Source organism: Xanthomonas sp. NCPPB 1325, from assembly GCF_041477645.2.
Classification (GTDB): domain Bacteria; phylum Pseudomonadota; class Gammaproteobacteria; order Xanthomonadales; family Xanthomonadaceae; genus Xanthomonas; species Xanthomonas cannabis.
The window spans coordinates 2,918,171-3,033,513 of sequence record NZ_CM192985.1 but is presented as its reverse complement, the minus strand read 5'-3'; the positions used below and the strand labels follow the sequence as shown (position 1 = coordinate 3,033,513).

General features: G+C 65.7%; 88 protein-coding genes, 2 tRNA genes, 1 other RNA gene and 3 pseudogenes (2 of these 94 running past the window's edge). 71 read left to right on the top strand and 23 right to left on the bottom strand.

Annotation, left to right across the window (positions count from 1 at the left end; all coding sequences use genetic code 11):
• Positions 1-1,244 carry the 5' portion of a glycoside hydrolase family 97 protein gene (locus tag ACCQ10_RS12910; protein WP_372360886.1) on the bottom strand. Its footprint begins 838 nt before the window's first position, so only the first 1,244 of its 2,082 coding nucleotides appear in the window; the start codon lies at positions 1,242-1,244; the stop codon falls past the left edge of the window.
• A gap of 242 nt (positions 1,245-1,486) precedes the next feature.
• On the opposite strand from ACCQ10_RS12910, the gene ACCQ10_RS12905 reads away from it, so the two are divergent.
• The 3 genes from ACCQ10_RS12905 to ACCQ10_RS12895 are packed head-to-tail and all read left to right on the top strand — an operon-like array spanning position 1,487 to position 6,824.
• A complete protein-coding gene (locus ACCQ10_RS12905; protein WP_372360885.1) occupies positions 1,487-3,673 on the top strand; it encodes a glucosidase family protein in 2,187 nt (728 codons plus the stop codon).
• Positions 3,670-5,151, top strand: coding sequence for an MFS transporter (locus ACCQ10_RS12900; protein WP_372360884.1), 1,482 nt, complete (start codon positions 3,670-3,672; stop codon positions 5,149-5,151). Before ACCQ10_RS12905 ends, ACCQ10_RS12900 begins: the two co-directional genes overlap by 4 nt.
• A gap of 47 nt (positions 5,152-5,198) precedes the next feature.
• A complete protein-coding gene (locus ACCQ10_RS12895) occupies positions 5,199-6,824 on the top strand; it encodes an alpha-amylase family glycosyl hydrolase (RefSeq protein WP_372363118.1) in 1,626 nt (541 codons plus the stop codon).
• Positions 6,825-6,967: 143 nt separating this feature from the next.
• Here ACCQ10_RS12895 and ACCQ10_RS12890 read toward each other — a convergent pair whose 3' ends face one another.
• Entirely contained in the window at positions 6,968-8,089 is a 1,122-nt protein-coding gene (locus ACCQ10_RS12890; RefSeq protein WP_228891158.1) for a LacI family DNA-binding transcriptional regulator, read from the bottom strand.
• Between the two features lie 322 nt (positions 8,090-8,411).
• On the opposite strand from ACCQ10_RS12890, the gene thrS reads away from it, so the two are divergent.
• The 29 genes from thrS to ACCQ10_RS12745 all read left to right on the top strand — a co-directional run bounded on the left by thrS (position 8,412) and on the right by ACCQ10_RS12745 (position 38,511).
• Positions 8,412-10,316, top strand: coding sequence for a threonine--tRNA ligase (thrS, locus tag ACCQ10_RS12885; protein WP_005930235.1), 1,905 nt, complete (start codon positions 8,412-8,414; stop codon positions 10,314-10,316).
• A 48-nt stretch (positions 10,317-10,364) separates the two neighbouring features.
• Positions 10,365-10,907, top strand: coding sequence for a translation initiation factor IF-3 (gene infC / locus ACCQ10_RS12880; protein ID WP_070690874.1), 543 nt, complete (start codon positions 10,365-10,367; stop codon positions 10,905-10,907).
• A 247-nt stretch (positions 10,908-11,154) separates the two neighbouring features.
• Entirely contained in the window at positions 11,155-11,352 is a 198-nt protein-coding gene (rpmI, locus tag ACCQ10_RS12875) for a 50S ribosomal protein L35 (RefSeq protein ID WP_002811096.1), read from the top strand.
• Positions 11,353-11,362: 10 nt separating this feature from the next.
• Positions 11,363-11,722 carry a 50S ribosomal protein L20 gene (rplT, locus tag ACCQ10_RS12870; protein WP_003484828.1) on the top strand — a complete coding sequence of 120 codons (360 nt, stop codon included), beginning with the start codon at positions 11,363-11,365 and terminating at the stop codon, positions 11,720-11,722.
• A gap of 337 nt (positions 11,723-12,059) precedes the next feature.
• Positions 12,060-13,055: a phenylalanine--tRNA ligase subunit alpha gene (pheS, locus tag ACCQ10_RS12865; RefSeq protein ID WP_372360883.1), complete on the top strand. Its 996-nt coding sequence runs from the start codon at positions 12,060-12,062 to the stop codon at positions 13,053-13,055.
• A gap of 126 nt (positions 13,056-13,181) precedes the next feature.
• Entirely contained in the window at positions 13,182-15,560 is a 2,379-nt protein-coding gene (pheT, locus tag ACCQ10_RS12860) for a phenylalanine--tRNA ligase subunit beta (RefSeq protein WP_372360882.1), read from the top strand.
• A gap of 21 nt (positions 15,561-15,581) precedes the next feature.
• On the top strand, positions 15,582-15,881 hold the full coding sequence (locus ACCQ10_RS12855; protein WP_002811076.1) for an integration host factor subunit alpha: 300 nt from the start codon (positions 15,582-15,584) through the stop codon (positions 15,879-15,881).
• On the top strand, positions 15,862-16,218 hold the full coding sequence (locus tag ACCQ10_RS12850; protein ID WP_005995911.1) for a MerR family transcriptional regulator: 357 nt from the start codon (positions 15,862-15,864) through the stop codon (positions 16,216-16,218). The genes ACCQ10_RS12855 and ACCQ10_RS12850 overlap by 20 nt, the downstream gene beginning before the upstream one ends.
• A 60-nt stretch (positions 16,219-16,278) precedes the next feature.
• Positions 16,279-16,355 (top strand) — tRNA-Pro (locus ACCQ10_RS12845).
• A 471-nt stretch (positions 16,356-16,826) separates the two neighbouring features.
• Complete coding sequence (locus ACCQ10_RS12840; protein WP_372363117.1) at positions 16,827-17,525, top strand: polysaccharide biosynthesis/export family protein; 699 nt, start codon at positions 16,827-16,829, stop codon at positions 17,523-17,525.
• On the top strand, positions 17,507-18,946 hold the full coding sequence (locus ACCQ10_RS12835; protein WP_139015221.1) for a GumC family protein: 1,440 nt from the start codon (positions 17,507-17,509) through the stop codon (positions 18,944-18,946). The genes ACCQ10_RS12840 and ACCQ10_RS12835 overlap by 19 nt, the downstream gene beginning before the upstream one ends.
• 243 nt (positions 18,947-19,189) lie before the next feature.
• The gene (locus ACCQ10_RS12830) at positions 19,190-20,644 is read left to right on the top strand and encodes an undecaprenyl-phosphate glucose phosphotransferase (RefSeq protein ID WP_372360880.1); all 1,455 of its coding nucleotides are present in this window, start codon (positions 19,190-19,192) and stop codon (positions 20,642-20,644) included.
• 94 nt (positions 20,645-20,738) lie between these two features.
• Positions 20,739-22,028 (top strand): polysaccharide biosynthesis protein GumE, encoded by a 1,290-nt coding sequence (locus ACCQ10_RS12825; RefSeq protein WP_199680091.1) that lies wholly within the window; start codon positions 20,739-20,741, stop codon positions 22,026-22,028.
• Complete coding sequence (locus ACCQ10_RS12820) at positions 22,025-23,116, top strand: acyltransferase family protein (RefSeq protein WP_372360879.1); 1,092 nt, start codon at positions 22,025-22,027, stop codon at positions 23,114-23,116. The genes ACCQ10_RS12825 and ACCQ10_RS12820 overlap by 4 nt, the downstream gene beginning before the upstream one ends.
• A 13-nt stretch (positions 23,117-23,129) precedes the next feature.
• Positions 23,130-24,218 (top strand): acyltransferase family protein, encoded by a 1,089-nt coding sequence (locus ACCQ10_RS12815; RefSeq protein ID WP_372360878.1) that lies wholly within the window; start codon positions 23,130-23,132, stop codon positions 24,216-24,218.
• 68 nt (positions 24,219-24,286) lie between these two features.
• Positions 24,287-25,429, top strand: coding sequence for a glycosyltransferase family 4 protein (locus tag ACCQ10_RS12810; protein WP_372360877.1), 1,143 nt, complete (start codon positions 24,287-24,289; stop codon positions 25,427-25,429).
• Positions 25,426-26,475 (top strand): glycosyltransferase, encoded by a 1,050-nt coding sequence (locus tag ACCQ10_RS12805; RefSeq protein WP_372360876.1) that lies wholly within the window; start codon positions 25,426-25,428, stop codon positions 26,473-26,475. The genes ACCQ10_RS12810 and ACCQ10_RS12805 overlap by 4 nt, the downstream gene beginning before the upstream one ends.
• Positions 26,476-26,492: 17 nt before the next feature.
• On the top strand, positions 26,493-27,980 hold the full coding sequence (locus ACCQ10_RS12800; protein WP_372360875.1) for a lipopolysaccharide biosynthesis protein: 1,488 nt from the start codon (positions 26,493-26,495) through the stop codon (positions 27,978-27,980).
• Between the two features lie 64 nt (positions 27,981-28,044).
• Entirely contained in the window at positions 28,045-29,247 is a 1,203-nt protein-coding gene (locus ACCQ10_RS12795; RefSeq protein ID WP_039410865.1) for a GumK N-terminal domain-containing glycosyltransferase, read from the top strand.
• A 42-nt stretch (positions 29,248-29,289) separates the two neighbouring features.
• Positions 29,290-30,084: a polysaccharide pyruvyl transferase family protein gene (locus tag ACCQ10_RS12790; protein WP_372360873.1), complete on the top strand. Its 795-nt coding sequence runs from the start codon at positions 29,290-29,292 to the stop codon at positions 30,082-30,084.
• 4 nt (positions 30,085-30,088) lie between these two features.
• A complete protein-coding gene (locus tag ACCQ10_RS12785) occupies positions 30,089-30,883 on the top strand; it encodes a WecB/TagA/CpsF family glycosyltransferase (protein ID WP_039410871.1) in 795 nt (264 codons plus the stop codon).
• A gap of 34 nt (positions 30,884-30,917) precedes the next feature.
• Complete coding sequence (locus tag ACCQ10_RS12780; RefSeq protein WP_047695237.1) at positions 30,918-31,379, top strand: cupin domain-containing protein; 462 nt, start codon at positions 30,918-30,920, stop codon at positions 31,377-31,379.
• 90 nt (positions 31,380-31,469) lie between these two features.
• Positions 31,470-32,483, top strand: coding sequence for a TraB/GumN family protein (locus ACCQ10_RS12775; protein ID WP_372360872.1), 1,014 nt, complete (start codon positions 31,470-31,472; stop codon positions 32,481-32,483).
• A 212-nt stretch (positions 32,484-32,695) separates the two neighbouring features.
• Positions 32,696-33,727 carry a 3-oxoacyl-[acyl-carrier-protein] synthase III C-terminal domain-containing protein gene (locus tag ACCQ10_RS12770; RefSeq protein ID WP_372360871.1) on the top strand — a complete coding sequence of 344 codons (1,032 nt, stop codon included), beginning with the start codon at positions 32,696-32,698 and terminating at the stop codon, positions 33,725-33,727.
• Positions 33,727-34,575 carry an MBL fold metallo-hydrolase gene (locus ACCQ10_RS12765; RefSeq protein ID WP_372360870.1) on the top strand — a complete coding sequence of 283 codons (849 nt, stop codon included), beginning with the start codon at positions 33,727-33,729 and terminating at the stop codon, positions 34,573-34,575. Before ACCQ10_RS12770 ends, ACCQ10_RS12765 begins: the two co-directional genes overlap by 1 nt.
• Positions 34,572-35,531 carry an NAD-dependent epimerase/dehydratase family protein gene (locus tag ACCQ10_RS12760; RefSeq protein WP_372360869.1) on the top strand — a complete coding sequence of 320 codons (960 nt, stop codon included), beginning with the start codon at positions 34,572-34,574 and terminating at the stop codon, positions 35,529-35,531. The genes ACCQ10_RS12765 and ACCQ10_RS12760 overlap by 4 nt, the downstream gene beginning before the upstream one ends.
• The gene (locus ACCQ10_RS12755) at positions 35,522-36,676 is read left to right on the top strand and encodes a glycosyltransferase (RefSeq protein ID WP_372360868.1); all 1,155 of its coding nucleotides are present in this window, start codon (positions 35,522-35,524) and stop codon (positions 36,674-36,676) included. The genes ACCQ10_RS12760 and ACCQ10_RS12755 overlap by 10 nt, the downstream gene beginning before the upstream one ends.
• Positions 36,677-36,683: 7 nt before the next feature.
• The gene (locus tag ACCQ10_RS12750; RefSeq protein ID WP_372360867.1) at positions 36,684-37,265 is read left to right on the top strand and encodes a hypothetical protein; all 582 of its coding nucleotides are present in this window, start codon (positions 36,684-36,686) and stop codon (positions 37,263-37,265) included.
• Positions 37,255-38,511, top strand: coding sequence for a glycosyltransferase (locus tag ACCQ10_RS12745; protein WP_372360866.1), 1,257 nt, complete (start codon positions 37,255-37,257; stop codon positions 38,509-38,511). Before ACCQ10_RS12750 ends, ACCQ10_RS12745 begins: the two co-directional genes overlap by 11 nt.
• 190 nt (positions 38,512-38,701) lie before the next feature.
• Here ACCQ10_RS12745 and dxs read toward each other — a convergent pair whose 3' ends face one another.
• From dxs to ACCQ10_RS12720, 5 genes are all read right to left on the bottom strand, one after another.
• The gene (dxs, locus tag ACCQ10_RS12740; RefSeq protein WP_372360865.1) at positions 38,702-40,618 is read right to left on the bottom strand and encodes a 1-deoxy-D-xylulose-5-phosphate synthase; all 1,917 of its coding nucleotides are present in this window, start codon (positions 40,616-40,618) and stop codon (positions 38,702-38,704) included.
• A 225-nt stretch (positions 40,619-40,843) separates the two neighbouring features.
• A complete protein-coding gene (locus ACCQ10_RS12735) occupies positions 40,844-41,500 on the bottom strand; it encodes an HNH endonuclease (protein ID WP_039410890.1) in 657 nt (218 codons plus the stop codon).
• Positions 41,501-42,160: 660 nt separating this feature from the next.
• Complete coding sequence (locus ACCQ10_RS12730; protein ID WP_372360864.1) at positions 42,161-43,954, bottom strand: acyl-CoA dehydrogenase C-terminal domain-containing protein; 1,794 nt, start codon at positions 43,952-43,954, stop codon at positions 42,161-42,163.
• A 37-nt stretch (positions 43,955-43,991) separates the two neighbouring features.
• A complete protein-coding gene (locus ACCQ10_RS12725; protein ID WP_104580422.1) occupies positions 43,992-44,468 on the bottom strand; it encodes an LEA/WHy family protein in 477 nt (158 codons plus the stop codon).
• A gap of 106 nt (positions 44,469-44,574) precedes the next feature.
• The gene (locus tag ACCQ10_RS12720; RefSeq protein ID WP_372360863.1) at positions 44,575-45,111 is read right to left on the bottom strand and encodes a lipocalin family protein; all 537 of its coding nucleotides are present in this window, start codon (positions 45,109-45,111) and stop codon (positions 44,575-44,577) included.
• Between the two features lie 179 nt (positions 45,112-45,290).
• Between ACCQ10_RS12720 and ACCQ10_RS12715 the strand changes: the two genes are divergently transcribed.
• Positions 45,291-45,366, top strand: a tRNA-Phe gene (locus ACCQ10_RS12715).
• Positions 45,367-45,643: 277 nt separating this feature from the next.
• Complete coding sequence (locus ACCQ10_RS12710) at positions 45,644-45,919, top strand: hypothetical protein (RefSeq protein ID WP_228313965.1); 276 nt, start codon at positions 45,644-45,646, stop codon at positions 45,917-45,919.
• Between the two features lie 62 nt (positions 45,920-45,981).
• Here the strand turns inward: ACCQ10_RS12710 and cho are convergent, their stop codons facing one another.
• From cho to ACCQ10_RS12695, 3 genes are all read right to left on the bottom strand, one after another.
• On the bottom strand, positions 45,982-46,836 hold the full coding sequence (gene cho / locus ACCQ10_RS12705) for an excinuclease Cho (protein ID WP_372360862.1): 855 nt from the start codon (positions 46,834-46,836) through the stop codon (positions 45,982-45,984).
• A 496-nt stretch (positions 46,837-47,332) separates the two neighbouring features.
• Positions 47,333-47,533 carry a KGG domain-containing protein gene (locus ACCQ10_RS12700; protein ID WP_372360861.1) on the bottom strand — a complete coding sequence of 67 codons (201 nt, stop codon included), beginning with the start codon at positions 47,531-47,533 and terminating at the stop codon, positions 47,333-47,335.
• 484 nt (positions 47,534-48,017) lie between these two features.
• On the bottom strand, positions 48,018-48,692 hold the full coding sequence (locus ACCQ10_RS12695; protein ID WP_372360860.1) for a class I SAM-dependent methyltransferase: 675 nt from the start codon (positions 48,690-48,692) through the stop codon (positions 48,018-48,020).
• A 310-nt stretch (positions 48,693-49,002) separates the two neighbouring features.
• On the opposite strand from ACCQ10_RS12695, the gene ACCQ10_RS12690 reads away from it, so the two are divergent.
• A complete protein-coding gene (locus ACCQ10_RS12690) occupies positions 49,003-50,628 on the top strand; it encodes a hybrid sensor histidine kinase/response regulator (protein ID WP_184554937.1) in 1,626 nt (541 codons plus the stop codon).
• A gap of 219 nt (positions 50,629-50,847) precedes the next feature.
• On the opposite strand, the gene ACCQ10_RS12685 is transcribed toward ACCQ10_RS12690, so the two are convergent.
• The 4 genes from ACCQ10_RS12685 to ACCQ10_RS12670 all read right to left on the bottom strand — a co-directional run bounded on the left by ACCQ10_RS12685 (position 50,848) and on the right by ACCQ10_RS12670 (position 55,068).
• A complete protein-coding gene (locus ACCQ10_RS12685; RefSeq protein ID WP_047695220.1) occupies positions 50,848-51,126 on the bottom strand; it encodes an oxidative damage protection protein in 279 nt (92 codons plus the stop codon).
• A 22-nt stretch (positions 51,127-51,148) separates the two neighbouring features.
• Positions 51,149-52,222 (bottom strand): A/G-specific adenine glycosylase, encoded by a 1,074-nt coding sequence (gene mutY, locus ACCQ10_RS12680; protein WP_372360859.1) that lies wholly within the window; start codon positions 52,220-52,222, stop codon positions 51,149-51,151.
• Positions 52,223-52,545: 323 nt separating this feature from the next.
• On the bottom strand, positions 52,546-54,180 hold the full coding sequence (ftsY, locus tag ACCQ10_RS12675) for a signal recognition particle-docking protein FtsY (RefSeq protein ID WP_372360857.1): 1,635 nt from the start codon (positions 54,178-54,180) through the stop codon (positions 52,546-52,548).
• Between the two features lie 171 nt (positions 54,181-54,351).
• Complete coding sequence (locus ACCQ10_RS12670) at positions 54,352-55,068, bottom strand: AraC family transcriptional regulator (protein WP_372360856.1); 717 nt, start codon at positions 55,066-55,068, stop codon at positions 54,352-54,354.
• A gap of 160 nt (positions 55,069-55,228) precedes the next feature.
• Here ACCQ10_RS12670 and ACCQ10_RS12665 point away from each other — a divergent pair, with 160 nt between their 5' ends.
• From ACCQ10_RS12665 to ACCQ10_RS12600, 14 genes are all read left to right on the top strand, one after another.
• Positions 55,229-56,167, top strand: coding sequence for a proline racemase family protein (locus tag ACCQ10_RS12665; protein WP_184375092.1), 939 nt, complete (start codon positions 55,229-55,231; stop codon positions 56,165-56,167).
• On the top strand, positions 56,167-57,465 hold the full coding sequence (locus ACCQ10_RS12660) for an NAD(P)/FAD-dependent oxidoreductase (protein ID WP_372360855.1): 1,299 nt from the start codon (positions 56,167-56,169) through the stop codon (positions 57,463-57,465). Before ACCQ10_RS12665 ends, ACCQ10_RS12660 begins: the two co-directional genes overlap by 1 nt.
• Positions 57,462-57,707 (top strand): 2Fe-2S iron-sulfur cluster-binding protein, encoded by a 246-nt coding sequence (locus ACCQ10_RS12655; protein ID WP_179454009.1) that lies wholly within the window; start codon positions 57,462-57,464, stop codon positions 57,705-57,707. Before ACCQ10_RS12660 ends, ACCQ10_RS12655 begins: the two co-directional genes overlap by 4 nt.
• Positions 57,700-59,013 carry an FAD-dependent oxidoreductase gene (locus tag ACCQ10_RS12650; RefSeq protein WP_372360854.1) on the top strand — a complete coding sequence of 438 codons (1,314 nt, stop codon included), beginning with the start codon at positions 57,700-57,702 and terminating at the stop codon, positions 59,011-59,013. Before ACCQ10_RS12655 ends, ACCQ10_RS12650 begins: the two co-directional genes overlap by 8 nt.
• Positions 59,010-59,918 (top strand): dihydrodipicolinate synthase family protein, encoded by a 909-nt coding sequence (locus ACCQ10_RS12645; protein ID WP_039563791.1) that lies wholly within the window; start codon positions 59,010-59,012, stop codon positions 59,916-59,918. The genes ACCQ10_RS12650 and ACCQ10_RS12645 overlap by 4 nt, the downstream gene beginning before the upstream one ends.
• A gap of 50 nt (positions 59,919-59,968) precedes the next feature.
• Positions 59,969-60,045: non-coding RNA, sX9 sRNA (locus ACCQ10_RS12640), on the top strand.
• A 220-nt stretch (positions 60,046-60,265) separates the two neighbouring features.
• Positions 60,266-61,882 (top strand): aldehyde dehydrogenase family protein, encoded by a 1,617-nt coding sequence (locus ACCQ10_RS12635; RefSeq protein ID WP_372360853.1) that lies wholly within the window; start codon positions 60,266-60,268, stop codon positions 61,880-61,882.
• A complete protein-coding gene (locus ACCQ10_RS12630) occupies positions 61,879-63,078 on the top strand; it encodes a M24 family metallopeptidase (protein WP_372360852.1) in 1,200 nt (399 codons plus the stop codon). The genes ACCQ10_RS12635 and ACCQ10_RS12630 overlap by 4 nt, the downstream gene beginning before the upstream one ends.
• Positions 63,079-63,194: 116 nt before the next feature.
• Positions 63,195-65,012 carry a DUF885 domain-containing protein gene (locus tag ACCQ10_RS12625; RefSeq protein WP_372360851.1) on the top strand — a complete coding sequence of 606 codons (1,818 nt, stop codon included), beginning with the start codon at positions 63,195-63,197 and terminating at the stop codon, positions 65,010-65,012.
• The gene (locus tag ACCQ10_RS12620; RefSeq protein ID WP_372360850.1) at positions 65,009-66,844 is read left to right on the top strand and encodes a DUF885 domain-containing protein; all 1,836 of its coding nucleotides are present in this window, start codon (positions 65,009-65,011) and stop codon (positions 66,842-66,844) included. The genes ACCQ10_RS12625 and ACCQ10_RS12620 overlap by 4 nt, the downstream gene beginning before the upstream one ends.
• A 488-nt stretch (positions 66,845-67,332) precedes the next feature.
• Complete coding sequence (locus tag ACCQ10_RS12615) at positions 67,333-68,904, top strand: APC family permease (protein WP_372360849.1); 1,572 nt, start codon at positions 67,333-67,335, stop codon at positions 68,902-68,904.
• A complete protein-coding gene (locus tag ACCQ10_RS12610) occupies positions 68,894-71,242 on the top strand; it encodes a S9 family peptidase (protein ID WP_372360848.1) in 2,349 nt (782 codons plus the stop codon). The genes ACCQ10_RS12615 and ACCQ10_RS12610 overlap by 11 nt, the downstream gene beginning before the upstream one ends.
• Positions 71,239-72,879, top strand: coding sequence for a DUF5597 domain-containing protein (locus ACCQ10_RS12605; RefSeq protein ID WP_372360846.1), 1,641 nt, complete (start codon positions 71,239-71,241; stop codon positions 72,877-72,879). The genes ACCQ10_RS12610 and ACCQ10_RS12605 overlap by 4 nt, the downstream gene beginning before the upstream one ends.
• 242 nt (positions 72,880-73,121) lie before the next feature.
• Complete coding sequence (locus tag ACCQ10_RS12600; RefSeq protein WP_372360845.1) at positions 73,122-73,418, top strand: flagellar basal body rod protein FlgC; 297 nt, start codon at positions 73,122-73,124, stop codon at positions 73,416-73,418.
• Positions 73,419-74,634: 1,216 nt separating this feature from the next.
• Here ACCQ10_RS12600 and ACCQ10_RS12595 read toward each other — a convergent pair.
• Positions 74,635-75,801, bottom strand: coding sequence for a DUF5694 domain-containing protein (locus ACCQ10_RS12595; RefSeq protein WP_372360844.1), 1,167 nt, complete (start codon positions 75,799-75,801; stop codon positions 74,635-74,637).
• Between the two features lie 338 nt (positions 75,802-76,139).
• The gene (locus ACCQ10_RS12590; RefSeq protein ID WP_372360843.1) at positions 76,140-77,732 is read right to left on the bottom strand and encodes a S53 family peptidase; all 1,593 of its coding nucleotides are present in this window, start codon (positions 77,730-77,732) and stop codon (positions 76,140-76,142) included.
• Positions 77,733-78,172: 440 nt separating this feature from the next.
• Between ACCQ10_RS12590 and ACCQ10_RS12585 the strand changes: the two genes are divergently transcribed.
• The 3 genes from ACCQ10_RS12585 to ACCQ10_RS12575 all read left to right on the top strand — a co-directional run bounded on the left by ACCQ10_RS12585 (position 78,173) and on the right by ACCQ10_RS12575 (position 86,734).
• Entirely contained in the window at positions 78,173-80,530 is a 2,358-nt protein-coding gene (locus ACCQ10_RS12585) for a Tat pathway signal protein (RefSeq protein ID WP_372360842.1), read from the top strand.
• A gap of 783 nt (positions 80,531-81,313) precedes the next feature.
• Positions 81,314-84,208, top strand: coding sequence for a TonB-dependent receptor (locus ACCQ10_RS12580; RefSeq protein WP_372360841.1), 2,895 nt, complete (start codon positions 81,314-81,316; stop codon positions 84,206-84,208).
• A gap of 150 nt (positions 84,209-84,358) precedes the next feature.
• On the top strand, positions 84,359-86,734 hold the full coding sequence (locus ACCQ10_RS12575; RefSeq protein ID WP_372360839.1) for a beta-L-arabinofuranosidase domain-containing protein: 2,376 nt from the start codon (positions 84,359-84,361) through the stop codon (positions 86,732-86,734).
• Between the two features lie 540 nt (positions 86,735-87,274).
• Here ACCQ10_RS12575 and htpG read toward each other — a convergent pair.
• On the bottom strand, positions 87,275-89,179 hold the full coding sequence (gene htpG, locus ACCQ10_RS12570) for a molecular chaperone HtpG (RefSeq protein WP_372360838.1): 1,905 nt from the start codon (positions 89,177-89,179) through the stop codon (positions 87,275-87,277).
• Between the two features lie 237 nt (positions 89,180-89,416).
• Here htpG and rsmD point away from each other — a divergent pair, with 237 nt between their 5' ends.
• From rsmD to ggt, 6 genes are all read left to right on the top strand, one after another.
• Positions 89,417-90,040 (top strand): 16S rRNA (guanine(966)-N(2))-methyltransferase RsmD, encoded by a 624-nt coding sequence (gene rsmD, locus ACCQ10_RS12565; RefSeq protein ID WP_355603775.1) that lies wholly within the window; start codon positions 89,417-89,419, stop codon positions 90,038-90,040.
• A complete protein-coding gene (coaD, locus tag ACCQ10_RS12560; RefSeq protein ID WP_039410764.1) occupies positions 90,037-90,543 on the top strand; it encodes a pantetheine-phosphate adenylyltransferase in 507 nt (168 codons plus the stop codon). The genes rsmD and coaD overlap by 4 nt, the downstream gene beginning before the upstream one ends.
• Before the next feature lie 46 nt (positions 90,544-90,589).
• Positions 90,590-91,087, top strand: coding sequence for a hypothetical protein (locus tag ACCQ10_RS12555; RefSeq protein WP_047697971.1), 498 nt, complete (start codon positions 90,590-90,592; stop codon positions 91,085-91,087).
• Between the two features lie 61 nt (positions 91,088-91,148).
• Positions 91,149-91,331: a hypothetical protein gene (locus ACCQ10_RS12550; protein ID WP_372360837.1), complete on the top strand. Its 183-nt coding sequence runs from the start codon at positions 91,149-91,151 to the stop codon at positions 91,329-91,331.
• Positions 91,322-91,606, top strand: a complete 285-nt coding sequence (locus ACCQ10_RS12545; RefSeq protein WP_029220241.1) for a YfhL family 4Fe-4S dicluster ferredoxin — start codon at positions 91,322-91,324, stop codon at positions 91,604-91,606. The genes ACCQ10_RS12550 and ACCQ10_RS12545 overlap by 10 nt, the downstream gene beginning before the upstream one ends.
• Positions 91,603-93,396, top strand: coding sequence for a gamma-glutamyltransferase (gene ggt, locus ACCQ10_RS12540; protein WP_372360836.1), 1,794 nt, complete (start codon positions 91,603-91,605; stop codon positions 93,394-93,396). The genes ACCQ10_RS12545 and ggt overlap by 4 nt, the downstream gene beginning before the upstream one ends.
• Positions 93,397-93,468: 72 nt before the next feature.
• On the opposite strand, the gene ACCQ10_RS12535 is transcribed toward ggt, so the two are convergent.
• Positions 93,469-93,726 (bottom strand): hypothetical protein, encoded by a 258-nt coding sequence (locus ACCQ10_RS12535; protein ID WP_166745319.1) that lies wholly within the window; start codon positions 93,724-93,726, stop codon positions 93,469-93,471.
• A gap of 337 nt (positions 93,727-94,063) precedes the next feature.
• Here ACCQ10_RS12535 and ACCQ10_RS12530 point away from each other — a divergent pair, with 337 nt between their 5' ends.
• Positions 94,064-95,809, top strand: a complete 1,746-nt coding sequence (locus ACCQ10_RS12530; protein ID WP_372360835.1) for a glycoside hydrolase family 9 protein — start codon at positions 94,064-94,066, stop codon at positions 95,807-95,809.
• A gap of 500 nt (positions 95,810-96,309) precedes the next feature.
• Here ACCQ10_RS12530 and upp read toward each other — a convergent pair whose 3' ends face one another.
• Positions 96,310-96,942: a uracil phosphoribosyltransferase gene (upp, locus tag ACCQ10_RS12525; protein ID WP_047695014.1), complete on the bottom strand. Its 633-nt coding sequence runs from the start codon at positions 96,940-96,942 to the stop codon at positions 96,310-96,312.
• 151 nt (positions 96,943-97,093) lie between these two features.
• Here upp and ACCQ10_RS12520 point away from each other — a divergent pair, with 151 nt between their 5' ends.
• From ACCQ10_RS12520 to ACCQ10_RS12505, 4 genes are all read left to right on the top strand, one after another.
• On the top strand, positions 97,094-99,655 hold the full coding sequence (locus ACCQ10_RS12520; protein ID WP_372360834.1) for a TonB-dependent receptor: 2,562 nt from the start codon (positions 97,094-97,096) through the stop codon (positions 99,653-99,655).
• On the top strand, positions 99,655-100,773 hold the full coding sequence (locus ACCQ10_RS12515; protein ID WP_372360833.1) for a phytase: 1,119 nt from the start codon (positions 99,655-99,657) through the stop codon (positions 100,771-100,773). Before ACCQ10_RS12520 ends, ACCQ10_RS12515 begins: the two co-directional genes overlap by 1 nt.
• Positions 100,770-102,149, top strand: a complete 1,380-nt coding sequence (locus ACCQ10_RS12510; RefSeq protein ID WP_372360832.1) for a purple acid phosphatase family protein — start codon at positions 100,770-100,772, stop codon at positions 102,147-102,149. The genes ACCQ10_RS12515 and ACCQ10_RS12510 overlap by 4 nt, the downstream gene beginning before the upstream one ends.
• Positions 102,150-102,390: 241 nt before the next feature.
• A complete protein-coding gene (locus ACCQ10_RS12505) occupies positions 102,391-103,098 on the top strand; it encodes a glycosyltransferase family 32 protein (protein WP_372360831.1) in 708 nt (235 codons plus the stop codon).
• Positions 103,099-103,376: 278 nt separating this feature from the next.
• Here the strand turns inward: ACCQ10_RS12505 and ACCQ10_RS12500 are convergent, their stop codons facing one another.
• On the bottom strand, positions 103,377-104,873 hold the full coding sequence (locus tag ACCQ10_RS12500; protein WP_372360830.1) for an aminotransferase class III-fold pyridoxal phosphate-dependent enzyme: 1,497 nt from the start codon (positions 104,871-104,873) through the stop codon (positions 103,377-103,379).
• A 120-nt stretch (positions 104,874-104,993) separates the two neighbouring features.
• Between ACCQ10_RS12500 and ACCQ10_RS12495 the strand changes: the two genes are divergently transcribed.
• From ACCQ10_RS12495 to secF, 6 genes are all read left to right on the top strand, one after another.
• Positions 104,994-105,425: an Lrp/AsnC family transcriptional regulator gene (locus ACCQ10_RS12495; RefSeq protein ID WP_039412949.1), complete on the top strand. Its 432-nt coding sequence runs from the start codon at positions 104,994-104,996 to the stop codon at positions 105,423-105,425.
• A gap of 161 nt (positions 105,426-105,586) precedes the next feature.
• Entirely contained in the window at positions 105,587-106,657 is a 1,071-nt protein-coding gene (gene queA, locus ACCQ10_RS12490; protein ID WP_372360829.1) for a tRNA preQ1(34) S-adenosylmethionine ribosyltransferase-isomerase QueA, read from the top strand.
• Between the two features lie 81 nt (positions 106,658-106,738).
• The gene (gene tgt, locus ACCQ10_RS12485; protein WP_372360828.1) at positions 106,739-107,884 is read left to right on the top strand and encodes a tRNA guanosine(34) transglycosylase Tgt; all 1,146 of its coding nucleotides are present in this window, start codon (positions 106,739-106,741) and stop codon (positions 107,882-107,884) included.
• A gap of 131 nt (positions 107,885-108,015) precedes the next feature.
• The gene (gene yajC / locus ACCQ10_RS12480; protein WP_039412960.1) at positions 108,016-108,369 is read left to right on the top strand and encodes a preprotein translocase subunit YajC; all 354 of its coding nucleotides are present in this window, start codon (positions 108,016-108,018) and stop codon (positions 108,367-108,369) included.
• Positions 108,370-108,702: 333 nt separating this feature from the next.
• Positions 108,703-110,547 carry a protein translocase subunit SecD gene (gene secD / locus ACCQ10_RS12475; protein ID WP_184440177.1) on the top strand — a complete coding sequence of 615 codons (1,845 nt, stop codon included), beginning with the start codon at positions 108,703-108,705 and terminating at the stop codon, positions 110,545-110,547.
• 113 nt (positions 110,548-110,660) lie between these two features.
• The gene (gene secF / locus ACCQ10_RS12470) at positions 110,661-111,629 is read left to right on the top strand and encodes a protein translocase subunit SecF (protein WP_184440179.1); all 969 of its coding nucleotides are present in this window, start codon (positions 110,661-110,663) and stop codon (positions 111,627-111,629) included.
• Positions 111,630-111,760: 131 nt separating this feature from the next.
• Here secF and ACCQ10_RS12465 read toward each other — a convergent pair.
• Positions 111,761-112,063: pseudogene (locus tag ACCQ10_RS12465) on the bottom strand (phage integrase N-terminal SAM-like domain-containing protein); the annotation flags it as partial.
• 139 nt (positions 112,064-112,202) lie between these two features.
• Between ACCQ10_RS12465 and ACCQ10_RS12460 the strand changes: the two are divergent.
• Positions 112,203-113,310: pseudogene (locus ACCQ10_RS12460) on the top strand (IS3 family transposase).
• 17 nt (positions 113,311-113,327) lie between these two features.
• Here the strand turns inward: ACCQ10_RS12460 and ACCQ10_RS12455 are convergent.
• Positions 113,328-113,792, bottom strand: a pseudogene (locus ACCQ10_RS12455) (IS5 family transposase); the annotation flags it as partial.
• A gap of 294 nt (positions 113,793-114,086) precedes the next feature.
• Here ACCQ10_RS12455 and ACCQ10_RS12450 point away from each other — a divergent pair.
• Entirely contained in the window at positions 114,087-114,725 is a 639-nt protein-coding gene (locus tag ACCQ10_RS12450; RefSeq protein WP_372363116.1) for a DUF1629 domain-containing protein, read from the top strand.
• Between the two features lie 301 nt (positions 114,726-115,026).
• Here ACCQ10_RS12450 and ACCQ10_RS12445 read toward each other — a convergent pair whose 3' ends face one another.
• Positions 115,027-115,343: the 3' portion of a hypothetical protein gene (locus ACCQ10_RS12445; RefSeq protein WP_372360826.1), read on the bottom strand. Its footprint extends 25 nt past the window's final position; the window shows 317 of its 342 coding nt (coding positions 26-342); the start codon falls outside the window, past its right edge — the gene reads right to left on this strand; its stop codon occupies positions 115,027-115,029.

Here is a 115,343-nt window from a genome sequence, read left to right as displayed (position 1 = left end):
CGTGCATACAGGTCCATCGCCTCGGCGATCTGGTCTTCGTAATGGTCCACTGCGCACCCCGTTTCGTGATGGCCGATCAGATGCACGCCCTTGGTTGCGGCGTACTTGCTCAGTGCGGGAAGGTCGAAATCCGGCGTTGGCCGGGTGAAATCGAAACTGCCGCCATTGCCGAACCATTCGCCGTCCCAGCCTGGGTTCCAGCCCTCGACCAGCACGCCGCGAAATCCGTGCGCGGCGGCAAAATCGATGTAGCGCCGGGTGGTGGCGGTGGTGGCGGCATGCGTGGGGCCGGTGGCCCAGGTCTGCTGGTTGAGATGCATCGACCACCACACCCCGACGTACTTCGACGGCTTGACCCAGTCCACGGCCCCCAGCGCATTGGGTTCGTTGAGGTTGAGGATCAGATTCGATTCCACCAGGCCGGTGGCCTGATCGGCGATCTGCAGCGTGCGCCACGGCGTGTCGAAGGGCAGGCTGCGCCGTACCTTCCAGCCTTCGGCGGCCGGCGACAGTTGCGCGCGCAGGCGCTGATCGTCGGTTCGACGCAGCCACATCCCCGCGTAGTCCACCAGCGCGGCTTCGTGCAGCGCAATGTGCAACCCGCTGTCGGTGCGCAACGTCATCGGCGTATGCGCCAGGGTGAGCTGGTTCAGCGGCGTGCGGTTGTACAGGTATTCGTAGTGGATCGGTTCGCCTGCCGGAATCCACCACGCCTGGGCCGGCTGCGCGATGGCGAACTCGGTCAGTTCGTCGTCGATGATCGCTTCGCGCCATCCCGCTTGTTGCGGAAAGTGATAGCGCAAGCCGACGCCATCGTCGTACACGCGAAAGATCACATCGAAGCGGCGCCGCGCACCGTCGCGCTCGCCCAGCCGAACGCGCAATTCGGCGTAGTGGTTGCGGATCAGGCGCGTTTCGCCCCAGGGTTGTTCCCAGGTGTCGTCGTGATCCTGACGCGCCTGCGAGAGCACCACCAATCCGCGGTCCAGGCGCCCATCGCGCAGGTTGAAGCCTAGCCGCGAGCGCTGCAGCACCGGCTGGCCGAGGCGTTGCACGCGGTAGTACGGCGTGCCGCCGTCCAACTCCAGGCTGACCTGCAAGACGTTGCCGGGTGAGTGCACCTCAATGGCAGTCACCTCGGCGTGGGCCAATGGCGCAAGACTGCCAAGGCAGCTCAGCACCAGCAGCCGTGCGATCCAGGCGGCGCCCAGTGTCGAGCGTGCTCGACGTGAAGACAGCGGCATATCCCCTCCCAAGGCAACCGTTGCACAAGTGGCGACTATGCAGCCGCCTGCAGCTGCTGGGCCGCGCTGCGTGCTGTCGACAGCCATGAATACGTATGCAGTGATGCGTCTGGGCAGGGCGCGCGTCTACCATGGCGCCACGGCACCTGGGAGGGTCCGCGCCCGTGGCACGACAGTGCCGCGCACCATAACGCGTGCAACGAGGGAGGAAGGCCGACGGTGCAAGCCGTCTTGCCGCTTCGATGCTGAAGATGATCTGCATGGCCGCCACGCTTGGCGTGGCGGCAAGCTCGCCGGTATTGGCCGACGAGCTGGAATTTCAGGGACGCCGGGCACAAGCGCAGGCGCTGGACGATGGTGGTTTCGTGTTGCGTTGGCCGCAAGGCGAGCGTCGCATCGCTGCACAACCAATGCGCTCGCACACCGCCAGCCCGATGTTCGACGCCCTGTTTGCGCTGGCCCAGCAGGAAATGGCCGACGACCGCGTCGATGCAATCCGCGATCCGGCATTCAACGACGGCAAGCCGGTGCCCTGCCGGTGCTTCGAGACTGGCGAACGCTGGCCCTACGTCTGGACGCGCGATGTCAGTTTCGCCGCCGATCTGGCATTGGCGCGGCTGGAGCCGGAACGCACGCGCAATGCCTTGCGGTTCAAGCTGTCGAACGCGCGCGGCGGCCGCACGCCCGGCCTGTTCGTTGCGCAGGACACCGGCTCCGGCGGTAGCTGGCCGGTCAGCAGCGACCGGGTGGTGTGGTTTCTGGCCGCGCGCGGGCTGCTGGACGACCAACCGTTTGCCGATCAGGTCTGGCAGGCACTGCAGGCAACGATCGCGCAGGACCGCACTGCGGTGTTCGATGCGCGCATCGGTCTGTATCGCGGCGAAACCTCGTTTCTGGATTGGCGCGAGCAGACCTACCCCGAGTGGACGCGCCAGGACGTGCGCTTTATCGCCGAATCCTTCGCGCTCTCCACCAATGTGCTGCATTACCAGGCGCTACGCCTGGCCGAGCAGCTCGCACGCCAGCATGGCGATGCACGCGCCGCGCACTACGCGCAATGGGCCGATGCGCTGCGCCAATCCATCGATGCGCGCTTCTGGGATGCGGGCAGCAACCAGTACGTGAGCTATCTCGGCAATGCGGCGCACCCGGTGCGCTATGCCAAGGTCGATCTGCTGGGCGTGTCGCTGGGGGTGCTGGCCGATGTCTTTCCCACCGAGCGGGCACGCCTGGCATTGCGCAACTACCCCATGGTGGCCGGTGGCAGCCCGGTGGTGTGGCCGCAGGAGGCTGCGCAGCCGATCTACCACAACCGCGCTGTCTGGCCTTTCGTCAGTGCCTATGCCTTGCGTGCGGCACGCGCGCTGGACGACGCACCGCGTATTGCGCTGGAACTGCAGTCGTTGATGCGCGGCGCTGCACTGGCAGGGTCGAACATGGAAAACTATGAGATGCAGAGCCTGGCGGTGCATCTGGAGGAGGGCGCACGCAGCGGCCCGGTGGTCAATTCGCCACGCCAGCTGTGGTCGGTTGCAGGCTATCTGTCTGCAGTACTGGACGGCGTGTTTGGCGTTGCGGCCGATGGCAGCGTGGCCCCCAAGTTGCCGCGTCGCCTGATGCCGTTGTTGTTTGGCGAGCGCCAACAGATCGTGCTGGAGCAGGGCGCACAGCGGTATGTGCTGCAGCGCCCGGTTGGTGCAGACGGCGAGTTGCTGGTCGCCGGTGCGGTCACCCGGCACGGCCAGACCACGCACGTGCAGCTGGTTGGACGCAAGGCCGATCCGACCGCTCCGCCGCAACCCAGCCAGGTGTTCGCACCGGAAACCCCGGCTGCTCCGATTGCGCAACGTCGCGGCAATGGGTCTCGCATCGGCATTCCGGCCGGCACCACGCTGCATCTGGATGGCCGCGCGCTGGAGGCGACCGGGGTCTGGGATCTGCCCGATGATGGCCTGCTGCACGTGCTCAGCCTGACCCGACGCAGGAATGGGCTCGAATCACTGCACAGTCCTGCACTGACGCTTGGGCCGGTGCAGGAACTGCGAGGCGAGCAGTCCTGGCAGTGGCGGTCCCAACGCACCGGCCAGCATCGCGTCGCGCTGCGCTATCGCAACGACACTGGCCCGATCAACACCGGTGTCACTGCGGCAGTGAAACGGTTGCTGCTCGACTGCCCGGGCAAGCCCATGCAGTCGCAGGTCATCGTCATGCCGCACAGCGTGGGCGAGCAGCTGTCCACGCAAGTGAGCTTCGATGTGGTGGCCGGGCAGTCGTGTAAGTTGCGGCTGCAGGATGGCTTCAACATGAGTGCGCTGGCGCACTTTGCGCAGTACAACGGTGGCCGGGGTGGCCGCGACGGTGTGGTCAACACCGCACAGGTGAGTGCGTTGCTGATCGGCCCCGCCGCAGCGGCGGAGGGCGTGCAATGACGGCCAAACCGCGCTTGAGCTTCTGGCACATCTGGAACATGTGCTTCGGCTTTCTGGGCATCCAGTTCGGGTTCGCGCTGCAGAACGCCAATGCCAGCCGCATCTTCCAGACCCTGGGTGCGCAGGTCGATGACGTGCCAGGGCTGTGGATTGCTGCGCCGCTGACCGGGCTGATCGTGCAGCCCATCATCGGGTACCTGTCCGACCGCACCTGGACCCCCTGGGGCCGCAGGCGTCCGTATTTCATGGTGGGCGCGCTGTTCGCCACGCTTGCGCTGGTGGTGATGCCGAACGCTCCACTGCTGTGGATCGCCGCCGGCACGCTGTGGGTGCTGGATGCCTCGATCAATATTTCGATGGAGCCGTTCCGTGCCCTGGTCGGCGATCAGTTACCCCCCTCGCAGCGGCCGACCGGCTATGCGATGCAGAGCTTCTTCATCGGTGTCGGGGCGATCGTGGCGAGCTTTCTGCCATGGTTGCTGACGCATTGGGGCGTTGCCAATACCGCCGCGCCGGGCCAGCTGCCCGACAGCGTGCGGTACGCGTTTTATCTCGGCGCGGCGGTACTGTTCCTTTCGATCGCCTGGACGGTGTTGCGCACGCGCGAATACAGCCCCGCGCAGCTGGCCGCGTTCGATGACGCACATGCGCCTGCCGCGACTCCGGCTAACACCGGCATCCTGCCCTCGCGTCTAGCGAGTGCCTGGTGGTGTGTCGCCGGCGTGCTGCTTGCCGCAGCCATTGCCTGGCAGCATGGCGATCGCATGCTGTACGTCCTGGCCGGCCTGTGCATCGCCTATGGCGCACTGCTCGCGCTGGCACGTGCCTTGCCGTCGACCAACATGCTGGTGGCCATCGTGCAGGACGTGCGCAGCATGCCGACAACGATGCGGCGGTTGGCGTGGGTGCAGTTCTTCTCGTGGTTTGCGCTGTTTGCGATGTGGATCTACACCACCGCCGCAGTCACCCAGGTGCACTTCGGTGCCGGTGACGACACCGCATCGGCCGCCTACAACGAAGGCGCCAACTGGGTGGGCGTGCTGTTCGGTGCCTATAACGGGTTTGCTGCGCTGGCCGCCTTGGTCATTCCGTTGCTGGTACGGGCGATCGGCCTGCGTTGGAGTCACCTGTGCAATCTGTGGCTGGGCGCTGCAGGGCTGCTGTCGATGCTGGTGATCCGCGATCCGCAATGGTTGTTGCTGTCGATGCTGGGCATCGGTTTTGCCTGGGCCTCGATTCTGTCGCTGCCGTACGCCTTGCTGTCCGACAGCGTGCCCGCCGCCAAGATGGGCGTGTACATGGGCATCTTCAATTTCTTTATCGTGATTCCGCAATTGGTGGCCGCCAGCGCATTGGGCTTCGTGCTCCGCGCATGGCTGGGCGGCCAACCGATCTACGCGCAGGCCATCGGCGGGCTCAGCCTGCTGATTGCAGGCGTGTGCGTGGTGCGGGTTCCAGTGGCCTCGGGAGGGCAATGATGCGCAGTGCGATGTATGTGGCGTTGACGATGTACGCAGGCGCGGCAATCGCGGCGCCTGCTGCCAAGGATTATTACGGCACCCTGGAACCGTTCGCTGCGGATGCGGTGTATTTCGTGGTCACCGACCGCTTCATCAACGGCGACACCGGCAACGATCATCGCGACCAGGGTGGGGCGCATCGTACGTTCGACGTGCCAACGCCGTGCGCTGATGGCAGCGAGGACAACATCGGTTACCTGGGTGGCGATTTCAAAGGCATCGTCGAGCATGCCGACTACATTCGCGGCCTGGGGTTCGGCGCGGTGTGGATCACCCCGATCGTCGACAACCCTGATCAGGCGTTTACCGGCGGCAAGCTGATCACCTGCGGTAGCACGCTCAGTGACCACGGCAAGACCGGGTATCACGGCTACTGGGGCGTCAACTTCTACAAGCTCGACGAGCATCTTCCCAGCCCGGGCCTGGACTTTGCCGGCTTCACCCGCGCCATGCACGCCAATCAATTGAAGGTCGTGCTGGACATCGTGGGCAACCACGGCTCGCCCGCCTACACCATGCCGGTGGCGCAGCCCGGTTTCGGCAAGCTCTATGACGCGCAGGGGCGCTTGGTGGCCGACCACCAGAACCTGCCGCCGGCGCAGCTGGACCCGCAGCACACCCCGTTGCATGCGTTCTACAACACCGGTGGCGGCCTGGCGGAGTTGTCCGACCTCAACGAAAACAATCCGGCGGTGCTCGACTACCTGGCGGGCGCTTATCTGCAATGGATGGAGCAGGGCGCCGATGCCTTCCGTATCGACACGATCGGCTGGATGCCCGATCGCTTCTGGCACGCCTTTGTGGCGCGCATTCGCGAAAAACGCCCCGGGTTTTTCATGTTCGGCGAAGCTTTCGATTACGACGCCGACAAGATTGCTGGACACACCTGGGCGCGCAACGCCGGTGTCAGCGTGCTGGATTTCCCGCTGAAACAGCAGCTTTCTGCGGTGTTCGGTCATGCGCAGGCCGGATTCGAAACGCTCGCCGCGCCGCTGTTCCTGCGTCAGGGGCCGTATGCAAACCCCTACGAGCTGATGAGCTTTTACGACAACCACGACATGGCACGGCTCGATGCCAGCGACACCGGCTTCATCGATGCGCACAACTGGTTGTTCACTGCGCGCGGCATTCCGGTGATCTATTACGGCTCGGAGATCGGCTTCATGCGTGGGCGCGCCGAGCACGCCGGCAATCGCAACTACTTCGGCGTCGAGCGCATCCGCGATGCATCGCAGAGTCCCATCTTCGGCCCGCTGCAGCAGATCGCACGTGTGCGCCGCGACACGCCGGCGCTGCAGCGTGGCGTGCAGGTCGATATTGCCCTGCGCGGCGAACAGGCGGCGTTCCTGCGCGTGTACCAGCACGCCGGAACCAGCCAGATGGCGCTGGTGCTGCTCAACAAGGGCGATGCGGCAACCGCGATCACGGTGAGCCGCTTCCTGCAATCGGGCACGTGGCGCGATGCGGTCAGCGGCGAGCAGGTGCAGGTGCGGGGGCGGTTACTGACGCAGGTGCCGGCGCATGGCGTGCGGGTATTGCTATCGGATGCGCCGGTTACCGATCCGGCATTGCGCACGCAGCTCGATGCGCAGATGGCCGAACAAGCCGCACGCGACGCCCGCAATAGGTAGAAGTGCGGCTGGGCGCGATGAGGCATCGCCGGTAATGCCCCGTCGCGCCCGGGTGCGCTCCTACGTAGCGTGCGGCCGATCTCGCAATCTGCCGTGCACGCTGTCCCGAATCGAATCCCGAATCCCGAATCCCGAATCCCGAATCAGCGCCTGACAGCCCCCTCCGTCGCCCGGCCCGCCACCGTCTCGCCAGTGCCTGCGCCGGACGGGGTCCACCCCAGCGGCGGCTGCAAGCCGCTGCTGCGCGACGAGTCGCGTAACGCCAGCCGCACCGGAATCGTACGGCTCTGCGCCGCTTCGCCACGGATCAGCGCCACCAGGCTTTCCACCAGCAAGGTGCCGGCCTGCTTGGTGTCCTGTTGCACGGTGGACAACGCCGGCGCCACCGATGCGGCCAACGCGATGTCGTCGAAGCCGCTGACCGCCACGTCCTGCGGCACGCGCAGGCCGCGTTCGCGCAGTGCGCGCATCGCGCCGATGGCGATCAGGTCGCTGGCCGCACACACCGCATCGAACGCCTTGCCGCTGTCGAGCAAGGCCAGGCAGGCGGCGTGGCCGGACGACTCGGTGGTGATCGCATCGAACTGCAGCGCGGCATCGGCAACCAGATCCTGCTGCGCCAGCGCGGCAACGTGGCCGCGGTAGCGTTCCTCGAATTCGGGGTAGTGATTGGAGGCATGGCCCAGAAACGCAATGCGCCGGCAGCCCTGAGCCAATAAATGCTCGGTGATGTCCAGCCCGCCCTGATAGTTGTCGCTGCCGATCGAGATGCCGGGCTGCCCCGGCAATGCGGCACCCCAGCGCACGAAGTGCGTGCCTTGCTCCACCAGTAACTGCAGCCGCTGCCGCGACTCCTGGTAGTCGCCATAGCCCAGCAGGATGATGCCATCGGCCTTGTTGCTGTCTTCGTAGTCGGCCTGCCAATCCTTGGACAGCTGCTGGAACGAAACCAGCAGGTCGTAGCCCTGCAGCGCGCAGGCGCGGGTGATCGAGCCCAGCATGGAATGAAAGAACGGGTTGATCAGCGAATCGTCGGCGGTGGGGTCTTCGAAGAACAGCAGCGCCAGCGTGCCGGCATTGCGCAGCCGCAGCGACGAGGCGTTCTTGTCGACCTTGTAGTTCAGCTCGCGGGCAATGCGCAGGATGCGTTGGCGGGTTTCCTCGTTGACCATCGGGCTGCCGCGCAGGGCGCGCGACACGGTCGGCTGCGAGACGCCGGCCAGGTAGGCGATATCCAGCGAGGTGGCTTTACCCTTGATGGTCATGGTCGGCAACGGCAGGACAAGTGGCCGGCATCATGCCATGCGCCCGCCGGTGCCGTGCCGCCGCACGCAACGGCCGGCTGATTGGTTTACCATTCACGCCCAAGACCCCTTGCGAGAAGGTGGCCCGCGCCCAGCGCCGGCCCAGCGTGCGACATGAGCACTACCACCGCCCACCGTTGATCCCGACCGGCGCCCGTTTCCGTGGCGCCCGCGACGCGGTCTTTCGCATGACCTTTCCTGCTTCTTCCCGAGCCTGCCCAGCAATGGCCAGATCTCCCATGGCAGCCGACCGCTGCAGCCAGACCAGACCTCATTCTTGCCCATGATCAACATTACGCTCCCCGACGGCAGCCGCCGCGAATTCGAATCCCCCGTCTCGGTGATGCAGGTCGCCCAGTCGATCGGCGCCGGCCTGGCCAAGGCCACCATCGCCGGCCAGGTGGATGGCCAGCTGGTCGATGCCAGCGACGTCATTGACCATGACGCCAGCCTGCGCATCATCACCGCCAAGGATGCCGAGGGCGTGGAGATCATCCGCCACTCCTGCGCGCATCTGGTCGGGCATGCGGTCAAGCAGCTCTACCCCGAGGTCAAGATGGTGATCGGTCCGGTCATCGCCGAAGGCTTCTATTACGACATCTACAGCGAGCGCCCGTTCACGCCCGAAGACATGGCGGCGATCGAGCAGCGCATGCAGGAGCTGATCGCGCAGGACTACGACGTCATCAAGAAGGTCACCCCGCGCGCCGAGGTGATCGAGGTGTTCGCCCAGCGCGGCGAGGAGTACAAGCTGCGCCTGATCGAGGACATGTCCGAGGACATCACCGCGATGGGCCTGTACTACCACCAGGAATACGTGGACATGTGCCGCGGCCCGCACGTGCCCAACACGCGCTTCCTCAAGGCGTTCAAGCTGACCCGCATTTCCGGCGCCTACTGGCGCGGCGATGCCAAGAACGAGCAGCTGCAGCGCATCTACGGCACCGCCTGGGCCGACAAGAAGCAGCTGGACGCCTACATCCTGCGCATGGAAGAAGCCGACAAGCGCGACCATCGCCGCATCGGCAAAGCGCAGGACCTGTTCCACCTGCAGGAAGAAGCGCCCGGCCTGGTCTTCTGGCACCCCAAGGGCTGGTCGCTGTGGCAGGTGGTCGAGCAGTACATGCGCAAGGTCTACCGCGATAGCGGCTACGGCGAAGTGCGCTGCCCGCAGATCCTGGATGTCTCGCTGTGGCAGAAATCCGGTCACTGGGACAACTACCAGGACGCGATGTTCTTCACCGAATCGGAGAAGCGCACCTACGCAGTCAAGCCGATGAACTGCCCCGGCCACGTGCAGGTGTTCAACCAGGGCCTGCATAGCTACCGCGACCTGCCGATCCGCTACGGCGAGTTCGGCGCCTGCCACCGCAACGAGCCCTCCGGCGCGTTGCACGGCATCCTGCGCGTGCGCGGCTTCACCCAGGACGACGGCCACGTCTTCTGCCTGGAATCGCAGATCGAATCCGAGGTGACCGCCTTCCACCAGCAGGCGCTGGCGGTCTACACCGCGTTCGGCTTCGACGACATCCAGATCAAGATCGCGCTGCGTCCGGAAAAGCGCCTGGGCGACGACGCCACCTGGGACAAGGCCGAAGCCGCGCTGCGCAGCGCGCTGGGCGTATGCGGGGTGGAATGGCAGGAGCTGCCAGGCGAGGGCGCCTTCTACGGCCCCAAGATCGAGTACCACCTCAAGGACGCCATCGGCCGCACCTGGCAGCTGGGCACCATGCAGGTCGATTTCATGATGCCGGGCCGCCTCGGCGCCGAGTACGTGGACGAAAACAGCCAGAAGAAGCATCCGGTCATGCTGCACCGGGCCATCGTCGGCTCGATGGAGCGGTTCATCGGCATTTTGATCGAACACCATGCCGGCGCCTTCCCGTCCTGGCTGGCCCCGGTGCAGGTCGTTGTCGCCAACATCACCGACGCTCAGGCTGAATATGTCGACTCGGTTAGGAAAACCCTTGCAAATCAAGGCTTCCGTGTCAGCGCCGATTTGCGTAACGAGAAGATCGGTTATAAGATTCGCGAGCATACGCTGCAACGCGTGCCATATCTGCTCGTGGTCGGCGACCGTGAGAAGGAAAATGGCGCTGTCGCCGTGCGGACGCGTTCGGGAGAGGACCTCGGAACCATGACGGTCTCGGCCTTTATCGAACGCCTGCAGGCAGAGCAGGCAGCGTGAGCCAACCCCGGCCGGTCTGGATGATCCGGATGCGCCGGTTCGATTCCTCTGGGAGATTGCAATATCAGTACCCCTGACAACAAACAGAACCGCAAGAACCAAGAAATCCGTGTGCCGCGCGTTCGCGTGATCGGCAGCGACGGTGAGATGGTCGGCGTGTTGTCGCGCGACGAAGCGCTCGCCAAGGCCGAAGAAGAAGGCCTGGATCTGGTCGAAATCCAGCCGCAGGCCGATCCGCCGGTCTGCAAGATCATGGATTTCGGCAAGTTCAAGTTCGAGCAGCAGAAAAAGGCCAACGAGGCCAAGAAGAAGACCAAGCAGGTCGAGATCAAGGAACTCAAGTTCCGTCCGGTCACCGACGAGGGCGACTACCAGATCAAGTTGCGCAATATGCGCCGCTTCCTGGAAGAGGGCGACAAGGTCAAGGTCAACATTCGCTTCCGTGGCCGTGAAATGAGCCACCAGGAGCTCGGCCGCGAGATGGCGGCGCGGATCGAGGCCGATCTGGGCGAAGACATCGTCATCGAATCCCGTCCGCGCCTGGAAGGGCGTCAGATGGTCATGATGATCGCACCCAAGAAGAAGATCTGAGGATCTTCTTTCGTGCTGCGTCGGGCCCGGCGGGTCTGTCGCAGCCGCAGGATCAATGACTTGCAGGAATTCCCGGCAACGGGTAGACTGCGCGGCCCGCTTTATCGGGGGCGCCGTGCAAGCGGCATCAGGACCTGTCCGGATCGTGTTCGATCAAGGACTTACAAGCAGGCAAGGGCAAGGATGGAAAGTGTGGTCGCAAGGCTGCCGCCCGTGTCAGTGACAAAACACCATCAAGGACATTGCAATGCCCAAGATCAAGACCAACCGGGCGGCGGCCAAGCGTTTCCGCAAGACCGCCTCCGGCAAGTACAAGTGCGGCCACGCAAACCGTAGCCACATCCTCACGAAGAAAGCGACCAAGCGCAAGCGCAACCTGCGGCAGACGAATCACGTCCGTGCCGAGGACGCAGGCCGTCTCGATCGTATGCTTCCCTACCTCTGAGGACTGACCCATGGCACGAGTAAAGCGTGGCGTACAGGCGCGTCGCCGCCACAAGAAAATTCTGACCCTGGCAAAGGGTTACTACAACGCTCGCCGCAAGGTGTTCCGCGTTGCCAAGCAGGCGGTCATCAAGGCGCAGCAGTACGCCTACATTGGCCGTAAGCAGAAGAAGCGTAATTTCCGTTCGCTGTGGATCACCCGCATCAATGCGGCTGCCCGCATCAACGGCTTGAGCTACAGCCGTTTCATGAATGGCTTGCTCAAGGCGGGTATCACCCTGGACCGCAAGGTGCTGGCCGATATCGCCGTGCACGACGCCGCCGGCTTTGCCGCGCTGGCCGAGAAGGCAAAGGGCGCGCTGGCTGCGTAAATGCAGGTCCCTCTGCAAGAGCCCGCACATCCATATGCGGACTTCTTAATGAGATAGTCCCTCGCAGGAGCCCGCACGCCGTATGTGCGAGTCCCTCGCAAGAGCCCGCACATCCATGTGCGGGCTGCTTGAAGAAGCGGGTCATCGGAGGTAGTCACACTTGGTGTGCATGCCTTCGGTGAGGTGAGACGCAGAGATGCAGGGGGAAGGGCGCGAGTCCTTCCCTTTTTGCGTTTTAGCGACGTCGCCAAGTGGGCGATGACAGGTCAATGCAGTGACAATGCGTTCCGGTGTATCCGGAAACACCGTTCGGTTGAGCAGTTGAGGCGCAAGTGCAATGAGTGAGATTCAATCCCTGACCGAGCGCGCGCTGACCGATGTTGCCGCGGCGCAGACGCCGGACCAACTGGAAGCATTGCGGGTGGCCTTGCTGGGCAAGAGCGGCAGCATCACTGCCCAGCTCAAGCAGCTCGGCACGTTGCCGCCCGAGCAGCGCAAGGCGGCGGGCGAGGCGATCAACCAGACGCGCGATGTGCTGACCGCCGCGTTGTCCGAACGCAAGAACACCCTGGAAACGGCTGCGCTCGACGCACGTCTGGCCGGCGAAACTATCGATGTCACCTTGCCGGGTCGCCGCAGCGAACGTGGCGGCCTGCATCCGGTCACGCGGACGCTGGAGCGCATCGTCGAAATCTTCGCGCGGCTGGGGTATGAGTTGTCCGATGGCCCGGAAATCGAAGACGACTGGCACAACTTCGAGGCACTGAATTTTCCGCCGCACCACCCGGCGCGCGCAATGCACGATACCTTCTACTTCGGTGATGGCCGCCTGCTGCGCACGCATACCTCCGGCGTCCAGGTGCGTTACATGGATGCGCACACACCGCCGCTGCGCATGATCGCGGCCGGCAAGGTGTACCGCTCCGATTCGGACCAGACCCATTCGCCGATGTTCCATCAGGTCGAAGGCCTGCTGGTGGACGAGCATTCCAACTTCGCCGACCTCAAGGGCACCTTGTCCGAGTTCGTGCGTGCGTTCTTCGAGCGCGATTTCGAAATGCGTTTCCGCCCCAGCTATTTCCCGTTCGTGGAACCGGGGGCGGAAGTGGACATCGCCTGGCAGCAGCCCGACGGAAGCACCCGTTGGTTGGAAGTGCTGGGCTGCGGCATGGTGCACCCCAACGTGCTGCGCAGCGTCGGCATCGACCCCGAGCGATACACCGGCTTCGCGTTCGGCCTGGGCGTTGAGCGCTTCGCGATGCTGCGCTACGGCGTCAACGACCTGCGCGCCTTCTTCGAAAACGATGTGCGTTTTCTTCGGCAGTTTGCTTGACGGCGGGGAATCGGGAATTGGGAATCGGGAATCGCAAGAGCCGCGCGCTCCATCGGTTCGGTTCCGAAGGCCCGGCAACCCCGCTTTTGCGATTCCCCATTCCCCATTCTCGATTCCCGGCTCCTCATGAAATTCTCTGAAAATTGGCTGCGTAGCCACGTCCCGACCCAGGCCACGCGCGACGAACTGGCTGCGACGCTGACGGCGATCGGTCTGGAAGTCGAAGACGTCACGCCGTTGGGCGAGGCGCTGGGGCAGGTGGTGGTGGCGCGCATCGTCGAGGCAGTGCGTCACCCTGAAGCCGATCGGCTGCAGGTGTGCAGTGTCGATGCCGGGCAGGGCGCGTTGCTGCAGATCGTGTGCGGGGCGCCCAATGCGCGCGCCGGTCTGGTGGCGCCGCTGGCGCTGGTCGGTGCGCAGATCGGCGAGCTGACCATCACCGCGGCCAAGCTGCGTGGCGTGGCCTCCAACGGCATGCTGTGTTCGGCCAAGGAGCTGGGTCTGGACAGCGACGCGTCCGGCCTGTTCGAGCTGCCCGACGATGCCCCGGTGGGCCAGGCGCTGGCCAACTATCTGGGGCTCCCCGATGCCAGCATCGAGATCAAACTCACGCCCAATCGCGCCGATTGCTTCAGCGTGCGTGGCATCGCCTTCGACGTGGCGGCCGCGTGCGCCAGCGAAGTGGTGGCCTTCGACGCCGGTGCGGTGACGCCGGTGTCCACGCGTACGCTAGCGGTGGAACTGGACGCCGGTAAGGATGCGCCGCGCTATTGCGGCCGTGTGATCGAAGGGATCGACCCGGCCGCCAAGACGCCGGTGTGGCTGGCCGAGCGGCTACGCCGCAGCGGCGTGCGTCCGGTGTCCTTGCTGGTGGACATCACCCAGTACGTGATGCTGGAACTGGGCCAGCCGATGCATGCCTTCGATCTGGATACCTTGCAGGGCCCGATCGGCGTGCGGCATTCGCGCAGCGGCGAGCAGCTGGCGCTGCTGGATGGGCGTCAGGTGACCCTGGACGACAGCTTCCTGACCATCACCGATGCCGGCCGCCCGGTTGCATTGGCCGGCTTGATGGGAGGCCTGGAGACCCGCGTCACTGACACCACGCGCAATGTGTTCCTGGAGTCGGCGTACTTCGACCCGGCCGCCATCATGGGCCGTGGCCGCAAGTTCGGCCTGCACACCGACGCCGGGCATCGCTTCGAACGCGGCGTGGACCCGGCCTTGCCGCCGCAGGCAATCGAGGTCGCCACGCGTCTGGTGCTGGAACTGGCCGGCGGTACGCCAGGCCCGGTGGCGCACGCGCAGCTGCCGGAGCATCTGCCGCAGGCCGCGCCCATCCTGTTGCGTCGCGCGCGCATCGCGCGCGTGCTCGGCATCGGGACCGACGATGCCGAGGTGGTGCGCATCCTGAGCGCGCTCGGCATGCAGGTCGATGCGGTTGCCGAGGGCTGGCAGGTGATGGCACCGAGCCGGCGCTTCGATATCGCCATCGAAGAAGATCTCATCGAGGAGCTGGCGCGTATCCACGGCTACGATCGCGTGCCGACTACGCTGCCCGGCGGCGCCAGCCGGATCGCGATGCCAAGCGAGACCCAACTGGACGAATTGAGCGTGCGCCGCCAACTGGTGGCGCGCGAGCTGCAGGAAACCATCAACTACGCGTTTGTCGACGCCGCGCTGTTGCAGCGCTGGGAGTTGGGCGAGGGCCTGGTGTCGCTGGCCAATCCGCTCAGCGCCGAGCTGGCCGTGATGCGTCCGCGCCTGCTGCCTGGCCTGGTGGCGACGCTGGGCCGCAACGTCGCCCGTCAGGCCGGGCGGGTGCGGTTGTTCGAGCTGGGCAAGGTTTTTGCCGCAGCCGAGCAGACCGGCGCCGCGCCGCAGGAATCCCAGCACGTGGCTGCGGCCGTGTGCGGCGATGCGTTGGCCCTGCAGTGGGGCGAACCCTCACGCAAGGTGGACTTCCACGACGTGAAGGGCGACCTGATGGCCTTGGCGGCGGCCAGCGGCGCGAAGCTGGAATTCCAGCCGTCCGCCCAGCCGTTCGGGCATCCGGGGCGGTCGGCCGACGTCTATCGCGACGGCGTTCGCATCGGCTGGATCGGGCAGGTGCATCCACGCCTGGCCAAGTCGCTGGAGATCGATGTGGATGTGATCGCATTCGAACTGCAGCTGGCACCACTCGTGCAGCGCGCACTGCCGCGCGCCGGCGAGCTGTCGCGCTTCCCGTCGGTGCGTCGCGATCTTGCCTTCCTGGTACCCGAGCAGGTGAGCTGGGCGGCGCTGTCGGCGAGCGTGCAGACCACGGTGGGCCCGTTGTTGCGTGAGGTGCAGCTGTTCGACCGCTATGTCGGGCAGGGGGTCGAGCCAGGTTTCAAGAGTCTGGCTATGGGCTTGATTTTGCAGGATAACTCGCGCACTCTCACCGACCGGGACGTGGACGCGGTTGTTACCGACGTGGTGGCCGTGATCGAGCGCGAGCATCGCGCCCGGATCCGGAGTTGAGGCGGTAATCAGGGGAGTGGCATGGCATTGACGAAAGCAGAGATGGCCGAGCGTCTGTTTGACGAGGTCGGTCTGAACAAGCGCGAGGCAAAGGAATTTGTCGACGCGTTTTTCGACGTGCTGCGTGATGCCCTGGAGCAGGGTCGTCAGGTGAAGCTGTCGGGTTTCGGCAACTTCGATCTGCGGCGCAAGAATCAACGGCCCGGTCGCAATCCCAAGACCGGCGAGGAAATTCCGATCTCGGCCAGGACGGTGGTGACCTTCCGCCCGGGCCAGAAGCTCAAGGAACGGGTGGAGGCTTATGCTGGATCCGGGCAGTAATCGCGAGCTACCGCCGATCCCGGCCAAGCGCTACTTCACTATCGGTGAGGTGAGCGAGCTGTGCGACGTCAAGCCGCATGTGTTGCGGTATTGGGAAACGGAATTCCCCAGCCTGGAGCCGGTCAAGCGGCGTGGCAATCGCCGGTACTACCAGCGACACGACGTGTTGATGGTGCGTCAGATCCGGGGGCTGCTGTACGAGCAGGGTTACACCATTGGTGGCGCACGCCTGCGTCTGGAAGGCGACGGTGCCAAGAGCGAGTCGGCACTGAGCAACCAGATCATCAAGCAGGTGCGGATGGAGCTGGAAGAAGTGCTTCAACTGCTGCGCCGCTAGGAAAACGCTTCACAAAGCCGCTATAATCGCAGGCCGTCCTCGCGACGGGTGCAGCATCTTCGGGGTATAGCGCAGCCTGGTAGCGCACTAGTCTGGGGGACTAGTGGTCGTCGGTTCGAATCCGGCTACCCCGACCAAACAGCAAAGCCCATGTCCTCGGGACATGGGCTTTTTTGTTGCGTTGCAACATTGCATTTTTATGTCCTGGCATGGCCCGACCAATATGCAGATCGGCATATCGCATTGCAGCATGAACCGCACGCTAGCGCCCGGTTTCTGCGGTCCGGTTCGCTATGGACTTGGGTCACGGAATGATGCTAAGTGCCCGAAAACATTCCAGATCATTAGCGAAAGATCAGGACGTGGATCACGTTTTGTTAACGCGCTAACGACGAACTTGAATCAATAGGCCAACGCCGTCAAAAAAATGGCGAGCTGCGTCTTGCGGTGGATTCTTTCTGTGCCATAGTGCAGTGCAACACGTCATCCCTGTCGTGATCCCGATGTCCTGGGATAAACCTCTCTGTCGTACGTTCGTGCTGGCGTGTTGGCCGGTTGAATGCTGCGCGAGCTCCTGTCCCACCCAACCGAGGCAGCCAGCCACACGCATGAAGAAACTGATCGGACGATTCTGCCAAGGCCTCAGCCTGGCGTTGATCTGCTCGATGACACTGGGCGCTTGCAGCACCGGGAAGGACATGGCGACGTCGTTGCCGCTTCCCGATCCGCTCGCAATGTCGGCGGTGCAACCCGAGTATCGACTCTCCCCAGGCGACCTGTTGCTGGTCAAGGTGTTCCAGGTCGACGATCTGGAGCGGCAGGTCCGCATCGATCAGAACGGTCACATCTCGCTGCCGTTGATCGGCGACGTCAACGCCGCCGGCATGGGGGTGGGGGAACTCGAAAAGATGGTCGCCGATCGCTATCGCGGCGGCTATCTGCAGAACCCGCAGGTGTCGGTCTTCGTGCAGGAATCCAACGGCCGTCGCGTGACCGTGACCGGCGCGGTCGATGAACCCGGCATCTATCCGGTGATCGGTGCCAACCTGACCTTGCAGCAGGCCATCGCGCAGGCCAAGGGCGTCAGCACCGTGGCCAGCCGCGGCAATGTCATCGTGTTCCGCACGGTCAACGGGCAGAAGATGATCGCGCGTTTCGACCTGACCGAAATCGAGAAGGGCGCCAACCCGGACCCTGAAATCTACGGCGGCGACGTCGTTGTGGTGTATCGCTCGGATGCGCGCGTCTGGTTGCGCACCATGCTGGAACTGACCCCCTTGGTGATGGTGTGGCGCGCTTACCGATGAGTATGAATTCCGACAATCGTTCTTCGCCGTCGCATCGCCACGGACACCTCGAACTGGCAGACGTCAGCCTAATGGATTACTGGCGCGCCCTGGTGTCGCAGCGGTGGCTGATCATCTTGATCACCATCGGTGCGGTACTGCTGGCGCTGGTGATCACCTTGCTGATGCCGGAAAAGTATCGTGCCACCAGCACGCTGCAGATCGAGCGTGACTCGCTCAATGTGGTCAACGTCGACAACCTGATGCCGGTGGAATCGCCGCAGGACCGCGACTTCTACCAGACCCAGTATCAATTGCTGCAGAGCCGATCGCTGGCACGTGCGGTGATCCGCGAAGCCAAGCTCGACCAGGAGCCGGCGTTCAAGCAGCAGGTTGAAGAGGCGCTGGAAAAAGCAGCGGCAAAGAACCCGGAAGCGGGCAAGACGGTGGACTCGCGCCAGGCCATCATCGAGCGCAGCCTCACCGACACCTTGCTCGCAGGTCTGGTGGTCGAGCCGATCCTCAATTCGCGTCTGGTCTACGTCAATTACGATTCGCCGGACCCGGTACTGGCAGCGAAGATCGCCAATACCTACCCGAAGGTGTTCATCGTCAGCACGCAGCAGCGTCGCATGAAGGCGTCTTCGTTCGCGACCAAGTTCCTGGCAGAGCGCCTGGAGCAGCTGCGCTCCAAGGTGGAAGATTCGGAAAAGACGCTGGTGGCGTATTCGACCGACGAGCAGATCGTCTCGGTCGGCGACGACAAGCCATCGCTGCCGGCGCAGAACCTGACCGACCTCAATGCATTGCTGGCGTCGGCACAGGACGCACGTATCAAGGCCGAGGCGGCCTGGCGCCAGGCCGCTTCCGGCGATGCCATGTCGCTGCCGCAGGTGCTCAGCAGCCCGCTGATCCAGACCCTGCGTGGCGAGCAGGTGCGCCTGACCAGCGAGTACCAGCAGAAGCTGTCGACGTTCAAGCCGGATTACCCGGAAATGCAGCGCCTGAAAGCGCAGATCGAAGAATCGCGCCGGCAGATCAATGGCGAGATCATCAACGTGCGCCAGTCGTTGAAGGCCACCTACGATGCATCGGTGCATCAGGAGCAATTGCTCAACGAACGTATCGCCGGCCTGCGCAACAACGAGCTCGACCTGCAAAGCCGCAGCATCCGCTACAACATGCTCAAGCGCGACGTCGACACCAACCGCCAGCTCTACGATGCGCTTCTGCAGCGCTACAAGGAAATCGGCGTGGCGGGCAACGTGGGCGCCAACAACGTGACCATCGTCGACACTGCAGATGTGCCTACGTCGAAGACTTCGCCGAAACTCAAATTGAACCTCGCTTTGGGCTTCATCTTTGGCGTATTTCTGGGACTGGCGGTGGCGCTGGTGCGCTATTTCCTGCGCGGGACCGGGCCGGAAACACGATTGAACTGACATCGTGGTGTTGCAAAACGGTGGTTAATTAAAGTGACAACCGATTCAGCGTGGAAAAGGTTGGATCCCGTATGTTTCGGGCTCCTTCGTTTGAAAGTTTGTCTCTGTTGAAACAAAGGGCTGTCGGGCGATCTGGGGTCGGTAGGTATTACCGCGGTGATCGCTCGACGGAGATGATTGAAAGCTCGCGTGCGACTCGTATGTTCCCCCGCATGCACCGTATCGAGTTTGGAGGACATCCCCATGCTTTTGGCAGACCTGAGTAGCGCGACTTACACGACATCCTCGCCGCGATTGTTGTCCAAGTATTCGGCCGCGGCCGACCTGGTGCTGCGCGTGTTCGACCTGACCATGGTGGTCGTGTCGGGCCTGATCGCCTATCGCATCGTGTTCGGCTCCTGGGTTCCCGCGGCGCCGTATCGGGTTGCGATCGGTACCACGCTGCTGTACTCGGTGATCTGCTTCGCGCTGTTTCCGCTGTATCGCAGCTGGCGCGGTCGCGGGCTGCTGAGCGAGTTGATGGTGCTGGGCGGTGCCTTCGGCGGTGTCTTTGCGCTGTTCGCGGTGCATGCGCTGATCGTGCAGGTGGGCGAGCAGGTCTCGCGCGGCTGGATCGGCCTGTGGTTCGTCGGCGGCCTGGCATCGCTGGTCGCCGCACGTACCCTGCTGCGCGGCTTTCTGAATCACCTGCGCGCCCAGGGCGTGGACGTGCAGCGGGTGGTGGTGGTGGGTTTGCGCCACCCGGTGATGAAGATCAACCACTACCTGAGCCGCAACCCGTGGGTCGGCATGAACCTGGTGGGTTACTTCCGCACGCCTTACGACATTGCCGTGACCGAGCAGCGCCAGTCGCTGCCGTGCCTGGGCGAGCCCGATGCGCTGATCGACTATTTGAAGGACAACCAGGTCGAGCAGGTCTGGATCTCGCTGCCACTGGGCGAGCGTGACCACATCAAGCAGCTGCTGCAGCGTCTGGACCGTTACCCGATCAACGTGAAGCTGGTGCCCGACCTGTTCGATTTCGGGTTGCTGAATCAGTCCGGTGAGCAGATCGGCAACACGCCGGTGATCAATCTGCGGCAGGGTGGTGTGGATCGCGACAATTACTTCGTCGTCGCCAAGGCGCTGCAGGACAAGATCCTAGCCGTGATCGCGTTGATGGGCCTGTGGCCGCTGATGGCCGCCATTGCCGTGGGCGTCAAGATGAGCTCGCCAGGCCCGGTGTTCTTCCGTCAGCGCCGCCATGGCCTGGGCGGTCGCGAGTTCTACATGTACAAGTTCCGTTCGATGCGCGTGCATGACGATCATGGCACCACGATCCAGCAGGCGACCAAGAACGACACGCGCATTACCCGTTTCGGTGCGTTCCTGCGCCGCACCAGCCTGGACGAGTTGCCGCAGATCTTCAACGTACTCGGCGGCAGCATGTCGATCGTGGGTCCGCGCCCGCATGCAGCGCAGCACAACACGCATTATGAAAAGCTGATCAATCACTACATGCAGCGCCACTACGTCAAGCCGGGTATCACCGGTTGGGCGCAGGTGAACGGCTTCCGCGGCGAAACCCCGGAGCTGCGCACGATGAAGAAGCGTATCCAGTACGACCTGGACTACATCCGTCGTTGGTCGCTGTGGCTGGATATCCGCATCATCGTGCTGACTGCGGTGCGCGTGCTCGGACAGAAGACCGCGTACTGATGAAGGCGGGGAGCATGCGAGCGGGCGCGTCCGGCGCCGCGGGCGGCTGCACTGCAGCCGCCCCTTTCAGGCAGGCGTGTGCATGCTGATTCGAATGAGCGAGGCGACCCGCATTCGCTGGCACAACCTGCTGATCGAGCTGACGTTGCTGGTCGGCGTCGGTTACAACCTGGTGCTGGCCCTGATCAATGCGAATGTGTTCACCGTCCGCCCGGTGATCACCTACGCGGTCGAGTTCATGGTGTATGCGGCATGTTTCCTGCTGGGCCTGGGCTCGCTCAGCCGCAAGCGCATCGCGTTGATCATCAGCGGGCTGGGCTTGATCGTGCTGCTGATGTTCGTACGGTTCCTGGTGAACTGGCAGATCGATCCGAAGTTCTTCCGCGACGCGCTGGTGGTCTTCGCCTTCGTGGTGCTGGGGTCCGCGTACACCGGCTCGCTGCCCAAGCTGTTCATCCGCATGACCATCATCGTCTCGCTGGTCGCCGCGTTCGAACTGGCCATGCCAAGCGCCTATGGCGATCTGGTCAATCCCAAGAGTTTCTTCGTCAACGCGCGCGGGATGAGCGCCGAAGGCTTCTGGAACGAGGACAGCAACCTGTTCGTCAGCGCCACGCGCCCGGGCGAGCGTAACTTCCTGCCGGGTTCCAACCTGCCACGCGCCTCCTCGATGTTCATCGAGCCGGTGACGATGGGTAACTACATCTGCTTCTTCACCGCCATCGTGCTGGTGTTCTGGCGTTGGATGCGTCCGGCCGCCTTGATGCTGTCGGTCGGACTGATCGGCTTCATGATCGTCGCTTCCGACGGACGATTGGCCGCGGGTACCTGCGTGTTGATGGTGCTGCTGACGCCCTTGCTGAAACGCCTCGATCAACGATTGGCGTTTCTGGTGTTCCTGCTGGTGATCATGAGTGCCTGGCTGCTGGTCTGGGTGACCGGGATCACCGCCTACCAGGACACCACGATGGGCCGGGTGTTCTTCACCGTGTATTCGATGAACAACCTGTCGTTCGAGTCCTGGATGGGCCTGGATTTTGCGCAGGCGTATCGCTACTTCGACAGCGGCATTTCCTACTTCATCGCCTCGCAGTCGATTGTCGGCGTGCTGGCGTTCCTGTTGTCGTATTCGTTCCTGCTGCTGATGCCCAGCAAGGAAGGGCAGCTGTTCAAGAACCTGGCCATCTTTGCGTTCGCGCTGAGTCTGCTGGTGTCCAACGGCTACTTTTCGATCAAGACCTCGGCGCTGTGGTGGTTCGTCTGTGGCTGCCTATGGCACATGCGTCCGACCTGGTCCGCGTCGGCTGCTCCCCGGACCTCGATCAAGGATGATCCAACGGCAGATGGCGCGCAGCTGCCATTGCCCGCGGGAGCAGCACGATGAGCGCTGCCGCGGCAGCCACGTCGCCGGTCACGCCTGCCGCTGGCGACCGGATCACGACAGTAAGTCGTGCGCGCGATCAGCGGATCGATGCAGCCAAGGCGATCGCGATCCTGCTGGTGGTGTTCTGCCATGCCAAGGGTGTGCCGCACGGCATGACCCTGTTCGCCTACAGCTTTCACGTGCCGCTGTTTTTCATGGTGTCGGGGTGGTTGGCGGCTGGCTATGCGTCCCGCACCACGGGGTTGGACCGGCGGTCGTTGGGCAGGCATGCCCGCAGCCTGCTGCTGCCCTACGTGACGTTCTATCTGTTGGGTTATGCGTACTGGTTGTTGACCCGCAATATCGGCGAGAAGGCGGCGCGGTGGGGAAGCCATCCGTGGTGGGAGCCGATCGTGTCGCTGTTCACCGGGATCGGCCCGGACCTGTACGTACAACCGCCACTGTGGTTTTTGCCGGTGATGCTGGTGACCGTGATTGCCTACATCCTGCTGCGCCACGTGCTGCCCCCGCTGGTCATTGCGCTGGCGTCGCTGGTGCTGGCCTGGATCTGGATGAACTGGTTCCCGGGACAGGGCGTGCGGCTTTTCTTCGGCCTCGATGTGCTACCGGTGTCGTTGTGTTTCTACGCGCTGGGCGCGTTGTTGATTCACCTGTCGCCGCGGTTGCCGACATCGCTGCCGATCAGTGCGTTGGTAACCGTGGTGCTGGCGTTCGCAGTCGCGTGGTTGGCCCAGCGCAATGGACGCATCGACGTAAACATGCTGCAGTTCGGTCGCGAGCATGCGCTGTTCCTGCTCAGTGCGGTGCTGGGCTCGCTGATGGTGATTTGCGCGGCGCGGTTGGTGCAGGGCTGGGCGTGGGTACAGTGGATCGGCCGCAACACCTTGCTGGTCCTGTGCACGCACATGTTGGTGTTCTTCGTCTTGTCCGGCGTTGCCGCAGTCGCTGGCGGGTTCGGCTCGGCGCGTCCCGGGCTGGGTTGGGCGGTGTTCGTCACGGTCTTTGCGCTGGTGGCATGCGTGCCGATGCGCTGGGTGCTGATGCGGTTTGCTCCCTGGGCGTTGGGTGCGCGCACGGTGACGGCATGAGCGGCGCTGCGGCATGACCACGGCTCCGTACTTGCCCGAGGTGGGACGCGGCACGGCAGGCCTGGGCGTGCGGCCGGTGGCTGCGGCGACCCGCGACTGGCAGATCGATGCGGCAAAGGCCCTGGCCATCGTACTGGTGGTGCTTGGGCATGCCAGCGGCATGCCGCCCGCGTACAAACTGTTTGCCTACAGTTTTCATGTGCCGCTGTTTTTCGTGCTCTCCGGATGGGTGGGCGAACGATTCGGGCGGCGTGCGTTGAACGCAGCGACAGCGGCCAAGCTGGCGCGCACGCTCCTGGTTCCGTACCTGGCTTTTTTCCTGGTGGCCTACGGTGTATGGCTGTTGATGGCGGTGCTCAATCACGCCTTCCAGCAGCCGGGCGCACGTGCCTGGTGGGATCCGCTGACCGGCGTGCTTTGGGCCAATGGCACGCGTCTATACGTGCTGCCGGCGTTGTGGTTCCTGCCGGCACTGTTTGTCACGACACTGGCCTACATTGCACTGCGCGCGCGCCTGAGTACGGGCGTGGTGGTGGCGATGAGTTTGCCGCTGGCGCTGGCATGGGCGCGATGGTTTCCCGCGCTGCAGCTGCGGCTGCCGCTCGCGTTGGACGTGTTGCCGATTGCCTTGTTCTTCATTGCCATCGGCGGCTGGCTGTCGCGCTTTGCCGAGCGGTTGCGTGGCTTCGGTGCAGGGGCCTGGGCAGTGGCCTTGCCGTGCGTGGCGGCGGCCTGGGGACTGCTGGCCGGGTGGAACGGGCAGGTGGACGTCAACAACCTGCAGTTCGGACACTCGGCCGCGCTGTTCGTGCTGGTCAGCCTGCTGGGAACCGCGATGACCTTGTGCGTGGCCTACTTCGTTCGCAACTGGCAGTGGGTGCAATGGATCGGTACCAATACACTGCTGATCCTGTGCACGCATACCTTGGTGTTTCTGGTGATCACCAGTGTGGTGGTCCGCACCGGCGTGGTGGATCGCAGCCTGATCGGTACGCCGGCCTGGGCGATGGCGTTGAGTGCGTTCGCGATCGCCTGCGCTGTGCCCATGCGCATGGTGCTGGTGCGTAGTGCGCCATGGATGTTGGGGTTGAAGCGTCAATGATGCGTTTTCAGAATCGACCGTCGTCGCAGCACCTGCGTGCGCGTCGCCGGCACAGGAGATTGGCGTAAATGAAAGTGGTGCATGTCGTCCGCCAATTCCACCCCTCGATCGGGGGGATGGAGGAAGTCGTCCTCAATGTCGCCCGCCAGCATCAGGCCACTAGTGCCGATACGGTGGAGGTGGTGACGCTCGATCGCGTGTTTACCGACCCGGGTGCGCAGCTTGCGCCGCAGGAAACTTATCAGGGCCTGCCGATCCGGCGGATCGGCTATCGCGGCTCCTCGCGTTACCCGCTCGCGCCATCGGTGCTGGGCGCGATTCGCTCTGCCGATGTGGTGCATCTGCATGGCATCGATTTTTTCTACGACTACCTTGCGCTGACCAGACCGTTCCATGGCAAGCCGATGGTGGTTTCCACCCACGGCGGGTTCTTCCACACCGCCTACGCATCGCGCATGAAGCAGATCTGGTTCCAGACCCTGACCCGGGCATCGGCGTTGGCGTATGCGCGGGTGATTGCCACCAGCGAGAACGATGGCGATCTGTTTGCCAAGGTGGTATCGCCAGCGCGCCTGCGCGTCATCGAAAACGGCGTGGACGTGGAAAAATATGCAGGGCAGGGCGCGACGACGCCTGGCCGGACGATGCTGTATTTCGGTCGCTGGTCGGTCAACAAGGGGTTGATCGAAACGCTGGAGCTGCTGCAGGCCGCGCTCAAGCGCGACCCGCAGTGGCGGCTGATCATCGCCGGCCGCGAGTACGATCTGAACGAGGCCGACCTGCGCAAGGCCATTGCCGAGCGTGGTCTGCAGGACAAGGTGCAGTTGAGCATGTCGCCCTCGCAGGAGCAGTTGCGCACGCTGATGCGGCAGGCGCAGTTCTTTGTCTGCCTGTCGCGCCATGAAGGTTTCGGCATTGCCGCGGTGGAGGCGATGAGCGCAGGGCTGATCCCCATCCTCAGCGATATCCCGCCGTTCGTGCGGCTTGCCACCGAGTCGGGACAGGGCGTGATCGTCAATCGCGACAGGATCGACGCGGCGGCCGACCAGGTGCAGGCGCTTGCGCTGACCGCTGATGCCGACTTCGCCACGCGGCGTGCGGCCTCGATGGCCTATGTGAGTCGCTACGACTGGAAGCATGTGGTCGGGCGTTACGTGGACGAGTACCACGCCGCGCTGGGTACGCCGCGTCCGCAGGAGACGCTGCGATGAGCGCGCACGCATCTGCATCGCTGACCCGTGCAGCGGCCCGGCCGCAGGTCACGGTGTTGTTCTCCACCGAAAAGCCTAACGCCAGCACCAATCCGTATCTGACCCAGCTCTACGACGCGTTGCCCGATGCGGTGCAGCCGCGCTTCTTCTCGATGCGCGATGCCTTGTTGTCGCGCTACGACGTGCTGCATCTGCACTGGCCCGAATACCTGCTGCGCCACCCCAGTGCTGCCGGCACCCTGGCCAAGCAGGTGTGTGCGGCGTTGTTGTTGCTCAGGTTGCAGGTCACCGGCACGCCGGTCGTGCGCACCCTGCACAATCTGGCGCCACACGAAGACCGTGGCTGGCGCGAGCGCAGCCTGTTGCGCTGGATCGACCGCCTGACACGCCGCTGGATCCGCATCAATGCGACTACGCCGCCACGTCCGCCATTCACCGACACCATCCTGCACGGCCATTACCGCGACTGGTTTGCGACGATGCCGCAGGGCACCACGGTTCCGGGGCGGCTGCTGCATTTCGGCCTGATCCGCCCGTACAAGGGGGTGGAAACGCTGCTGGAGGTGATGCGCGATGTCGGCGACCCGCGCCTGAATTTGCGCATTGTCGGTAACCCCGCCACGCCGCAGATGCGTACGCTGGTGGAAGACGCCTGCGCGCAGGATCCGCGCATCAGCGCACTGCTGGCCTATGTCGAGGAGCCGGTGCTGGCACGCGAGGTGAGCGAGGCCGAGCTGGTGGTGTTGCCGTATCGGCAGATGCATAACTCCGGAACATTGTTGCTGTCCTTGTCGCTGGCGCGGCCGGTATTGGCGCCATGGAGTGAATCCAACGCGGCCATCGCCGAGGAAGTGGGCCCGGGCTGGGTATTCCTGTATGAAGGTGAGTTCGATGCGGCCTTGCTGACGGGCATGTTGGACACGGTGCGCGCGGCGCCGCGCGGGCCGGCCCCGGATCTGTCGCAACGCGACTGGCCGCGAATCGGGCAGCTGCATTACCGCACCTATCTGGAAGCGCTGGGCAAGGACGGAGAAGCCGCGCAGTGACCGCAGAACCTCCCTCGATGTCATCGTCTCCGCCAGCGCCGCCGCAGCGCAGCCTCGGCTCGCGTGCCGCGGGCGGAGCGGCGGTGACCATGCTGGGCCAGTCGGCCAAGATGATCGTGCAATTCGGCGGCATCATCCTGCTGGCGCGCCTGCTGACCCCGTACGACTACGGCCTGATGGCGATGGTGACCGCCATCGTCGGTGCGGCGGAAATCCTGCGCGACTTCGGCCTGTCGGCCGCCGCGGTGCAGGCCAAGCATGTCAGCCGCGAGCAACGCGACAACCTGTTCTGGATCAACAGCGGCATCGGGTTGACGTTGTCGGTGCTGGTGTTCGCCTCGGCGCACCTGATCGCCAACTTCTACAAGGAGCCGGCGCTGGTCACCATCTCCCAGGCGCTGGCAGTGACGTTCCTGATCAACGGCATGACCACCCAATACCGCGCGCACCTGAGCCGCGGGCTGCGCTTCGGGCAGGTGGCGCTGAGCGATGTGGGGTCGCAGGTGCTGGGCCTGCTGGCTGCGGTGGCTGCAGCGTTGCTGGGTTGGGGTTATTGGGCGCTGGTGGTGCAGCAGGTGGTGCAGGCGGTGGTGAACCTCGTCATTGCCGCGAGCTGCGCGCGCTGGTTGCCTGGCGGCTATCAGCGCAGCGCGCCGATGCGCGACTTCATGAGCTTCGGCTGGAACCTGATGGCGGCGCAGCTGCTGGGATACGCCAGCCGCAACGTGGGCCAGGTGATCATCGGCTGGCGCACCGGCCCGGACGCGCTGGGTTTGTACAACCGCGCGTTCCAGCTGTTGATGATGCCGTTGAACCAGATCAATGCGCCGGCCACCAGCGTGGCGTTGCCGGTGCTGTCGCAGTTGCAGGACGACCGCGAACGTTTCAGCGCGTTCTTGCTGCGCGGGCAGACGGTGATGGTGCATCTGATCGTGGCACTGTTTTCGTTCGCCTGTGCGCTGGCGATGCCGCTGATCGTGCTGGTGCTGGGCGAGCAGTGGCGCGAGGCGGTGCCGCTGTTTCAGGTGCTCACGCTCGGCGGCATCTTCCAGACCGCGTCCTACGCCACGTACTGGGTGTTTCTGGCCAGGGGATTGATGCGGCAACAACTGGTGTACTCGCTGGTCAGCCGCATCGTGTTGATCGCCTGCATCTTCGTCGGCTCGCGCTGGGGTGCGATGGGCGTGGCGATCGGGTATTCGTTCGGTTTGCTTGTGACCTGGCCGCTTTCATTGATCTGGGTCGGCAGGATCTCCGATACGCCGGTCGCTGCGTTGTTCACCAATGCGGTACGCGCAATGGCGGCATACGGTATCGCCGGTGCCAGCGCCTACTACGCCTCGGTGACGGTCGGTGGCCCGCTGTGGGAGCAACTGGCAGTCGGCGCAGCCGTGATGGCCGCGGTGTGCCTGCTGATGCTTGGCATCTGGCCGGCATTCCGTCGCGATGTGATCTCCATCGTCAATATCCGCAAGTTGCTGACGCAGGCCAAGGCACGTCGATGAGATCGACATCGTCTTCGCCCGCGCTCGGTCATGTTTTTCCCCACTCATTCATAGGACACGGCCCATGAGCGCTACACCCGCCGCCGCTGCCGGCATTCGCCGGCCTTGCTATCTGGTCTTGTCCGCCCACGATTACCGCACCCCGCGCCGCGCCAACATCCACTTCATCACTGACCAGCTGGCGCAGCGCGGCACGACGCGGTTCTTTTCGCTGCGTTACAGCCGCCTGTCGCGGATGAAGGGCGACATGCGCCTGCCGCTGGACGACACCGCCAACACGGTGGTGTCGCACAAGGGGGTCGAGTGCTATCTGTGGCGCACGACGGTGCACCCATTCAATACCCGGCGGGCGTGGCTGCGCGCCGCAGAAGATGCAATGTTCCGCTGGTATGCCGCGCATCCGCCGCGTCAGCTGCTGGACTGGATGCGCGAGGCCGACGTCATCGTGTTCGAAAGCGGAATTGCGGTGGCCTTCATCGAGCTCGCCAAGCGCATCAACCCGGCAGCCAAGCTGGTGTATCGCGCATCCGACGGCCTGAGCACGATCAACGTTGCCTCCTACATCGAGCGCGAGTTCGACCGCGTCGCACCGACGCTGGATGTGATTGCGCTGGTGTCGCCGGCCATGGCCGAGGAGATCGCCAGCCGCGACAACGTCTATCACGTCGGGCACGGTGTGGATCACAACCTGGATCAGTTGGGCGACCCATCGCCGTACGGGGAGGGCATCCATGCCGTGGCGGTCGGGTCGATGTTGTTCGATCCTGAATTTTTCGTGGTGGCCAGCAAGGCATTCCCGCAGGTCACCTTCCACGTTATCGGTTCGGGCATGGGGCGGCATCCTGGCTATGGCGATAACGTCGTCGTTTATGGTGAAATGAAGCACGTCGAGACGATTGGCTACATCAAGCATGCGCGGTTCGGCATCGCGCCCTACGCCTCGGAACAGGTACCGGTGTATCTGGCCGACAGCTCGATGAAGCTGCTGCAGTACGACTTTTTCGGTTTGCCGGCGGTCTGCCCGAATGCGGTTGTCGGGCCGTATCAGCAGTCCCGCTTCGGCTATACGCCGGGCAATGCCGAGTCGATCGTTTCCGCAATCAGTCAGGCGCTGGAAGCGCCGCACGTGCGTTACCGTCAGTGCCTGAACTGGTCTGACACCACCGATCGCGTGCTGGACCCGGCCGCGTACCCGGAAACCCGCTTGTATCCGCAGCACACCGGCGCAGCCGCGCGTGCATCTTCGGAGGCCGCGCTCTCGCATTGATGCGGCGCACCTCACCCGTTCGAGTTCAGGAGACCCTTTGTCATGGCCAACGCTTTGCTGCAGAAATGGATAGAACATGCAGAACGTCGTGCATTGTTCTGGTGGCAGCCGAAAAACGCTGGCGTCAACATGGGGGACCACCTGTCCAAGGTGATCGTGTCCTGCGTGCTTTCGCTGCAGGACAAGACGCTGATCGAAAAGCGGGACCTCAGCAAGAAGCTCATCGCGATCGGGTCGGTGCTGCATTTTGCCAAGGACGGCGATACCGTCTGGGGCAGCGGGATCAACGGCAAGATTCCTGCCGAGCGCAATACCTTCAGCACGCTCGATGTGCGTGCGGTGCGCGGGCCCAAGACGCGCCAGTTCCTGCTGGACCGTGGCATCGCGGTGCCGGAAGTCTACGGCGACCCAGGGCTGCTGACGCCGATGTTCTTCCCGGCCGAAGCGCTCGGTGCGGTGGAAAGACGTCCGTTTGCGATCGTTCCGCATTTCAACGAGCCGGTCGAAAAATACAGCGCGTACGCAGACCATCTGGTGTTTCCGAACGTCAAGCCGGCAACCTTCATGAGCCAGCTGCTGGGCGCCGAACTGGTGGTCAGCAGTTCGTTGCACGGCCTGATCCTGGCCGAGGCATACGGCATTCCGGCCGTGTATCTGGACTGGGGCAACGGCGAAGATCGCTTCAAGTACGACGACTACTACTACGGCACCGGGCGCACCCAGTGGCACTCGGGCAACAACGTGGAAGAGTGCCTGGCGCTGGGCGGCAACGGCAGCTTCGATCTGGAAAAACTGCAGGCCGGTTTGCTGGCCGCATTCCCTTACGACCTTTGGTGATTCGATGATGCAGGGCCAGCGCGTGGACAGGGACACAACGAGCGGCGCCGCCGCTGGCACTCCGGCCGGAGTGGTGATTCCGCTGGGTGGCTTTCCGGTGTTGTCCACCACCCAGGAAGCGTTCGCGCTGGACCTGTTTCACGCGTTGGCTGCACAGCAGCCGCGCCGGGTCTTTTTTGCCAACACCAACTTTGTCGTGCAGTGCCAGGCGCTGCGGATGCGCATGCGCGAGCCCGGCGTGCGCATCGTCAACGACGGCATCGGGATGGATCTGGCGGCGCGGATGATTCATGGCCGCCGGTTCGCCGGCAATCTCAATGGCACCGATCTGATTCCGTATCTGTGCCGGGAGAGCGCGCAGCCGCTCAAGTTCTTCCTGCTGGGCGGCCGGCCCGGGGTCGGCAAGACCGCCGCTGCCACCCTGACCGGTACGCTGGGGCAGCAGGTGGTGGGCATGTGCGACGGTTACGGCGAGTTTGCCGCTGCCGGCGAGGGCCTGGCCGAGCGCATCAATCGCTCGGGTGCGGACGTGCTGCTGGTGGCCTTCGGCAACCCGTTGCAGGAGCGCTGGATCCTCGACCATAGCCATGCGCTGCGGGTGCCGCTGGTGTTCGGTGTGGGTGCGCTGCTGGACTTTTTGTCCGGCACCGCCAAGCGGGCACCGGACTGGGTCCGTCGCCTGCATATGGAATGGATGTACCGCCTGCTCAACGAGCCGCGCCGGCTGCTCAAGCGCTATAGCTGGGATCTGCTGGTGTTCTTCCGCACTTGTCTGCGCGCGGGCAAGCATCTGCCGTGATGCGCAGCCGCGGCGGCTGGCCTAGCATGCGTGCATGCATCCCACTGCCGCCGCCCTGATCCGATCGCTCGCATTGTCACCCCACCCGGAAGGCGGGCACTTCCGGCGCGTCTACGCCTCTGCGCGCCAGGTCAGCGACAACGGCGTCGCGCGCCCGGCGCTGACTGCGATCCGTTTCCTGCTCACTGCCGGCCAATGCAGCGCCTGGCACCGCGTGGATGCGGAAGAAAGCTGGCATTGGCAGCAGGGCGATGCGCTGGAACTGCTGGTCTACGACGAACGCGACGGGCAACTGCGGCGGTTGATCCTGGACGCGGCCGAACGCGGCGAGCCGATGCATGTGGTTCCTGCGGGCTGTTGGCAGGCGGCGCGCTCGCTGGGTGACTTCACCCTGGTGGGGTGCACGGTGTCGCCGGGATTCGTGTGGGACGGCTTCGCGCTGCTCGACCAGGCGTCTCCCCTGGCAGCGCATCTGGCAACGCTGGCGACGCGCTAGCAGTGCTGCCGATGCTCGGCCGAACGCTTCCCTAACGCAGTGGTCGCAGGCTTGGCGTAATGTCCGCCGCAAACAGGGGGCGACCACGTGATGCGACACAGGGCAGTGGGATGGGGCGCCGGCTTGCTGCTGGTGTCGATGCTGGCGACCGCCAGCGATCTGGCGATACAGGACGCGGCCGCGCCGCCCCCGGTGGTCGACCTGGAGGCGCTCGTCGTCCGCGGGGTCCAGCCCGGGCCGGGCCTGTGGAAGGTGCGCAAGGGCGAGCATGTGTTGTGGATCCTGGGCACGCAGTCGCCGTTGCCCAAACGCCTGCAATGGCAATCGTCGGAAGTGGCCACCATCATCGGCCAGTCGCAGCAGGTGCTGATGGCGCCGACGGTGCAGGTCGACGCGGACATGGGCTTTTTCGGCAAGCTCACCTTGCTGCCATCGGCGATGCAGGCGATGAAGAACGAGGACGGCCGCGAGCTGCGCGAGGTCCTGCCGCCCGACCTGTACGCGCGATGGAAGGTGGCCAAGGCCCGCTACATCGGCAGCGATCGTGGCGTGGAACGCAAACGCCCGATGCTGGCCGCCGGCGAGTTGTACCAGGCGGCGCTGAAGCGTGCGGGCCTGGCCCGCTCGCCGGTGATCTGGTCGGTGGTGGAGCGCGCCGCCAAGCGCGCCGGCATCAAGCCCACTCCCACGGCGCTGGACTACAAGATCACCGACCCGCGCCAGGCACTGAAGGAGTTTCGCGCCGGCGGCCTGGACGATATCGCCTGTTTCCGCAGCATCCTGGTGACGGTGGAGCGCGACCTGCCCACCATGGTCGAGCGCGCCAATGCCTGGTCGGTAGGCGATATCGAGGCATTGCGCCAGCTGCCGCGCGAAGATCCGCAGGCGGCGTGCATGCGCGCGATGGCCAGTTCCGATGCGGCCAGGAAGCGCGGCATCGACGATCTGGAGCGGCGCATGCGCGAGCATTGGCTCGCGATCGCCACCACTGCGCTGCAACGCAATCGCAGCACCTTCGCGGTGCTGCCGATCAGCCGTCTGACGGCCCCGGATGGATACCTGGACCGGTTGCAGGCGCTGGGGTATGCGGTGGAGGCGCCTTGAGCGCCTGACGCGGCAATGTGCGTGCAGGTGCACGGCACCGTTACGCACGCAGTGCATGCCGGAGTTCGCGCGCGATGCCGGACACGCAAGGCTTGCAGCCGTGCCAGCAGGGCGTGCCTGGGAGCGGTGCCGCACTGCGGTGTGGAATGACACTGCAGAGGAATGGGTGCCTCGCCATCCGGGACGGTTAGGCCGACCGTTCCAGCCAAGGTATGCTGCGCGCCTTCTTCGCCGAGAGCTCCGTGTTGAACGCATTGCCGCTGCGCATCCTGGGCACCGGACGCCACGTCCCGGCCAGGCAGGTGACCTCGCAGGCGCTGGACGAGCGCTGGCAACTGCCGGCGGGAACCACCGTTGCCCGGTTGGGTGTCGAAACGCGTTACTACGTGGGCGATGGCGAGACGGCATCTTCGATGGGCGCCGCTGCTGCGCAGCAGGCACTGGCAAACGCCGGCATCGATGCCGGTGAGGTGGATTGCCTGATCTCGGCCTGCAGCGTGATGGAGCAGCCGATTCCCTGCCAGGCGGTCTTGATCCAGCGTGCATTGAGGCTGGGCGATTCCGGCATTCCGGCATTCGATGTCAACGCGACCTGCCTGAGCTTTCTGGTGGCACTGGACACGGCGGCCAATGCGCTGGCGCTTGGCCGCTATCGACGCGTGCTGATCGTCTCCAGCGAAGTGGCATCGGCCGGCCTGGACGATACGGTGCCGGCCACTGCCGGGCTGTTTGGCGATGGCGCCGCTGCGGTGGTGGTCGGGCGCAGCAGCGCAGACCACGGCTCGGCACTGCTGTCCAGCCGGCTGTCCAGCTACGGCAGCGGCGCGGACCTGTGCCGCATCCGCGGCGGCGGCACCCGTGCACCACAGGGCGACGACGACGCACGTGCTGCCTCACGCCTGTTCTGGATGGACGGCCGCGGCGCCTACCGTTTTGCAGCGCGCCATCTGCCCGCATTCTGGGAGCAGTTGCTGCGCGAGGCCGGCACCAGCACGGCGCAGCTGCGCTGTCTGGTGCCGCATCAGGCATCCGGCGGTGGGCTGGATCATGTCGTGCAGACGCTGGGGCTGCGCAGCGAGCAGGTCGTGCGCATCCTGCACGACACCGGCAACCAGGTGGCTGCCTCGCTCCCGCATGCCTTGCATCACGCATGCGTGGACCGGCAGTTGCAACGCGGCGACGTGTTCGCGTTGCTCGGTACCGGCGCCGGCCTGGCGATCGGTGGCATGGTGTTGCGGTACTGATGGCCACGCGCGTGTCCATCGCGCTGTTGCGTGTCGGCCACTGCCGTCATTGCGAGCGCATGGTGCGTGCGGATGGCCACTGGCATGCGGTGGAGTTCCCCGCGTTGAGCGTGCTGATCCGGCATCCGCAGCGCGGGGCGCTACTCTACGACACCGGCTATGCCACGCATTTTTTCGATGCCACCGATCCCTGGCCGGAGCGTGTGTATCGCTGGACGACACCGGTGACCCTGCCCACGCACGAGACCCTGGGCGCGCAACTGGCGCGGCGCGGCGTGCAGCTGGAGGACATTGCCTGGTGCCTGATTTCGCATTTCCATGCCGACCATGTCGGCGGTCTGCGCGACCTGCCGAATGCGCGCTTCATCTGCCTGCGTGCCGATTACCAGCAGCTGCGCAGCTGTTCGCGCCTGGGCGGCTTGCGACGTGCCCTGCTGCCGCAGCTGCTGCCAGACGACTTCGATCAGCGCCTGCAGTTTGCCGAGCAGGCGCCGCAGCGCGCGCTGGGCGGCGCCTGGCAGGGGCTGGGCGCAGCCTATGACCTGTTCGAGGACGGCAGCGTGCTGGCGGTGCCGCTGCCCGGGCATGTCCCGGGGCAAATGGGCCTGTGGCTGCGCGATGCGCATGACCGGCAGGTACTGCTGTGCGCAGATGCGGTGTGGTCCCACGCAACCCTGGCCACCCTGCAGTGGCCGGCGTGGCCGACGCGCCTGCTGATGCACGACTGGCGTGCCTTCCAGCGCACCGTGCATCACCTGCATGGCCTGGCGCAGGCGCACCCGGAGCTGACCATCCTGCCGTCGCACTGCCAACCCAGTCTTGACCGTTACCAGCCGGAGTGGCGATGACGTTGCGCATTCTCGTGACCGGCGCGTCCGGTTTTGTCGGCGGCGCCTTCCTGCGCCGGTTCCAGGGGCAGCCCGGGCTGGAGATCCATGGCATCGGGCGACGTGCCAGCGATCTGCCCAACTACCATCGCATCGACCTGAGTCAGCCGTTCTCGCTGGAGTGGCAACCGGACGTGGTGATCCACGCGGCGGCGCTGGCCTCGCCCTGGGGGACGCGCGCGCAGTTCCAGCTGCACAACGTGCAGGCCACCGCCAATGTCATCGAGTTCTGCAAGCAGCACGGCTGCCCGCGTCTGCTGTACGTGTCCTCCAGTTCGGTGTTCTACCGGGAGGCGCATCAATACGATCTGGACGAGCACAGTCCGATCGGCCCGCACTTCGTCAATACCTACGCGCAGACCAAATACCTGGGCGAAACCCTGCTGGAGCGCTATCCGGGCCAGGCGTCGGTGCTGCGTCCGCGTGCGGTGTTCGGGCCGGGCGACACGGTGCTGTTTCCACGCGTGATCGCCGCCGCACGCAAGGGCGCGCTGCCGCGTTTCATCGGGCAGACCCAGCCGGTGATCGGCGATCTGATCTACATCGATACGCTCTGCGATTACCTCTATCGCGCGGCCACGGCGCCGCAGTTGCAGCGGTCCTACAACCTCACCAACGCGCAGCCGGTGGATGTGCAGCAGCTGTTGCTGGAGGTGCTGGCGCGGCTGCATCTCCCCATGCCGCAACGCCAGGTCCGCATCGGCACTGCGCTGCGCATGGCCAGCGTGGTCGAAGGTCTTTACCGCGTGCTGCGGTTACGTGGCGAGCCGCCGATCACCCGGTTTGGGGTGGGCGTCTTTGCCTATTCCAAGACCTTCAATCCACACCGCATGCTGGCCGATCTGGGCCCGCCCAGTGTTGGTCTGGATGCAGGCATCGAGGCATTCGTGCGCTGGCAGGCTGCCCAGTGGGCCTAGCCACGCTCGCCCTGGCTGCCGCGTATCTGGGCCTGCTGCTGATCAAGTCTGCGGCCGCGCTGTGGGTCATGCGCGGCGCGCACCCCGGCCCGGCTGGCGGTATCGCCGCAACGCAGGCCGAGGTGGCCGTGCTGCAACCGATTCTCGGCGGTGATGCGCACCTGCAGGAGGTGCTGGCGTCCAACCTGCGAGCACTGCCACGGGCGCAGTTCGTGTGGTTGCTGGATGCAGACGACATCGCAGGCAACACGGTGGCCGATGCGCTGATCGCCCGGTTTCCACAGGTGCGGATTGCCCGCATGCTGGTGCCGCCAGCGCCACCGGGCATCAACCCCAAGGCCTGGAAACTGCAGCACGCCTTGCCGGGCGTACGCGCGCCGATCAGCCTGATCCTGGACGATGACGCGCACCTTGGCAGCCACGCCCTGACGCAGATGTTGCACGACCTCACCCATGCCGACGTCGTGACCGCGTTGCCGTATTACCGCGGCAGCGACACGCTGGCGGGGCGCCTGCTCTCGCAATTCGTCAACAACAATGCAGCGCTCACCTACCTGGGCTGGCTGCCGTTTGCGGCGCCGGTGACACTCAATGGCATGTGCTATGCCGCGCGGACTGCGCAGCTGCGCGCCTGGGGCGGCTTTGCCGCACTGCTGGACCAGCTGACCGACGATCTTGCCGTCGCGTCCCTGGTGCGCGGACGGGGAGGGCGCCTGTGGCAATCCACCGCGCCGGTGGAGATGCGCACCGCACTGCCGGACCTGGCGAGCTATGCACGCCAGATGCACCGGTGGATGCTGTTCGGGTTGATCCTGCTGCGGCAACAACCCGTGCGCGTGCGTGCAGCCATCGTGTTGCTGCAAGGATTGCCGCCGGTCGTGCTGCTGGCCATGCTGCTGTGTGCGTGCATGCCGCCCGCCTGGCCGGGTGCAGCCATCGTGGTTGCCACCTTGCTGCTCCGCGCACTGCTGCTATGCGCCGTGCAATGGCGCGTGACCGGTGCGCTGCGCCACCGTCCGCTGCTGTCGGTGTGCGCGGAGTGTCTGCAGCCGCTGCACCTGCTGCACGCTGCAGGGGTGCGCACCATCCGCTGGCGCACCCGCCGCTACCGCGTACTCGCGAACGGTCGCTTTCGTGCCGAATGAGCGCCCCTTGCTGCAGATTGCGTTTCTGACCGGGCAGAGCGATCGGGCACGCTGCGCCTTGAGCGCGGAGCAGCAGCAGTTTCTGCAGGCGTTGCAGGGTGCGGGCCGCCGGCTGATCGACTGCAATTACCCGTATCGCCCAGACAGCGCGCCGCATCGGCGCACCCCGCTGTGGCGCGCGAGCCTGTCCAGCGCGCGCCAGTATCTGGGCGCGCGCGCCGGGCGCGTCGCATCTGCCGATCGCGCGCGCGTGGCTGCGTTGCTGCAGCACAGCCCGGTGACCGTGCTGCTGGCCGGCAGTTGCGGCTTGCAGTTGTTGACGGCCCTGCAGTTGCCGCAGTCGGCGCGTGCGCGCCTGGCCGTGTTCGCCTATGGGCCGGTCTGCCGGGCGCCTGACGCGTTCGGGCAGGTCCGCGTGGTGCAGGGGCGCGGCGACTGGCTCTCGCGCGCGCTGTTCGATGGTGCGGTGGCGCACGCGCCACGCTGTGGCCACATGGACTATCTGCGCAGCGCGAGCGTGCTGGTCAGCTGCCAGGCCTTCGTCGCCGAGGTCGAGCAGCGCTTGCGGAGCAGCCTGCGTGCGGATTGATCTCGTCGCCCCGCCGTACAGTGGCCACCTGCATCCGATCCTGGCCATTGCCCGCCAGCTGACGCCTCACCACGATGTGCGCGTCATCAGTACGCCGGCGGCGCAGGCGCGCATTGCGGCGTGCGGGCTGCGCGCGGTCAGCGTGCTGGACGCGCAGGCCGATCGGGTGCTGCTGGACATTGCCAACCCACCGCATGCGGTAGGCCATCATCCGTTGCGCCTGCGTCGGCAGCTGCACGCCGCGCTCGGCCTGATGGCGCAGCTGGGCGATGCGCTGAAGACGGACTGGCGCGCACGACGGCCGGATCTGGTGATCGCCGATTTCACCCTGCCCAGCGCCGGGCTGGCCGCGCAGGCGATGGGCATCGCATGGTGGACCAGCATGCCGTCGCCGTGCGTGATCGAGACCGGCGACGGGCCGCCGGCCTACTTCGGTGGGCTGCTACCGGCCACCACCCTGCGCCAGCGCATGTGGCATGCGCTGGCGCGGCGGCTGACGCGCGGCTTCAAGCGCAGCTTGCATGCCTGCTATCGCCGCCAGATGCGCGCGTGCGGGTTGCCGGCGCTGTACCGCCGCGACCGCAGCGAGGCGGTATATTCGCCGCAGTGCATCCTGGCCCTGGGCGTGCCCGCGTTCGAGTTCGCCCGGCGCTGGCCCGCCGCCTTGCGCTTTGTAGGGCCACAACTGTGCACGCCGCCGTCCGAGGTGGCGCCTCCCGGCTTCATCGACGGGCGCCGGCATGTGCTGGTGACGCTGGGCACGCATCTGCAGTGGGTCAAACAGCGCATGGACGAGGTATTGCGCACGCTGGCGCCACGGTTCCCCGAGGTGATCTTTCATTTCAGCGATGGCGATACGGCCGCGCCGCAGCAGCAGGGGCAGGGCAATTATCAGCGGCTGCCGTACGTGGATTACGCGCAGCATCTGCCACGGTACGCGCTGGTCGTCCACCACGGCGGTGCCGGCATCCTCTACGCCTGTCTGGCAGCGGGGCTGCCTGCGATTGTGTATCCGCTGGACTACGACCAGTTCGACCACGCCACGCGTCTGCAGGCCGCCGGTGCGGCAACCTGGCTGCGCGATCTGGATGAGCTGCCGGCGCGATTGGATGAGGCCCTTGCCGCGACCGAGCCGCCGTGCGGCGTACGTCGCCTGCAGGCGGAGCTGCAGGCGATCCACGCGCAGCAGCGCGTCGTGCAGCTGGTGCAAGCGTTCGCAGGTACCGGCGTGCTACTGCAGGAGTGATGCCACCGCGCCAGCGCCGCCCGCGGCGGCATGGTGGCGTGCAGGGGGCACAGTCTGGCTGGGCCCATTGACGCCCAGGCAAGCCCCCGCATGCGGGCCAGGGATAGAACGCGCTTCACAGGAAGGCCTGGTCAGTGCTGCCCCGGCGTTCCCGACGCGCCAGCCCAACCTCGCGGGGCGCCGGTTGAAATCAACCCGCCGCTGCGTTCAACGGCGGCGTGTGGGTCGTCATCAGTTGCGGCCAGCGCTTGAGCACCGCGGCGCGGATGCCGGCCTGGTCGATACCGGCTTCGGCCAGCAGGTCTTCGCGGCTGGCGTGATGCTGGAAGCTGTCCGGCAGGCCCAGCTGCAGCATCGGCATGGTCACGCCCTCGGCATTGAGCAACTCGGACACGCCCGAGCCCGCACCGCCGGCAACGACATTGTCTTCGATGGTGACGAAGCCATCGTGGGTCCTGGCCAGCTCCAGCAGCATGGTCTTGTCGAGCGGTTTGACGAAGCGCATGTTGACCACGGTCAGGCCAAGTTCGCGGCCGACCGCTTCTGCGGCTTCCACGGTCACGCCAAAGCCCAGCAGCGCAATGCGCGACCCGCTATGACGCAGCTGCGCCTTGCCGATGGGCAGGGTGGCCAGCGAGGCGTCCAGCGCCACGCCGGGGCCGGTGCCGCGCGGGTAGCGCACTGCGGCCGGGCCTTCGTAACGCACGCCGGTGCTCAGCATCTGCCGGCATTCGGCTTCGTCGGCCGGTGCCATGACCACCATGTGCGGCACGCAGCGCAGGAAGCTCAGATCCAGGTTGCCGGCATGGGTGGCGCCATCCGGGCCGACCACGCCGCCCCGGTCGATCGCAAACAGCACGTCCAGCTGCTGCACCGCCACGTCGTGCACCAGCTGGTCGTAACCGCGCTGCAGGAAGGTGGAGTAGATCGCCACTACCGGTTTGGCACCTTGCGTGGCCATGCCGGCGGCCAGCGTCACCGCGTGTTGCTCGGCGATCGCGACGTCGAAATAGCGCTGCGGGTATTCCTTGCTGAAACGCACCAGGCCGGAGCCTTCGCGCATCGCCGGGGTGATGACCAGCAGCTTGGGCTCGGCCGCCGCCATGTCGCAGACCCAGTCGCTGAACACGTCGGTATAGGTCGGCTTCCTGGCGCCGGCCTTGGCCACCAGGCCCTTGCTCGGGTCGAACGGGCCGACGGCGTGATAGCCGATCTGGTCGCCTTCGGCCAGCTCGTAGCCCTTGCCCTTGGTGGTGATGACGTGCAGCAGCTGCGGGCCCTTGAGGGTCTTGAGCGTCTTGAGCGCGCTGACCAGGCTGGGCAGGTCGTGGCCGTCGATCGGGCCGGTGTAATGGAAGCCCATTTCCTCGAACAGGGTGGACGGCACGAACATGCCCTTCCAGTGCTCCTCCCAGCGCCGCACGAAGCGCGCGGTGGGATTGTTCTTCTTGTCGCCGAGGATCTTCTTGCCGCCCTCGCGGATGGCGTTGAGGGTACGGCTGCCGCTGGCACGGCCCAGCATCTTGGTCAGCCCGCCCACCGCCTCGGAGATCGACATGCGGTTGTCGTTGAGGACCACCAGCAGGTTCGGCTCAGGATCCATCCCGCCGGCGTGGTTGAGCGCCTCGTAGACCATGCCGGCGGTCATGGCGCCATCGCCGATCACGGCGACCACCTTGCGGTCGTCGCCGTTGCGCTGCGCGGCGATCGCCATGCCCAGCGCGGCCGAGATCGAGGTGGACGAATGGCCGACGCCAAAGGTGTCGTAGATGCTCTCTTCGCGCTTGGGAAACGGCGCCACGCCGTCCTTCTGCTTGACCGTGTGGATCTGGTCGCGACGGCCGGTGAGGATCTTGTGCGGGTAGGTCTGATGCCCGACGTCCCACACCAGCTGATCGACCGGCGTCTGATACAGGTAGTGCAGGGCCACGGTGAGTTCGATCACGCCCAGGCCGGCGGCGAAGTGCCCGCCGCTCTTGCCCACCGATTCGATGAGATAGGCACGCAGCTCGTCGGCGATCGCCGCAAGATCGGCCTCGTCGAAGCTGCGCAGGTCGTCGGGGGTCTGGATGCGGGACAGGCGCGGGTAGCGGGTGGAGTCGATCATCATCGTGTCAATCTTCTGAAACCACATTGTCCTCCCCAGGCGAAGGCCCGGCAAGCAAACCGGTTCAGCTGTCAGCCGGCGGCAATGGTCGAGCGCGCCGTCGTGAGCGCTTTGCGGCGTGGTCGGTGGCGCACGCGGCCAGTGCTACCGCCGCGATCGCCATGGCGCTTGCGCCGTTGCCGTCCCTGCACTGCATCGACGCGTGCGCCGTCAGGCACCGGTGAACTACAGCGACAGCTTCGAGCGTTTGGGCAGCTGCGCACGCAGGAAGGCCATCTGATCCGACAGGATATTGCGGTTGGACAGGATCAGGTGCTCGATCCAGCTCGGCCGGTACGGCACCGCCAGCAGCGGCATATGCGCCTGCTGTGGCGTACGGTTGGCCTTGCGCGAGTTGCACTGGAAACACGCGGTGACCACGTTCTCCCAGGTATCGCGCCCGCCCTTGGACACCGGCATGACGTGGTCGCGGGTGAGGTGCGGGCGGCTGAAGTGCTGACCGCAGTACATGCACAGTTGCGAGTCGCGCGCGAACAGGGCGGTATTGCTGAGCGTCGGGGTCGGGTCCAGCGCACGCGAGCGGGCGTGGCCGCGCGCGGCGATGATCGGGTGCAGCTCCAGTGTGCTGCGCTCGCCGGTCAGCCGCGAAATGCCGCCGTGGATCTGCATGCAGGGCTCGCCCAGCGTCCAGGACACCGCATCGCGTGCATACAGGCAGGCGGCGTCCTGCCAGTTGATCCAGTCCAGCACCCGGCCGTGCGCATCGAGCGACAGCAGGCGCAAGCTGGGAAGTGGCTGGATCGCAGCGACAGCGCTGCCCGCGACCGGGGCAGAGGCGCCTCCGGGGAAGATCACATCACCTACGTGCGTGTCTGTCTCCATCGGGAAAACAGCTTATACCCGATCGTTGACAGTTTGTGTATCGCGGCGAACGGCGTTGGCGCGTGTCTTGCAATCAGGGGTCAGCACGTCCGCGCCCAGCCGCCCCGGCCGCGATGCCACCGCGCTGCGCCACCAATGTTCGGACCCGTTGCAGGCCTCACTTAGCCATAGGAACTCACTCGGGCGCAACGTCTTGCCGATCGGTAGTGCCTCGTCGCGGCCAGGTCCGCTCCTACGACAGCGGCGGAATCCTGCGATCTTGCCGTAGGAGCGCACCCGGGCGCGACGTCTTGCCGATCGGTATCGCCTCGTCGCGGCCAGGTCCGCTCCTACGACAGCGGCGGAATCCTGCGATGTTGCCGTAGGAGCGCACCCGGGCGCGACGTCTTGCCGATCGGTATCGCCTCGTCGCGGCCAGGTCCGCTCCTACGACAGCGGCGGAATCCTGCGATGTTGCCCATAGGAGCGCACCCGGGCGTGACGTCTTGCCGATCGGTAGTGCCTCGTCGCGGCCAGGTCCGCTCCTACGACAGCGGCGGAATCCTGCGATGTTGCCCGTAGGAGCGCACCCGGGCGCGACGTCTTGCCGATCGGTAATGCCTCATCGCGGCCAGGTCCGCTCTTACGGTCGCGGCAACCTGCCGCGACGATGGCGCTTGCTCAGCCTTCGCCGAACAGCTCGGCGTCCAACGTCATCAACGGCGCGGCGCCGCTGCGGATGGTGGCGGCGTGGGTCAAGGTGCGCGGCAGGATGCGGGCAAAGTAGAAACGCGCGGTCTCGCGCTTGGCGCGCTTGAACTCCTCGCCATGGGCCGACGCGTCGGCCGCGGCAACGCTGCGCGCCCACCAATACGCCAGCACCACGTAGCCGGAATAAAACAGGTAGTCGTAGCTGGCCGCGCCCAGCTCGTCGGGGTTGCGCGCGGCACGATCGAGCACGTCGCGGGTCAGCATGGCCCATTCGCTGGCCTTGTCGCGCAGCGGCTTGATGAACTCGGCCAATGCGGCGTTGCCTTCCTGCGCATTGGCGAAGGTTTCCAGATCGGCCAGGAACAGCTTCAGGCCGGCAGCCTGGCTAGCAGCGGTCTTGCGGCCGATCAGGTCCAGCGCCTGGATGCCGGTGGTGCCTTCGTAGATGGTGGTGATGCGCGCGTCGCGCGCCAGCTGCTCCATGCCGTATTCGCGGATGTAGCCGTGGCCGCCGAAGCACTGCAGCGCGTGGTAGGTGTTTTCGATCGACCACTCGGTCTGGCAGGCCTTGGAGATCGGGGTGAGAAAGCTCACCAGGGTTTCGGCGTCGGCACGCTCCTGGTCGGTGCTGCCGCGGTGGGCCACGTCGACCAGGCTGGCGGCGTGCAGGGCCAGCAGGCGGCTGCCTTCGGTCAGCGACTTGATGGTCAGCAGCATGCGGCGCACGTCCGGATGCACGATGATCGGGTCGGCCGGCTTGTCGGGAAATTTTGCGCCGCTGAGCGCGCGCGACTGCAGGCGCTCGCGTGTGTAGCGCAGTGCGTTCTGATAAGCGCGCTCGGACAGCCCGATGCCTTGCAGGCCCACGCTCAGGCGCGCGGTGTTCATCATGGTAAACATGGCCTGCAGGCCCTTGTGCGGCTGCCCGACCAGGTAGCCCTGGGCGCCTTCGAAGTTCATCACGCAGGTCACCGAGCCCTTGATGCCCATCTTGTGTTCGATGGAGCCGCAATGCAGCGCGTTGCGCTCGCCCACCGTGCCGTCACGGGCCACCTTGAACTTGGGCGTGACGAACAGCGAGATACCCTTGGCGCCAGCCGGTGCGTCCGGCAGCTTGGCCAGCACCAGATGCACGATGTTGTCGGTGAGGTCGTGCTCGCCGGCGGTGATGAAGATCTTGGTGCCGGTGATGGCGTAGCTGCCGTCGGCATTGGGTTTGGCGCGGGCCTTGAGCAGGCCCAGGTCGGTGCCGCAATGCGGCTCGGTCAGGCACATGGTGCCGGTCCAGCGGCCGTCGATCAGCGGCTTGAGAAAGACCTCCTGCTGCCAGGCCTCGCCATGCTGGCGCAGCGCTTCGGTGGCGCCGTGCGACAGCAGCGGGAAGTTGCCCCAGGCCAGGTTGGCCGAGTTGATCATCTCGTTCAGCGGCACACCCAGCAGATGCGGCATGCCTTGGCCGCCAAACTCCGGCTCGGCGGTCAGGCCATTCCAGCCGCTGTCCACGAACTGGTCGTAGGCGGCGCGGAAGCCCGGCGGGGTGGTCACCGCATGGGTGCTCTTGTCGAAGGCGCAGCCGATTTCGTCACCCACGCTATTGAGCGGCGCCAGCACTTGCGAGGTGAAGCGGCCGGCCTCTTCGAGCACGGCGTCGATGATGTCGGTGCTGGCCTCGGTGTAGCCGAGGCGGGCGAACAGCGCTTCGGCGCCGAGCACGTCGTGCAGCGCGAAGCGGAAATCGGTCAGCGGGGCGGCGTAGCTGCTCATGCGGGATCCTTGAAGCGGGTGCGGGAGGGCGTGCGCGTCAGCGCAGCACGCCGTTGAGGCCGGGGGCCGGGCTGAGCGTGTTGCGCGATTCCACCGCGAACTCGCGTTGTTTCTTGTCCTGCGGGGTGGCCCAGACGGTGCCCTTGAGCGTGTACGGCAGCGAACGGCCACCGGCCAGCACGTCGGCCACGGTGATCCGCCCCAGCGAGGTGGGCTGCACGGTGACGGTGACGATATCGGCGGTTTCCGGGCCGATGGACATGCCGACCGCCTGGTCGAGCTTGCCGGCCACCTGCTCGCCGGCAGAGATCTCCAGCGCCACGCGCTCGAACTGCATCGGGATGCTGCTGTAGTTCTGCAGGCGCAGGTCGACCGACCAGCTGCCATCGGCGCGGACGGTCAGCTGCTGGATGCTGGCGGCCGGCTCGGACACGCGGCGCACCGCGCCGCCGCAAGCGCTCAACAGCAGGCCACAGGCCAGCGACACGATCAGGAGGCGGGAGGCACGACGCATGTAAGGGGGTCCTTGGCGGCTGAGGCGGCGCCAAGAATACTACGCAGTACGGACGCCGCCTTGCCGCCGATGCCAGCCCCGCCCGCCCGGGAGCGGGGTGCCCGGCTCACAGCACGGGCGCGGCCACGATCAGCGGCGACAGGTCGTAGCCCATCTGCGTGGCACGGGCCTTGAGCTGCTCGAACTGCGCGCGCGGCATCTGTGGCGAGCGCGACAGGATCCAGAGATAGTTGCGTTCCGGCTCGCCAACCAGCGCCCATTGATAGTCCGGGTCGAGCGCGATCACCCAATAGTCGGCCCAGACCAGCGGCAGCCAGCTCAGCCATTCGGGCGCAAAGCGAACTTGCAACTGCCCCGGGTGGCCGTCGACCGGTCGCGCCACGCCATCGGCCTGGGTCAGGCTGCCATCGGCAGTGCGGCAGCCATTGCGCACGCCGATCAAGCCATCGTCGCGCAAGGTGTAGCTGGCGGTGATATCGCTGCGGCACTTTTTCTGAAACGACACCGGTAGATGCGCGATCTCATGCCACTGCCCCGCGTAGCGCGAGATATCCAGCTGCGGGACTGCGCGCACCGGTTGCTGCGCAGACGCAGCCAGTGGCAGCAGGGCGAGGCACGACCACAGCAGGCAAGACAGGCGCATGACGATCTCCGATGGACGCGCGCAGGCTAGGCGATGCGCCTCCCTGCGCGGCGTGAACCGGTGCAAGAAATCAGGCGGCGACGCCACGCTGCAACAAAGTTGGTCACAACGCTTGCCCAAAGTGCGCCTGCTCGCTATGATGCGCCTCCCCGCAACGCAGGCATCGCGTTGCAGGTAGTGGCCGAGTAGCTCAGTTGGTAGAGCAGGGGATTGAAAATCCCCGTGTCGGCGGTTCGATTCCGTCCTCGGCCACCATTTTCAAGCCTGCATTCGCAAGGCTTTCCGGTTAGATCCGGATCCGTCGTCTTCCTCTCGTTGCACGTTACGTTGTCCCAGCCCGGGGCGATTGCGCTGATGCGTGCGTTTTCATGCTCGCCGGATATCGGCGCCGCGCTGGCATCGACGCAGTGACGCGACGGCAATCCTGATCCGCTGTTCTAGATCGTCCGGCTGCAGCTGCTGTTGCGCATCTGTGCGGACGTTGCAGCGGGTTTCCACGTCATCTTCAACCTGGCGCGGCAATACTCTGCGCATGACGCACAAGACCCTTCGACGCACCTTGATCCATGGCTACTGCGGTGAATTCCGCGTGGAAACCATGGAAAGTCAGGCCCCGGGCGACACCCGCTGGCTGTCGACCGCGTTCGTCTATCACCGCGACCGCGCGGCGCCGGTGGCCACCATCGAAGGCGCCGGCGAAGGCGAGTATCGCGGTGACGCGCGCGAACAGGCATTGCGCGTGGGATCGTGCCTGGCGGATTTTCTGGACCCGAAGGAATACCGGGCGGGCCCGGCCGAAGAGGGGTAGCAGCTCGCCGGTTGGTGCAGGTGCCTGGTGCGCTCCCGGCGTGGCGCCGCGCCGACGCGTCATCAAAGCAGCGTCACGCAGTGCAGATGGGTGTGCAGGCCTTTGCGCAGGATGCGATAACTGTCGCGATCGAAGTCTCCCGGCGCCGATTTGAGCTTGCGCGCGGCGGCCAACGAGGCCGTGCTGCCCAGGTAGTGCCAGTCGCGCAGCACGTGGAACTGGGTCAGATGCGCGCCCTGTTCCTTCACCGCCACGGCGCCGGGAAAGGGCCAGACGGCCTGTTCCAGGTGCCCTAGCGCGTCGCGCAGACGTTCCTCGTGGTCGCCCAGCGTTTCCGCGCCATGGCAGGCGCCGGCGCAGCGTTTGAGCATGGCGCGGAAGCATGGCCGGCCGGCAGCGACGCTCTCCAGCCCCAGCAGCCCGTAGCAAAGGCGGTCGCGATCGGCCAGCCGCCGTAGTGCCTCCTTGGCGGCGCGCGGGCTCGAGTACAGCCCGTACAGCCACGGTGTCAGCGCGGGGTCGCTCCCGGCCGAATGCTCGATGGACACCTCGCCGCGATACAGTCGGATCGAAAACTGGCGCGGCACGCGGCGCAGCTTCTGGTTATACAGCGGCCGCATCGATTTGATCAGTTGCGACTCGAGCAGTTGCGCGCCCAGATCGCCGGCCATTTCGATCACGCTCACCCGGCGCGTCTGACGCAGCAGCGCGGCTTCGCGTGGCGTACGGAAATGATCCATCACCCGTCCGCGTAGATTGATGCTCTTGCCGATGTACAGCGGCAGTCCGTCGTCCTGCCCGTGGAAGAGATACACGCCCGGCGTGGCAGGCAGGGTTTCCAGCGTGCTGCGCAGATGCTCGGGGTAGGCGTAGTCCACCGGGCTCAGGCCGCGCCGGGTGCGCTCACTCCGGGCCATGGGGCGACCGGGGCTGCAGTGAGTGGCAATCGCCAGCGTGCCTGGGCCGATGCGGACATGCCGATCGATGTGTGGTGTCTGCGATCGCGCTGATGCGCGATGCAGGTGCGCCCATGCCGGGGCGGCATCGTGGCCGGGTGGTGTGTGTCATCGAGCGCGAGCGTGCCAACCCGCCGTCTCATCCGATGAGACTCGGTCGATGTCGATGTCGATGTCGATGTCGATGCCGCATGTGCTGCAGGCACGACGACTGCGCGTGCGCTACCAGCGCCCGGGAGGCTGTCCGCATCGCATCGCGCACAAGCCGCGCGCACTGGTCCGCTGCTGAGCGCGCTGTGCGCGCGGCGTCTGCTGCCGATGATCGACGCTTGCGGTCCGCTGAGGGCAGCTTCAACGCTGCCGCTCACATGCAAAGGTCGTTGCTGCCGACGCAGGCACGCTTTCGGAAAAGCCATGGCCTTCCCGAAAGCGCTGTCTGCGATCAACACCGCGCTACTTAGCGATTGTTGCCGCCACCACTGGCCTGACCGCCCTTCTTGCCGGCTTCGCGTGCCTCTTCGGAGCTGAACTCGTGGGCGTTGCCGCTTTCATGTGCCGCCTTGCCGCCCTTGGAGGCGATCTCACGCTGCTTGTCTTCGTCCATCGCCGCAAAGCCGCGGTTGCTGTTGCCACCCTTGTTGTCGTTCTGGTTTGCCATTGCAGGTTCTCATTTGGTTGGCTGGGGAATGCACCACTGGTGCGTGTGGTGCGAGGCCAGCATCGCCATGGAAGCATCAACCGAACGTGGCGAAATCGGCAGCCAGGCGTGAGCCGGCAAGCGGCCTTGACGATCGGTCTTCACCGCCAAAAAACGCGGTATCGCGAAGGACTGCCGCAACGCTGGACAGTCGGCTGGTGCAACCCAGCGCCGGCATTGCAGGCGTGCGTCGACGGTGCGATGACGCCATCGAGGTTGTGCAGTTGCATGCAATGCATCAAGGCGGGCATGCCGGCCATTCCGTTACGACCGTACGCGCGCTGCCCTTTTAGCCCACGAGCGCGTGGTCGAGGCCTTGGGGCGAATCCCGACGACAGGCCCGGTGGCGACGCTTCGCCCGCGCGACACACGGTGAGTGCAGCCGACATGCGCACGCCGGTGCTGCTGTGTGCCCACACGCTTGCGCCGTGGCGGCGTAGCGGCCTCACGCCTGGGCCGGCGGCGAGGCATCCATGTTGCGGCGATAGACGAACAGGCGCGGCGCCTTGGCTGCCTGTGCCGGGGCCTGGCGTTCGCCGGCGATCAACGAGAATCCAATCTCGGCCAACATGCGCGAGAGCGCGTTGGCGTTGCCACGGCCCGGATCGCTGATCACGATCTCGCACGCGGGTTTGGCCAGGGCGGGGATCAGCTTGGCCAGCATGGTGGCGTGGCGGGTTTCATAGAGCACATCGCTGGCGATGATCATGTCGAACTGCCCCATGGTTGGCGCGCCGGTGTCCCAGTCGAGCCGGCGATACGGCACCGCGTCCAGCCCGTTGAGCGCAGCGTTGTAGGCCAGGAACACTTCCGCCAGCGGATGGTGGTCGCTGGCCACCACGTCGGCACCGCGCCGGCGCAGGACCAGGCTCGCCAGCCCCAGCCCGCAGCCGAGCTCGAGAATGCGCCTGCCCTCGATCGGGCGGGTGGCCATCGCTTCGGCCAGCAACTGGCCTGCCGGCCACACCTGGCCGAACAGACTCCACTGCGCCGAGGAAATGCCAGCGTCGGCAGCGGCCTGGTCCGGGTCGGCGTATTGCTGCTTGTCCGCCAAGGCGCGGATGACGTAGGTCTGCTGCCCGAAGGTCAGTTCGTGAATCTGGGTCTGGTAGCCCGACATGGTGGCATCGCATGGGTGGCCAGGCATCAGCACCGGCAGGGAAGACGCACGCGCGACGCAGCCGCAGTGGCGGAGCGAAGGCGCAGGAGCTGCAAACAGCCCGCGCATGCTACGGCAAAACGGCGCGCACGCGGTCGCGTGGTCTGCGTGCGAGGGCAGGGCGGCTGCCGGAGTGCGCGGCAACCCAGCCGGTTGCATTCGGTTGCATCAGCGCGCGCGGCCGTACGGCAAAGGCTCATGGATGTGACGGGTCAACTCACCGGGCCCAACTAAACTATCGCCACGGGAATGGCCCCGCGGAGAACACCACTTGAACGATTCCCGTCACGGAGAGCTGCGCGCGCCTCATATCAGCGAATCCCGTAGCCTGCCTGTGGAGAAGCACCGCTCGGATATCTTTTTTGCCGCCGTGGAAACCACGCGCATGCCGATGACGGTGACCGACCCGCATCTGCCGGACAATCCGATCGTGTTCGCCAATCGGGCGTTCCTGGAAATGACCGGGTATTCGGCCGACGAGATCATCGGCAACAACTGCCGCTTCCTGCAGGGCCCGGAGACCGACCCGGCCAGCGTGCAGGACGTGCGCGAGTCCATCGACAACCGCCGCGAATTCGCCACCGAGGTGCTGAACTACCGCAAGGACGGGTCCTCGTTCTGGAACGCGCTATTCGTCTCGCCGGTGTTCGACGACAAGGGCAACCTGGTCTACTTCTTCGGCTCGCAGCTGGATGTGAGCCGCCGCCGCGACGCCGAGGATGCCTTGCGCCAGGCACAGAAGATGGAAGCGCTGGGGCAGCTCACCGGTGGCATCGCGCACGATTTCAATAACCTGCTGCAGGTGATGTCCGGGCACCTGGAAGTGATCCAGATGATGGCGGCCGCCAACGCGGGCAGCAATGCCGATCGCATCGCGTTCAGCGCCGAACATGCGGCCGCGGCTGCGGCCAAGGCCGCCACGCTCACCCAGCAATTGCTGGCGTTCTCGCGCAAGCAGAAGTTGCGCGGCCGCGTGGTCAATCTCAATACCCTGGTGGCGGGCATGAACAACATGGCCGAGCGCGCGCTGGGTGGCGGCATCACCTTGCGGCAGTTGCTGGAAGAGGGGCTGTGGAATTGCCAGATCGATACCACGCAAGCCGAGGTGGCATTGCTGAACGTGTTGATCAACGCACGCGATGCAATGGCGCAGGCCGAGCGTAAGGAGGTCACGGTGCAGACCCAGAACGTGGAGATCACCAGCCACGATCTGGCAATGCATCACCAGCTGGCGCCCGGACGCTACGTGAGCATCGCGGTGAGCGATACCGGCAGCGGCATGCCGCCGGAAGTGGCCAGCCGCGTCATGGAGCCGTTCTTCACCACCAAGGAAGAGGGGCAGGGCACGGGCCTGGGGCTGTCCATGGTGTACGGCTTCGTCAAGCAGTCCGGCGGCACGGTGCGCATCTACAGCGAGGTGGACCAGGGCACCACGGTACGCCTGTATTTCCCGGCTTCCAGCGAATTCGAGAACGACTTGCAGGCGGCCAAGAGCCGCGCGATCGACAAGGGTGGCGACGAGACCATTCTGGTGGTGGAAGACAAGCAGGACGTGGCGGTGGTGGCCAAGATGTTCCTGGAAAATGCCGGGTATCGCATTCTGTCCGCATCGAGCGGGCGCGAGGCGATCGAACTACTGGAACAGCACCCGGAGGTGGATGCGTTGTTCACCGATCTGATCATGCCCGGCGGCATGAATGGCGTGGTGCTGGCACGCGAAGCGCGCCGCATGCAGCCCAAGTTGAAAGTGCTGCTGACCACCGGCTACGCCGACGCCAGCATCCAGCGGACCGATGTGGGCGGTGCGGAATTCGACGTGGTCAACAAACCCTACACGCAGAAGGAATTGCTCAAGCGCATCCGCATGCTGCTGGATGGCCCGACTGGCGTGGGTTAGGCGCCGCAGGGGCAGGGGCGATGGCGTTGATCGGCATCGCCCACGTGTAACGTCGTCTCGGGCAGAGCCAGCATGCCCGTGGATCAGGTAGCCCTCGCAGCGCTCGCCTGGATTGCCTGTAGCCTCGCCGCAAACACTTAGCGGCAGCAATCACGCGCATCGAGGATTGTTCCAGCAGAGGCCAGCCGCAACCGCGGCCGAACCCCAATCCCCGCCCAGCTACTCCTCGCCCAGCGGCGCCACATAGCCCTCGGGCTTGTCGGCATTGCGGTCGAACAGGAACTTCTGCAATTCGGCCTCGAGAAACGCGCGGTGCTTGGGGTCGCGCGGTGACAGCCGGTTTTCATTGATCAGCATGGTCTGGTGTGCCAGCCACGCCTGCCAGGCGGTCTTGCCGATGTGCGCGAACACGCGCTGGCCCAGCTCGCCGGGGTAGGGCACGAAATCCAGGCCTTCGGTGTCGCATTGCTGGTACTGGCAGAACACGGTGCGGGACATGCGAATTCCTTTGAAGGCGTGCTTAAAGCGTGTCGAGCAGTTTGCGGATCGGTGCCGGCAAGCCCAGCGAGCCGAGATCGGCGCGCGCCACCCAACGCAGGTCGTCATTGTCGCGCACCGCTGCGCGCAGCGCGACCTTGCGCAGGCGCAACGGCTGCAGGTGCAGCCGGTAGTGGCTGAAGGTGTGCACGAGCGGCGCCATCGCATCGGCGCGTTCGTAGTTGCCCTCGATGTGGGTGGCGAACCAGCTGCGCAGGCCGCTGTCGGTCTCCGCCTGCGGCAGGGTCCACAACGAGGCCCAGATGCCGGTCGGTGGGCGGCGTTGCAACAGGATCTCGCCATGCAGGTTTTCCAGCAGCAAGGCGGTGGCTTCGCGCTCGGGCAGCACCTTGCCGGGCTTGGGAGTGGGCAAGGCGTCCACCAGGCCGTCGCGGCGGGCGACGCAGTCCTGCTGCAGCGGGCACACGATACACGCCGGTCTGGCGCGCGTGCACAGCGTGGCACCGAAATCCATCTGCGCCTGCGTGTAGTCGGCCAGTCGTCCGGCCGGCACGTGCGCAACATGGGCCCAGGCCAATTGCCATAGCTGCTTTTCCACCACCGGCAGGCCGGGGTAGCCGGCGATGCCGTGGACGCGCGTGAGCACACGCTTGACGTTGCCATCCATGATCGGAAAACGCTCGTTCCAGGCCTGGCTCAGGATGGCGCCTGCGGTGCTGCGGCCGATGCCCGGCAGCGCAAGCAGTGCATCGAAGTCGCGCGGCAGCTCGCCATCGTGCAGGGCGACGCAGTGTTTGGCGGCGGCATGCAGGTTGCGCGCGCGGGCGTAGTAGCCCAGCCCGGCCCACTGCGCCATCACGGTGTCGTTGTCGGCTGCCGCCAGATCCGCCAGCGTAGGGAAGCTCGCCACGAATTTGTGGAAATACGGAATGACCACTGCCACCTGGGTCTGCTGCAGCATGATCTCCGACAGCCACACCCGGTACGGCGCGCGTGGATGCTGCCAGGGCAGATCGTGGCGGCCGTGGCCGTCGAACCAGTGCAGCAGGCGCTCGACGAAGGCATCAGCAAGGGGAGTGGCGTGGTCGGCTGGCATGGTGCTCTGCTGGCGTGGAGGGCAAGGGTGTCGGGAGCGGGAGTGAAGCTGCGACGCGCGTGGTGCCGCGCGTCCACTCACTGCAGCGGAAACGTCGTTCCGACCAGGCACCGTTCGCAGAAACATCCCGCATCCCCAGGCCAATGCGGTGGTGTGGGCACACGGTGGTAAGCCACCGACGCATCAGCGCGGACTGGCGCGTGCAGTGCTGCAGGCGAGGGCTGGCAAACGTCAGTACACGTCGTGCCTGCGACCGGTCACGCGATACCTGCCGCACGCTGCAACCAGCCCGCAGCGCTTGCAGATGCGGGCTGGCATCCCAATCAACCGCCCAGGGCGTCCGGCAACAGTGCGTCGACGAAGGCGACCGGGTCGAAGACGCGCAGGTCTTCCGGGCGTTCGCCGATGCCGGCAAAGCGGATCGGAATGTTGAACTCCCGCGCGAGTGCAAACACCACGCCACCCTTGGCGGTGCCATCGAGCTTGGTCACGACCAGGCCGGTGACGCCGACCGCCGCATGGAACTGACGCAGCTGCGAGATGGCGTTCTGGCCGGTGGTGCCGTCGATGACCATCAGCACTTCGTGCGGCGCGGCGGCGTCGATCTTGCCGAGCACGCGGCGGATCTTGCCCAGCTCGTTCATCAGCCCGGTCTGGGTGTGCAGGCGGCCGGCGGTGTCGGCGATCAAGACGTCGGTGCCGCGCGCCTTGGCGGCCTGCAGCGCGTCGAACGCCACCGAGGCGGCATCGGCATTCTGCCCCTGCGCAATCACCGCCACACCGTTGCGGTCGCCCCAGGCCTGCAGCTGCGCCACGGCAGCGGCGCGGAAGGTGTCGCCGGCGGCCAGCATCAGGCTGTTGCCGTCGTCCTTGAAGCGCTTGGCCAGCTTGCCGATGGTGGTGGTCTTACCGACGCCGTTGACGCCGACGGTGAGCACCACGAAGGGCTTGTGCGAGCGGTCGATGACCAGTGGCTTGGAGACCGGCTGCAGCAACGCGATGAGATCGGCGCGCAAGGCCTTGAACATGGCCTGGGCATCGACGAATTCGCGCGACTTCATGCGCTTGCGCAGGCCTTCGACCAACGCGGTGGTGGCGCCGATGCCGACGTCGGCGGTGATCAACGCAGTCTCGATCTCGTCGAGCAGGTCGTCGTCGAGCTTGGGGTTGCGCGAGAACAGGCCACCGAAGCTGCGCGCGAAGGTGCTGTTGCGCAGGCGCTCGCGCCAGCCGGGTTTGCCCGCCGGTGCAGCCGGCAGGGCGTCGTGCTGGCCGACGATGCTGTCGTCCTGGGTGGCCGGCAGCGGACTGCTGACGATGGACGGTGCGGTGACCACCGGCGTCGCGCTCGCGGCCGGGGCGGCGGCGGGCGGCGCGGAGGCGGCAGGCGGTACGACGGCGGGCGGAGCAGCAACAGGCGGTACGACAGCAGGCGTAGCGGCAACAGGCGTCGCGACGACCGGCGACTGCGCCGGTGTTGCAGGTTCTGCGGGCGCCGTTGCCGGCGAGGTTGGTACGCGGTGTGGCTGCGCCACGACCGGCGGCACAACCACCACCGGCGCCGGAGCGACGGGGGCTGCGGCAGGCGCCGGGTCCGGCAGTGCCTGCAGGGCCGATGGGGCCGGCGCCGCAGGGGCGGGCGGCGTGCTCGGCACCGCCGCCACGCTCTGCGCCTGGCCGGTGGGGGCGGCAATGTCGCGTGCCAACGCCTCAGCCGGTGCGGCGGGCGCGGCGTGCTCGGCCGCCGGCGTTGGCGGGTCCGCCGCTACCGGTGCGGGCGTGGGCGCAGCGACAGGCGCTGTGCCGGTCTGCGCAGGTAGCAGGGCCTCGATGGGCGATGCTGGGGTGGCGGCAGACGGCGCGGTGGGAAATGCGGCTGCCAGTTCTTCCAGGCTGTAGCGCGAGGTACGCGAGCTGTCGGGCGTGGTGGGCTTGTTGCGGCGAAAAAAGCTGGCCATTGGCAACGCAGTAGGGGAAACCCGAAATTCTACCATCGGGGTCCGGTCTCACCTTGACGCGCCCTTCAGTGGCGCCCCTCGCCACCGCGGCGGCGGTGCATCACGCTCGTGCCCGCAATGCTGCCGAATTCGGCATTTGTGCCGGCTGTGTGTCAGCGCATGATCGGCGCCTTACAGCTGACCCTTGAGCGCGCGGTAATCGCGCGGGGTCATGCCGACGGTGGCCTTGAACTGGCGCGCGAAGGCGCTCTGGTCGGCAAAGCCGCAGCGTTGCCCGATGCTGGCGATACTGTCCTCGCCATACAGCAGCCGCATCGCCGATTCGATGCGCAGCTTGGTCAGCAGTTGCTGCGGGGTGACCTGGAAGACGCGGCGGAAGTGCCGCTCCAGCTGCGCCACCGACAGCCCGGCCAGATCGGCCAGCGCCTGCACGCGCAGGTTGTCGCCGAAGTTGGCCTGCATGTGTTCCATCACCTGGCTCAGGCGTTCGTAGGCCGAATGCCGGCTATCGGGCTGGCCCAGATCACGCGAGATGCCGACCACGCCGATCACCTCGTTGGCCTCGCACAGCGGGCGCTTGAAGGTCAGGCACCAGCCCGGCAGGCGATTGGGATACAGGTGCACTTCGAGCTGGTTGTCGATGAGTTCGCCAAGCAGGACGCGACGGTCCTGCATCATGTAGCTGCCGCCCAGCGGCAACGGGAAGACTTCCAGCGGCGACCGACCGATGATCTCGCTACGCAGCTTGCGCCCCAATCGACGCACCAGGGTGAGGTTGCAGTGGGTGTAGCGGCCATCGCTGTCCTTGATGAAGAACACCACGTCCGGCAGTGCATCGAACAGCGTCTGCATTTCCAGCGCGGGCAGGTTGAGGTCCATCAGGGTCATGGTAGCGGTCACGAGTTGACGGTTGCACGAAGGTGCAACCCAGCAATGATCCTAGCGCAAACGCGCGGCGATGCATCGGGTTGGTAATTGTGCAGATTTCCGCATTTTCACTTCGCATTGCACGCTAGTCGTGCGCGGGCCGGCAGTGGGAGCATGCGCCATGCACAGCATCGACGTGATCGACTCTCATACGGCCGGCGAGCCCACCCGCGTGGTCCTGGCCGGCTTCCCCGATCTGGGCGATGGCGACCTGGCGCAGTGTCGCGAGCGGTTCGGCCGCGAGTTCGACCAGTGGCGCAGCGCGATTGCCTGCGAGCCGCGCGGCTCGGACACCATGGTCGGCGCGTTGCTGCTGCCGGCGCGCGACCCGAGCGCCTGCACCGGGGTGATCTTCTTCAACAACGTGGGTTATCTGGGCATGTGCGGGCACGGCACGATTGGTGTGGTGCGCACGCTGGCCGAGCTGGGGCGGATCGCGCCGGGCAGGCACCGTATCGAAACGCCGGTGGGCACGGTGGGCGTGGAGCTGGCCGACGACGGCACGGTGTGGGTGGACAACGTGGAAAGTTATCGCGCGGCTGCCGGTGTGGTGGTGGACGTACCGGGGCATGGCGCGGTGCGCGGCGATGTGGCCTGGGGCGGCAACTGGTTCTTCATCACCGAGCAGGCGCCATGTGCGCTGGACCTGGCGCATCAACGCGAGCTCACTGCCTACACCGAAGCGATCCGGCTGGCGCTGCAGGCCGCCGGCATCACCGGCGAGGGCGGTGGCGAGATCGACCATATCGAAGTCAACGGCGCCGCGCCCGACGGCAGCGGTGTGGCGCGCAATTTCGTGCTGTGCCCGGGGCTGGCCTACGACCGTTCGCCGTGCGGTACCGGCACCAGCGCCAAGCTGGCGTGCCTGGCCGCCGACGGCAAGCTGGGCGAGGGCGAGCGCTGGGTGCAGCAAGGCATCCTGGGCAGTGCGTTCGAAGGCAGTTATCGCCTGAGCGGGCGCGGTATTGCGCCGCGCATCAGCGGGCAGGCGTACATCACCGCGCGCGCGCAATTGCTGATCGACCCGGCCGACCCGTTCGCCTGGGGCATCGTGGCCTGATGGAGGCCGTGCGGCCCGCGCCGGTGGTTGCGTCGGCCATGGCGTCGGCCGAACTGGTGCCTGATCCCATTGCCGGGACGTCGACTGCGCTGCCCGCGTCGCCATCGCCCGCGACGACATCTGCGCCTGTGCCGGGTTCCGTTGCCGGATCCGAATCCGGCTCTGCACCGTCTGCCGCTTCCACGCGGCGCAGTTACGACCTGATCGTGGTCGGTGCCGGCATCGTGGGCGCCGCCTGCGCCGAGGCTGCGGCGGGCGAGGGTCTGCGGGTGGCGATCGTCGAACCGGGGCCGATCGGCGGCGGCGCCACCGCCGCGGCGATGGGGCACCTGGTGGCGATGGACGATGACCCGGCCGAGCTGGCCTTGTCGGCGTATTCGCTGCGCCTGTGGGAGCGCTTCGCCACGCTGAGCGAAGCCGAATTCAGCCGTTGCGGCACGCTGTGGGTGGCCCGCGACGCACGCGAACTGGCGGCGGTGCCGGCCAAGATCGCGCGCCTGGCCGCTGCCGATCTGCAGGCAGAAGCGATCGATGCGGCGCAGTTGTATGCGCTGGAGCCGCAGCTGGTGCCAGGCCTGGCCGGCGGCATGCGCGTGCCCGCTGAAGCGGTGGTGTATCCGCCGCGGGTGGCCCGGCATCTGGTGAGCCTGGCCTGCAAGGCCGGCGCGCAGGTGTTTGCCGGCCGCCGCGTGGCGCAGTTGCAGGAACATGCGGTGCGCCTGGACGACGGGCAGGTGCTTGCCGGCCCGGTGCTGGTGGCCAGTGGCGTGGCCCTGCCGCAGTTGCTGCCCGAGCTGGCGTTGCGCCCGCGCAAGGGCCATCTGGTGATCACCGACCGCCACCCGGGGTTGATCCGGCATCAGCTGCTGGAACTCGGTTATGCCGATTCGGCGCATGGCGCCGACGACACCAGTGTGGCCTTCAATGTGCAGCCGCGGCCGACCGGGCAGATATTGATCGGCTCCTCGCGCCAGTTCGGCGAGCGCGATCGCGCGTTGTCGATGCCGGTGCTGCAGCAGATGTTGCAGCGCGCTTTTGCGTATCTGCCGGTGCTGCGTGAGTTGCAGGCAATTCGCGTATGGACCGGGCTGCGCCCGGCCACGCCGGATGGGCGGCCGTATCTGGGGGCGGTGCCCGGCCGGCGCGATGTGTGGGTGGCCGCCGGTCACGAGGGGCTGGGCGTCACCACGGCGCTGGGGAGCGCACGGGTGATCGTGGACAGCCTGCTCGGGCGCACGCCGGCCATCGACCCGATGCCGTACGCGCCGGCGCGCGCCGTGCAGGGCACGGCCGCATGAGCGCGACAGTGCGGTTGCACGTGGATGCGCAGCCGGTCGAGGTGCCGGCCGGTGCCAGCGTGGCGGCTGCCGTGGCGCAAGCCACGCTGCAGTTCCGGCGATCCAGCAGCGGGCAACCGCGCGCGCCGTTATGCGGCATGGGCGTGTGTTTCGAATGCCGCGTGCGGATCGATGGTATCGGCCAGCAACGCGCCTGTCTGGTGGACGCACGCGAGGGTATGCAGGTGCGCACCGATGGCTGAGCGCGTGCTGCATTTCGATGTGTTGGTGATCGGCGCCGGCCCGGCCGGGTTGGCCGCGGCACAGGCGGCGGCCAGTCACGGTGTGCGCGTGGGCGTGGTGGACATGCAGCCGCGTGCGGGCGGGCAGGTGTGGCGCAGCGATGTACGGCACGGTGCGCCGGCCGATGCGCGCGCGCTGCTGCAACAGGTGCAGGGCAATGCGGCAGTCACGCTGCTGACGCGCACGCAGATCCTGCTGGCGCAACCGGGCTGGTTGTTGGCCGATGGCCCGGACAGCACCTTGCAACTGCATTACGCCGCCCTGGTGCTGGCCACCGGTGCGCGCGAATTGCTGCTGCCGTTTCCGGGCTGGACCGTGCCGGGCGTCACCGGTGCCGGCGCGGCGCAGGCGCTTGCGAAGCAGGGTTGGCCGCTGGCTGGCAAGCGCGTGCTGGTGGCCGGCAGTGGCCCGCTGCTGCTGGCCAGTGCGGCCACCTTGCAACGGCATGGCGCGCAGGTGCTGGGTATCCACGAACAGGCTTCGGCAGCCGCGTTGCGCCAGTTCGCGCTGCAGTTGTGGCGCTGGCCGGGCAAGGCCGCGCAGGCTGCCGCGTTGCGCCTGCAGCTGCATGCAGTGGCGTATCGCGCCGGCAGCGTGGTGATCGCCGCGCATGGCAATACCCAGCTGCGCGAAGTCGAACTGGAAGGGCCTGGCGGCCGCACGCGCATCGCGTGCGATCACTTGGCGGTGGGCTATGGCCTGGTGCCCAATACCGAGCTGGCGCAATTGCTTGGCTGCCAGCTGCAGGCGTATGGGGCACACCAACAGGTGCAGGTGGATGCGCTGCTGCGCACCAGCGTCACCCAGGTGTTTGCCGCCGGCGAAGCCTGCGGCATCGGCGGGCGGGATTGCGCCTTGATCGAAGGCGCAATGGCCGGGCACATGGCCGCCGATGCGCCGGAGGCGGCGTTGCGCCTGCAACCACGGCGGCGCGCAGCGCGTGCATTTGCCGACCTGTTGCAGCAGCAGTTCGCGCTGGACCCGCGCATCCGCACGCTGGCGCAACCGGACACGCTGATCTGCCGCTGCGAAGACGTGCCGATGGGTGCGTTGGACAACTTCACCGATGCACGCGACGCCAAGCTGGCCTCACGCTGCGGCATGGGCGCCTGCCAGGGCCGCATCTGCTCCGCTGCGCTGGCCGAACTGGGCCGCTGCCCGCCCGAGCTTTCCACCGACGCCGGCCGCCGGCCGCCGTTGTTCCCGGTCCGCCTCGCGGCGCTGGCCGACTCGTTCACTTCCGACTCGCAAGGGAATCACCCATGAGCATTGCTGCGTTCTGGCACGGCGTGTTGCCGGCCATCACCACCCCGTTCACCGCCAGTGGCGATATCGACCACGACTTCCTCGGCAAGCATGCCAACCAGCTGGTGGATGCCGGTTGCACCGCGATCGTGCCGCTGGGCTCGTTGGGCGAGGCCGCGACCTTGAGCGTGGACGACAAGCTGGCGATCCTGCGTACGTTGGTCACCGCCTTGAACGGCCGCGTGCCGGTGGTGCCGGGCATCGCCAGCCTGGCCACCGGCGAAGCGGTGGCACTGGCCAAGGCGGCCAAGGATATCGGCTGCGGCGGCCTGATGGTGCTGCCGCCGTACGTGTACTCCACCGACTGGCGTGAGATGGGCGCGCATGTGCGTGCGGTGATCGGCGCCACCGACCTGCCGGTGATCCTGTACAACAACCCGGTCGCCTACAAGACCGATTTCGGCCCGGCGCAGATCGCCGAGCTGGCCGCCGAATTCCCCAACCTGCAGGCCGTGAAGGAATCCTCCGGCGATGTGCGCCGCTTTGCCGCGCTGCAGGAACTGCTGGGCGATCGCCTGGCGCTGCTGGTCGGCATGGACGATGCCATCGTCGAAGGCCTGAGCATGGGCGCCAAGGGCTGGATCGCCGGCCTGGTCAATGCGTATCCGAAAGAATCGGTGCGCCTGTTCGAGCTCGCCCGCGACGGCGGTTACCCGGCGGCCAAGGAGCTTTACCACTGGTTCCTGCCGCTGCTGCGCCTGGACACCGTGCCCACCTTCGTGCAGCTGATCAAGCTGGTGCAGGCCAAGGTGGGCATGGGCAGCGAGCAGGTGCGTGCGCCGCGGCTGGTGGTGGCTGGCGCTGAACGCGATGCCGCCTTGAAGGTGATCGAGCATGCCATCGCCACGGCGCCGAAGAGCAGCTAGCAACACCCCTGCGCCGCCGCCAGGCAGGCACGGTCGGTGCTCGGATCGGCATGTACCACTCGTACACTCCGGCTCTGAGCGCGCTGCCCGCACCCGCCTGACGACCGCTCGCTACGTTCTGTTAGCCGCTCTCGGTTGTCCTGATGGCGCACGGCCATCGCACGCTGCGTCTACTCGCAGGCACAGTGTGCGGCGCGTGCGGATTCGCCCCACGCGCCGTGCCTGCGCGTGGGGCAAGGCGTCGGCGGCTGCGGATGTGGCATGCAGTGCTGCATCCTCATCGCTTCTCTGGCCGGCCGCTGGCGCACAGTGCGCAGGCCTGCATCCCTGTCACCGAAGGTGCCGCAATGAACGACACGAACCACTCCATTCCCACGACCGTCGCCGAGGTGCTGCTGGCAGGCCAATGGCAACCCAGCCGCCATGCGGCCGGCAGCTTCCGCGCTGCCGACCCGACCACCGGCGAGCCGATCGGCCCGCAGTTTCCGATCAGTGGCGCGGACGATGTGGAAGCCGCCGTCGCCGCAGCGCAGGCGGTGGCAACGGAACTGGCGGCTGCACCGGTGGAGCGCATCGCCGCCTTCCTGGACGCCTATGCCGACGCGCTGGATGCCGATGCCGACACCCTGGTCGCCTTGGCGCACGCCGAAACCGCGTTGCCTTCGCCCACACGCTTGCGTGGCAACGAACTACCGCGCACCAGCGGGCAACTGCGCCAGGCCGCGCAGGCGGTGCGCACGTACAGCTGGACCCATCCCGTCATCGATAACGCGGCCGATCTGCGTTCGCACCTGGCGCCGCTGGGCAAGCCGGTGCTGGTGTTCGGCCCGAACAATTTTCCGTTCGCCTTCAATGCGATCGCCGGCAGCGATTTCGCCTCGGCCATTGCCGCGCGCAACCCGGTCATCGCCAAGGCGCACCCGCTGCATCCGGCCACCAGTCAGCGCATGGCGCAGCTCGCGCATCAGGCGCTGGTCGCAGCGGGGCTGCCGGCGGCGGCCGTACAGTTGCTGTATCACTTCGACAACGCCATCGGCGTGCGACTGGCCGGCGATGCGCGACTGGGCGCGATTGGCTTTACCGGCAGCCGTGCCGGCGGGCTGGCGCTGAAGGCAGCGGCCGATGTGGCCGGCGTGCCGTTCTACGCCGAGCTGTCCAGCGTCAACCCGGTATTCCTGTTGCCGGGTGCGCTGGCCGAACGCGGCGACGCGCTTGCGCAGGACTTCTTTGCGTCCTGCACGCTGGGCAGCGGGCAGTTCTGCACCAATCCCGGCGTGGTGGTGGTGCCGCACGGCGCGGCCGGCGATGCCTTCGTTGCAGCCACCAAGGCCCATTTCGAAGCGGCCATGCCGATGGTGCTGTTCTCGGCGGCCGGTGTGCACGGTGTGCAACGCGGGGTGGCCAGCCTGCGCGCTGCCGGTGCCAGCGTACTGGCGGGCGGGCACACCGGCGAGGATGGCTACCGCTACGCGCCGACCTTGTTGAGCGTGGATGCAAAGGCCTTCATCGCCCACCCGCACGCACTGCAGGCCGAAGCGTTCGGCCCGGTGAGCCTGCTGGTGCGCGCAGCCGACGTAGCGCAGATGGCGCAGGTGGCGGCGGCATTCGAAGGCAATCTCACCGGTACGCTATATCGCGCCGGCGATGGCAGCGACGATGCGGCCTGGCAGGCCATCGCGCCGGTGTTGCGCGCGCGGGTCGGGCGGCTGATCAACAGCAAGATGCCGACCGGCGTGGCCGTGAGCGCCGCGCAGAACCACGGCGGCCCGTTCCCGAGCACCGGGCACCCGGGCTTCACCGCCGTGGGCATGCCCGGTGCAATCCGCCGTTTTGCGGCCCTGCACAGTTATGACGCGGTGCCCGATGCACTGCTGCCTGCGGAATTGCGCCAGCGCAATCCCGGCGGGGTGGCGCGGCTGGTCGATGGGCAATGGAGCACGGCCGATCTGGGAGCAGGTGCATGAGCGCACAGATCGGCGGGCTGTCGCTGGAGCAGGCGCGTGCGCAGCTGGCGCCGTGGACGCAATGCGCCGCGCCGATCGCCGCGGACGAATACGAGCGCCGCATCGAGCGCGCACGCAGCCTGATGCGCAGCCAGGGCGTGGATGCGCTGTTGATCGGCGCCGGCACCTCGCTGCGCTATTTCACCGGGGTGCCATGGGGCGCGAGCGAGCGCCTGGTGGCGTTGCTGCTGACGTCGAATGGCGAGCCGGTGCTGTTGTGTCCTGCGTTCGAAGAAGGCTCGCTGGACGCGGTGCTGAAGATCCCGGTGGCCAAGTACTTATGGGAAGAACACGACGACCCGTATGCGCTGGTGGTGCAGGCCATGGACGAGCGCCACGCGCATGCGTTGGCGCTGGACCCGGGCATTGCCTTCGCCGTGCACACCGGTCTGCGCGCGCATCTGGGCACGGCGATCCGCGATGCGGGGGCGATCGTCGACGGCTGCCGCATGTGCAAGTCGCCGGCCGAGCTGGCGTTGATGCAGCAGGCCTGCGACATGACCCTGCTGGTGCAGCGGCTGGCCGCCGGCATCGCGCACGAGGGCATCGGGACCGATCAACTGGTGCGCTTCATCGACGAGGCGCATCGCGCGCTGGGCGCGGACAACGGTTCGACCTTCTGCATCGTGCAATACGGCCATGCCACCGCATTTCCGCATGGCATCCCGGGCGTGCGGCACCTGCGCGAAGGCGAGCTGGTGCTGATCGACACCGGCTGCACCGTGCAGGGCTACCATTCCGATATCACCCGCACCTGGATCTATGGCACGCCCAACGCCGCGCAGCAGCGTATCTGGGACCTGGAGCTGGCCGCGCAGGCAGCGGCATTTGCGGCGATCCGCCCCGGTGTGGCCTGTGAGACAGTGGATCAGGCCGCGCGCACGGTGCTGGAAGCCGCAGGGCTGGGCCCGGACTACCGCTTGCCCGGCCTGCCGCATCGCACCGGCCACGGCTGTGGTCTGGCGATTCATGAGGCACCGTATCTGGTGCGCGGCAATGCGCAGCCACTGCAGCCGGGCATGTGCGCCAGCAACGAGCCGATGATCGTGGTACCCGGTGAGTTCGGCGTGCGGCTTGAAGACCATTTCCATGTCACCGACGCGGGCGCGCAGTGGTTTACGCCGCCGTCGCTGGCGATCGATCAACCGTTTGCGTGAGCCTGCCCAGATTCCCGTACCCGTAGGAGCGCGCTTGCGCGCGATGGCCGTTATCGGTAACGCCCATCGCGCGCAAGCGCGCTCCTACGACCGTCATCGCATCTTGGAGTGAATGCATGAACCACCTGCGTCCTGTCGCCATCGGCCTGCTTGCCGCCGCATTGTTTACCGCCTGCAAGCCAGCACCGCCGGCATCGGAGACGGCGTCCGCTACCACTGCCTCGGCCAATAGCGAACAAGCCGCCAAGGCCTTCGATGCGTTGCTGGACAAACAGTGGCAATACCAGCTGCAGCACAACCCGGAGTTCGCCAGCATCATCGGCGACAAGCGCTACAACGACCGCTGGAGCGATTATTCGCTGGAAGCGGTGCAGGCGGAGCGCGCCGCAACCGCGGACCTGCTCACGCAGTTTGAAGCAGTGGATGCCAAGGCGCTGGACGAGCAACGCCAGCTCAGCCTGCAGATGATGCTGGGTCAATTGCGCGACAAGCTGGAAGGCATCGACCTCAAGACCTACACGATGCCGCTGGAGCCCATCGGCGGCGTGCAGTTGGCGCTGGCCGGGTATGGTGATGCGTTTCCGTTCGAAAACGCCAAGGATTACCAGGATTACATCAAGCGTCTGCAGACGATCCCGACCGTGATCGAGCAAGTCATTGCGGTGTCGCGCCAGGGCGCGACCGATGGCCTCACCCAGCCGCGCTATCTGTTGGAGCGCCTGCCCGAGCAGATCGACAAGATTGCCGCGTTGACCGGCGAGCAGAGCCCGTTCGCCTCGCCGCTGAAAAAGCTCGATGCGGCGGTGCCGGCCGATCTACGCGACGCGCTGCGTCAACAGGTGCTCGCCGCGATCGATCAGCAGGTGCGCCCGGCCTACGGCAAATTGGCTGCGTTCGTGCGCGACGAATACGCCGCGCAAGGGCGCGCGCAGGAAGGCGTGTGGTCGCTGCCCGATGGCGAGCGCCGTTATCGCTACGCCGTCCACACCCAGACCACCACCGACATGGCGCCGGAGGAGATCCACCAGATCGGATTGAAGGAAGTTGCGCGCATCGAAGGGGAGATGACGGTGATCGCCAAGGCGCAGGGTTTTGCGGATCTGGCCAGCTTCCGCAAGGCGGTGGAGACCGACAAGCGCCACTTTGCCAGCTCCGGCGAACAGATCCTGCAGCAATACCGGCAGTACATCGCGGCGATGGAGCCGGAACTGCCCAAGCTGTTCGGGCATCTGCCCAAGACGCCGCTGGAGGTGCAGGCGATGCCGGCCTTCCGCCGCAGCGCACCCGGCGCCGAGTATTGGCAAAGCAATCCCGAAGGCACCAAGCCGGCGATCGTGAAGGTCAACACCAGCGACTTCGCCAGCCGCACGCTGATCAACATCGAAACCACCGCCTATCACGAAGGCGTGCCCGGGCATCACCTGCAGATCTCGCTTGCGCAGACGTTGCCCCTGCCGCCGTTCCGCCAGCAGGCCGGCTACAACGCCTATATCGAAGGCTGGGCGCTGTATGCCGAGCGGCTGGGCAAGGAGATCGGTTTCTTCAAGGACCCGTACAACGACTACGGCCGCCTGTCCGGCGAGTTGCTGCGCGCCAACCGGCTGGTGCTCGACACCGGTGTGCACTACAAGCACTGGAATCGCCAGCAGATGGTGGACTTCTTCCACGCGCATCCGTCCGACGACGAGCCCAGCATCCAGTCCGAAACCGACCGCTACATCGTGTGGCCCGGCCAGGCGCTGGGCTACAAGCTCGGTCAGCTGCAGATCCTGGCATTGCGCGCGGAAGCGGAAACAGAGCTGGGCGATCGTTTCGATGTGCGCGCCTTCCACGATGCGGTGCTCGGCGGCGGCGCGATGCCGCTGGCACTGTTGCAGCAGCGCGTGCGGCAGTGGATTGCGCAGGCCAAGGTGGCACCCGAGGCACGCGGATGAGGACCAGCCGCATCTGGCGCGCAAGCGCATTGAGCGTGTTGATTGCCTCCGGTCTGGGCGCCGCCGCCGTGCAGGCGCAAGCCGCAGCACCCGCACCCGCAGCAAGCACGCAAGACAGCGCGGCGGCACGTTTCAAAGCGCTGTACACGCGCGAATGGCGCTGGCGGCAGGCGCAGTTGTCGGGTGCGGTGGATGAAGACAACCAGGCCACGCAGGAACAACAATCCGACCATCTACCCAAGGTGGACGTGGCCACGCAGAACCAGCGCACGGCGTACTGGCAACAGGCGTTGAAGGAACTGGATGCCATCCCGCAGGCGCAGCTGCCGGCCGAAGATCAGGTCAGTTACCAGGTGTACCGCCAGCAATTGCTGGTGCTGCTGGATCAGCAGCGTTTTCGCGCCTGGGAAATGCCGTTCAACAGCGACTCGGCGTTCTGGAGCGACCTGGGCTTCAGCGCCGAGGCCAAGTTGCGCACGCGCGAGGATTATCAGCGCTATCTGAAGATGCTGGCCGATATCCCGCGCTGTTTCGCCGAGCACACCGACAACATGCGCGCCGGGCTGGCGCGTGGTTTCAGCCAGCCAAAGGTCACGCTGACCGGCCGCGATCAATCCATCGCCGATGTGGCGCAGGCCAAGGGTCAGGCCAATCTGTTCTACGCACCGTTCAAGCAGATGCCGGCCACCGTGCCGGCAGCGGTGCAGGCGCAACTGCGGGCGCAGGCCGTGGAGACCATCAACGCGCAGGTGGTGCCGGCGTATGCCAATTTGCTGGACTTCATCCGCACTGAGTATCAGCCGCGTGCGCGCACCACGCTGGCCGGTGAAGCGCTGCCGGATGGCAAGGACTATTACCGCGCGCAGATCCGCGAGTTCACCACGCTGGAGGTGAGCCCCGATCAGATCCACCAGATCGGTCTGGACGAGGTTGCCAAGCTGCGGACGCAGATGGACCAGACCATCGCAGCCAGCGGCTTCAAAGGGCCGGCCGGGCAGGCGGTGTTTCCGGCATTCCTGCATTTCCTGCGCACCGACCCGCAGTTCTATGCCAAGACGCCGGACGAGCTGCTCAAGCAGGCGGCGTGGATCGCCAAGCGCGTGGATGCCAAGGTAGGCGACTACATTGGCCGGCTGCCGCGACGCCGCTTCGCCATCGAGCCGGTGCCGCCGGAGCTGGCGCCGTTCTATACCGGCGGTCGTGGCGGCCCGGGCATCTATCTGGTCAACACCTACAACCTGCCGTCGCGGCCGCTGTACAACCTGACCGCGCTGACCTTGCATGAGTCGTCGCCCGGCCACGCATTGCAGATGCCGTTGGCGGCGGAGGCGCAGGGCTTGCCGGAGTTCCGCCGCTACGGCTACATCTCCGCGTATGGCGAAGGCTGGGCGTTGTATTCGGAGTACCTGGGCCAGGAAATGGGCATGTACGACACGCCCTATGACCGCTTCGGCTATCTCACGTATCAGATGTGGCGTGCCTGCCGGTTGGTGATCGACACCGGTCTGCATCACAAGGGCTGGACGCGCGAACAGGCGCAGGCATATCTGCGCGACAACACCGCGCTGAGCGAACACGAAGTGACCACCGAGGTGGACCGCTATATCGCCTGGCCGGGGCAGGCGCTGTCGTACTACCTGGGCGAGTTGAAGATCATCGAATTGCGGCACAAGGCCGAAGCCGCGCTCGGCGAGAAGTTCGACATCCGCGCCTTCCACGACGCGATCCTGGAAACCGGTTCGGTGCCGCTACCGGTGCTGGAGCAGCGCATCGACCGTTTCATCGGCGAGGGCGGGAAGTCGCCTTGGGCGCAGGAGGTGTCGAAGCAGTAGCAATGCTGAGCCCCTCTCCCGACGGGGCGAGAAGGCACAGTTTGCACGCCACTGGCGCGCGTGCCTTGGAGCGCCCGTGCCACAAGCGCGGGCCGGGGCGCGGAGCGGGGGGGGGGTGAGGGTACGGAGCGAAGCCGCGCAAAGCCAAATCGGCACGAGGCTGCGCCCGTACCCTCATCCGCCCCTTCGGGGCACCTTCTCCCGGAGGGAGAAGGGGGCGTCGTTCGAGCCCCTCTCCCGACGGGGCGAGAAGGCACAGTTTGCACGCCACTGGCGCGCGTGCCTTGGAGCGCCCGTGCCACAAGCGCGAGCCGGGGCGCGGAGCGGGGGGGGGGGGGTGAGGGTACGGAGCGAAGCTGCTCAGGGTCGAAATGGCACGAGGCTGCGCCCGCGCCCTCATCCGCCCCTTCGGGGCACCTTCTCCCGGAGGGAGAAGGGAACAGCTGCAGTAATTAGAAATCGGCTACAACCATTCCAACGGGGGCACCATGGCCACGCAAGGCAAGTTCCACAAGCGGCTCAGCCTTACCGACCTGACCTTTATCGGGCTGGGTTCGATCTTCGGTTCCGGGTGGTTGTTTTCGGCCAGCCATGTGTCCTCCATTGCGGGGCCGGCAGGCATCGTGTCGTGGATCCTCGGCGGCATCGCCGTCTTGCTGCTGGGCCTGGTCTATTGCGAACTCGGTGCGGCGTTGCCGCGCGCTGGTGGGGTGGTGCGCTACCCGGAGTATTCGCATGGTGCCTTGCTCGGCTCGCTGACTGGCTTCATCACGCTCATCGGGTTTTCAAGCTTGATCGCGATCGAAGTGGAGGCGGCGCGGCAATATGCAGCGGCGTGGTTCCCGTGGTTGAGTCAGCCCAACAGCACGCACCCCAGCATCTGGGGCTGGCTGGTGCAGCTGGCCTTGCTGGTGCTGTTTTTCCTGCTCAACTACTTCAGCGTCAAGACCTTCGCGCTGGCCAACAACATCGTCAGCATCTTCAAGTTCCTGGTGCCGATCCTGGTGATCGTGCTGCTGATGAAGCACTTCAATGCCGGCAATCTGAGCATGCACGGGTTCGCGCCCTCGGGCATGGCCGGGGTGGAAGCGGCGATCTCAGCCGGCGGCATCATCTTCGCGTATCTGGGGCTGACCCCGATCGTGTCGGTAGCCAGCGAGGTGCGCGACCCGCAGCGCAATATCCCCATCGCCTTGATCCTGTCGGTGGCGCTGTCCACGGTGATCTACGTGCTGCTGCAGCTGGCGTTTCTGGGCAGCATTCCGGCCGCACAGCTGGCGCAAGGGTGGACCGGCATCGACAAGGCCTTCTCGCTGCCATACCACGACATCGCACTGGCCCTGGGCATGGCGTGGCTGGCGGCGCTGGTGATCTGCGATGCCATGGTATCGCCCAGCGGCACCGGCAATATCTACATGAATGCAACCCCGCGCGTGGTGTACGGATGGGCACGTAGCGGCGGGTTCCTGCCAGTGCTGACGCGGGTGGACCCGGCGTCGGGCATTCCGCGCCCGGCCCTGTGGTTGAGCCTGGGCCTGTCGATTTTCTGGACCTTGCCGTTCCCGTCCTGGGAGACCTTGATCGGCGTGGTATCGGCCGCCTTGGTGCTGAGCTATGCGGTGGCGCCGGTGACGGTGGCAGCCCTGCGCCGCAGCGCGCCGGAATTGCCGCGCCCGTTTTTCGTCCGCGGCCTGACGGTATTGGGGCCGCTGTCGTTCATGGTGGCGGCGTTGATCGTGTACTGGTCCACCTGGCCCACGTTGTCGTGGTTGCTTGGCTTGCAGGTGCTGGCGTTTGCGCTGTACGTGCTGTATCGCCTGCCATCGCGCGAAGGCCGTACCCGCCTGTTGCGGCAGGTACGCGCGTCGTTGTGGCTGATCGTGTTCTTCGTGCTGGTGATGCTGGTGTCGTGGGCCGGCACCTTCGGTGGACACGGCTGGATCGCGCATCCGTTCGATACGTTGAGCGTGGCGGTGATCGCGTTCTTCATCTACCACTGGGGTGCGCGCAGCGGCCTGCGCAGCGATGAACTGGCATTGGAGGAGGACGATGGTGAGTGATGCCTTGCGCTGCGCATGGCTGGCGCAGGCCTCGCGCACCATGGCCGCATGCGTGCTGTTGCTTGCAACCGCTGCGCAAGCCGCACCTAGCGTGGCCGATTACCATCGTTCGCTGGGCCTGCGCGCGCACTGGAGCACGCTGACCGAGAACGTCGCCTGGCCGGCGTACTGGCAGGACAACGGCAGGTTCCATTACCGCAAGACGGTGCCAGGTGGGTTTGCCTTCATGCGCGTGGACGTCGCCACGTTGCACAAGCAGCCCGCCTTCGATCAGGCGCGCGTGGCCCAGGCGCTGCAGGCAGCCACCGGCACTGCCTATGCGGCGTTGATGTTGCCATTCGAGCGGTTTGCGTATGCGCAGGAAGGCGCGCGTGAGGACGGGGCGATCGTGTTCGCCATCGAGGACGCTGCGTGGCGCTGTACCTTGACCACCTACCGCTGCGCGCCCGACGATCCCGGCCGGCAGCCGCAGGGGCAACAGCGGCCGCGCGGCTTTGGCGTGGTGCGCGACCCGGACGTGGCGGCCGATACCACGCCACGCCGTTCGCCCGACGGGCAGTGGGAGGCGCTGGCCGATGGCTGGAACCTGGTCGTGCGCCGGGTGGCCGATGGCCAGCTGGTCCAGCGCACCGACGATGGCCGTGCGGAAGACTATTTCGATCCGGAGAGTATTGCCTGGTCGCCCGATTCGCAGCAGCTGGCGGTGTATCGGGTACGGCCGGGCACTGCGCGCCGGGTCACCCGTGTGGAGGCCGCACCGGCCGGTCGCCTTCAGCCGGTAGTGCACACCCAGCTGTATCCCAAGCCGGGCGATGCGGTGGATGTGGAACGGCCGGTGCTGCTGGCCGTGGATGGCAGCCGGCGCGTGGTGGATAACGCCTTGTTCGCCACGCCATATTCGTTGTCGCCGCTGCAATGGCGCAGCGATGGCCGCAGTGTGAGCTTCGAGTATGTGCAGCGTGGCTTTCAGCATATGCGCGTGATTGCAGTGGATGCGCGCACTGCACGCGCGCATGTGGCCGTTGGCGAAGATGCGCGCACGTTCGTGTATGCCGATCGCAGCTTTCGCCACGACGTGGATGGGCGCGGCGATGAGGTGTTGTGGATTTCAGAACGTGACGGTTGGCGGCACCTGTATCTGTTCGATGGCCGCAGCGGCAAGGTCAAACGCCAGATCACGCGCGGGCAGTGGGTGGTGCGCGATGTGCTGCGCGTGGACGATGCGCAGCGCCGCATCTGGTTCGCCGCCAGCGGCATGGACGCCGGCAAGGACCCGTACTACCGGCAGCTCTACCGCGTGGATTTCGATGGCCGCCACTTGACCCGGCTCACCAACGCCAATGCGGATCACGATGTGGCCATTGCCGACGATGGCCGGCATTACGTGGATGTGTATTCGCGCCCGGACCTGCCGCCGGTGATGGAGCTGCACGCCATCGATGGGCAACTGCTGCGCACCGTTGAGCGCGGCGATATCGGCAGGCTGCAGGCCGCCGGCTGGCGTGCGCCGGAGACCTTCGTGGCCAAGGGCCGCGATGGCAGCACCGATATCTGGGGCATGGTGGTGCGCCCGCGCGATTACGACCCGCGCAAAACATACCCGGTGATCGAAAACATCTACGCCGGGCCGCACGACGCCTTCGTGCCCAAGACGTTCTGGCCGTTCGGCTACCACTCCGGCGGCGACAAGCAGATCGGCATGCAGGCGCAGGCCGATCTGGGTTTCATCGTGGTGATGATCGATGGCATGGGCACCGCCAACCGTTCCAAGGCGTTTCACGATGTGGCATGGAAAAATCTGGGCGATTCCGGCTTTGCCGACCGCATCGCCTGGCATCACGCGCTGGCCGCGAAGGATCCTTCGTACGACATCAGCCGGGTCGGCATCTATGGCGCATCGGCCGGCGGGCAGAGCACGCTGGGTGCACTCGAACGCCATCCGGAGTTCTACAAGGTGGGCGTGGCGTTTGCCGGTTGCTACGACAACCGCATGGACAAGATCAGCTGGAACGAGCAGTGGATGGGCTGGCCGGTGGATGCGAGCTATGCGCAGGCATCCGGCGTGGTCAACGCCAGCAAGCTGCAGGGCGACCTGCTGCTGATCGTCGGCGAGCAGGACAGCAATGTCGACCCGGCCTCCACTGCGCAGGTGGTCGATGCCTTGATCAAGGCCGGCAAGCAATTCGATCTGCTCAACGTGCCCGGTGGCGAGCATTCGGTGGGCCGCTCCAGCGGGCCGATCGACTACGTGCAACGCCGTCAATACGACTTCTTCGTGCGCCACCTGCGCAACGAACCCACGCCGAACTGGAACTCACTACCGTCGGAGGCGCGATGATGCATGTGCTTGCCCTGAAAATACCGCAGCCGCGTGGCCGCTTCGCGGCGCTGCTGTGGTCGCTGGTGTTACTTGCAGTCGGTGTGCCGCTGCTTGCCAGCGCAGCAGAACTGCCGCGCTTCGTCACCCAGAACGGCCGTCATGCGCTGTTTGTCGATGGCGCGCCATACACCGTGCTGGCCGCGCAGCTGCACAACTCCAGTGCCTGGCCAGCCGTGCTGCCCAAGGCGCTGGATGAGGTGGTCGCGCTGCATGCCAACACCGTGGAAGCGCCGGTGTATTGGGAGCAGTTCGAGCCGATGCAGGGCCGCTTCGATACCACCAATGTGGATGCGCTGATTGCCGGGGCCCGCAAGCGTGGCCTACGCGTGGCCTTGCTGTGGTTCGGCAGCTGGAAGAACGGCCAGATGCATTACGTGCCGGAGTGGATCAAGCGCGACGAGACCACGTACCCACGCATGCGCGATGCCAATGGCGAACCGGTGGACGTGCTGTCGCCGCATGTGGCCGCCAACATGCAGGCCGATGCGCGCGCCTTCACCGCGTTGATGCGGCACCTGCGCAAGGTGGATGGCGACCGCCACACGGTGATCCTGGTGCAGGTGGAAAACGAACCCGGTGCGATCGGCACCGTGCGCGACCATGGCCCCGCCGGCGAGGCCGCGTTCGCACAACCGGTGCCGGCCGAGATCGCGCGCGCACTGGGCAAGCCGCAGGGCAGCTGGCAGCACCTGTTCGGCGCCGAAGCGGCCGAAGCGTTCAACGCGCATGCCACCGCCGCCTACATCGAGCAGGTGGCTGCCGCCGGCAAGCGTACGTATCCACTGCCGCTCTACGTCAATACCTGGCTGCGCTACAAGGGCAAGCGCTATCCAGGCATGGACTATCCCTCCGGCGGTGCCACGGTGAACATGTTCGCGCTCTGGCGCGCGGCCACGCCGTCGATCGACTTCATCGGCACCGACATCTACACCAACGATTACAACGAATACACCAAGGTCATCGGCCAGTACGCGCGGCCCGACAACCCGGCCTGGGTGTCGGAAACCGGCTTCGAAGCGGCCACCGCGCCCTATCTGTTCCATGTGCTGGGGCAGGGCGGGATCGGTTTTTCGGTGTTCGGCATGGATGGCAACCCCGACAGCGAGGCCAATCGCGCCGCAATCGCTGCGCACGCGGCCAACTTCAAGCTGCTTGCGCCGATGCAGCGAATTCTGGCGCAGGCCGCCTTCGACGGCCGGCTGCAGGCGGTGGCCGAACAACCCGGCGCACCGCAGCGCACGCTGCGCTTCGGCGAGTGGGAGGCCAAGGTGTCGTTCGGTGCGCCACTATGGGGCGATGCGCCGCCCATTCTGCCCGGCAACGACGACCATGCAGGCCGGTTGCTGGTAGCCCAGCTGGGGCCGGAAGAATTTCTGGTGACCGGCATGGCTGCGCGCATTGAATTTTTCCGCGACGCGGCCGATACCCGTCATGGACAACTGTTGCGGGTGGAGCAGGGGCGGTATGTCGATGGGCGCTGGCAGGTAGAAAGGCAGCTCAACGGCGACCAGACCGACTACGGGCTCAACTTCGGGCGTGTGGATGCGGCCGGCAATGTGCCTGTGGTGTTGCGCGTGCGGGTGGGCACGTATTGAGCGTGGGCGAGGCGACCGTGCAGCCGTGAGGCCGGCGTTGTCGCAGTTGCCAGGTAGGACATGTGGATGTGGAGCAGATGGGTCGCAGTTGCTGTTCGCTGGGTCCATCCGCGTAAAGGCTAGCCAGCGGTTAGCTTGCAGTAAACGCGACAGCAGCGCGGCGCGGTTGTGATCGGCGCTGCGCCGGCTGGTGAGTAGACGCGCGCCCTCGCTTTTTTTGTAGTTTTTGCACCGGAGCCATCATGAGCATCAACAGCATCGCCAGTTCCGGAATGCAGGTGGCCGCACTGCGCCAGCAGGTGGCCGCCAGCAACGTGGCGCGCCAGCCGGTGGACGGCAGCCCACGGCAGGCCGTTGCCGCCAGCACGCAGGCCAATGGCGGCGTGGCCGCCAGCGTGGTCGATGCCGGTGCCGATCCATCGGCGCCGGCCACCGATCTGGTGGAAGGGCTGTCGGCGCGCAACGATTTCCAGGCAAATGCCACCGCGCTGCGGCGCTCCGACGAGATGTTGGGCAGCTTGCTGGATGTGTTGACCTAAGCGGCGCGGAGTGGACGACTGCCGTGGTCGTTCTGATCCGCCGGGTACACGGCGGTCGGTCTGATCGCCCACCCGGCGACATCCGTCTGCTGCTTGGCTGCAAGGACCAGTGGAGATGGTCGGTGCGCAGAGCTTTCGATCAAACAGCCAGCAGAATTTCTGGTGCGATGATTTTGTTCTTCCATAAAGCCACCAGCTAACTATCTGGTGGTTGCACCGCGCGCTCGAGTTCTTCGCGTTTGCTGCAGGGCCCTTGCCCGCCCACCATCGCGGGACACGCTGCAAGTACGTCCATGTAGCTCCGTGGCGGCATCCATGCCGCCAAGGGTCCCGCGACGATGGGCGGGCAAGGACCAATCAAGTTGGTCGGTGCGTAGAGTTTTCAACCAAGTAACTATCAGGGCTCTGCTGTGGCTTCTTGGTTCTTCAATAAAACTACCAGCCAACTATCTGGTGCGGTGTCCTCACCGATTGCGGGACCCTTGGCGGCATTGATGCGGCCAAGGAGCCCCCATGGATGGATTTACGGCGTGTCCCGCGAGCGGTGAGGGCGCCGCGCCCTCGACCAGACGTGAAGACAGCCAAGTGATCGCAGTGCGCACAGTGCAGGCGTCTCGACCTGATTGCTCATGACGGACAGATCAGGCGGAGAGCGGATCATCTGCGCCTTTGCTGCAAGGCCCTTGCCCGCCCACCATCGCAGGACACGCTGCAAGTACGTCCATGTAAGCTCCGTGGCGGCATCCATGCCGCCAAGGGTCCCGCGACGGTGAGCGGGCAAGGACCAGTCGCGTTGGTCGGTGTGCAGAGCTTTTAACAGAGCAACCAGTAAACCGTGCGACGCGGTATCTTCGCTCTTCAGTAGAACCACCAGCCAACTGTCTGGTGCGGTGTCCTCACCGATTGCGGGACCCTTGGCGGCATGGATGCCGCCACGGAGCCCCCATGGATGGGTTTACGGCGTGTCCCGCGAGCGGTGAGGGCACCGCGCCCTCGACGTCTTGCGTGTGCTGCAGAGCCCTTGCCCACCCACCATCGCAGGACACGCTGTAAGTACGTCCCTATAAGCTCTGGCGCGGCATCCATACCGCCCACGGCCCCACGAGCGGTGAGGACGCCACCCTCGACGCTGCGGTATTTGCTGCAATTCAGACGCAATGACGTCACTGTGCACTTGACCAAAAGCATCATGCTGCAATCGTGGTACTCATCGCCGTCATTGCTCGTCACTGCCCAACACCTGCGCTGCGTCCACGACATCCACGCCCTGTAGTTGGCCTAGCCACTGATCGAACCAGGGCTTGTGCATGGCACCGACCACTGCAAGCACGCGTGCACCGGGTTGGTCGGCAAAGCTGGCGCGGACATTGGACACCATGCGCAGGTTGCGGATTTCCCAACCGGAGACGTAGCGATAACCATAGTGCTGCGTCGAGCTTTCGCTCAATGCGGCGCGAAAATCCACCGCGATGGCCAACTGCTGGCTGGCTGGTAGATTGATCGCGCGGTAGAGCTCCAGCAGTCTGCCTTCGCCAGCCAGGGTGTCTTCATGCGCACGCATGGCACGTGCTCGCGGCGCGGCCTTGTCCCAGGCTGCTTGAATTGCCTTGCCGTAGGCCGCCGGATCGCCCAGATCGACGTTGTCGCCGGTGTGATCGTCGGCCGGGTACACACGCTGTAAACCAAGCTGTGCTGCCAGCCGCGCGGCGATCTGGTTGCTCTCGTTGGGGTGGTCCTCTGCCTTGCGCAAGTGGGCGACCAGCACGGCATCCAACCCGTCGCCGGCGTGCTGCTCTGCGTGCGCCAGCTGCAGCCATTGCACGAGCCCAGAGGAGGGATCGCCCGCGGCAAGAAACAACGCCGCCAGCCGGCGACGTTGTGCCGCCGTCGGTGCGTCCGGCCAGGACTTCAGTGCGGTACGCGCCTGGCCAATGGCGGTTGGCACATCCAGACCAGTGGCCCGCGCAGCCTCGGTGGTGTCCGGACAATAGGTGGTGGTGTCTTCCGGCAGATAGATCATGGGATGTCTGCGCATCAAATCGCAGGTTTCGCCCGAAAGATTCTCCGTCGTGATGATGGTGGGCTTGTAGGCCGCCAGCCGGTCAAGCAACGGTTGCAGGCGCGCGGCAGAGACATCGCTGCCCTTGGGTAACTGCGACAGGTGTACGCTGCCAAGAACCAGCACCTGCGTGCGTGGCGCGGCCATCTCTGCATCCAGTTGCGACAGGTCCACCTGTGCCTGTGCGATGCAGGGCGTGATGAGCGTGAGCGCCGCCGACCACAGCTTGCGACGTCGCAGTCGGGTGGGCACGACCGGTGATGGAGCGGAACGTGCATCGGCTGTGTCGCCGCCGCCCGCTTTGGGATAGGAGGGAATCTGCATGACGTTCCTTGTGGAATGCGCATATCCGCGCTGCCGCAAGCGCACGCCGCGGCAGTGGACGTGCGGTGAGTGTGCCCGAGGCAGCAGGCATCGGGCCCGGCCGGAAAGTCATGCGGTCAAATGGCAGGGGGCGTTAGCGTGCACAGACCACGACGCGCCTGCCTGATGCCGAAACATCGGCCGCGTGGTACGCGCCGCGCGCAAGTCGCCTGCGTCTGCGACTGCGTCAGGCAAACCTGCAGAGAGCCGAGAGGGGAGCGGCGAATGCGGCGGCAGTCACCACGCTTAGACACGCGCGTTGGTGCTGGCCCTATGCGCCGTGACGGCCGCCCGCGGTATCACCCGCGGCGCTCTCGGTCCGGTCGCAGCGCGTCGGTCAGGCGTGCGCCGTCGGGCACGCCCAATCCCGTGTTGGCATCCCAGCCGGCGGATGCACGGAAGCCGGCGTTGTCGCCGGCAACGATGTCGCGGAACGCATCCGGTCGCCCGTACAGGCGCGGCAGCACGAAGTGGGGCTGCATTCCGTTTGCACCATAGATGCGTGCCAGCAGGGCCGCCCATAGGGGTGCGGCGGCACTGGTCCCGCCCATCACCGCCGGCTGCCCGTTGATCGACAGGTAGTAACCGGTCTGCGCATCGGCGTTGGCGGCCACATCGGGAACGCCGCGCATGCGCAGTTGGCGAGATTGGTGCTGCGCATCGGTCAGGCGCAGATCTTTCTGCCAGGCCGGGCGTGCGAAAAACCTGCTTTGTCCGCCGCCGCCGTTGGCCCACGCCTGCTCGTCGGCGCTGTCCGCCGTGACCTGCAGCCGGGTGCCGCCGCAGGCCAGCACGAACGGGCTGGATGCCGGAAAGCACACGTTCAAGCCAGGCTGCCCATCGCTGGCCCCGTCGTCGCCGGCGGCGATGCACACCGTAATGCCCAGCAACGCCGCTGCCTGAAACGCGCAGTCGTAGGCCTGGCGCGATTGCGGCGTCCACTGCGCTTCGGTGAAGCCCCAGCTGATGCAGATCACGCCGGGCGCGTGCTCGGTATCGTGGATGGCGGCATTGATCGCCTCGAGAAACCCGTTGTCGGTATTGGGGGCGAAATAGATCACCAGTTTGGCGCCCGGTGCGATGGCACCGGCGATCTGGATATCCATCTGCGCTTCGACATCGGCATCATCGGTGCCGGTCCCGGCGACATTGTCGGCGCCCGGCAGCACCACATCCACCAGGGTGGGCATGGGCAGGCGCAGCTGCGCGAAATAGGTCTGCATCTGTGCACGCGTGTAACCGCCGCCCAGCACGATGATGCCGATGCACTGCCCGTGCCCGCCGTGCTCGGGAAAGCCGTAGAGCTGGGCCAGTTGCGGCGGCGTGTACTGCATGATCGGCGCGTCGCCTTCTGCCGGCGCCACCGGTGGCGTGGGTGCCTGTGCCGCCGCTTGTGTGGGCACGGGCGTGGGTGCGGCGGGCAGGGTCTGCGCCTGCGGGCGCGCATCCAGCCCCAGCACGCCGGTGACGATGCCGTCGAGCGTCTGCGGGATCGATACCGGGCCGGTGCGGCCGCGATATCGCATTGCACCGTCCACGTACTCGCGCAGGCTCACCTGGAAAGCGGATTCGCACTGCTGCACGCTGCCTTCCAAGATGACGTTGCCGCTGTCGGCATGCGCGCGCTCCACCCTGAGCCCGTAGCTGGCCGCGAACTGCGCAACCGCCTGCAGATCGGCCTGGCTGGCCGCAAAGCGTGCACTGAATTCCTCACGCGAGAATGCCACCGGCAAGGTGCCTGCCTGTAGCTGCAGCAAGACCTCGGCAGCGGCGTTGAGCGCCGGCATGCGTAGCACCAGTAGCACGCGCAGGCGCTCATCCCCTGGCGGTGGCCCCGCCTGGAGCGTGGCGGGCACGGGTTGGCGTTCACTGCCGGGGAGGATGGTATGCATGCAGGATGGCTCTCGATCGGGAGGGGGCGTTGCACCGCGCGCGGCAGGCCGGTGTGGAGGTCGGCTGCCGCCAGGCGCAACCACGCCCCAGCCCGCCTGCACCGCGATCTGCGTGACAGTAAAGCGCATGCACCGTCTGGGTAGCGACTTGCCGACGCACGTGCTCGATCGCCAGGCGAAGTGAGACGCGCTTCGGTGGCACCAATGGCAAACAGGGCGTGCAGCGTCGCAGCCAGGCCAGCGTGCTGCAGCAGCGCCTCAGATCCTGCGACAGCGCCATCGTCCTGTGCGCACTGCAACGCCTTGCATCGGCAAGCGCCTGCGCGGCCCTGCCGTGCATCGGGCGGTGTGCAGAGTTCCGCACGCGCGTCCGACCTGTGCCACAAGACGCCGAGGGGCGGCGCGCGCACGATGCGGGTTGATCACTCAAGGGCGCGACGATGGATCGGAGAAGCTTTCTGCGGCAGGGCGTGGCCGCAACCGCGGCACTCGGCACCGGCGCAGCGCTGGCGGCGCAGGCCGTTCCCTCGGCTGCACCGTTGCCTCCTCCGCCTGCACCGCCGCGGCTGGAGCCGCTGCCCTCGGCAGCGCACGTGGGCAGCAAGCTCTGCAGTGTTCGGCACCTGCAGCAGGACTGGACCGTCTACGAGCATCTCGACGACCCACAGGGTGCGCTGACGCTGTGGACCGACAGCGGCATGCTGCGCCTGGACAAACGCACCGAGCCGGCCTATCCGGCAGAGGGCAAGCCCTACTTCGGCATGCCGCTGGCCGAAGTGGCGATGGCCGAAGCCGACTTGCTGGCCGACCGCCTGCTGCGCGATGGCGACCCGGACGAGGCGCAGGTGCGCGATGTGGCGCCGCCGCCCGCATCCTTGCTCGACCCCAAGGACAACGGCGGCCGCTGGCCGTGGACCACCTTTGTAGGCACGCGCGAAAGCCTGGACACCATGCCCATCCTGCCCAACGGCCGCAGCCGCACCTCGCGTCCGGAACATGCCTTCACCGAGCTGGGCGAGGAAGCGCTGATCAAGCGCCGCGAAGAAGGCATGCTGGGTGGCTGGATGCCGGCGGTGCGCAAGGTCATGCGCTGCCAAGGCGAGCCCGATGCCTGGTACGACGTGCTGGTGTTTGCCGATGTGCGCGCCACTGATCGCTTCGTGGTGCAGACCTGGCACCGCACGATGCATGTGCGGGGCGGCGAAATCGTGGCGGCGCATTACACGCACAGTTACCCCGAATTTCCGCCATCGCGCAGCGCCGCCACTGCCGAACAGTTCTACGCGGCGTTGATCGATTTTGCGGCGTACTGGCAACAGGCATTGGATGGCACGGTACAGGCGCAACTGCCCGATAACAGCTGGAACGACATGGCGCAATTCGCGTTCGCACGCGAGCTGGTGGTGCGCCCGGGTGGCGATTATCCCAAGTACGGTGCCGTGGAGCGCGACTATTACGGCAACGAATACGATGGTTTCCAGGACACGTTTACCAGTTCGTTCTACGCCAACCTGGAGTGGGGCCGCTTCGCGCAGGCGGCGGCGGTGCTCGATAACTACTTCGACGATTTCGTGCAGGACGATGGCTTGCCGAACATGCGTGGGCCCGAGGTCGGCCAGTTCGGGCTGACCTTGTCGCTGCTGGCGCGCTACCTGCGTTACACCGGCGATGTGCCACGGCTGCAGCGCTTGTTGCCCAAAATTTCGGCCACCGCACAGGTGCTATGCGATCTCCACGACCAGGCACTGGCATTGCCGCGCAGCGCGCACGGGCATGGCCTGCTGCATGGCTGGAACGAATCCGATGCCTGCCTGTTTCCCGATCCATCATTGTGGTGGAAGCCGTATTACGCCAACAGCGCGCTGACGATCCGGGGTTGGGAAGACATCGCGCAGGTGTGGAGCGCACTCGGCGGCGATGTTGGCCAGGCAACGCAGTGGCAGCGCCGCGCCAGGCAACTGCGCGCGCGCCTGGAAGCCAGCCTGCGTGCCAACGTGCGCCGCAACCTCTCGCCACGGTATGTGGGCCCGTTGCCCGGCACCACACTGACCTTCCGCCAATCGCTGCTGCAGGAAAAACCCAGCGAACAGCAATGGCCGCATCGTGCCTATGCCGAGCTGCTGCAGGCCGACGTACTGCCGGACGATCTGGCCAACCTGGTGGTCGATTGCCTGCGCGGCCATGGCGGTACCAGCATCGGGGTGGTGGCCAATATCGCGCCGCCGGAACCGGGCAGCCGCGATCTGCTCGGCTTCATCTCCTACGGCTATGCGCAGCAGCTGCTGCGGCTGGATCGCATCGAGGAGTACCTGCTGTTCGTCTACGCCCACCGCTACCAGGTGCACACGCGCGGCAGCTGGACGGCAGGCGAGGTCAGTGGCATCACCGGTGGCATGCCGTTGTTCTGCATGCCGGCGCAGATGACCATTCCGCTGCTGCTGCGCTGGATGCTGGTCAGCGACGACAGCGCGGGCGAGCAGCTGTTCCTTGCCCGCGCGCTGCCACGTGCGTGGCTGGGCAGTGGTGCACACGTCGGCATCACCGCGGCGCCCACGCGCTGGGGCATGGTCACGCTGAGCCTGCGGACCGATGTGGCCGCGCGGCGTATCGATGCAGAGGTGCAGTTACCCGTGCGCGCACCCAAACGCACCTGGCTGACCCTGCGTGCACCAGCGGGCACGCGCCTGCAGCGCGTGCTCATCGACGAGACACCGGCGCGCCTGCAAGGTCCGCATGCTGACCGCGTGGCGCTGCCCGCAGGCGCGGCAACGGTCAGGGTGAAGGCGTGGTACGGCTGAGGCACGGCACCGCACGCCAGCCCGGCGGTGCTGCGCCGCCGGGCCGTGCGGCATTGCGCAATTGGCACAACTGCTGACCTTCCCGATATGCCCGACCCCAGGCGCTGCAATCGGTGCGCCTCGCCGGTGCGCCAGCACCCACGATGCCGCGCACGCCTTGCAGGAATGGAAGGGTGTGGCCGTCAAAGCGAAGCATGCCCCCGGTGCCGGCGCTGCCGATGCTGCACCGTGAGTACTAGTGGCTCCTGGCCCGCTCTTCACGAGGACACGCACGCACCTCGTCGTACGTCAATCGTCGCGTGCTGCATCAGCATCCAGCGCTAGCGGCCATCTCGCCGGTGATCCTTGCGCCCCGTTGCAATGGCCTCTCGCACGTTTGCAACCCCGGCAATCACTGCACATCAGTGTGCGTGCGATTGCGGACTGAAGCGCGTTCGCGCCGACGGCGCACGATGGTTCACTTGCGAACCATGCTGTTTTCCGCACGCGCTGTCGCCAAATGCGACAAGACGTGGCGCGTGCGCACGGGCACATTGTGACCAGCTGATGAAACTGGAGCGCATGGGCGCCTTCAGTACGGAATCAAATTCTTCCTGACAACACGCGTTGCAGCGCGGTCTTTCGATCGCCTGTGCCGCAGGTTGCCCGCGTGTCTGCAATACGTGCATGAGCAGCGGTTTCGTTGCGTCATGCGTCTGCCAATCACCTCGACCTGCGCCGCTGTACGCCGGCACGGGCGTGTGTTGCCCATCGTTCGCCTGCTGTATGACTCAGGAGCCTTGCATGCCGATGTTGCCGTTGCCTCTCTCTCGCACCTGCGGCGCCACCGTGCGGCCATTGCCGGGCATGCTCACCACCGCGCTGTTGCTCGCGCTGTCGGCAGCTGCGGTCGCGCCGGTGTCTGCACAGCAGGCGACCACGGGCGATGCGACGCAGACCCTGGACAGCGTGGTGGTCACCGGCTCGCGCCTGCGCCGCGTGGATACCGAAACCGCCAACCCGGTCGTCACCGTCAGCCAGGAACAGATCGCCGCCACCGGCAAGGCGACCGTTGGCGATCTGTTGCAGGAGCTGCCCTCCATCGCCGGCAACGCCACCAACCCGTACACCAATAACGGCGGCGGCACCGGTGCATCCGCCATTTCGCTGCGCGGCCTGGGCGACAAACGCACGCTGGTGCTGGTCAACGGCATCCGGCTGGCCTACAACGACGTCAACGCCATTCCGTCCAGCATGATCGAGCGGATCGAAGTGCTCAGCGACGGGGCGTCTGCGGTGTACGGTTCCGATGCGATCGGTGGCGTGGTCAATTTCATCCTGCGCACGCGCTTCGACGGCGTCCAGTTCAGCAGCGACTTCGGCACCAGCAGCGAAGGCGATGGCAACCGCCGCAACTTCACCCTGACCACCGGCAAGACCTGGGAGCGCGGCAGCGTGATCGCCGGTTTGTCATATCACAACATCGACCCGGTCTCGGCAGCGGCGCGCGATTACTCCAGGGACGCGCTCGCCTTGACCAATGGCCAACCGGTGAAGCAGGGCTCGTCCGCCACGCCCACCGGCACGGTCAACTTCAACGATGGTTCGGAGCAATCGCTGCTGCTCGCGCAGTCCAATGGCTGCGGGCGCGTCGCCCTCAACAGCGGCGTCAGCGGGCGCGCCGGCCCGGGCGATTTCCATTGCTACAGCGCCAGCGCAGACTCCTACAACTACCAGCCGTTCAACCTGCTGCAAACGCCGCAAAAGCGCACCAATGCCTTCCTGCTGGGCACCTATCGCTTCAGCGACAGCGTCGAGGGCTATGTCAATACCTGGTTCAGTAAAACCGAATCGGCCTCGATCATTGCGCCGATTCCGATCTTCTCCAACGGCGACAACATCCTGGTGTCGGCGCAGAGTTACTACAACCCGTTCGGCGTGAACTTCGGCACCGACCGCAGCACCGGCACCTCCTACAACGACCTCAACACGCGCGCCACCGTGCTGGGCAATCGCAGCTACCAATACGACACCTACAACTTCCAGATCAGCCCCGGCCTGCGCGGGCGCTTTGGCGACAGCTCCTGGCAATGGGATGCCACCTTCAACTACGGCAAGGTCAAGCAGAAGTCGATCAACAACGGCTTTCTCGACTATGCCGCGTTCAATCAAGCCATCGGCCCGTCGTTCCTGGACAGCGATGGTGTGGTGAAGTGCGGCAGCGCCGGCGCAGCGATTGCCGGCTGCACGCCGCTGAATTTCTTCAACCTCAACGACAGCGCCAACCTGGCCACGTTGCAGGGCATGGTGGTCAATCCCATCGTCACCAGCGTGTACACGGTCAAGCAGTTCGAGGCCAATGCCAACGGCACCCTGTTCGACTTGCCTGCCGGCGCGGCCAGCCTGGCGGCCGGCATTTCCTACCGCAAGGAGCGCTCCACCACGGCCTCGGACCCGCTTTGGACCGGCGATGAAAACGGCCTGTGCGGGGTGATCGAGTTCTGCTCGTCCACCCTGAGCGGCAGTTTCGATGTCAAGGAAGCCTATGCCGAAGCGCTGTTCCCGCTGCTCAAGGATCTGCCCGGCATCAACGCGTTGAACGTCACCGTGGGTACGCGTTTTTCCGATTACAGCTCGGTGGGCAGCAAGACCAATAGCAAGGTATCGCTAGAGTATCGCCCGATCGAAAACCTGCTGCTGCGCGGCACCGTGTCGCAGGTGTTTCGCGCACCCAACATCAACGAACTGTATGCCGGCGTGGCCGGCGATGCGGCGACCGTCAACGACCCCTGCAATGGCTACACCGGTGGCAACACGGTGGCCTGCGCCAACGTGCCCACCGACGGCAGCTACCAGCAATCGGACGGGCAGGTGTCGGGCAAGGTGTCCGGTGCGGCGGTGGCGGGCTACCAGCTCAAGCCGGAAACCGGCAAGTCGTACGATGTGGGGTTCGTGTATGACCCGCAATGGATCGATGGCCTGTCGCTGAGCGCAGACTGGTGGCGCATCGACCTGGAAGACACCATCACCACGGTGTCCGCGCAGACCGTGCTCAATCAATGCTTCGCCAACCCTGCCAGCACGTTCTGCCCGCTGATCCATCGCAACGGCAACGGCACCATCAATTATATCGCCGAACCCACCGTCAACCTGGGCAAGCTCTGGGCCAAGGGCATGGACTTCAACCTGACCTATCGCTTGCCGACAACTGCCTGGGGCAATGTCACCGCCGGCCTCAACGGCACCTATCTCACCCGTTACGACGTGCTGCCCGACACCACCGACCCCAGCTCGGTCACCATCCACAACGTGGGCCGCTACACCCAGGCCTACGGCAACTTCCCGCGCTGGCGCGCACTGGGCACGCTGAGCTGGGCGCTGGACGACTGGAGCGCCACCTGGCGCATCCGCTATGTGGGGCACACCGCCATCGGCAATTCGGATCCGGATCAGAGCCTGTCGGCCGACTCCAGCGAGCCGATGGTGGTGCGCAACATCGGCGCCTACGTCTACAACAACCTGCAGCTTGGCTACAACGTGGAGCCGTGGCACACGCGCCTTGAAGTGGGCGTGGACAATATCGCCAACAAGCAGCCGCCGCTGTATTACTCCAACAACGTGGGTAATGCGAATACCGACGTGGCGACCTACGATTTGTTGGGTCGGTTCTACTGGGCGCGCGCAACGGTGAAGTTTTGAGTGCGGCGGTGTCGTCGCTATGGAGTGTGTCCGGGCTAATCGGTTGCGTGAGTCACACCTGTGCAGGCGCGAGTAGTTGCGCGGCTGCACAGCCCTTTGTTGCAATGGTGCGCGCAGTCCGTGCGTGCCGACAGGAGCTAAGCTGAGCCCATGACGGAGATGCCTGCGAGTGAATCGACCGGCGCCCACGCATTGAGTGTGTCGCGGCGGCGTTTTCTGGCCTGGAGCAGTCTGGCGGTTGGCGCGGGCTTCCTGCGGTTTCCGGCCCAGGCCAGCGCCGCACAGCCGGGCAGCGTGCGCGCGGTGCCGCTGGCCAAGGTCAGGCTCACGCCGTCGTTGTTCCTGGATGCGCTCAATACCAACCGCCGTTATCTGATGCGCCTGCAGCCGGACCGCCTGCTGCACAACTTCGTGCTGTACGCCGGCCTTGATCCCAAGGCGCCGGCCTATGGCGGCTGGGAAGCGGACACCATCGCCGGGCATACGCTCGGCCACTACCTCAGCGCACTGGCGCTGATGCATGCGCAGACCGGCGATGCGCAATGCCGCACGCGCGCGGCCTACATCGTCAGCGAACTGGCCCGCTGCCAGGCGCATGCCGGCGATGGCTACGTGGCCGGCTTCACCCGCAAGAACGCGGCGGGGCAGATCGAAAGCGGGCGTGCGGTCTTCGACGAACTCAAGCGCGGCAAGATCGACCCGGCGCCGTTCTATCTCAATGGTAGCTGGGCGCCGCTATACACCTGGCACAAACTGTTCGCCGGTTTGCTCGACGTGCACGCGCATTGCGACAACGCGCAAGCGCTACAGGTGGCAGTCGGTCTGGCCGGGTATCTGCAGGGCATCTTCTCCGCGCTGGACGACGCGCAATTGCAGAAAGTGTTGTCGTGCGAATTCGGCGGCCTCAACGAATCGTTCGTCGAATTGCATGTGCAAACCGGCGACGCGCAATGGCTGGCGCTGGCGCAGCGCCTGCATCACCACGCCGTGCTCGACCCACTCATCGCCCAGCGCGACGAACTGGTGCATCAGCATTCCAACACCAACATCCCCAAACTGATCGGCCTGGCACGCGAATACGAAGTCACCGGCGATGCCGCATCCGGCGCCGCAGCGCGCTTCTTCTGGCACACCGTCACCGACCACCACACCTATGTGATCGGCGGCAACGGCGACCGCGAATATTTCCAGCAGCCGGACAGCATCTCGAAATTCCTCACCGAGCAGACCTGCGAGCATTGCGCCAGCTACAACATGCTCAAGCTCACCCGGCATTTGTATCAATGGGGGCCGCAGGCGGCATTCTTCGATTACTACGAGCGCACCTTGCTCAACCACGTGATGGCGCAGCAGCACCCGCGCACCGGCATGTTCACCTACATGACACCGCTACTGGCCGGCGAAGCGCGCGGCTGGTCGTCGCCGTTCGACGATTTCTGGTGTTGCGTCGGCAGCGGCATGGAAGCGCACGCGCAGTTCGGCGACTCGATCTACTGGGAAGACGGGCAGGGCGTATACGTCAATCTATATGTGCCCTCCACCGTGCGCGATGCCGCCGGCTTCGCATTGACCTTGCATAGCACGCTGCCGGAACAAGGCCAGGTCGCACTGCGCATCGACGCCGCGCCAGCGGAGGTACGCACGCTGGCCTTGCGCGTGCCCGGCTGGGCCAGTGGGCCCACGCTGCAGATCAACGGTGAGCTGCAAGCCCTGCAGCCGGTGGACGGCTACCTGCGCATCACCCGGGTGTGGAAGGCTGGCGACAATGTGTCCCTGCAGCTGGACATGCCGTTGCGCCTGGAACCCACGGCGGACGATCCGGCGTGGGTGGCGCTCATGCGCGGCCCGCTGGTACTCGCCGCCGATCTTGGCGACGCCGCAAAGCCCTGGAGCACCAAGACCCCCGCACTGGTCGGCGGTGATGAGGTACTGCAACGCCTGCAGCCACTGCCGGCACACGGCCACTACGCATATGCCGACGGCGCCCAGCAATGGCATTTCTCGCCGTTCTACGCCCAGTTCGACCGCCGCAGCGCGGTGTACCTGGAGCATCGCGACGCCGCCGCCTGGCAACAACGCCAGGCCGAACAGGCCGCCAACGCGCAACAGCAAAAAGCCCTGGATACCCGCGCGCTCGACCACGTTGCGCTTGGCGACGACACTTCCGAAAAAGCCCACGCACTCACCAGCGAAAGCTCTTACGCACTGAGCTACCGCCGCCGCGCCGGCCGCGACGCCCGCACCGGCGGCTTCATCGCCTTCACCGTGCGCAACGCCACACAGGCCCGCATCCTGCGCCTACGCTACTGGGGCGACGAAACCCGCCGCCGCTTCCGCATCCTCGCCGACGGCGAACTCATCGCCAACGAACGCCTCGACGGCAACCGCGGCCTGGATTTCGTCGACGTGGACTACGCCTTACCCGCAGCGGTAGCAGGTCGCACTACCCTGCAGATCCGCATCGAACCGGAAACCGGTTATTCGGCCGGGCCTGCGTTTGGGTGTTGGGTGTTGGAGTCGGCGTGATCAAGGCGCAGACCGCCGTGTTACTGCGGTTACCTACGCGCTGCGTCACGCGTAGGCGACACACCGCAAGCACACAACCAGCAAGGCATCACAAGCAACCATGGAAGGAAAAAAGCCCCTCTCCCCCGGGAGAGGGGTTGGGGTGAGGGTACGGAGGCGAAGCCCCCCAAGACAATCCATTGCACCGCCTAACCTCACCGCCTAGCTACGGAATCCTCCGCGACAGTCACCACCACTCGCCTCGATGCGTAACGATCTGCAACTTGCAACCAACCGCACGTCGCAACTGCTCCAGCGATAGCCCAGCAAGCGCAAGCTGAAAATTCGTTGACGATCCACTGCGCTCTGCGATGAGCAAGTTGGCCGCAGCCTCGCTGGGCCACGGCTGCCTGGTCGAGTACAGATCGCAATTCCACCCATCCTGGCGGTTGGCCAGCGTCGACGGCATGCGACAGGTACGCGATGTCGAGTGCCTGCCGCATGCATAAAAAAGACCGGCGCGCAGGCCGGTCTTCGGATGACACCCAGTGCAGATGCTACTTACGCCGACAACTCCAACAACAACTTATTCAATCGCCTTACATACCCAGCCGGATCCTTGAGGCTATCGCCCGCCGCCAGCGCAGCCTGATCAAACAACACCCGGCTCAGGTCACCGAAGCGGTCCATGTCGGCTTCCGCATCGAGTTTCTCGATCAGCGGGTGGGCCGGGTTGAATTCGAACACCGGCTTGGACTCCGGCACGGCCTGGCCGCTGGCTTCCAGCAGCTGACGCATCTGCAGGCCCAGGTCGCCCTGGCCGATGGCCAGGATGGCCGGGGAGTCGGTCAGGCGGTGCGAGACGCGTACTTCGGCTACGTCCTCGCCCAGGGCGGCCTTGATGCGCGAGGCCAGGCCTTCCTTGGATTTGGCGACTTCTTCCTGCGCCTTCTTGTCTTCTTCCGAATCCAGCTTGCCCAGGTCCAGGTCGCCGCGTGCCACGTCCACGAACGACTTGCCGTCGAATTCGGTGAGGTAGCTCATCAGCCATTCGTCGATGCGGTCGGTGAGCAGCAGCACTTCGATGCCCTTCTTGCGGAACACTTCCAGGTGCGGGCTGTCCTTGATCTGCGCGTAGCTCTCGCCGGTGAGGTAATACAGTTTGTCCTGGCCCTCGGCCAAACGGCTCACGTAATCGGCCAGGCCCACGCTCTGCGCGCCAGTGGTGTCATGTGTGGAGGAGAAGCGCAGCAGGCCGGCGATCTTTTCGCGGTTGGCATAATCTTCGGCCGGGCCTTCCTTCAATGCCTGGCCGAAGTTGCGCCAGAACGTCGCATAGTCGTCCGGCTTGTCCTTGGCCAGCTTCTCCAGCATATCCAGCGAACGCTTGGTCAATGCGGACTTCATCGAGTCCACCACCGGGCCGGACTGCAGGATCTCGCGCGAGACATTGAGCGAGAGGTCCGACGAATCCACCACGCCCTTGATGAAGCGCAGATACAGCGGCAGGAACTGCTCGGCCTGGTCCATGATGAAAACGCGCTGCACGTACAGCTTCAGGCCCTTGGCCGAATCGCGGTGGTACAGGTCGAACGGGGCGCGGCCGGGCACGAACAGCAGCGAGGTGTATTCCAGCTTGCCTTCGACCTTGTTGTGGCTCCACGCCAGCGGGTTGCCCGCGTCGTGCGCCACGTGCTTGTAGAACTCTTGGTACTCCTCATCCTTGATCTCGGACTTGGGCCGCGTCCACAACGCGCTGGCGCGGTTGACCGATTCCCACTCGGGTTCGGCGGGCTTGTCGGCCTCTTCGCCGTAGTGCTCCTTGCGCATTTCGATCGGCAGGCCGATGTGGTCGGAATACTTCTTGAGGATGTTGCGCAGGGTCCAGCCGTCGGCGAACGACTCTTCGCCTTCCTTCAGGTGCAGCACGATGCGGGTGCCGCGCTCGGGCTTGTCGATGCTGGCGATTTCGAATTCGCCTTCGCCGCGCGAGGACCAATGCACGCCTTCGTTGGCAGGCAGGCCGGCGCGGCGCGAGTACACGTCCACCTGGTCGGCGACGATGAAGGCGCTATAGAAACCCACGCCGAACTGGCCGATCAGATTGGCGTCCTTCTTCTGGTCGCCGCTCAGGTGCTTGAGGAAATCAGCGGTGCCGGACTTTGCAATCGTGCCCAGGTGCGACACCGCGTCCTCGCGGCTCATGCCGATGCCGTTGTCGTCGATGGTGACGGTGCGGGCGTCCTTGTCGTAGTCGACGCGGATGCGCAGCTCGCTGCCGCCTTCCAGCAACTCGGGCTTGACCAAGGCTTCGAAGCGCAGCTTGTCGGCGGCGTCGGCGGCATTGGAGACCAGCTCGCGCAGGAAGATTTCCTTGTTCGAGTACAACGAATGGATCATCAGCTGCAGCAGCTGCTTGACCTCGGTCTGGAAGCCCAGCGTCTGCTTGTCGGTTTCAACGGTCATTGGGGTCGTGCTCCATGGTGGTCCAGGCCGCACCGCGGCCGATGGCCTGGGGGATGAGGCCGTCGGCGGATTTTTTCAAGGCGGGCGTGCCCGAATGTGTGGTGCATCGGCGGGCAGGGCGGGGCGGGAACGGCAGCCACAGCGGTATCATGGACGGCCATTGACCGCGCCCCGACCCATGCCGCCACTCGTGCCCTCGCTACGCCGCCATTGCCTGCCCACGCCGGGCGCGCGGCGATGAGCCGCCCGGCGCGGCCGGCGCCGCGCGGCGCGGAAGGCCAGGTGCGCATCGTGGGTGGGCGCTGGCGCAATACGCGACTGGCGGTGCCCGACCTGCCGGGCCTGCGCCCTAGCAGCGACCGCGTCCGCGAGACGGTGTTCAACTGGTTGATGCCGCGCCTGCCTGGTGCGCGCGTGCTGGACCTGTTCGCCGGCTCCGGCGCGCTGGGGCTGGAGTCGGTCTCGCGCGGCGCCGCGCATGCCACCCTGATCGAGCGCGACCCCGGCCTGGCGCAGCGGCTACGCGAGCATGTGCGCAAGCTGGATGCCGCCGGCCAGGTGCAGGTGCTGCAGGACGACGCGCTGCGCTGGCTGGAGCGCGCCCCGCCGGCCCAGGCCGACATCGTGTTCGTCGACCCACCGTTCGCCGCCGGGCTGTGGCCCGGCGTGCTGGACCGCTTGCCCCGGCATCTGGCCGCCGAGGCCTGGCTGTATCTGGAAGCGCCCGCCGACGGCGTGCCCCCGCTGCCTTCCGGCTGGCACCTGCACCGCGAGGGCGGCACCCGGGAGGTGCGCTATGCGCTGTACCGCCGGGCCGCTGCTACACTGAAGAGCGATCCGACCCCGGTAGTTTCCGTATGAGCGTGGCCAACAGCCGCACCGCCGTCTATCCCGGTACCTTCGACCCGATCACCAATGGCCACATCGACCTGGTGAACCGCGCCGCGCCGCTGTTCGAACGCGTGGTGGTGGGGGTTGCCTATAGCCCGTCCAAGGGCCCGGCACTGCCGCTGGAAAAACGCGTGGCGCTGGCGCAGGAAGCCCTGGCCGCGCATGCCAACGTGGAGGTGCGCGGCTTCGACACGCTGCTGGCGCATTTCGTGCGCGACATGGGCGCCGGCGTGCTGCTGCGCGGCCTGCGTGCGGTGTCCGATTTCGAATACGAATTCCAGATGGCCAGCATGAACCGCCATCTGATCCCGGAGGTGGAAACCCTGTTCCTGACCCCGGCCGAGCAATACAGCTTCATTTCCTCATCGCTGGTGCGCGAAATTGCGCGTCTGGGCGGGGATGTGTCCGGCTTCGTTCCGGCCTCGGTCGTCGAGGCGTTGCGGCAGGTGCGCGAATCTCGCGCGCAGGCCTGAGCTTTTGCAGTTACATCACCACATGCATTTCAAAGGGAGGAGTTTCATGAAACACACCATGCGCGCTCTGGCGCTCGCTTCGATCGCCGCACTGGCGGTCACCGCCTGCAAGAAGGAAGAGCCGGCGCCGACCGCCGCTGCCGCACCGGCGCCGCTGAAGGCACCGGCCAAGGACGACAACGCCGGCTGGAAGAAGTACCTGCAGGAAGTGGTCGGCCAGAACCTGGGCGCCACCACCAACAGCCCGTTCCTGTACTACTTGCCGCCGGAGTCCGATGCCGAGTTCGCCGGCAGTTACGAGCGTCAGCTGGAAAGCGTCAAGACCGCGCTGGCACGTGGCGTGCAGCCGGGCAACATGCTGGCCTTCGGTTCGTCCGCGTCCACCAAGATGGCCGACCTGATCGACGCCGCGTTCAAGGACGTGCAGCCGGATTCGATGAAGGGCGTGCGCGTGTTGTTCATCGGCGATGCCGCCGAAAATGCCCGCGTGCAGACCATCGTCCAGCCCAAGGGCGTGGAATACACCTTCGTTGAAGCCAAGTAATGCCGTACCAGGCCGGATGCGCGGGAGGGCGCACCCGGCCGCCGTGTGTGGAGTCAGCAGCATGCTGACTCCACAGGTCACCGGAGCCGGCCGTACCAAGCCGGCGCCGGACAGCGCGCAAGGCGCTGTCCAGGTGGTCATCATCCGCGCCATCTGCGCCCGCCTGCAGCAGTACGTTGCGTTCCAGCGCCTGCAGTTGAATCGCGCTGCCCCGCATTGCATGGTGGTGTCGATATGTCGCTGAAAATCAACGAGCTCTGCGTCAACTGCGACGTCTGCGAGCCGGCGTGCCCGAATCAGGCCATCTCGATGGGCGAGACCATCTACGTCATCGACCCGGCACGCTGCACCGAGTGCGTGGGCCATTTCGACGAAGCGCAATGCGTGGTGGTGTGCCCGGTCGAATGCATCGACCCGGATCCGGATATTCCGGAAACCCATGATCAGCTGCTGGCCAAGCTGATGCAGTTGCAGCGCGATCATCCCGAACTGTACGAACAGGAGCCTCCCGCCCCGTGAGCACTCTCTCCCCACGTTTCTCCCTGCGCGGCCTGTTGTTGCTGGCCTTGGTGCTGGCACCGCCTGTGTGGTCCGCCGACGGCGCCAAGCCGGCAGCGGCCAGCACCGCACCGGTTGCCGCGCATCCGCCTGGCGCGGCGATCGCCAGCGGCCATGCGCTGGCCACCGATGCCGGCCTGCAGATCCTGCGCGAGGGCGGCAATGCGTTCGATGCCGCGGTCGCGGTGTCGTCCACGCTGGCGGTGGTCGAGCCGATCAGCTCGGGGCTGGGTGGCGGCGGTTTCTTCCTGCTGCACGACGCCAAGACCGGCAAGGACGTGATGCTGGACGCGCGCGAAACCGCGCCCGAGTCGGCCACCGAAGCGCAGTTCCTCGACAAGAAAGGCGAGCTGGACCGTGACCGCTCGGTCAACGGCCCGTGGTCGGCCGGTATTCCTGGGCTGCCGGCGGCGCTGGTGGAGCTGGCTGCCAAGCACGGCCGGCTGCCGCTGAAGCAGTCGCTGGCGCCATCGATCCGCATCGCGACCGACGGTTTCCCGGTGTACGCGCGCATGGCCAAAGGCTATGCCTCGCGGCGCGAAGTGATGGAGCGCTACCCCGGCACGCGGCAGGTGTATCTGCGCTGCGGCAAACCCATTGCCGAAGGCGAGATCTTCAAGCAGCCGGAGCTGGCCCATACGCTGCAGCTGCTCGGCGACAAGGGCTTCGACGGCTTCTACAAAGGCGAGACCGCCAAGAAGCTGCTGGCCGGCGTGAAGCAGGCCGGTGGTCAGTGGAAGGCCGCCGAGCTGGCCGGGTATCGGGTCAAGGAGCGCACGCCGATCCAGTTCGATTACCGCGGCTGGAAGATCACCACCGCACCGCCGCCGTCCTCCGGTGGTATCGCGCTGGCGGCCATGCTGCAGATTCTGGAAGGCTGGGACCTGAATAAGCTCGATGACGTGCACCGCACCCATCTGGTGGTGGAGTCGATGCGCCGCGCCTACCGCGACCGTACCTTCTTCCTGGGCGACCCGGACTTCGTGGATGTGCCGCAGCGCGTGCTGACCAGCAAGGACTACGCGCAAGGCCTGCGCGCCACGATCAATCCGGACAAGGCCACGCCCAGCGATCTGCTGTCGGGCAATCCCACCCCGTTGGAAGATGACGAAACCACGCATTTTTCCATCATCGATGGCGAAGGCAACCGTGTGGGCGCTACCCAGACCGTCAACCTGCTGTACGGCTCGGGCCTGATTCCCAAGGGCACCGGCGTGCTGCTCAACAACGAGATGGACGACTTCGCGCTCAAGCCGGGCACGCCGAATGCGTTTGGCGTGATGGGCTATGCAGCCAACGCGCCCAAGCCGGGCAAGCGCATGCTCAGCTCGATGACGCCCACGTTCATGGAGTCGGCCGACAAGGCCATCGTGCTGGGCACGCCGGGCGGTAGCCGCATCATCACCATGGTGCTGCTCGGCATCCTCGGTTACGACGCAGGCCTGGATGCACAGGCAGTGAGCGCGCTACCGCGGTATCACCACCAGTGGCTGCCGGACGTCATCGACGCCGAAACCGATGCCTTCTCGCCGCAGACCGCCAAGGGCCTGGAAGCGATGGGCCACGCCCTCAAACTGCCCGGCGACACCGCCGAGGGCGGCCGCGGTTCCAGCCACGTGTGGGGCAACCTGCAGACCGTGGAATGGGACAAGCGCCGCAACGTGCTCAGTGGCGGCAGCGACCCGCGCAATCCGGTGGGCAAGGCGCAGGTGCAGTTGGAAGCGAACGTCGGCTCGCAAGCCAGTCCGTAATGATGCGCAGCCAGGTGGCAGGCCGGTGCCTGCTGCCTGGCTGCGATCGTTTGCATCGTGGCCGATCACGGGTCATTCCAACAGCCCGTAATAGTGGCCCTTGGCTTCATAGACGGTGTAGTCACTGTAATCGGGGTTGCTCTTCTTGCTCTGCACGGAGGCGTCGAGCAGGCGTACGACTAGCTTGCCTTCCAGCACGTAGATGTCCGGATTTGTATTGCCCCCCAGGAAGGGTTTCCAGCGCGGCATTCCGCGTTGTTTGGCCTGGTGCTGTTCGGGGCTCAGGGTGCCGGGTGCGATGGGTTTGTTATCGCTATCGATGATGTTCATCGGATGTCTCCTGGTGATGATGGGGATGCGCCTGTCGCTGCGATAGGGACGACACAGCGTGGAGCGCGATGCCACGTTAGCCGGCCTGCGACGAGGGGAATTGGTGTAAACGACGTAAATCACGGGCGTTCCGACTAGGAACCAGGTTGGTTTTCCCGTGCAAGCCAGGGTGGGAGCAGCGGGAGCGTTGGACCAGGTTTGATCGCCGGAACAATGCGACGCGGTTGGCAGCAATGTGCAATCTTCGAACGACTCCAGAGGTGCCATCAGTACGCGACTCGGCGCGTTGCGGCGATCTGGGCTTGTAGCGGCGCTAGGGTGCGGCCACCATGGGCGCATGAAAACTCCTGTCATCCTGTTGTCTGTCACCGCGCTGCTGCTTCCCCTGGGTACCTGCGCCGCCGAACTCAGCGCGCCCCGTTCGGCAGGCGCGATCCACGTCAATCAGCTTGGGTACTTGCCGGGCTCGACCAAGCTGGCGGTGGTCGGGCTAGCGCAGGGCGAGGTGCTGAAAGCGGACCGTTTCGCGCTGGAAGATGCGCAGGGACGCACGGTTCTGCAAGGCACCTTGCAACCGCCAGCGCTGTGGACGCCAGCCGGGCAGCAGGCGCGGGTGGCGGATTTTTCCGGCCTGCGTGCGGCCGGCACCTACCGGTTGAAGGTCGACGGGCTGCCGGCATCGGATCCGTTCCCGATCGACGCGCATGCCTACCAGCCGGTGGTCGATGCGTCGCTGAAGGCGTTCTATTTCAACCGTGCCAGTACCGCGCTGCCGGCGCAGTTTGCCGGGCGCTATGCGCGTGCGGCCGGGCATCCGGATACGCAGGTGCGTATCCATCCAACGGCGGCCTCGGCCACGCGCCCGGCCGACAGCGTGATCAGTGCGCCCAAGGGCTGGTACGACGCCGGCGACTACAACAAGTACATCGTCAATTCCGGCATCAGCACCTACACCTTGCTGGCAGCCTACGAACACTATCCGGCGCTGTTCAAGGCCAAGCCCCTGACCATTCCCGACGACGCGCACGGCGTGCCGGGCATCCTGCAGGAGACCTGGTGGAACCTGGAATGGATGCTGGCCATGCAGGACCCGGCCGATGGCGGCGTCTACCACAAGCTCACCGACAAGCAGTTCGACGGGTTGGTGATGCCGGATCAAGCCAAGCAGCAACGCTATGTGGTGATGAAAGCCACTGCCGCCACGCTGGACTTTGCCGCGGTGATGGCCGCGGCCAGCCGGGTGTATGCACCCTTCGACAAACAGTATCCTGGTATGTCGGCGCGCATGTTGAAGGCCGCGCGGGCCGCGTGGACGTGGGCGCAACAGCATCCGGATGTGATCTATCGCCAGCCCGACGATGTGCGCACCGGCGGCTACGACGACGCGCAGGTGGACGACGAATTTGCCTGGGCAGCCGCGGAGCTGTACGTGACCACCGGCGAGGACAAGTTCTACGATGCGATGCTGGCGCGCAACGTGCCGGCCAGCGTGCCGAATTGGGGCAGCGTCGGCGGACTGGCCTGGATGTCGCTGGCCGCGCACCGCGACACGCTGACCGCGCATGCCGACCGTGCCCGCATCACGCGCGAAATCACCGGCCTGGCGCAGCAGCTGGCCGATGCGTGGCAGGCATCGCCGTGGCGGCTGGCGATGAACGACAAGGATTTCGTCTGGGGCAGCAATGCCGCGGTGCTCAACCGCGCGATGATGTTGTTGCAAGGCTATCGCCTGACCCGGCAGCGCACGTATCTGGATGCCGCGCAGTCGCACCTGGATTACATCCTGGGCCGCAATCCGCTGGGCCTGTCGTTCGTCACCGGGGTCGGGCAGCGCACGCCGATGCATATCCACCATCGCCCCTCCGAAGCGGACGGCATCGCCGCGCCGGTGCCGGGCTGGCTGGCCGGCGGCCCGCAGCCGGGGCAGCAGGATGCCAAGGATTGCAAAGTGGCGTATCCCTCCAAGCTGCCGGCGCTGTCGTATCTGGACAACACCTGCAGTTACGCCACCAACGAGGTAGCCATCAACTGGAATGCGCCGCTGGTGTATGTGAGCGCGGCGATCGAGGCATCGACGCGTTAGGACGTGCGGTTTTCGAAGTGGTGCCGGCACCCTCGTAGCGATCGCACACTGCAGCTGTTCCTTCTCCCCTCGGGAGAAGGTGGCGCGTAGCGCCGGATGAGGGTGCAGCGTCGGCAGGAACACTGACGCACCGTACCCTCACCCCGACCCCTCTCCCGAGAGAGAGGGGCTTCAAGCCAGCGCCGTTCACTCCACCCGCGTGCCAAGCAGCTGTTCCTTCTCCCCTCGGGAGAAGGTGGCGCGTAGCGCCGGATGAGGGTGCGGCGTCGGCAGGAACACTGACGCACCGTACCCTCACCCCAACCCCTCTCCCGAGGGGAGAGGAGCTTCAAGCCAACGCAGTTCACTCCACCCGCGTGCCAAGCAGCTGTTCCTTCTCCCTTCGGGAGAAGGTGGCGCGTAGCGCCGGATGAGGGTGCGGCGTCGGCAGGAACACTGACGCACCGTACCCTCACCCCAACCCCTCTCCCGAGAGGAGAGGGGCTTCAAGCCAGCGCCGTTCACTCCACCCGCGTGCCAAAGATCCGGTCGCCCGCATCGCCCAGGCCGGGCAGGATGTAACCCTTTTCGTTGAGGTGGTCATCGATGGCGGCGGTGTAGACCTCCACGTCCGGATGCGCTGCTTCCAGGGCCTTCAGGCCTTCCGGTGCGGCGACCAGGAAGATGCCCTTGATGCGGCGCGCACCGGCGCGCTTGAGCATGTCGATGGTGGCGATCAGGGTGCCGCCGGTGGCCAGCATCGGGTCCAGGATCAGCGCCTCGCGCTCTTCCAGGCGGCCGGTGAGGCGTTCGAAGTAGGGCACCGGCTGCAGGGTTTCTTCGTCGCGCTGCAGGCCGACCACGCTGACGCGTGCGGCCGGGATCAGGGCCAGCACGCCGGGCAGCATGCCCAGGCCCGCACGCAGGATCGGCACCAGGGTGATCTTGGCCCCGGCGATGCGCTGCACGCTCACCGGGCCGGCCCAGCCCTGTTGCACATGCGATTCGGTGTCCAGGTTCGCCGTGGCCTCGTAGGCGAGCAGGGTGCCCAGCTCGGTGACCAGTTCGCGAAAGCCCTTGGTGCTCAGGGCGGCATCGCGCAACAGGCCGATTTTGTGCTGGACGAGGGGGTGGCGGACTTCGACGATTTTCATGGGCGGCGACAGGCAGGAAAGAGGCACAGTGTGCCGCAGCCAGCCGGGGCGTCGCCACAGTGCGCATGTGATCGCGCTTGCACATGTCATGTCGGTGAAACGTCGCGGACATAGTGTGCACACCCATTCTTAACCGATTGGGGAAGCACTCGTGTCGAACAAGACTCCGCTCTGTCTGGCGATCACGCTGACGCTGGCGAGCGCCGGCTGGGGCCCGCAGGCACATGCGGCAGAGCCTGTTGCCGCCGGCGGCGCCGCCAGCGGTGCAGCCGCCATCGATCTGGAACGCCTGGAAGTGCGCCCGCAACAGGAAGCGCAGGAGCGCGCGGTCGACCTCAAGCGCGCCTCCGATGCCATCCAGGACGCCGTCGCCTCCGATGCGCTGGGGCGTTACCCCGACAAGAATGTTGCAGAATCCTTGCAGCGCCTGCCCGGTGTCAGCGTCACCCGCGACCAGGGCGAAGGGCGTTTTGTGGTCATCCGCGGCCTGGATTCGGCGCTCAACAGCGTGACCATCGACGGCATGAACATGGGCACGCCCGAAGACGGCACGCGTTCCACGCCGCTGGACGTGATCCCCTCCGATTCCACCGAGCGCCTGAAGGTGGTGAAGTCGCCGACCCCGGACATGCCGGGCGATTCGATCGGTGGCGCCATCCAGGTCGAATCCACCTCCGCTTTCGACCGCGATGGGCGCACGCTGCGCGGCTCGATCGAGGGCAGCCATCAGTCGCTGTCCGGCAAGACCAGCCCCAAGGGCGCGTTCAACTACAGCGATATTGTCGGCGGCACCTTCGGCGTGGCGGTGGGGGTGAACTACCAGGACCGCGAGTTCGAATCGGACAATACCGAAGTGGCCTACGACAGCTTCGAAGGTGGCGCTGCCGACGATCTGTTCGCTGGCCAGGTGCAGCGCCGCAAATACTTCATCGAGCGGACCCGCATGGGCGCCAACCTCAATCTGGACTGGCGCCCGGATGCGGACAACCGCTACTACCTGCGCTCGCTGTACAGCCGTTTCGACGATGCCGAAACGCGCCAGCGCACCATCTTCGGCCTTGCCGACGGCCAGGTGAGCGCCAATGGCGATGGCACCTACAACGTGGCCGATCTGCCGGCCGACAGCATTTCCAAGCGCGTGCGTTACCGCACCAAGAAGGAAGACAACACCGCCATCAGCGTCGGTGGCGAGAACCGCCTGAGCAGCGCCACCATCGATTACAAGGCCGGCTACACCAAGACCACCGAGCGGGTGAACGACGAGACGGAGGCGTACTTCGATTACGACGGCGACGACCTCTCGGCCACGGTGGACCAGCGCAGCGGCATCCCGCGCCTGGGGTTTTCGGATAACGGCTGGCAGAGCAACCAGGAGTTCGTGTTCGACCGTTTCGTGCTCGCACCCAAGACGGTGGACGATAGCGAGCACAGCGCGCAACTCAACGTGCGCTTCGACGGTGAACATTCCAGCCTGAAGATGGGCGTGCTTGGCCGCTGGCGCGAGCGCGATGTCAACGTGGACGAACGCGAGCTGCGTCGCGGCCCGGCCATCGATCCGAGCAGCTGGACCACGGAGCCACCGGAGCATCGCGGCGGCACCCTGGGCCAGAGCATCGGCTCGGACGGCATGCGCCGCTACTGGCGCGCGTCGGGCAATCTCTACAGCGCCCGCCCGCAGGATGTCGGCGCCAACCAGCAGGCGTCGTTGCAGGACGACTACACTGCCACCGAAGACGTGTTCGCCACCTATGCGATGGGAACCTGGGACATCGGCGCGTTGCGCATGATTGCCGGCGTGCGCGTGGAAAACACCCAGTTCAACGCCACCGGCAACCAGGTGGACGTGGCCGAAGACGGCCGCACCGCCACGGTGACCCCGCGCGAAGCGTCCAGCAGCTACACCAACGTGCTGCCGGGCCTGCACCTGCGCTACGACAGCGGCAACGACTGGGTGCTGCGCTTTGCGGCCAACAAGACCCTGTCACGGCCCTCGTTCGGCGATGTATCGCCACGGGTGAGCATCAATCGCGGCGACAACGAGGTGAACATCGGCAACCCCGATCTCAACCCGTACCGCTCCACCAACCTGGACCTGTCGTTCGAGAAGTACATCGGCAGCACCGGCCTGGTGTCGCTGGGCGTGTTCGACAAGTCGATCGACGACTACATCGTGCAGACCATCAGCACCACCGATGCGCAATTCCCCGGCCTGCAGGCGACGCGCGCGATCAATGGCGACACCGCCAAGGTGCGCGGTGCCGAATTCAATTGGCAGCAGAGCCTGGACTTCCTGCCCGAGGGCTGGAACGGCCTGCTGCTCGGCGCCAGCGCCACCGCGCTGGACAGCGATTTCGACCCGGGGCTGAGTGATCGCGCCGGCGAGGACTTCATGCTGCCGCGCTCGTCCAAGCGCATCTACAGCGGTCATCTGGGTTACGAAAAGTACGGCTTCAGTGCACGCGTGGCAGCGGTGTATCGCAGCGAGTACCTGGACACCATCGGACAGAGTCGTGCGTACGATATCTATGTTGCCCCGCATACCCAGCTGGATGTCAGCATGAGTTATCAGTTCAACAGCCACGTCAGCCTGTACCTGGAAGCACAGAACCTGCTGGACGAACCGCTGGAGCTGTACCAGGGCGTGCGCTCGCGCACCCTGCAAAACGAAGAATACGGCCGGACCTATGCGCTCGGCCTGAAGGTGGCACTGTGATGCGGGCCGCCGTGTTGTTGCCGGCCACCGTGCTGGCAGGGGCGATGGCGCTGGCCGGCTGTGCAACCCACGCCGTCGACCGCGAAGCCGACGAAGCATTGCTGCAGGATCCCACGCTCAGCGAAGCGAAGGTGGCGCACGACGTGGTGCCCGAAGCCTTCATCACCGCGCTCACGCCCACCGATAACCTGGATTCGCCGGCCAGCTGGCGCGCCCCCGATGGCAGCCGCTGGGTGATCGCCACGGCCAAGGCCACGCATGCCTTGGTGGTGTTCGACGGCGACAGCGGCAAGCGGCTACGGGTGGTGGGCGGCAAGGGCAAGGCACTGGGCAAGCTGGATCGCCCCAACGGCATTTCGGTGGTGGATGACCTGGTATTCGTGGTGGAGCGCGACAACCGCCGCGTGCAGGTGTTTTCGCTGCCGGACTTCAGGCCGCTGACCGCGTTCGGCCAGGATGCGCTGCGCGAGCCCTACGGGCTGTGGGTGCGCAAGCACGACGGCGGCTACGAGGTGGTGGTCAGCGACAACTACATGTCGCCGGCCAACAAGGACCAGCCGCCGCCGCTGGCCGAGCTGGGCCAGCGTTTCCGGCGCTATCAGTTGAACGCGGCAGGGCAGGGCTGGCAGGCGCGGCTGACGCAGAGCTTTGGCGATACCACCGAGGCCGGTGCCATCCGTATTGCCGAGTCGGTCTTCGGCGACCAGGCCAATGCGCGGCTGATGATTGCCGAAGAGGACGTGGCCGTCGGCACCCAATTGCGCGAGTACGGCATGGACGGGCGCTATCGCGGGCGCAATGTCGGCACCGGGCTATTCAAGGCGCAGGCCGAAGGCCTGACCTTGCTGCAATGCGCCGACGGCAGCGGTTACTGGATCGCCACCGATCAGTTCAAGGACCGCAGCGTGTTCCAGGTGTTCGACCGCAAGACGCTGGCGCACGTGGGCGCCTTCGCCGGCCGGGTGACTGCCAACACCGACGGTGTGTGGCTGGACCAACGTGGCGACACGCGCTTTCCCGGTGGCGTGTTCTACGCGCTGCACGACGACCAGGCGGTGGCGGCCTTCGATTGGCGCGACATCGCGCGCACCTTGCGGCTGAAGGACTGCGCGCCATGAACGCCCCACGCAGGGTGCTGTCCGTGGTGGTGTCGGTGCTTGCGCTGGCCGCTGGCCAGGTATGTGCGGCCGAGCACGCTGCCGAGCCGAACACGCAGGTGCCGGCCGGCTCCACCCACTATGTGGCCGACGGCTTTCCCGACCGCATCGTCGCCACGCCGGCGCAGGATGCGGGCACCGGGTTTGCGGTGGCCTGGCGCACCGATGCCAGCGTCAGCCAGCCCTGGCTGGAACTGGTGGTTGCCGGCGATTCGCCCGACCTGGGCACGCCGCGGCGCATCCGTGCCACCACGGCGACGCTGGCCAGCGAAAATGGCAGCTCGCACCATCACCGGGCCGAGATCGCCGGGCTCACGCCGGACACACTGTATGCCTATCGCGTGCAGGGCCACGACACCTGGGGCGCCTGGAATCAGTTCCGTACCGCTGCCACGCCGGACGCCCCGCTGACGCTGCTGTATTTCGGCGATACCCAGAACAAGAACCTCAGCCTGGTCTCGCGGGTGATCCGCCAGGCATGGCGCTCGGCGCCGGACGCGCGGCTTGCGTTGTTCGCCGGCGACCTGGTCAGCGGCAAGGACGGCCAGGACGACAACGAGTGGGCGGAATGGTTCGAAGCCGGGCGCTGGCTGCTCGAAGGCACCGCGGTGGCGCCGGCGCCGGGCAACCACGAGTATCACGAGGAAGGCGACGAGTCTCCGCAGGCGACCCGCACCCTGGGCAACCATTGGCCGGTGACCTTTGCATTGCCGCATAACGGGCCCTCGGCCACCGCGCGCACCAGCTACTGGTTCGATTACCAGGGCGTGCGCATTGCCGTGCTCGATGGCACCTCGGTGCTGGATCTGGGCACCGGCCCGGCGCAGGCGCAGTGGCTGGACAAGGTATTGGCCGACAACCCGCATCCGTGGTCGATCGTGCTCATCCACCAGCCGTTCTTCTCGCCGCGTGCCGATCGCGAGAACGAAAAACTGGTGGAGCAGGTTTTGCCGGTGATTCGCCGGCACAAGGTGGATCTGGTGCTGCAAGGCCATGACCACACCTACGGCCGGCGCGGCGACCAGCCGGGGCAGGCGACGCCGGTATTCGTGGTGTCGGTGGCCGGGCCCAAGCAGTACCGCCTCTCGGACATGGCGCGCAAGACCATGCGGCCGGTGGGTGAAGACACCCAGTTGTATCAGGTGCTTCGACTGGACAGGCAGCGCCTGGTGTACGAATCGCGCACCGCCACAGGCCGCTTGTACGACGCATTCGAATTGCAACGCGATGCACAGGGTGCAAAGCGGTTGATCGAGCATGTGCAAGGACGTATCGCCCCACGCACGTGCCCGCGCGAGGCGACCTTGAAAGGGCGGGCGGATCGGTGCTGGGAGTGACGTAAAGATGACAACGCGACGATTATTCGGGCGAATCGTCGTGGTGAATGAGGGCATTGTGAGGAAACTTCGCGCGCGCATAGATTCTTCGAATAACGCGCTGGTGTCCTATCGAAAAATGCGAATTACGTCACATTGATAATGCGGCTACGGTGGGTGCGCCGAACTCGTGTCCGTGGCGCCCTGCAATGCGGTGCCACGGCGCAGGGTCCGGTTCCCCCAGCCCCACCGAGCCGTGCCCATGATTCCCCCGCTCTTTCACCTGACCGCACCGACCAAGCATCTGCTATGGGAGGAGCGCAGGATTTGCGACCGTTTGCAGCGCCTGCTGCCTGGATGGACGTGCTACCTCTGGGACGATGCCGATAATTCGGAACTGATGCGGCGTGCATTCCCGGAGTTTGCCGAGCGTTACGAGCGCATCCGCTTCGGCGTGATGAAGGCCGATATTGCGCGCTGTGCCTATATGCATGCGCACGGCGGGTTTTACTTCGATACCGATTACAAACTGTTGCGTCCGCTGGCTGCGGACGTGCTGTCGCAGCAGTGCGTGTTGCCGATCGAAGAAGGCGCTCCGGGCCACGACGACTTCAAGATCGGCAATGCCGTGTTCGGCTCCGAAGCGGGCCATCCGTTCTGGCGCGCGTTCATCGAGCATATCTTCCACGTGCATGCGCCGGAAACGCTGGAGGACCACCGGCAGATTCCGATGATTTCCGGGCCGCGCGGGTTGACGCGTTTCTACAACGCGCACGCTGCACAGTTTGCGGGCATCGTGTTTCCGCCGCGCGATGCGTTCCACCCGGACCGCACCTGGTTCGGCCTGGGTCATCGTGGTGGCAAGGCCGCGGTGGGCTCTCACCTGTGCTGGGCATCGTGGCGGGGAAAATCGCCACGGCGTGCGGTGACCAATTATCTGCGGCGCAAGTTGAGTGCAGTGCCGATCTGAGCGGCGGCCGACGGGCAACGCCTTGGGTCTGGCGCTGTGGCATTCAGTCGCGCGAAAGGACGCGGACGTCATGTACTTCGCAGCGCAGCTTGCCATCACGCTGCGATGCGTGACGGCCGACCGGGCTGTAAGGCCCTGATTGCCGTGGCCAGCACGATCGCAATCAGCTGGTCACCCAAAGCAAGCGCTTCACCCCGCGTCACACCCACCGGGCGGGGCAGGCGCGTTACCAGCAGGCACGCATCGACTGCGCTGCAGCCGATGCGCGTCCGCCCGGATCAGGCGGCCTCGGCCTGGGTCTGGCGCGGGCCTTCCTTCAATGCCCGCGCGATCAGGCCGACCAGCAGGTCCAGTTCTTCTTCGTCCATCGCAAAATGCGGGGTGAAGCGCAGCGAATTCTCGCCGCCGTGGATCACGTTGACGCCGCGGTGGCGCAACCACTCTTCGGTGGAGCCGGCGCCGTAACACTTGAACTGCGGCGCCAGCTCACACGAGAACAGCAAGCCGGTGCCCTGGACCTTGGTGATCAGGCCGCCCAGCTCCGATTGCAGCGCCTGCAGCTTGGCAATCGCCTGCGCGCCGCGGGTGCGGATGTTGTCGCGCACCTGCGGGGTGAACAAGGCCAGCGTGGCGCAGGCCACGTCCAGCGCACGCGGGTTGGTGGTCATGGTGTTGCCGTAGGTGCCCTTGCGGTACACCTGCGCGGCGTGCTCGGTCACTGCCAGCACCGACAGCGGATATTGCGCGGCGTTGAGCGCCTTGGAATAGGTTTCCAGATCCGGCGGGTCCAGCTGCTCGAAGCCCGGGTAGTCCACCACCGACAGCACGCCATGCGCGCGCAGGCCGGCCTGGATGGAATCCACCAGCAGCAGGCTGCCGTGCGCGCGGGTGAGCGCACGCGCGGCGGCATAGAACTCGGCCGGTAGCGCACGCCCTGGGTCGCCTTCGCCCATCACCGGCTCCAGGAAGACCGCTTCGATGAACCAGTGATTGCGCGCGGCCTCGTCGAAGGCACGTTGCAACGCGGCCACATCGTAGGGCGCAATCGCAATCACCGAGTCCTCGTCGCGATAGCTGGCCAGATATTTGCTGTAGGTCTTGCGGCTGGAGTCGGAATACAGGCCGGGGCGATCGGTGCGGCCGTGGAAGCTGCCCTTGACCACCAGGCGCTTGATGCTGGCGCCGGCATGCCGCGCGCCCGGGTCGGTGTGCAGCTTGGCGTTGGTATCCACGATGCGTGCGGCCAGGCCCACCGCTTCGGAGCCGGAGTTGAGGCACATGAAGCGTGCGAACGGGCAGCCGCCACGGGTATGGCCGATCTCGGCGCGCAGGGCGCGGTCGAGCCGGCGCTGCGCCAGGCTGGGCGTCATCACATTGGCCATCACCTGCGGGCGCGCCATGGCTTCCAGCACCGGCGCCGGCGTGTGGCCGAAGCCCAGCATGCCGTAGCCGCCGGCGTCGTACAGCACCGCACCCTTGAGCGTGACCACCCACGGCCCGCGGGCGGCCAGCGCCACGTAAGGCGTCACCGCATCGTCGGCGTAGAAGTTGATGAAGCCGTCCTGCACCGCGGCGATCTGGGCGTCTTCGTCCAGGTCGAGCAGGTCGGCGGCCTCATCGCGCACCAGCGCGTATTCGGCGGCTGCCGCAGTGATGGCGTGTTGCAGGTCAGAGTGGTTGGCGGCCAGGCGCACGATGGCGGCATCGTCCAGGCCATCGGTCTGGCGGCGGCCGGCATGGGCACGCAGCGGGGCGAGCGGGGCGAGGACGGACATGGCGCATCTCCTGCAAGGTGGCGTTGTTCTTCTATTATCGGCAGAAGATCGGCGTTTGGCAGCGTGAATCTGGGCAGGAAGTGCGGTATTTTCGGCGATTCGCCGAAACGAATGCGCATAGTGAAGATCACCCCGTCCGACGAACGCCTGTTATCGCTGCTACGCGAGGACGCGCGCGCCTCCACCGCGCAGATCGCGCGCCGGCTCGGGCTCTCGCGCACCACGGTGCAGAGCCGCATCGAAAAGCTCGAACGCGACGGCGTGATCAGCGGCTACACCGTGCGCACCCATGACGACTACGAGCAGGGCCGCATCCGCGCGCACATCCTGATCACCGTGCTGCCCAAGAAGATGCCGGCCGTGGTCAAGGCGCTGCGCGACATCCCTGAGGTGCGCCTGCTGCATTCGGTCAGCGGCGCCTACGACCTGATCGCCCTGGGGGTGGTGGGCGGGGTCAACGAGATGGACGTGCTCACCGACGCCATCGGCGCCATCGACGGGGTGGAGCGCACGACCAGTTCGATCATTTTGTCCACCAAGTTCGAGCGGTGAGGGCGAATCGGGAATCGGGAATAGGGAATCGCAACAGCAACAGCGCTTCACCGTCACCAGTGCCGCTCCCGGCTCACTGCTCTTTCGATTCCCCATTCCCGATTCCCCACTCCCGGCCGCAGTTACAATGCCCGGCTCCTCAGCCAACCAATCCTGCGGCCTTGAAGAAGTCCGATTTCCATTACGACCTGCCCGACGAACTGATCGCCCAGGCGCCGCTTGCCGAGCGCGCGGCCAGCCGGCTGCTGGTGGTGCCGCCGTCGCCGCAAGCACTGGCCGACCGCCAGGTACGCGATCTGCCGGAGCTTCTGCAGCCGGGCGACCTGTTGATCTTCAACGACACCCGCGTCATTCCGGCGCGGCTGTTCGGGCAGAAGGCCAGCGGCGGGCGCGTGGAGATCCTCATCGAGCGCCTGCTGGGCGAGCGCGAGGCGCGGGTGCAGATCGGCGCCAGCAAGTCGCCCAAGGCCGGCAGCCTGATCGCACTGGATGCCGGCGGCCAGGCCGAGGTGCTCGGGCGCGATGGCGAGTTCTATCTGCTGCGCTTCGAGATCCCGACCCCGCTGGAACACTGGCTGCTGGAGGCCGGCCGCCTGCCGCTGCCGCCCTACATCCGCCGCGAGCCGGGCATCGAAGACCGCGAGCGCTACCAGACCGTGTTCGCGCGCGAAGTCGGTGCGGTCGCCGCACCCACCGCCGGCCTGCATTTCGACGAGGCGCTGCTGGCACGCCTGCGCGCGCGCGGGGTGGAGTTCGGCCACGTCACCTTGCACGTGGGCGCCGGCACCTTCCAGCCGGTGCGCGTGGATGCGCTCGAGCAGCACGTGATGCATAAAGAGTGGCTCAACGTCGGTGCCGCGCTGGTGGAGCAGGTGCGCCGCACGCGTGAGCGCGGCGGCCGCGTCATCGCGGTGGGCACCACCGTCGTGCGTTCGCTGGAAAGCGCCTGGCGCAAGACAGATGCGGCCCCGGACGGCGAACTGCTGCCATTCGCCGGCGAAACCCAGATCTTCATCCTGCCCGGCTACCGCATCCGCAGCGTCGACGCGATGGTCACCAATTTCCACCTGCCCGAAAGCACCTTGCTGATGATGGTCTCGGCCTTCGCCGGCCGCGAGCGCATCTTCGCCGCCTACCAGCACGCCATCGCCCAGCGCTATCGCTTCTTTTCGTATGGCGATGCGATGTTGCTGTGGGGCCAGGAATCGGGAGTCGGGAATGGGGAATCGTAAGGCGCTACCCGCCAAACGATCAGCCACCTGCCAACCGCTCTTCCCATTCCCGATTCTCGACTCCCCATTCCCGGCCCCTCAATGTCCCGACTCCAGTTCCAGCTCCAGACCACCGACGGCCATGCCCGGCGTGGCCGCCTGACCTTTCCGCGCGGCACGGTGGAAACGCCGGCGTTCATGCCGGTGGGCACCTATGGGTCGGTCAAGGGCATCCTGCCCGAGCAGATCCGCGCGCTGGGGGCGGAGATCATCCTGGGCAATACCTTCCACCTGTATCTGCGCCCGGGCCTGGATGTGATCGGCGACCACGGCGGGCTGCACGGGTTTGCGCGCTGGGACGGGCCGATCCTCACCGATTCCGGCGGTTTCCAGGTGTTCTCGCTGGCGCATCGCCGCAAGATCACCGAGCAGGGCGTGACCTTTTCCTCGCCCACCGACGGTGCGCGGGTGTTCCTGGGCCCCGAGGAGAGCATGAAGATTCAGAAGGTGCTCGATTCGGACATCGTGATGATCTTCGACGAGTGCACGCCGTACCCGGCCACCGAGGAGGTGGCGCGGCGCTCGATGGAGCTGAGCCTGCGCTGGGCGCAGCGCTCGCGCGAGGCGCACGACGGGCTGGGCAACGATGCGGCGCTGTTCGGCATCGTGCAGGGCGGGGTGCACCCGGACCTGCGCAGCCGCTCGCTGGACGGCCTGCACGCCATCGGCTTCGATGGTTACGCAATCGGCGGGCTGGCAGTGGGCGAGCCCGAGCACGAACGCAACGCCATGCTCGAACACCTGCATCCGCGGCTGCCGGCCGACCGCCCGCGCTACCTGATGGGCGTGGGCCGGCCCGAGGACCTGGTCGAGGGCGTGGCCCGCGGCGTGGACATGTTCGACTGCGTCATGCCCACCCGCAATGCGCGCAACGGCCACTATTTCACCTCGTTCGGTACCGTGCGCATCCGTAACGCCAAGTACGAGCGCGACCTGGACACCATCGAGCCGGGCTGCGGCTGCCATGCCTGCAGCAGCGGCTATACGCGCGCCTACCTGCGCCATCTGGACCGCTGCAACGAGATGCTGGCGCCGATGCTGGGCACGCTACACAACCTCTGGTACTACGAAAAGCTGATGGCCGACATGCGCGCGGCGATCGCCTCGGGAACCTTTGTGCAGTTCCGGCGGTCCTTCTATGCGGCACGCGGCGCCACCACGCCGCCGTTGCCGGGGGAACCCAGCTGAACCCTGCCGCCCGCGCCCTGGCGCGGACGCGTTGGAGCCTGCATGGCATAATTCCCGGCTGTTCCGCCCTGGCGGTACCTGAATAGCGAGTGGGCCCGTGGGCGCGCTGGCACCAAACTAGGATGCACTGAATGAATTTGCTCGATTTCCTGATCCCCGTCGCCCAGGCGCAAGCCACCGGTGGCGCGCCGGCAGCCGGCCCGATGGGTGGCCTGTCCACCTTCGCGCTGCCGATCATCCTGATCGCGGTCATGTACTTCCTGATGATCCGCCCGCAGATGAAGCGTCAGAAGGAGCACAAGTCGCTGCTGGACAAGCTGGCACGTGGCGACGAGGTCATCACCTCCGGTGGCGTTGCCGGCGTGATCACCGACATCGGCGACAACTTCATCAGCATCGAGGTGGCCGACAACGTACGCATTCGCGTGCAGAAGAGCGCCGTGGGCCATGTGCTGCCCAAGGGCACGCTGAAGTCGGCCAGCTGAGTCGCGCCGTCGGCACCGAGGGCAACGGCCGGCGCGGCTGGCCGCTGCTCGAAAACGGCAGGGACCGCTCGTACACTTGCGGCTCGCCGCGCTGCCGATGTCTGCAACCGCCGCGCACCACCTCGCTGCACCGCACTACCTGCAACACCACAGCTGCGCGCACCATCAGGCGGGCGCAGTCGGTGCACGAAGCTGTTCTGCGCCTCACGGGCGTGCCGGCTTCGCGCACTGCTCGCATCCACCGGATGACCGCTCGCGACGCTGTATCGGCCGCTTGAAGTCGTTCTCACTGCTAGGCGCGGCGCCGGGATGGTGCAGCGCGGGACTGTCGCAATGCTCGAATTTCCTCGCTGGAAGTATTTCCTGATCCTGCTGGTGCTGGCGGTCAGCGCGCTGTATGCGCTGCCCAACATCTACCAGAAAGACCCGTCGGTGCAGATCACCGCCAGTCGTGGCGCGCAGCTCGACGACGCGTTGCGCAGCCGCATCGATGCCGAACTCAAGACTGCCGGCATCACCCCCAAGGCGGTGACCAAGGAAGGCGAGAGCCTGATGGTGCGCCTGCCCAACCTGCAGGCGCAGACCCGTGCCAACGACGTGCTGCGCCAGCAACTGGGTGAGAACTACACGGTGGCGCTGAACCTGGCGTCCACCGTGCCGGAGTGGCTGGCCAAGCTGGGCGGCCGCCCGATGGTGCTGGGCCTGGACCTGGTTGGCGGCGTGCACTTCGCCATGCAGGTGGATCAGAAGGCGGCGGTGGAAAAGCGCATCGACGGCTTTGCCGAAGACATCCGCACCACCTTGCGCGACGGCCGCATCGCCTATCGCTCGGTCGAGCGCCGCGGCGACAACAGCATCCAGGTCAGCCTGGGCGAGGGCGCCAGTGCCGATGCCGCACGCGTCGCATTGGCCAAGGCGCAGCCGCTGCTGACCTACGACGTCAGCGGGCAGACCATTTCGGTGAAGGTGCCGGAAGCCGAGCTCAAGCAGATCGCCAGTGGCGCGATCGAGCAGAACCTCACCACCTTGCGCAATCGCGTCAATGCGCTGGGCGTGTCCGAGCCCACCATCCAGCGCCAGGGCGATGACCGCATCGTGGTCGAACTGCCCGGCCTGCAGGACACCGCCGAGGCCAAGCGCCTGATCGGTGCCACCGCATCGCTGGAATTCCGCGCGGTGGTCGAAGGCAATGCCGAAGACGCCGTGCGCAGCGGCACCATTCCGCCGGAAGCCAAGGTCTACCGCGTACGCGATACCGGCGCGCCGGTGCTGCTCAACAAGCGCGCGCTGGTGACCGGCGACCAGATGGTCAGCGCCTCGGTCAGCACCGACCAGAACGGCATGCCCGCAGTGGCGGTGACGCTCAACAACGTGGCCGGCCAGCGCATGTTCGACTACACCAGCGCCAACGTCGGCAAGCTGATGTCGGTGGTCTACATCGAGCGCATTCCCACCGTGACCATGGTCGACGGCAAGGAAGTGCGCAGCGTGCGGGTCAAGGAAGAAGCCCTGTCGCCAACCCGCATTGCGGGTGTGTTCGGCAAGAACTTCCAGACCACCGGGCTGGAAAAGACCGAAGCGGAAAACCTGGCCAAGCTGCTGAAATCCGGCTCGCTGGCCGCGCCGATGGACTTCGTCGAGGAATACGTGATCGGCCCCAGCCTGGGTGCGGAGAACGTGGAACGCGGCGTCACCGCGGTGATCTACTCGTTCCTGTTCACGCTGGTGTTCTTCACCGTCTACTACCGCGTGTTCGGCGCGATCACCTCGGTGGCGCTGCTGTTCAACCTGCTGATCGTGGTGGCGGTGATGTCGCTGTTCGGCGCCACCATGACGCTGCCGGGCTTTGCCGGTCTGGCCTTGTCGGTCGGCCTGTCGGTGGACGCCAACGTGCTGATCAACGAGCGTATCCGCGAGGAACTGCGCCTGGGCGTGCCGCCCAAGTCGGCGATTGCGGCAGGTTACGAAAAGGCCGGCGGCACCATCCTCGACGCCAACCTCACCGGGTTGATCGTGGCGGTGGCCCTGTACGCGTTCGGTACCGGCCCGTTGAAGGGTTTTGCGCTGACCATGATGATCGGTATCTTCGCCTCGATGTTCACCGCGATCACCGTGTCGCGTGCGCTGGCGGTGCTGATCTATGGCAGCCGTAAGAAGCTGAAATCCGTCGCCATCTGAGATGCGAGCCTGGCCCCGGCCCGTGCAGCCCGCTGCGCAGGGCCGGGGGATGAATCCCTTCGCAAGCGTCTGCGTCCTGACGATGCAGACGTCTTAAACGGAAGCTCTTTTCCATGAAATTGTTCCCGCTCCATCTCATTCCCAACGACACCAAGATCGACTTCATGCGCCTGCGCAAGCCGGTGCTGACCCTGATGCTGGTGCTGGCGATCGCCTCGGTCGGCATCGTCATCGGCAAGGGTTTCAACTATGCCCTGGAATTCACCGGCGGTACGCTGGTGCAGACCAGCTTCCAGAAGACGGTGGACGTGGACCAGGTGCGCGAGCAGCTGTCCAGGGCCGGCTTCGAGAATGCGCAGGTGCAGAACGCGCGCGGCGGCAACGAGGTGATGATCCGCCTGCAGGCCCGCGAGCAGCACAACAACCGCGACGATGCGGCGCGCACGGTCGCCGAAGAAGTGCGCAAGGCGGTGAGCACCGAGCAGAACCCGGCCACCGTGCAGCCGGGCGAATTCGTCGGCCCGCAGGTCGGCAAGGACCTGGCCTTGAACGGCGTGTACGCCACGGTGTTCATGCTGGTGGGCTTCTTGATCTACATCGCGTTCCGCTTCGAGTGGAAGTTTGCGGTGGTGGCCAGCCTGACCGCATTGTTCGACCTGCTGCTGACGGTGGCCTACGTGTCGCTGACCGGCCGCGAGTTCGACCTGACCGTGCTGGCCGGCCTGCTGTCGGTGATGGGCTTTGCCATCAACGACATCATCGTGGTGTTCGACCGCGTGCGCGAGAACTTCCGCGCCCTGCGCGTGGAGCCGCTGGAAGTGCTCAACCGCTCGATCAACCAGACGCTGTCGCGCACGGTGATCACCGCGGTGATGTTCTTCCTGTCGGCGATGGCGTTGTACATCTACGGCGGCGAGTCGATGGAAGGCCTGGCCGAGACACATATGATCGGCGCAGTGATCGTGGTGATCTCCTCGGTGATCGTGGCCGTACCGATGCTGAGCATCGGCCCGTTCGCGGTGACCAAGCAGGACCTGCTGCCCAAGGCCAAGGACGTGGAGGCGCTGGCGCGTCGTCCTTGATCGGCTGGCAAAAGGTCTGACGAAAAAACCGCGCATTGCGCGGTTTTTTTGTTTGTGGCGTTGGGCGTCGTGACTGCACGGTTATGCACTGTGACCCCACGACTCAAGATCTTGAACACTAGTGATTGCGTCGGACACGTGATGCCGATCGATACGTGGGAGAGAAACAACCGCGCCGCCAACGCCTGGTTCTGTGTGCCCGCCGATACCTGTGCCTGGATCGCCAAGCGGGTGAGGAACGCCTCGACCTCCGCCTGACCCATCTGCGCCGGATGGAGCTTGCCGATGGCCAGGATGAAGCGCCTAATCCAGCTCAGATAGGCGTCCTCGGTGCGCAGGCTGTAGTGCAGTACCCGCAGGCGTTCGAACACCTGATCGAGCAACTGCGTTGGCGGACGTGCTGTTACGCCATTGTTTTTGGGGGCGTATTTCATACGCCTGCGTCCTTACTGGATAACACTCCAAGCGTCTGCATGGTCGAGGCCGCTCTCCATCGTGCTGTCGACTCCCCGTAAAATTGGTCCATCCATAGTTAGAGGTCTCCGGGCACACTAGCCACCAAGGAGACCAACGATGCGCAAGAGCAAGTTCACCGAGAGCCAGATTGTCGCCACGCTGAAGCAGGTTGAGGGCGGCCGCCAAGTCAAGGATGTGTGCCGTGAGCTGGGTATTTCCGATGCGACGTACTACGTCTGGAAGTCCAAGTACGGTGGCATGGAGGCCGCTGATGTGCAGCGCCTTCGCGACCTGGAGACCGAGCACAGCAAGCTCAAACGCATGTACGCCGAGCTCGCGATGGAAAACCATGCATTGAAGGATGTCATCGCAAAAAAGCTGTAGACCCGGCGCACAAACGCCCGCTTCTTGCCTGGCTCGTCGAGCAGCATGGCTGGAGCGAGCGCCGGGCCTGTGCGGTTGTTGGCGTGGCTCGCTCGACAGCGCGCTATCGGCGCCGCCCCGATCGCGACGAGGAGGTCATTGCGCTGCTTTCCGAATTGGCCGAGCGCTTTCCCGAGCGTGGTTTTGGAAAGCTTTTTCAGATCATCCGCCGTCGCGGATATGTGTGGAATCACAAAAGGGTGTGGCGCGTGTACTGCCTGATGAAGCTCAATCAACGTCGTCGCAGCAAGCGCCGGGTCCCGACGCGCCATCCACGGCCGTTGGCATGCGGAGCACACCCCAATGCCGGATGGTCGATCGACTTCATGTCCGATGCGCTGTGGGATGGTCGACGCTTCCGTACGTTCAATGTCATCGACGACTTCAGCCGGGAAGCCTTGGCGATCGAAGTGGACTTGAATCTTCCGGCCGCGCGCGTCATCCGCACCTTGGAACGCATCGCGGCCTGGCGCGGCTATCCGAACAAGCTTCGTTTGGACAACGGACCAGAATTTGTCGCATTGGCCTTGGCCGAGTGGGCCGAGCGCAAGGGAATCGCCTTGGACTTCATCGAGCCGGGACGGCCGATGCAAAACGGTTTCATCGAACGCTTCAACGGCAGCTACCGGCGCGGCGTGCTGGACATGCACATCTTCCGCACGCTGAGTGAGGTTCGCGAACAGACCGAACACTGGCTGGCCGACTACAACCAGCAGATCCCGCACGACAGCCTGGGCGGGCTAACACCGCCGAGTTCCGTGATCAACATCAGCCACAGACCTCTAGTTTTGGCTGGCACTGAATTAAGGGGAGTCGACAGGCGTTCTTGGTCGAACTGGGTGCAGCGATCAGCGTCGCATCGACGATCGTGCCTGACCGCAGGCTTTGGCCTTTGCGCGCCAGATGCGCGTTGACCGCTTCCAGCATCCGCCCGGCAAGGCCATGGGTCTCCAGCAGGCGCCGAAAGTTGAGAATCGTGGTCTCGTCGGGAATGTCGTCCAACCCGCCGAGCTGGGCAAATCGCCGTAAGGTCGGAATCTCGTGCAGCGCTTCTTCCATCGCCGGATCGCTCAACGCATACCACTGCTGCAGCAGATGAATCCGCAACATCGTCGCCAGGGCGTACGGCTGCCGCCCTGGCCGCCCCGACACCGGATAGTGCGGCGCGATCAGCCCGAGCAGTTGCTGCCACGGAACCACCTGCTCCATCTCGGCCAGAAAGATCTCGCGCCGGGTCTGCTTGCGCTTGCCCAGGCCCTCAGCGTCACCGAACGTCAGTTGCATGGATGAATCCTCTACATGAGGCGGTAGTGTCGCGCATCTGTGGTGAGTTGATCAGACCTTCCTTAGATCGGGACTGTTGTCACATAACGAACGTTCGCGTCTGATCCGAAGAATTTCAAACGTGCGCGCGCAGGGAATGGTCTGTCCAATGGCTCCATCCCCACGCCTCACTTCGAGTTAGCCCTTAGCATCTGCGAACATCAGCCGGAGCTTTCAGCTAAAGCCCAGATTGGCTGACAGGAGTGGTTGAAGGTAAGCTTTTCAGCCAGCCGAGAGGCGGATGGAATGTTTCGTATGGAATCGACAAACGCCGGTCAGCCCAAGCCTGGGGAGTTTTTCATCCTTGAGGCGGGCAAGATAAACGGGCCGACCAACGGCGTGGTCTTCGAAAATTTAGACCGGCTGCTTTCGCCACCGCGGTTGATTCTGCTCCCCGAAGGCGGCGGCTTCCCACCCCTTCGCGAGACCCCGCGCTTGGTCTACAACCCCAGCAAAGGCCCGCCACCTTTGGACCTAGAACCTGGGTTCAGCGGCTACTGGCTGGTGTCTGAGCGGCTCCAGCAAGTCATGGCAACGGTCGACCTCCACGCGTGTGCATTCGCAGAAGTGGACTACCGCCTTGCCGACGGTAGTGCTGGTCCGCGACATTTCCTTTGCGACGTGGTCCAACAAATCGACGCGTTGGATGAAGTGGCCTCACAACTCTTTGTTGACACCACAGAGCCGTTCGTTAACGGCAAGTTCTACGATCTGACGGGCGGGGCCAGCGTTACCTTTGACCGCCAGCGTTTGGGCGACGCTCACGTGTTCAAGACCCCTTACACCGGTGCAGTCTTCTGCGATCGGGTGTTCAAGGACACCGTGACGGCGGCCGGAATGGCGACCGATACTGACGCCGACGGCCTTTGGCTGATCGACGCTTCGGATATCTAGTCGCGCAAGCCCGACGGTTTAGGAAGGAACCCGACCCATGCCTCGCAGCAGGCCTGTTTTCCAAGACCACCACGCCATCGAGCAACAGACGCTGGATCGAAGCCCCTTGCTCAAAGCGTTGTCGAACGCGGGGCATTTCGATATTCACGCGCCGGAGAACCGACTGTTCCTGCCATCGAACCCCGCGTTTGCGCAGACCCTGGGCATCACCCCGCATAGCGGGGGGCCTATCGCTGACTACCAAGTCGGGCTACGGCAGAGGTTATGGCGCTTGGAGCAGACCCCAGACGGAGTGGGAGCGCTAGCGGGCGATGCGGATGCTCTGGAGCGCATCGCCGGGCGTGTGGAAACGCTGCGCGATACCGTCCGTGTGGGCCTCATTCGAGGCGACCTGCACACCAACGCTCCATTGGGGTTGAGGCCTGACGACATTCGTCCAGGCGTCCAGAACTTCTTTCGCAACGAAGTCGCTTATGGGCAAGCCCATGCCGTGCAACTTCATAGTCTGAAGGGCTATGCGGCGGTGGATAACGGCTGGGCGGCGGTGACGCATACCGAAGCCCGTGTGGCGAGCACGCTCCAGCATATCCAGAGTGTCCCCAACCCTCTGACCCGTGG

Bases quoted from the DNA above. Each gene is read 5' to 3' on its own strand.
- ACCQ10_RS12725 (WP_104580422.1), bottom strand. From the start codon at position 44,468: ATGCGTCGTGCCTCCCGCCTCCTGATCGTGTCGCTGGCCTGTGGCCTG.
- ACCQ10_RS12500 (WP_372360830.1), bottom strand. From the start codon at position 104,873: ATGTCCGTCCTCGCCCCGCTCGCCCCGCTGCGTGCCCATGCCGGCCGC.
- ACCQ10_RS12665 (WP_184375092.1), top strand. From the start codon at position 55,229: ATGCACAGCATCGACGTGATCGACTCTCATACGGCCGGCGAGCCCACC.
- ACCQ10_RS12900 (WP_372360884.1), top strand. From the start codon at position 3,670: ATGACGGCCAAACCGCGCTTGAGCTTCTGGCACATCTGGAACATGTGC.
- ACCQ10_RS12685 (WP_047695220.1), bottom strand. From the start codon at position 51,126: ATGTCCCGCACCGTGTTCTGCCAGTACCAGCAATGCGACACCGAAGGC.
- ACCQ10_RS12785 (WP_039410871.1), top strand. From the start codon at position 30,089: ATGATGCAGGGCCAGCGCGTGGACAGGGACACAACGAGCGGCGCCGCC.
- rplT (WP_003484828.1), top strand. From the start codon at position 11,363: ATGGCACGAGTAAAGCGTGGCGTACAGGCGCGTCGCCGCCACAAGAAA.
- ACCQ10_RS12625 (WP_372360851.1), top strand. From the start codon at position 63,195: ATGAACCACCTGCGTCCTGTCGCCATCGGCCTGCTTGCCGCCGCATTG.
- ACCQ10_RS12820 (WP_372360879.1), top strand. From the start codon at position 22,025: ATGAGCGCTGCCGCGGCAGCCACGTCGCCGGTCACGCCTGCCGCTGGC.
- ACCQ10_RS12655 (WP_179454009.1), top strand. From the start codon at position 57,462: ATGAGCGCGACAGTGCGGTTGCACGTGGATGCGCAGCCGGTCGAGGTG.
- ACCQ10_RS12825 (WP_199680091.1), top strand. From the start codon at position 20,739: ATGAGCGAGGCGACCCGCATTCGCTGGCACAACCTGCTGATCGAGCTG.
- ACCQ10_RS12770 (WP_372360871.1), top strand. From the start codon at position 32,696: ATGCTGCGCGCCTTCTTCGCCGAGAGCTCCGTGTTGAACGCATTGCCG.
- ACCQ10_RS12550 (WP_372360837.1), top strand. From the start codon at position 91,149: ATGCTGACTCCACAGGTCACCGGAGCCGGCCGTACCAAGCCGGCGCCG.
- rsmD (WP_355603775.1), top strand. From the start codon at position 89,417: ATGAGCCGCCCGGCGCGGCCGGCGCCGCGCGGCGCGGAAGGCCAGGTG.
- coaD (WP_039410764.1), top strand. From the start codon at position 90,037: ATGAGCGTGGCCAACAGCCGCACCGCCGTCTATCCCGGTACCTTCGAC.
- ACCQ10_RS12810 (WP_372360877.1), top strand. From the start codon at position 24,287: ATGAAAGTGGTGCATGTCGTCCGCCAATTCCACCCCTCGATCGGGGGG.
- secD (WP_184440177.1), top strand. From the start codon at position 108,703: ATGCTCGAATTTCCTCGCTGGAAGTATTTCCTGATCCTGCTGGTGCTG.
- ACCQ10_RS12775 (WP_372360872.1), top strand. From the start codon at position 31,470: ATGCGACACAGGGCAGTGGGATGGGGCGCCGGCTTGCTGCTGGTGTCG.
- ACCQ10_RS12635 (WP_372360853.1), top strand. From the start codon at position 60,266: ATGAACGACACGAACCACTCCATTCCCACGACCGTCGCCGAGGTGCTG.
- ACCQ10_RS12510 (WP_372360832.1), top strand. From the start codon at position 100,770: ATGAACGCCCCACGCAGGGTGCTGTCCGTGGTGGTGTCGGTGCTTGCG.
- pheT (WP_372360882.1), top strand. From the start codon at position 13,182: ATGAAATTCTCTGAAAATTGGCTGCGTAGCCACGTCCCGACCCAGGCC.
- ACCQ10_RS12535 (WP_166745319.1), bottom strand. From the start codon at position 93,726: ATGAACATCATCGATAGCGATAACAAACCCATCGCACCCGGCACCCTG.
- rpmI (WP_002811096.1), top strand. From the start codon at position 11,155: ATGCCCAAGATCAAGACCAACCGGGCGGCGGCCAAGCGTTTCCGCAAG.
- ACCQ10_RS12800 (WP_372360875.1), top strand. From the start codon at position 26,493: ATGTCATCGTCTCCGCCAGCGCCGCCGCAGCGCAGCCTCGGCTCGCGT.
- ACCQ10_RS12615 (WP_372360849.1), top strand. From the start codon at position 67,333: ATGGCCACGCAAGGCAAGTTCCACAAGCGGCTCAGCCTTACCGACCTG.
- ACCQ10_RS12735 (WP_039410890.1), bottom strand. From the start codon at position 41,500: ATGGAGACAGACACGCACGTAGGTGATGTGATCTTCCCCGGAGGCGCC.
- ACCQ10_RS12630 (WP_372360852.1), top strand. From the start codon at position 61,879: ATGAGCGCACAGATCGGCGGGCTGTCGCTGGAGCAGGCGCGTGCGCAG.
- htpG (WP_372360838.1), bottom strand. From the start codon at position 89,179: ATGACCGTTGAAACCGACAAGCAGACGCTGGGCTTCCAGACCGAGGTC.
- ACCQ10_RS12795 (WP_039410865.1), top strand. From the start codon at position 28,045: ATGAGCGCTACACCCGCCGCCGCTGCCGGCATTCGCCGGCCTTGCTAT.
- upp (WP_047695014.1), bottom strand. From the start codon at position 96,942: ATGAAAATCGTCGAAGTCCGCCACCCCCTCGTCCAGCACAAAATCGGC.
- ACCQ10_RS12670 (WP_372360856.1), bottom strand. From the start codon at position 55,068: ATGACCCTGATGGACCTCAACCTGCCCGCGCTGGAAATGCAGACGCTG.
- ACCQ10_RS12595 (WP_372360844.1), bottom strand. From the start codon at position 75,801: ATGCAGATTCCCTCCTATCCCAAAGCGGGCGGCGGCGACACAGCCGAT.
- ACCQ10_RS12815 (WP_372360878.1), top strand. From the start codon at position 23,130: ATGACCACGGCTCCGTACTTGCCCGAGGTGGGACGCGGCACGGCAGGC.
- ACCQ10_RS12660 (WP_372360855.1), top strand. From the start codon at position 56,167: ATGGAGGCCGTGCGGCCCGCGCCGGTGGTTGCGTCGGCCATGGCGTCG.
- ACCQ10_RS12730 (WP_372360864.1), bottom strand. From the start codon at position 43,954: ATGAGCAGCTACGCCGCCCCGCTGACCGATTTCCGCTTCGCGCTGCAC.
- ACCQ10_RS12765 (WP_372360870.1), top strand. From the start codon at position 33,727: ATGGCCACGCGCGTGTCCATCGCGCTGTTGCGTGTCGGCCACTGCCGT.
- ACCQ10_RS12805 (WP_372360876.1), top strand. From the start codon at position 25,426: ATGAGCGCGCACGCATCTGCATCGCTGACCCGTGCAGCGGCCCGGCCG.
- ACCQ10_RS12710 (WP_228313965.1), top strand. From the start codon at position 45,644: ATGACGCACAAGACCCTTCGACGCACCTTGATCCATGGCTACTGCGGT.
- mutY (WP_372360859.1), bottom strand. From the start codon at position 52,222: ATGCCAGCCGACCACGCCACTCCCCTTGCTGATGCCTTCGTCGAGCGC.
- ACCQ10_RS12850 (WP_005995911.1), top strand. From the start codon at position 15,862: ATGCTGGATCCGGGCAGTAATCGCGAGCTACCGCCGATCCCGGCCAAG.
- ftsY (WP_372360857.1), bottom strand. From the start codon at position 54,180: ATGGCCAGCTTTTTTCGCCGCAACAAGCCCACCACGCCCGACAGCTCG.
- yajC (WP_039412960.1), top strand. From the start codon at position 108,016: ATGAATTTGCTCGATTTCCTGATCCCCGTCGCCCAGGCGCAAGCCACC.
- cho (WP_372360862.1), bottom strand. From the start codon at position 46,836: ATGGCCCGGAGTGAGCGCACCCGGCGCGGCCTGAGCCCGGTGGACTAC.
- ACCQ10_RS12720 (WP_372360863.1), bottom strand. From the start codon at position 45,111: ATGCGCCTGTCTTGCCTGCTGTGGTCGTGCCTCGCCCTGCTGCCACTG.
- ACCQ10_RS12905 (WP_372360885.1), top strand. From the start codon at position 1,487: ATGCTGAAGATGATCTGCATGGCCGCCACGCTTGGCGTGGCGGCAAGC.
- ACCQ10_RS12645 (WP_039563791.1), top strand. From the start codon at position 59,010: ATGAGCATTGCTGCGTTCTGGCACGGCGTGTTGCCGGCCATCACCACC.
- ACCQ10_RS12695 (WP_372360860.1), bottom strand. From the start codon at position 48,692: ATGTCGGGCTACCAGACCCAGATTCACGAACTGACCTTCGGGCAGCAG.
- pheS (WP_372360883.1), top strand. From the start codon at position 12,060: ATGAGTGAGATTCAATCCCTGACCGAGCGCGCGCTGACCGATGTTGCC.
- ACCQ10_RS12855 (WP_002811076.1), top strand. From the start codon at position 15,582: ATGGCATTGACGAAAGCAGAGATGGCCGAGCGTCTGTTTGACGAGGTC.
- ACCQ10_RS12620 (WP_372360850.1), top strand. From the start codon at position 65,009: ATGAGGACCAGCCGCATCTGGCGCGCAAGCGCATTGAGCGTGTTGATT.
- ACCQ10_RS12555 (WP_047697971.1), top strand. From the start codon at position 90,590: ATGAAACACACCATGCGCGCTCTGGCGCTCGCTTCGATCGCCGCACTG.
- ACCQ10_RS12605 (WP_372360846.1), top strand. From the start codon at position 71,239: ATGATGCATGTGCTTGCCCTGAAAATACCGCAGCCGCGTGGCCGCTTC.
- ACCQ10_RS12780 (WP_047695237.1), top strand. From the start codon at position 30,918: ATGCATCCCACTGCCGCCGCCCTGATCCGATCGCTCGCATTGTCACCC.
- ACCQ10_RS12790 (WP_372360873.1), top strand. From the start codon at position 29,290: ATGGCCAACGCTTTGCTGCAGAAATGGATAGAACATGCAGAACGTCGT.
- ACCQ10_RS12830 (WP_372360880.1), top strand. From the start codon at position 19,190: ATGCTTTTGGCAGACCTGAGTAGCGCGACTTACACGACATCCTCGCCG.
- ACCQ10_RS12650 (WP_372360854.1), top strand. From the start codon at position 57,700: ATGGCTGAGCGCGTGCTGCATTTCGATGTGTTGGTGATCGGCGCCGGC.
- ACCQ10_RS12585 (WP_372360842.1), top strand. From the start codon at position 78,173: ATGGATCGGAGAAGCTTTCTGCGGCAGGGCGTGGCCGCAACCGCGGCA.
- tgt (WP_372360828.1), top strand. From the start codon at position 106,739: ATGTCCCGACTCCAGTTCCAGCTCCAGACCACCGACGGCCATGCCCGG.
- ACCQ10_RS12610 (WP_372360848.1), top strand. From the start codon at position 68,894: ATGGTGAGTGATGCCTTGCGCTGCGCATGGCTGGCGCAGGCCTCGCGC.
- ACCQ10_RS12890 (WP_228891158.1), bottom strand. From the start codon at position 8,089: ATGACCATCAAGGGTAAAGCCACCTCGCTGGATATCGCCTACCTGGCC.
- ACCQ10_RS12505 (WP_372360831.1), top strand. From the start codon at position 102,391: ATGATTCCCCCGCTCTTTCACCTGACCGCACCGACCAAGCATCTGCTA.
- ACCQ10_RS12515 (WP_372360833.1), top strand. From the start codon at position 99,655: ATGCGGGCCGCCGTGTTGTTGCCGGCCACCGTGCTGGCAGGGGCGATG.
- ACCQ10_RS12700 (WP_372360861.1), bottom strand. From the start codon at position 47,533: ATGGCAAACCAGAACGACAACAAGGGTGGCAACAGCAACCGCGGCTTT.
- ACCQ10_RS12580 (WP_372360841.1), top strand. From the start codon at position 81,314: ATGCCGATGTTGCCGTTGCCTCTCTCTCGCACCTGCGGCGCCACCGTG.
- dxs (WP_372360865.1), bottom strand. From the start codon at position 40,618: ATGATCGACTCCACCCGCTACCCGCGCCTGTCCCGCATCCAGACCCCC.
- ACCQ10_RS12760 (WP_372360869.1), top strand. From the start codon at position 34,572: ATGACGTTGCGCATTCTCGTGACCGGCGCGTCCGGTTTTGTCGGCGGC.
- thrS (WP_005930235.1), top strand. From the start codon at position 8,412: ATGATCAACATTACGCTCCCCGACGGCAGCCGCCGCGAATTCGAATCC.
- secF (WP_184440179.1), top strand. From the start codon at position 110,661: ATGAAATTGTTCCCGCTCCATCTCATTCCCAACGACACCAAGATCGAC.
- ACCQ10_RS12530 (WP_372360835.1), top strand. From the start codon at position 94,064: ATGAAAACTCCTGTCATCCTGTTGTCTGTCACCGCGCTGCTGCTTCCC.
- ACCQ10_RS12590 (WP_372360843.1), bottom strand. From the start codon at position 77,732: ATGCATACCATCCTCCCCGGCAGTGAACGCCAACCCGTGCCCGCCACG.
- ACCQ10_RS12450 (WP_372363116.1), top strand. From the start codon at position 114,087: ATGGAATCGACAAACGCCGGTCAGCCCAAGCCTGGGGAGTTTTTCATC.
- ACCQ10_RS12840 (WP_372363117.1), top strand. From the start codon at position 16,827: ATGAAGAAACTGATCGGACGATTCTGCCAAGGCCTCAGCCTGGCGTTG.
- ACCQ10_RS12600 (WP_372360845.1), top strand. From the start codon at position 73,122: ATGAGCATCAACAGCATCGCCAGTTCCGGAATGCAGGTGGCCGCACTG.
- ACCQ10_RS12545 (WP_029220241.1), top strand. From the start codon at position 91,322: ATGTCGCTGAAAATCAACGAGCTCTGCGTCAACTGCGACGTCTGCGAG.
- ACCQ10_RS12575 (WP_372360839.1), top strand. From the start codon at position 84,359: ATGACGGAGATGCCTGCGAGTGAATCGACCGGCGCCCACGCATTGAGT.